This is a genomic window from Colwellia sp. MB02u-6 (genome assembly GCF_014077095.1).
In the GTDB taxonomy this organism is placed as follows: Bacteria; Pseudomonadota; Gammaproteobacteria; order Enterobacterales; family Alteromonadaceae; genus Cognaticolwellia.
This window is the reverse complement of sequence record NZ_JACGVG010000035.1, coordinates 115,343-230,685: the sequence shown is the minus strand read 5'-3', so window position 1 is coordinate 230,685 and position 115,343 is coordinate 115,343. Positions and strand designations below refer to the sequence as shown.

Here is a 115,343-nt window from a genome sequence, read left to right as displayed (position 1 = left end):
AAATTTACGGTAATCTTTTTTAATCTCTTGATAACGGTCTTGGCTATAATCAACCAAGTCCATTTTGTTCACCGCCACTAAAACATGCTTAATGCCTAACAAAGAACAAATATAAGAATGGCGACGAGTTTGCACTTGCACGCCGTGGCGAGCATCAATCAAAATAATGGCCAGGTCACAAGTTGAAGCGCCCGTAGCCATATTGCGGGTGTATTGTTCATGGCCTGGGGTATCGGCAATAATAAACTTACGTTTGTCAGTAGCGAAATAGCGATAAGCAACATCAATGGTAATGCCCTGCTCTCGCTCTGACTGCAAGCCGTCAACGAGCAAGGCTAGGTCAATAGCTTCACCGGTAGTGCCTGATTTTTTACTGTCGTTTTTAATCGCCGCTAATTGATCTTCAAAGATCATTTTTGAATCGTGTAATAACCGGCCAATTAATGTGCTTTTGCCATCATCAACGCTACCACAAGTAAAAAAGCGCACCATTTCTTTGTTTTCATGCTGCTTCAAATAAGCTTCAATATCTGTTTCAAGCAAGTCTTCTGTATGACTCATGTTTTTTCCTTGGAAATCTCTACTCGACAAATTGTCGATTTAATTAAAATGCTAACACCGTAAAATAAACTGGAATAAGATGACAAAGTTTTAAAAATATCCTTCCATCTTTTTCTTCTCCATCGAGCCTGCTGAGTCGTGGTCAATAACACGGCCTTGGCGCTCAGAGGTTTTGGTTAATAGCATTTCTTGAATAATTTCAGGTAAAGTCGTTGCGGTTGACTCAACAGCGCCGGTTAACGGATAACAACCTAAGGTTCTAAAGCGCACACTTTTCATTTGCACCACTTCGTCTTTACCAATAGGCATGCGCTCGTCGTCAACCATAATTAAAGTGCCATCGCGTTCTACTACTGGGCGTTTCTCAGCTAAATAAAGTGGCACAATTTTAATGCCTTCTAAATAGATGTATTGCCAAATATCAAGCTCAGTCCAATTCGATAATGGAAAAACACGAATGCTTTCACCTTTATTGACTTTACCGTTGTAAATGTTCCACAGCTCAGGGCGTTGGCTTTTAGGATCCCAACGATGATTTTTATCACGAAATGAATATACCCGCTCTTTCGCACGCGATTTTTCTTCATCACGACGTGCGCCACCAAATGCTGCATCAAAACCATATTTATCAAGAGCTTGTTTTAAGCCTTGAGTTTTCATGATATCGGTATGTTTAGCACTACCATGCTCAAATGGACTAATATTCATCGCCATACCTTCAGCATTTTTATGCACGAGTAAATCAAAGCCATGTTCTTTCGCCATTTCGTCGCGAAAGGCAATCATTTCTTTGAATTTCCAGTTGGTATCAACATGTAACAGTGGAAAAGGTATTTTTCCAGGGGCAAAGGCTTTTCGCGCAAGATGAAGTAGCACGGCGGAGTCTTTACCAACTGAGTAAAGCATCACAGGATTATCAAATTCTGCGGCAACTTCGCGCATGATATGAATAGATTCGGCTTCTAACTTTTGTAAATGGGTTAATTGCATTGCTGACCACTAATGTTGGCATGATATTATTGATTAATATCATGGCACAAGAATAAAGTATTATCCATATGAGTAAAAGCTTGGTTATACCAAAAAGGTATAAAGAGAAAGGAAGATTAAGCTTCTTATTCTAAAAATTAAACCTACGCCAATTCAGTTAAGTAACTGGGCTAAGTAACTGAACTAAGTGATTACCTAATGGTAAGTAAGGAACAATAATCCAGCGCACATGTTTATTGTTTCGGACTAAACATAAGTATCTAGATCTCTGTAGGCACATGTTTATTGTTCCAAACTAAACATAAGTACCTACATCCCTGTGGGCAGGGCAGATATTGCCGATTTAGACCAGCTTAAAATGATCGGTTATCTATTTCAAATAGCGTTAGTTAAGTTATTTTTATAACGACGAATTAATGCCAGTGACGAAGCAGAAAGCTTTTCGCTGTCAATATCGCTCATTGGCTGCGCCATCACGTTCAGTACTTCTTTGCCAAGCTGCTTACCTAATTCAACGCCCCATTGGTCGTATGAATTTACCTGCCAAATTACACCTTGAACAAATATTTTATGCTCATACAGCGCTAATAAAGCGCCAAGGGAGTGGGGATCTAACTGCTGCATTAAAATAGTATTACTTGGAGTATTACCTTTCATAGTTTTATGAGCAGCTAGCCTATTCGCTTCAGCCTCACTTGCGCCAGTATCAAGCATTTCTGCTTTCGCTTGGGCCAAGGTTTTACCTTGCATTAACGCTTCACTCTGAGCGAAACAATTAGCCACTAAAGCGTCATGGTTAGCCAAATGTTTACTCGTTGGGGCAAGAGAGAGAATAAAATCTGTTGGAATAATATCGGCACTTTGATGCATTAACTGCATAAAGGCATGTTGGCCATTCGTACCTTCCTGACCAAAAACCACGGGGGCTGTTAAATAATTAAGCGTTTTACCGGTAATAGAAACCGACTTACCATTACTTTCCATATCGGTTTGCTGCAAATAACCCGGTAAAGCTCTCAGCGCATGGTTATAAGGTAAAATAGCTAAGCTAGGGTAACCTAAAGCATTTCGATTCCAAATACCGAGCAAAGCCATCATTACCGGCATATTCTGCTCAAACGGTGCATTTTTAAAATGCTCGTCCATGGCATAAGCACCGGCTTTTAAAGCGTTGAAATGGCTATTACCAATAATCAATGCCAGTGGCAAACCCACCGCTGACCATAAAGAAAACCGACCACCTACCCAATCCCAGATCGGCAAAATATTATCCGCATTAAGTCCAAACTCTGTGGCAGCAGCGATATTCGTACTTACCGCATACCAATGTTTCGCCATAATCTCAGTAGGTGAATGATGAGGTTCAGCCAAAGCATTAAGCATCCAGGCTTTAACGATAGTGGCATTGAGCAGGGTTTCTTGCGTAGTAAAGGTTTTAGAAACTACCACTACGAGCGTGGTTGCGGCATCAAGTTTAGCAAATTTTTCTTGCGCGGCATCACCATCAACATTGGCTAACACATGCGCTTTCAAACCCGGCTGATGGTAAGGCACAAGTGCCGACAAGGCGACCTTAACACCGTAGTAAGAGCCACCAATGCCGATAGCGAGAATATCAGTAAACTTTTCACCAGTAACCGAACACACCTTACCCGAATGTACATCATCAACAATGGCAGCCATTTTAGCGTCAGTGTTAATAACCTCATCAGCTTGCGCCCCTAACACATCAAACTTAACCGAGTCAGGCGCACGTAATACCGTATGCAAAACAGCGCGTTGTTCGGTAGTGTTGATCTTTTCACCCGAAAATTGCGCTGATATTTTGCCCGCAAGATCAACTTGCTCAGCCAAAGTAAATAATGGCGTAAACTCACTATCAACAATATTTTGCTTAGCATAATCTAAGAACAAACCCGCCGCCGAAATGGTATAGTTTTCACTGCGATCACAGTCTGCAAATAGTGAAAAAATATTACGCGTTAATGCCAGTTCAGTAAACTGCGATAAATTAGTTACGTCCATATACCTATACTTTTAATAAATGAGTGTTAATAAAGAAAAATGACAATGAACCTGATGGACTAAATTCCAACCTACAGAGGACCTACATAGAGCCTACAGATAACACCATAAATTTTGCAGCTTATCTTTTGTAGGTCGGACTTTAGTCCGACAACCACAAAAATAAATAAACAGGAAAACCAGCCAACAAATAAACCAACAGCTATACGTTTTTTCTTGCTGCTTACTGCCAACTAACAGCTAATAACTTAAATCTATGTTTTTTGCATCAACTCAGTTAAATAACTTCTAAAGTCATCAGCCAATTCAGGATGACGCAAACCATATTCAACATTGGCCTTCATATAACCTAACTTAGAACCACAATCATGAGACTTACCCGTCATATGAAAGGCTTCAACCGTTTCTTTTTCCATCAACATCGCAATAGCATCGGTTAATTGAATTTCGTCACCCGCACCCGGAGGCGTAATTTTTAACAAATCCCAAATTTTTTCAGATAATACATAACGGCCAACCACAGCCAAGTTTGACGGCGCGTCTTCCATCGCTGGTTTTTCAACAATAGCCGTCATAGTTTTTGACTCACCAGGCGCAAGCTCAACACCACCGCAATCAACCACACCATAGCTACTTACTTGCTCCATTGGTACAGGTTCAACCATAATCTGGCTGTAACCACCAACTTCGTTATAACGGGTTAACATGGCAGCTAAATTTTCAGTTTTCAAATCTGCTGTAGCATCATCTAAAATAACATCAGGTAGCACAACAACAAATGGCTCGTTGCCGATAATAGGGCGAGCTTTTAATACCGCATGACCTAAGCCTTTGGCTTCGCCTTGGCGCACATGTAAAATGGTGACATCTTTTGGGCATATCGCTTGAATTTCATCAAGTAACTGGCGCTTAACCCGTTTTTCTAAAGTAGTTTCAAGCTCAAATGATTTATCAAAATGGTTTTCAATGGCGTTTTTAGAAGAGTGCGTCACTAAAACAATTTCTTTAATGCCAGCCGCAATACATTCATTCACTATGTATTGAATAAGTGGTTTATCAACAATGGGTAGCATTTCTTTTGGAATAGCTTTTGTTGCTGGCAACATCCGTGTACCTAAACCGGCTACAGGTATTACCGCTTTTTTTATTTTGTTTGGCATTCTTATCCTTAATTACAAATTTTATTTATTGTATGGATTACTTGTGTAAATGTCGTGATGTTTATAGATGAAAAATTTGCATCCATCATATTCTCTAGCAATAGGATTAATTACTGCGTTTAAAAACACTTAAAAAATTATAAAGAATGTAATCTAAAGCTAAAACATCGCAGTATTTTAAATCTACAAACTTATTACGACAATACCATAATATAATATAGAAAAGGCCGGAAGCCCGACCTGTTAATTATAACAATTATATATATTTCAAATATTTTTAGCTACCGGCATAACTTATGAGTATTGCTCGGCTATCCAGTTTTGGTATGAGCCATCCATGACACTTTGCCACCAAGCTTCATTATTCAAATACCAAGCAACAGTTTTAGCAATACCGGTTTCAAATGACTCTTTCGGTTTATAGCTCAACTCATTGTTGGTTTTAGTCGCGTCAATGGCATAACGACGGTCATGGCCAAGCCTGTCTTTCACGTAAGTAATAAGTGATTCAGTGTTTTGCGCCCTCGCCGCTTTAGCCGCAGGAAAACGAGTAGCTAAATCTTTGTTTTTAATGAATTCTTGTTCAACCAGTTTTGAAATGGTTTTAACAATATCAATATTTGCCCATTCATTATCGCCGCCAATATTGTAGTTTTCACCAACACGGCCATCTTGTAAGACTAAATCTATACCGTAAGCGTGGTCTTCAACATATAACCAATCACGAATTTGTTGGCCATCGCCGTAAATTGGCAAGGCTGTATCATGCAAAATATTAGTAATAACTAAAGGAATAAGCTTTTCAGGAAAATGAAACGGCCCATAGTTATTTGAACAATTACTGGTAGTCACATTTAAACCATAAGTATGGTGATAAGCTCGCACTAAATGATCACTGGCGGCTTTACTAGCCGAATAAGGTGAATTAGGCGCATAGGCTGTATCTTCTGTAAAAGCAGGGTCGGTAGGTGAAAGCGTGCCATAAACTTCATCAGTAGACACATGATGAAACCTATGTCCTGCAAGAATACTGTCGCCGTCTAACCAAACTTTTTTAGCCGCTTTAAGTAAACTATAAGTGCCGATAATATTAGTTTCGATAAAGGCATCAGGGCCTGTAATCGAACGATCAACGTGAGATTCTGCCGCAAAATGCACTAAGGTATCAATACTGTGTTCAACCAGTAATGTTTCAATTAAGGCTTGGTCGCAAATATTGCCATGAACAAAAGTAAAATTAGCATCGTCTTTTACGCTATCTAAGTTAGCAATATTGCCCGCGTAAGTTAGCGCGTCAAGTACCACAACTTTATCGGCTGAATATTTTGCCATCCAATAATGTACAAAGTTAGCGCCAATAAAGCCTGCACCACCTGTAACTAATAATTTTTTCATAAAAATCTCGAATTAATAATATAATTTAACTAGGCTTCGCGTTCAGTTTTTAACGCGATCATCATATGTGTTAACTGTTCTTGCCAATGCATTAACGAAAGCTCCGGCAAAGCGTTAACTAAACTGCTTTTATCCAACACACTGTAATGCGGGCGTTTGGCGGGTGTTGGGTATTGCGCAGTAGTAATAGGTTTTATGGCTATTTTTTTATCTAATAAACCAAGTTCAACACCGATATTTTGAATAGCGACAGCGAAATCAAACCAACTCGCCACACCGGTATCAGTATAATGGTGAACACCCACGATTTGGTTAATTAAACTGGCAATACAAGCTTGCGCTAAGCCTTTAGCGTAAGTTGGCGTGCCGATTTGATCACAAATAACACCCAGTTCAGGTTTAGATGCCATTAAATTCAGCATAGTTTTGACAAAATTATTACCGTGCGTTGAATACACCCAAGACGTGCGAATAATAGCGCTATGCTCAGGGTAAATATTGGTAATTAACTGTTCACCTTGCGCTTTACTCGCGCCATAAACACCTAAAGGATTTATGTCATCACCGGGTAAGTAAGGTGCGCCTTTATCACCATGAAAAACAAAATCTGTTGATATATGCACAAATGGCACGGATAACGTTTTACATGCTTGCGCTAAGTTACCCACAGCGTTGGCATTAAGCGCAAAAGCATTTTCAACATCACTTTCAGCGTTATCAACAGCGGTGTAAGCTGATGCATTAATAACACCATCGGCGTTATGTTGTTTAAAACAGTTAACGAGTGCAGGAGTGTCTTGCAAGTCAACATCGTCGCGACCTAAACAGACTATTGTTTGTTCAGGTGTTGAAAGTTGACTTAATTCCCAGGCAAGTTGACCAGATTTTCCAGTAACGATTATTTTCATTGTGTTGTTATCTGTCATTATTTATCAATTTAGCTAAGTATTTATTTAAATGTTGGCGCATCTTTGAACAACAGCCCAACTTCATCTTTTGCAGATAACGAAGGTTTATTGCCATCGCGTAACGGCCATTGAATATTTAACACAGGGTCATTCCATAACAACGACACTTCATGCTCAGGGGCATAGTAATCGGTACACTTATAAACAAACTCTGCCGAGTCACTCATGACATAAAAGCCATGCGCAAAACCCTCTGGCACCCATAACTGACGCTTATTTTCGCCAGAAAGTACCACACCAACATGTTGGCCATACGTAGGTGATGATTTACGCATATCAACCGCAACATCATAAACTTCGCCTGATGTTACCCTGACTAATTTACCCTGCGTATTTTTCAGCTGATAATGCAAGCCACGTAAAATTCCGTGACTTGATTTGCTGTGGTTGTCTTGCACAAAAGTTTGCTCTGCACAGTGCTTAGTAAACTCGTCAACACGAAAAGTTTCCATAAAAAAACCACGTTCGTCACCAAATACATTCGGTTCTATTATTTTAACATCAGCAATATCAGTATCTATATATTGCATTAAAATACACGCTCTTCAATTAGTTTGATTAAATATTCACCATAACCACTTTTACGTAAAGGCTGTGCTATTTCACGCAATTTATCTTCACTTAACCAACCATTACGATAAGCGACTTCTTCAGGGCAATTCACTTTCAAGCCTTGGCGCTTTTCTATTGTAGAAATAAAATTAGCAGCGGCGAGTAAATCATCATGTGTACCAGTATCAAGCCAAGCGGTACCACGGCCCATAATTTCAACTTTTAACTCGCCCGCTTTTAAGTATTGATCAATAACATCAGTTATCTCTAATTCGCCACGCGGCGAAGGCTTAACATTTTTAGCGAATTCAACTACGCGAGAGTCAAAAAAGTATAAACCTGGTATGGCATAATTGGATTTAGGTACTTGAGGTTTTTCTTCTATTGAAATAGCCGTACCTGCAGCATCAAATTCAACCACGCCATAGGATTTTGGATTAGACACATGATAGCCAAATACTGTTCCGCCAGACGTTTGATCATTAGCATTTTGCAAAGACTTAGTTAAATCATGGCCGTAGAACATATTATCGCCAAGCACTAATGCGGCTGCAGCGCCTGCAAGAAACTCTTCAGCCAAAATAAAGGCTTGCGCTAAACCATCTGGGCTAGGTTGCTCTTTATAAGAGATTGAAACACCGAAGTTTTCGCCATTGCCCAACAACTCCTCAAAACGATGAGTTTCTTCGGGCGTAGAAATAATAAGTATTTCTCTAATGCCTGCTTGCATTAAGGTGGCAAGTGGATAATAAACCATGGGTTTGTCGTACACTGGCATCAGTTGCTTACTAACTACTTTGGTTAATGGGTAGAGGCGAGTGCCGCTGCCACCGGCTAAAATAATCCCTTTTCTCATAATTCTCTCTTTTATTTGAACAAACTAAAATACTGATCTTTTACTATTTTCCAAGTATATCGACGCTCTGCAATTTCTTGCATAAAACACCCGTTATTTAAAGATGTTGAATTTTCAATAAATTTAACTAATTCCGCAGTATTACTGAAATAATCAGCCTTACCCTCAGTCGAAGCTATATTATAAATGCAATCAAAGGCAGTGATATTTTTAGTAAAGTGCATCATCTCAACTAAAGAAGGGTTAGTGCCTCCTGCTGAATGGCCATGGACATAAAAACTACATTTTTGCCGAATATCAAAAAGTACTGAAATATCATAAATAGGATCAATTATATCAATATTATCAAATCGTTGATAATTGGCTTTCATGGCAAGACCAAAGTCACTACTGTCCCAATTGCCAATAAACTTTAATGGCTTAATTGTTTGGCTAAATGCTTCTAAAATTAATTCAACATTATTTTCAGGCTCTATTCGGCACAATGCAAAAGCGTAGCCTTCATCAGAAAGATTTAAATCATTTACAACCGCATGATCACCGCCATAAGCGATAACTTCTGACTCAACCTTGTACTCATCCCATACATAATCAGCAATACCTGCATTATCTGCAACGACAACATCAGAATATTTAACCGCTAATTTTTCCGAGAACTTCAAGAACCTCTTAACTAAACCACTCCATTTTGCTCTTTTCCACTCTAAGCCGTCGATATTGGTGACAATTCGAACTTTAGAAAACAACCGAATAAATGGTAAGCAAATTGCGCCTGAAACACCTAATAATAAAATATTATCGGAACCACGTATAGCATGTAGTAATGACCAAATATCATACGGAATACTTTGTGCTCCATTCGCATGTAATGGAATATAATGAAGCTTGGCATTTTTATACTTTAAAGTTGGTACTGTATAGTTTTTTGTGGAACAATAAACAGTTATATGTTTATCTTGTTCATTTTCATCTAATAAATTTTCCACAAGTGTTTCAAAGCCACCATAACAGGCAGGAACACCTACCGTACCAATAATTGCAATTCTCATTCTAACATTTCCAATATTCTATTTTTATATTCAGGGTATTTAAATCTTTCGGCTGTATTTATAGCGTTCAAAACTAACTTTCCATGTAAAGGTTCATCACCCAATATTTCAACTATTTTATTGCAAATTGCATTTGTATCAGCAACTGAAATTTTAAAACCGTTATACCCTTCTACCACTATTTCTGTTATCCCCCCTACGGTAGGCACAATAGCAGGGCATCCATGTACAAAGCCTTCAATAACAGTCATACCAAAAGTTTCCACCCATTCATCTGGATGAGATAAGTTGATCACTAATGAAGATCTGCTATAGATTGCATTTATGTCTGAAGGTCTACGTAGTATTTGAATATTACCACTAGATTTAAAAGTATTAACAAATGCTTTAAACTCAGATTCTTCTGCGTTTAAAGCTAAAATGAACTTAGCTTTAGTTCCTTTTAATTTCCCTGCTATTTCAAGAAAGTCATATACTCCCTTATATTTCTTTAAAGATGAAGGCATAAATACTATAAAATCATCTGAGTTTAAGTCTAATGGGATTACTTCTAGTTTTTTTGGTAAAGAATTATATATAACAACTTCTTTTATTACCTGATTGTGTACACCCTCATTTTCTTTTAAGTAATTAGAAACATAGATAGCATCATCGGCTGTAAATCTCAGCACAAACTTCAACCACCGTTTCAAGATTAGTGGTCGAATAGAAATTTCATGAACGTAATAGGTTATGTGACAGCTTGTCAATTTCGCAGCTAATGCAGCTCCGAATGGCAATATTGTGTTTACCAAAATTTTAGGCTTGTTTTCCTTTTTTACAAATAATGTTTTCGATACAACAGTCGCAAAAAGTATCAGTTGACAGAGTATAAACGAAATCAAAGTTAAGACTTTATTACTAAATCTCCGATAATTTATCGAAGTTTTATCACAGTCACAGTGACTTAGGAAACCATCATCACCACTTGTTAAAAGTTCGACGTTATGACCAGCCTCAATAAGAGAATCGATACAGTTAGCTAAAACTAAAGGACTACCACTGAAATCATTTAACAGATGAATGGCAAGATATTTATTATTTTTCATATAATCACAAAATGGTAGTGTAAATATTACTTATGGCTTTAGATTTTGCGTGCCAGCTTAATTTTTTTTCTGTATGGCTATAAGCGGCATCACACATTAATTTATATTTGTTTTTATCATTAATAAGTAACGTTATCGCATTGGAAATACCAGAAATAATTTCATCTTTATCAGAACTACTTATAACAAATGCGCAATCGTCCGTTAATTCATGTGCAGCACCATTTTTATCAATAGTTATAACAGGAATACCATATGAAAGCGCTTCAGCAATAACCATTCCAGCGCCTTCATAAGAAGGAAAACAGAAAACATTAGCATCAAGGTAATATTGCTCAATATCTTGAAATCCCACCCATTCATGAACACTCAAATGTTGCTCAACATCTAGTTCTAATGCTCTGGTTAATAATTTATTTTTAGCATTTTTTCCAACACCAACAAAGGAAATTGAAAGTTCCTCATTCGATATCATAGTATTTTCTAGGCAAATTTTAAACGCATCAAGAACAGCTAAATAATTTTTAATTAACAAACCTCGGCCAATAAACAACACATTAAATCCGTTATGATTATTTTTATCTACCTTTTTATGAACGTCGGTTGCTATTTGATTAAACAAAACACATTTACTAGGCAGTAAACCAAGCCTTTTTACAACACCAGAATGACCAACTAAAATCTTATCCGCCTTTATTTTACATATAAATAAAAATGGGTCTAAATTCCAAAAAAACCATTTAAAAATTTGCTTAACTTTTTCTTTTCTCAATTCCCCCTTAGTTAGCCCTTTCAAGACATAATCCGGTAGAGTTTCATTATGGTTAATTGGTCCCCAAATAAACGGTTTTCCTAATAGCCATAAAAATGAAGGTGCCCAATCACAGTGAAAATTTAGACTGTGGCATACATCAAACTCATTTCTTTTAGAGAAAAAAGAGATACTCAAGAAGAACTGCCATAAATAAAAATACAAAAATGAGCCACGAGCACCTTTTTTCCAAAAACGTGCCCATACAGGTAAATCAAAACCTACAAACTTAAGGTTTTCCACATTTAACTGATTTTCAGCGATAAACCGTCGAATCTCAGGTAAATTATTTTCCCTAGTAACCACCGTAATTTTATTATACTTTGATAAGTGATAAGGGTAATTCCAGCCTGTCGCAGACTCGGAACCTTGATAAGGGTTAACATCGTATGCTGTTATCAAAATGTGTTTCATTAAATAGTACGCTCCTTAATAATTTTAGCTGGCACACCACCAATAATGACATTATCAGGAAACTGCCCTGTGACAACAGCGCCAGCGGCAATAACACAACCATTACCTACAACAGCACCATCTAAAATAGTTACTTTTGAGCCTATCCAACAATTTTTGCCTATTTTAATTCCTATACGTTTAACTCCTTGCTCTCTTATTTCACAAGCTATATCGTCAAACACATGATTTTCTGAATGCACACTAAAATATTGCCCAATGATACATGCAGAGCCAATTTCAACCCCCCCCGCACCGCCTATATATGCAAACTCACCAATAGCGACGTCATCATGTAAAGTAATTCCTTTACCAATATTATCAAAAGAAGTTGATACAATGATTCGTGAAAAGTCACCAATATTAACCCTATTACCGATTATAACTCCTTCGCTGCCTAAGCCGCTAATATAAGTAAACTCACCAAGCGTCACGAAACGCCCAAGCTGTATGTTACTGAAATAAAAAAATCTCACACCACGGCCAAGAAAAAGATTTCTCGGAAAATGAAAATGAATTAATAATTTTAAAGATCTAACGCTAGCTAAGACTCGAATAAAGATAAGTGAAAAAATAATTTTTGATGAAATATGTTCATCAAATTGAAATTTTGGATTCTTATACTTTCTAACAAACCAAGTGATTAACTGTTTCATTATTTTTTATACTCAATACAGCTTTTGTATTCAAGTAATAACTTTTCAACTACAACATCCCAGTTAAAAACTTCGTTTACTAAATTCACGGCCTTTTGCGACATACTTGACCACTCATCTCGCTTATTGACCATTTCAATAATTCCTCGAGCAATATCTTTAGGATCAGGCTCGACCATGATAAAGGCACCACTATTATAAAAGTAGCTCATATCTGAGGTGCGAGTTATAACCGAAGGTAAACCAAGCGACATAGCCTCCATAACAGCGATACTTACAACATCTGAAAAAGCGGGGTGTATGTAAAAATCTAAACTAGACAAAACATCATGTTTATTTTGAGCATATAACGCACCTTCAAAAACAATGTTATTTTCTAAACCTAAATCATTAATAGTTGCCATTAATCTTGGTTTATCTACTTTATTAGGGCCAATTAGGTGCAACGTTATATTTTTCTTAATCTGGCTTGGTAATAATGCTAAAGCAGATATAAGACCATCAATATTCTTCTCTACTGATAAACGACCAATAAAACCGATATTAATAGTTTTACTATTACCTATATAATGTTTGGGCTCTAAAGTAACACCATCTAAATCTTGACCGTTTTGAACAACGAATATATTAGTATTATTCGTGTGTTTTCTTAAGTTTGTAGACTCTTCTCTCGTCAATGCTTGAACACCAGCAGCGCTATCGAACATCTTTTTTTGAAATAAATAGTGATAACACCTTTTGAACCAATAACGGCTTTGTTTTAATCGGTCATCTGTTAAACCTGAATGTGCAGTAATAACATAAGGTTTATTTATTCTTCTAAGATATGCTGCAACAACTAAATTATAGTTATTCCAAACACTGTGCAAATGTACAATATCGCAATCTTTTGCTAACGTTTTTATACGACCAAATGCGCCTTTTGAAAATTGATTAAAACTTTCAACTTCAAAACCATCCCGTTCAACTAGTGCATAAGACTCTTTTTGGCTTGAACTTAAACCAATAACATAAGCTTTACAGCCATTTTTGTTTGAATACTTAGCCAAACCTGCAATAACTTTATTAACTCCATTAGAAGTGTTTTGGCTAGCACGCCCTAAGATAAAATGAACAATTTTCATAGACAATACCCGTATACATATAAATCAAAAAAGTTGGTAGAACTCAAACGAAGGTAAAAGATTTTGTGGACCCCAAATATAAATAGTAAAAATAAATTGCAGTACGGCAGTCATAATATAAGGTAATAACCAACGATGCGAAAAATATGCTTTACAACAAATCAAAAACAAATAGGGTTGAAGTATCTGAGAAAAAATAATTACACGATCATACAAAAGTACGTTATTACTCAGAAGAGCGGAAATACCCAGCGATAAAAAATAAACCCAAAATAAACTATTGTTTTTTTTATTCTTTTGTATATCAATCTTAAAAAACAGTAATGATGTTATTAACATTGGTAAATTACGATGATTAAGTTCAGAGCTAGAAATCAATCCTTGTTGCGCCATTTCAACATACGCAGTTAAAGTTCTTTCCATTATAGGTATAAATTTCCCTATGATTACCGCTATATGAGAATAGAAGGTAGCCCCAATAGGGAAAAAACTTAAAACTAATACAGGCAATATATATATTTTTTTAAATTGAAATCGAGAAAAAAAAATAAAAACCACAGAAATAATGGCTGCTTTGTGAAAGAAGATAGCTAATAGCAATATCATACAAGAATAAAAGAAATGCTTGTGGAATATAGCTATAGAAATCAGAACTAGGAGAACTGCAACCCCCTGTCTAAATATATTTAAATTAATTTGATAATAGATAAAAGTTGAACAAACATATAAAAACAATAACATTGAAAGTTTACGATCAAGGATCCTATACAAAATAACTAATAGAGAGTTAATCAAAACAGAATAACTTAAAGAAAACCAAAAATATTCAGTTGTTACCCATCTCAAGGCAATATTGAAATAATATAATCCATACTCATCCAAATAATATCTTTCTGGGTGAAGAAAAATATAATAATAATATTTAATATCTTCCCCGTAACTTTCACGTCTCAAAGAAAAAATCATTATCCAGAAAAATAAAATAGGAAAAAGTACGAAGACTTTACTTCTATATTTATTAACGGAGAAATACCATAAATAAGAACATTGATACAGCAATCCCCAAATCATAGTTTTAGCCAAGAATCAATCTGATTAAAAACTTCTTTATGAACAACAGGCTGCCTTATATACTTAAGTAAATATTCTGATATATGGTACAAAAAATATAAATCACTGTACATTTTAAAGTCATCTTCTCTAAAATCAGTACTAATATCCTTTAACATTTTAATAAGGTGATTTTTTGTATTTTTAGTATTTTTAGTTTCCAACAATCTATTTTGCATAAGTTCTGTTTGGTAACTAAAGTGAAATAAATCAAACCCATATGAAAGATTGGGTTTCGCCAACTCTAAATCAAACATAATCAAACTATCTTTCGAGATTAATGAATTCCAAGGAGTAAAATCTCTATGGGCAAAAGATACATATATATTTCGATTTCCATAAGTTAAGACAAGTTCATTTATACGCCTGATAGCATTCTTTGCAATTAGCTTCACTTTATCTACATTAATTCGTGGATCTACTGGTTTTTCAATTTCAATGGATTTAAAATTTTTTAAAATTAAGTGATGTTCAATATATGACTTCAATGTAAGCTTTGAGCGACTTTTTTTATATACTTCACTAAGCCCTTTAATATGAATATTATTTAATAGTTGTGATATTGAAGTGTCGTTTTTATTTACGTTAGAAATAACAACACTATGATCAAAAAAAGATGCCGTTGGTAGGATTACTGTTTTTAACTTTAACTTTCGAAATTTCTCAATATTCTGAAATTCACAATTAACCAGAGCTTGGCTTTGAACTGAAATGGGGACTTTAATATATTTAGATATAATATTACCCTTCTTTATAGCAAGAACAAGTTTACGATCAGCACCTGGGGTACCTGCAAACAAAGCCCAAGTTTCACAACTATACTCTTTGAGAGACTTAGCTAAGACTCCATCTTCAAGTAAACTTACACCCTCAATTTTTTTTGCAAAGAAGCCCATAAAACCAAAAGCACCGACTAAACGCATAAAAAAAGCCCTGATTTTTGCTCTAATAGTACCTGCAGGATAGAAAGCTAAAAATCCGGGGGTAAATCCATCAACTTTAAATAACCAACGTAAAGAACCATCCGGCCAATGGATCGCGTAAAATTCATTATCATGAACTATATTATGACTAGAATTTTCTAGCTCTATACCTGCATATTGTAATAAGTCTTTATTAATATCTTTAACTTTCTGCATTATTTTAATTTCTTAATATTTTTCATATTTAAAACTTCAAAAAGTAAAGAAAAACATACGGATAAGCCTTGCGATAATGAGCCATTATTTTCTAATAGTGTGTAGTTTTTATCAGAGCATATACCTTTGTATTCTGCCACAAGCTTCTTAGCTTTATCTCCACTAAGTTCACCTTTACGTTCAATCAAAATATGAGGTTCCGCAACAAAAATCAGTGCTACATCCGGTATAGCGGCAACTCTAGGAAAAACATTTGCTAATACTTTCCTATTTAAAGATAGCCTTGCACGGGTCGGGTCTGCGATAAGGTCGGGATAATAACGATCAAAAACCACCACCTCATTTTGTTTGAATTGTGGTTTTAAATATTTATATTTCGCAAATATAAAGGCTAAAACATAATATATAAAGCGAATTACAGATGAGATTTTACCTACTGGTTTTTCAGAATAAGGCTGTGTATAATTTTGCTTACTTAATTTTTTGTTAAATTTAAGTAAGCGATGTAGAGGGGGTATTCCAACAGGTAAAAAATGATGGGCTACTTCTTGCTTACAAATACCTGTTAGCTGAAAAAATTCTAATACTGATTCCATAATAGAGCTCTTACCTGCCCCATCAGGTCCAGAGAAAGAAAGCAAATAACCAAACTTTCGCCTAGTTATATATTCTGTTCGTGCTGATTTTAAGAAGGCACCAATCAAGCCAAATGAAAACTGTTCTTTTATCAAAACTTTAATTAACTTGCTTCTAAAGGCAAGTATACTAACAGGCTGTTTATCATTAGTATCATTAGCCAACAATTCATTTACTTCGTCATTTAGAAAATTTAAACCTGAGCTTGCTAACAGTTCTTTAAATTGCAATGAATGCTCAAAATAACCTTGCTGGATTAAATGTTTATACTTTTTGTTTATTGATTTTCCGTATAAAGCACCATTTAAAACATGTATTAAAGCTTCATGACCAGGTGCAGGAATATAGTAGTTTTTTACTTGTATGCATTCTGATAATAGATGCGAAGAATTTATAAATTCAACCCCACGCCATTTTAAACCATAGAAAAAGTCTAACTTTGCATAAATAACTTGGCCATTTTTATTTTGACGAGCTAAAACAAAACCTGAAAGATAATCAAGTTCATTAATCCAAATGATACTCGCATGAAGTGAAGCACTTACTTCTTTAATTATACTGTTAATTTGACAAGGCTTGATATCGCTAGGTATTAAAATATCGACATCTTTTGCATTATTGCTTTCTGGTAAACCTTGGTGATTTCTTAGAATTAAAAACTTCATATTTTGATTTAAAAGATCAAATAATTCATTCAATAATTCAGTATCTATTTTAAACAAGACTTCATTCCTCTAATCGCATTATTTTGTAGGTTTATTTTTTTCAGATAGTAACACAAATAGCATTACTGCTTGTGCAATAATCATCGCTTGTACGGCAGCAAGACCACCATATAATGTTATTAGTGGGTACACCGCAAGTAAGCTTAATACTGATGAATATACATAAGATTTATATATGACTTTGGTGTCTTCTCTAACCTTTATGATCAACCTTTGAAGAAAATTAGCGCCTGTAAAAGCACTGAGCACAAGCATTAAAGCTAAATAAACATATATAACATCAGGTTGTTCATCGTAAATAAATAAAATAATATTTGTTCGGAAAATATAAATTGTTGATAACACCAAAATCAAACAACTCATACAAGCGATCACTATTTTTACATATTCTTTATTGCATGCATCTTCGCCTTTTTCAAACCTTGTTTTAGCCAAGTATAACTGTGCATGATTATCTAAAAAAACATAGATAGGATTTATAATTCCAACTATATTTTGTGCCATTTTTAAATATGCTACTTGAGCAACCCCTAAAAAAAAACCGGTTATCAGCACATAAGCATTGCCATTAAAAAATTGTAAAATAGAAGATTTAACCAACCATTTTGAAAAGTCATACTGCTTAATAACTAGCGACCGATATGATTTAAAGTCTTTAATTACTCGAAACAATTCAAACCTAGATTTAAAACTCAGTACTACAATTGTTAAAGTAAAGCACGATGAAACAACAAGGAATACAGAATTAAGTTCAATAGTTTCAGATAAAAGTATCGTAGCCAATATGAGCCCATAGCAAAGTATATCACTTATTAATAGAAATAAGTTTTCACCCCTTAGCATAAGATCCCTTCTAAGAAACTCGTATAAATAATAAGATGGTGATAAAAATAGTAGACCAAATAATATGGTAGTTACATCAATATAGTTGAGGTATTTGGCAATAAAAAATAGAGATAAAATACAGCTGGATAATAAGGTTATCGTTATTATTAATTCTAAAAAGAGCAATGAACAAAATCTTTTTTGATCTACTTCTGAAAATTTAGGAGTCAAAGATAACATTGGCGCAATAAAGACAGCTTGGATTAAAGATGCAAGAGAGATAACAATTAACCAACTAATTGAAAAAAAGCCAAAGTCTTCAGTAGACAGTGCTCTAGCTAGAAATATAGTTAAAGCAAAGTTCCCACCACTAACGACTAGCTGATCAAAAAAAGAGGCTGATTTTCTTAACATTTTTTTAAATCCAAAAATAGGTTGTTTTTTAGAGTTTAATTTAAAAATCACACCAAAAATTATTTATGTGGATTAAACCTTTAATTACTAAATTAACAGATAAATATAATTTAAATTCGAATATAATATAATCGTTCAATTACGTGGTTTGGTTAATATTATAACCAACGGTATTATATTTTTCACCAAACTCTACAGCTAATGGTAGCCCTACATAACCAAGACCAATGATTGCTATTTTTGTATTTTCTTTATCAAACATCTTAAAAAACCCTGTATATATCAATACATTTCAAATTAATAAACTGCAGTTTAAAAACAATTATTGTTGAAAACATTTAACACTATCACTCAGGTATTTATTACCCATGAGACAAAAACGGTCGCCATTGAGACACCTATTGATGCACTCAATTAACGTTAATTTATTAAAAAAGCCCTTATTTGTAAGGGCTTAGCCATTAAATTCTTCATTCATATCAATAGGTTTTCCTATTCGTTGTATTTCCAACTAAAATGCCGAGCATACTTATTATAAAGAATAAACATCAGCACAAATAACGCCAGTGCAATACTTTCAGGTACTTGAAAATATTCACCTAACACACCTAATAATGACATAAGTGCTGAAGCGATTGAAATAACTACTAGTGTTTGGCGTGAAGACAAACCTGCGCGTTGTAATATGTGGTGTAAGTGATCTCGGTCTGGCTTGAAAGGAGATTTACCTTTACGGTATCTGCGCATAACTATAGCAAGCATGTCCATTAAGGGTATGGCACATATCCATAATGCCGTCACCGGTCTAAACGAGGCGCTTTCGTCTTGCGTGCCAATGGTCAATAGCCATATAACACTGAGGCCGATAAACATACTACCGGCATCGCCCATAAATATTTTTTTACTATAACTTTTGAAAAAACCTAAATTGAAAATCAAATAAGGTAAGGTTGCAGTCGCTAAAATTAGTGGATAGCTTAAGTAGCTCGTATTGCCACTTATTAAAAATAAAACCGCAATGGCGGTAAAGGTATTTAAACTTAAACTACCAATTAAACCGTCAATGCCATCAACCATGTTGTAAGCATTAATTACTACGATAATAGCAAAATAAGTAAATAAAATACCTACTGGGCCCAGCTCAATATCGCCGAAACTAAATAAGTTACCTAAGTTTGATATATAACCACCTACGCCAAAAATCATTAAACTGGCAATAATAATTTGCCCTACTATTCGAATACGTACTTTAAGGTCAAATTTGTCATCCAATGCGCCAATAAAAACCATCATCGCAGAGGCAATTAGGTACATACGTAATTCTAAGGTATTAGGTAGCCAGATTAGGCTTGCCGCTAATACTGCAGCAAATATTGCAATACCACCAATAAGCGGCACTTGGCCGTCGTGGTGTTTACGTGCATTAGGTTTGTCTACTAAGCCAAGTTCAATGGCAAGTGGCTTGAATACTTTTATTGCAATAAAAGAAAAGCAGAAGGCTGTTAAGGCAGCGATGGTCATTAAATATACTCCTATTTACTTGTAACTTCTGCTGAAACTTGAACAACAGTAGTCGAACTTGTTGTTGGCTCGACTACTTGGTTAGCGCTATTTGAATGGTTAGTCTCATCTTTATTACCTTTATTAGAAAAGTAACGCACTAACACAATTAACACCGATAAAATGCCACCTAAAATAGTACCTAGTACAACAATTAAAGCTCGTTTAGGCTTAGATTTTTCCTCTGGGGCATTAGCGGGATCAATGGTTTTTAACACATATTCTAGTGATACTTCCGCCAACATAATGGTTTTGGTTTGTTGCTCAATTAACTGATAGAACACCGTTTGCATGTCCGCTAGTTGAGTTTCTTGCAGCTTAGTAGATAAATAGTCGATACTACGTTGCGCTTCGGCTTTATCTTGTTCACGCATGGCGGCGTTAATGTCACTTACTAGCCATAATAACCACTGCGTGGCAATTTCTGGTGAGTAATGCTCTACGGTTAGGGTCATCATGCCCGTTTCTTTATCCGTTACCACCGCTAAAATATCTTTAAAAGCTTTATAAGCTTCCCATGAAGAAGGTTCTGGCTGTTTTGGCGCTTCAACTTCTCGTAACCATGTTTTAGTTGTTGAATTATAAATTTCATCGTTGTATATTAGTGTATTAGTCTTAACATCCCAGTTTTCAGATGCCATTAAAGGCACTAATAACTGGTGTCTATTAATGAATTTTTCGAGAAATACTCGAGATTTTAACACTTCAAGCGCTAGGCCTGTTTTATCGGTGCCGCCGCCGCCAAGGTTAATACCGGCAAGGCTTGCTAAACCACCAAACTGGCCAGCCATTTTCGCTAGCCCGCTTGCACCACCTTGCTCACTGGCAGGCGCTAACAACGTTGTAGCTTTATATATATTGGGATGATTAATGGCATAAATAATGGATGAGATGGCGAAAAACACACTGATAACAATAATCAGTAACTTACCTGACCAAATAGCATGCCAAAGCTCTGCAAGGTCAATTTCGTCGTCTTCGGGAAGGTGGTGTGGCTGATGAAATTCGTTTGAATTCATTGCTTCGGCTTCATTTGGAGCACTTCCTTGCAATTTATGACTTTTCACAATAACTCGCATTTATATTTATTTGATTATTCCTCTGGACGATTAGTTCGAAAATTTACTTTAAACGTCCAATACCTGTGTATTATAACAATAAATTTGTATTTTTTAATAGTTGTTTATTAGTGTTATTTAAATTACCTGTTAATTTTTTGTTATTTATTTAAAAAAACATTTGGCTGACTACCCCTTTTTCGTCATGGGTTCGTTTTGTGGCTGTCGAACTGAAGTCCGACCTACAAGTAGCTTTCAGTTAAGAAATAGCTAACAGTTTTAAGCTTGCTTGGTCAAGAACTTGATATACCAAGGCATTGCTTTATCTATGCCTTGCTGAATACGGTATGCTGGTTGATAACCAATAAGTTCTTTAGCCTTTGATATATCAGCCTGAGAATGCCGTACGTCACCAACTCTAAAGCCTTGATATATCGGAGCTTTGATATAATTCACATCGTTGGCAGCTAATGCAGAAGCTAAACTTGAAAATAATTCATTAAGTGTTGTTCTATCGCCTAGTGCAACATTATACACTTGGTTTTTGCCTTGTTCATTCGCTGTGGCTGCTAATATATTCGCTTGTACGGCATTTTCGATAAAACAAAAATCACGACTGGTTTTACCATCGCCATTAACAAACAAGTCTTGGTTTTCTATCATCGCTGCCGTCCATTTGGGAATAACCGCAGCGTAGGCTCCATCAGGGTCTTGGCGTTTACCAAATACATTGAAGTAACGCAGGCCTGTGGCATTTAGGCCGTAGGTTTTATTAAATACATCAGCATAAAGTTCATTAACATATTTAGTCACGGCATAAGGTGATAATGGCTTACCAATGTTTGCTTCAACTTTTGGTAACGCGGGGTGATCGCCATAAGTAGAACTTGATGCGGCATAAACAAAAGTGGCTACTTTGGCGTCTTTTGCTGCGGTTAACATATTAACAAAACCTGTAATGTTAGCCGCGTTAGTTAAAATAGGATCCGCTATAGAGCGAGGCACAGAGCCAAGAGCGGCTTGGTGTAGCACATAGTCAACGCTAAGGTTGTTATTAGTGAAGGCTTGCTGGCAGTCATCAAAGTTTCGAATATCACCATTTATAAAAGTAAAGTTATGCCATTGCTGTGCTGATACCTCAGATTTAACTTCGTCTAAATTACGTTGGTGACCGGTAGCAAAGTTGTCTAAGCCGATAACTTTTTGATTCAATAGTAATAATGTTTCTAGAAGGTTTGAGCCAATAAAACCTGCAACCCCAGTAACAAGCCAAACTTTTGGTGCTTGTTTAAGCTGCTTTTGTACTTCTTCATATTTTGACATTATTACTTCCATTTAATTTTAAATATTAAGTTTTATTGTATTCGCTGTAAGGTTGACGGACTAAAGTCCGTCCTACAAAACAATTGCCTAAATCTACATTATCACCTATCGGCTTGATGTAGATTGGACTTTAGTCCCTCAGGTTAAATGAAGTTTAACTGTTTTCGGAATAATGCCAACTGCAAATGTTTGTTCACTCATCTCGTTAATAGCCTGCTGTACGTTTGTCGGACTAAAGTCCGACCTACAAAACAATCGCCTCAACCTACATTATCAACCGTGGGTTTTATGTAGGTTGAGCCTTGGACTGCATTGCTGATTTAACCGCTACACTATAAACGCATGTCTACTGACTCTTTTGGTAGTATATATTTCAGGTCATAAAGTACATGATGTTGTTTACCTAGTTTGCGAATTTCGTCAATGCCTAAACTCTTAAATTGATTATGTGCTACCGCCAAAATAATAGCGTCGTAATGACCAGCTTCGGGCTTTTCTGTTAGGCTTAAATTATATTCGTGCTCGGCTTGTTCGCTTGAACACCAGGGGTCAGTAATATCAACATTCATGTTGTATTCTTTGAGCTCACTGACGATATCAACAATTTTGGTATTGCGTAAATCCGGGCAGTTTTCTTTAAAGGTCAGGCCCATAATTAACACATTGGCACCCTCTACCTGAATACGTTTGTGTAGCATATTTTTGACTAACTGAGAGACAACATAAGCGCCCATGCCATCATTTAAACGCCGACCAGCGAGTATCATTTCAGGATGATAACCTACTGATTGCGCTTTATGCGTTAAGTAGTAGGGATCAACACCAATACAGTGCCCACCGACTAAACCTGGGCGAAATGGCAGGAAATTCCACTTTGTGCCAGCCGCTTCAAGTACTTCTAATGTATCGATATTGAGTTTATTAAATATAATAGACAGCTCGTTAATTAAGGCAATGTTAACGTCGCGTTGTGTGTTTTCAATAACTTTTGCCGCTTCTGCAACTTTGATTGAACTCGCTTTATAAGTGCCTGCAATGATAATAGAGCGGTATAGGTTGTCTACAACTTTTGCTATTTCAGGTGTTGATCCAGAGGTAACTTTTAAAATATTAGTCACTCTGTGCTCCTTGTCACCCGGGTTAATACGTTCAGGTGAATAACCCGCATAAAAGTCTTTATTGAACACTAAACCCGATGCTTTTTCGACTACGGGAATACAAGCTTCTTCAGTTGCACCTGGATAAACCGTTGACTCATAAATAATAATGTCGTTTTTACTGATCACTTTACCTAACATTTCGCTGGCTTTAAGTAATGGTGTTAGGTCGGGCTGTTTATGCTGGTCGATAGGCGTTGGTACGGTAACGATATAAACGTTAGAGTTTTTCAAGTCCTCGGGTTGGCAAGCATAACTTAGCTTGGTTGTTTCAGCTAACTCTTCGTCGCTAACCTCAAGAGTACTATCTGTGCCATTATTTAATTCGGTAATACGTGCTTGGTTGATATCAAAACCTAAGGTTTGATATTTTTTTCCAAACTCTACTGCCAGTGGTAAACCAACATAGCCTAAGCCTATTACAGCTATTTTCACATCATTTAAATCACGTATCATTTTGGAAGTCCTTTGCCTTTAATAGCGGTTATTAAAAAATTTATAAGTTATTAGCTGTCAATAGAATAAAACCTTCTGTTTACTGTTTACGTGTCGGTTGATATTTTAATCATCAGGTTTTAAAAGACAGCTGTCAGTTTTAAAAAATAGCTTTCAGATTACTTGTTTTTTTGGCTTTTATCCCATTAGGTTTTGTATTCGCTGTGCGGTTGTCGGACTAAAGTCCGACCTACAAAACAATCGCCTAAAGCTACATTATCACTCGTAAGCTCTATGTAGGTTGGACTTTAGTCCATCAAGTTAAATGAAATTTAACTGTTTTCGCATAAATGTGAACGACAAAAGATGATACGCTGTAAATACCTGTTGGCTCATCTCGTTTATAGCTTTCTGGACAGTTGACGGACTGAAGTCCGACCTACAAAACAATTGCCCAAATCTACATTGTCACCCGTGGGTTCTTGTAGGTTGGACTTTAGTCCATCAAGTTAAATGAAATTTAACTGTTTTCGCATAAATGCGAACGACAGAAAAAGACCAACTGCAAATGTTTGTTACCCCAGTTCAATAATGGGCCACTGAACAGTTGTCGGACTGAAGTCCGACCTACAAAACAATTGCACAAATCTACATTATCACCCGTGGGCTCTTGTAGGTTGGACTTTAGTCCATAAAATCAAATGAAATTTAACTGTTTTTGCATAAATGCGAACGACAGAAAAAGACCAACTGCAAATGTTTGTTACCCCAGTTCAATAATAGCCCGCTGAACAGTTGACGGACTGAAGTCCGACCTACAAAACAATTGCCTAAACCTACATGATCACCCGTGGGCTCGATGTAGGTTGGACTTTAGTCCATCAGGTTAAAGGCCGCTGATTGCTGCAACAGCTACAGCCGCATTATAAATAATTTGTGTCGCTGTTGACCACAATGTTAGGTCATTCATATATTCAGCATCAAGCGGCACTACAATGGTGTCGCCTGGTTTTAATCCGCCATCTTCTGCGCCAGCAAACCAGTTACTTTCTTCAAGCATTTTAATACTACCGCTGGCCGAGATAACGTAAATGCGCTCGGCGTCAGCACGTTTTTTAATACCTCCACTTTGCACGATATAATCTTCAGTCGACATTGTATTATTATATAAATGTGATGATCCCACCTGAACTTGGCCAATAACATTAACTGAATTTGTCTTAGTCGGTACATAAAGTATGTCTCCGCCTTCTAGTAACACACCATCATTATTTGAAGCCATTAATCTGGGTAGATTAATAACTAAACGCCCTACTGGCTCTAATTTGGTAATATCGGCTAATATTTTTTGACCGTCGTCGTAAGATGCTGAGCCACCTTGCTCGGTCAAAGATTTAGAGGCCATTTCAATACGTAAGTCGCCAGCAAGCTTAATTAAATTTTTCTTTTCTAGTTCTTTTAACTTTATGCGAGTAAACACTGACGCGTCAGGGTGAGCATATCGGGTTAAACCGCCGGCTTTACTAACTAAGTCAGCGATGGTTTCACCGCGACGAATGGTATATTTGCCAGGAAAAACAAACTCACCTCGTAATTCAACCACATGATTTTCACTCCAGGCCGGAATTTTATGCACATTCAGTCGATCTTTACTTTGCAAAGCAATATCGAAAACTTCATCTCTTTTTAAAGCTAAACCTAGGTCGACATCTAAAGAAATTTTTGTCGCACCTGCCACGGTAAGTGTATTACGAGTCACTTCTGCTCGCGCTAAGTAAGCAGACTCTTTCACGCCACCAGCAGCGGCTACCAAGTCACTCACTTTTGTATTTTTCGCTAGTGGATAAACACCAGGAAATTTAACTTGACCATCTACTTCAATCAGTTGAATGGGTTGGCCAGAAGCACCTTGTTGACGTAACTTTCTAAGCACTGGCGCTAACAAACGAGGGCGAGAAAACAAACCCATTGCACGAATATCGATTTGGTCATCTAAACTATTATTGGTCATCTGCACTAAAGATTGATTGGCTAAACGCCCTACTTCTTTAGTTGCATCGGTGTCTGTTGCATATTGTGACGAACTGCCACCATATTTATCCCAAAATAATTTTTCTTTATGTGACGTTTTAGCCTGTTGCCGCTCTTTGGCAAAAAGTTGCTCTTGGGTAAAAGCCAATTCATCTAGTGATATTTTTTCATCCAACTGCTGAGTAACATTAGCAAATATCAATAGTTTGTCGCTAGGTAATAAAACAAGGTTATCAACCGGGTTAGGTATTGAGTTATTAAGCGCCTTGCCTAAATTAAATTGTAATACTTCAATATTTCTAGCTTGATCTTTTTGACGCACAATTAAACCATAACTTAAATCGGCAGAAGGCAAGATATGAGAGTCTAAATTAGGCAATAAATCAGCTATTTTAAGACCTTGTTGCCATTGATATTTACCTGGGCGTGTTACGGCACCAATAACGGTAATTGACTGTTCATACATACCCGAACTTTTTAACACCCGAATATTGTCACCGCTTTTCAGTAATTGTTTACGCGCTTTACTATCCGTTAAGTCAATATTAATGATGCTACGTAAACTGTCTTGATTGTAACGTTCTACCATGGTTGATTGCGGATAGGCAGACGGTAATAAACCACCAGCCATTTCAATAAGTTGATTAAAATCATCACCGGCTTTTAATTCGTATATAGCCGGACGCCTAACCTCACCCCGTATTGAAGCATTTTTACTTTGAGTTGGAATGAAAACCACATCGCCTGATTGCAACAAAATGTCGCTTGAAGAATCACCGTTTATAAGCAGGTCGTATAAATCAACGGTTTGTACTATTTTGCCCGCCCGTTTTACTTCAATATGACGTAATGAGCCAATATCACTAACCCCACCAGCAGCAAAAATAGCGTGCGTAACACTTGAAAGCGAACTTAAGGTGTATGGGCCTGGTTTGTAGGCGTCACCTAAAACAAAAATACGCATAGAACGTAATTCAGCCAAACTGACCACCACGTTGACACCTATGATGCGTTGTTGAATTCTTTCAGCCAGAAATTTTTTCATTTCAGCAAATGCTAAACCAACCACTTTTATCGGCCCAACATCAGGAATAAGTATATTGCCCTCGCGTGTTATCGGCAGTATATATTCAGCATTTTCTTTACCATATATTTGTATCGACAATTGGTCGCCAACACCTAATATATAGTGCTTAGGAATAGCGATGTCCATAGTAGGAGTAAAGGTGCTCGGCGCATTGGCAAAAACATCGATACCAAATCTTGTTAGTGGCTTAAATAATTCAGTATCACTTTCAAACTCAATAACCTCTGCTTGCCCTTCCACATTATTTTCAACTGTAGATCTTGGCACAACCGGTGTAGATGATAATTGTGTTTGTTGGTTGCTGCCGGATATTTGTCCCATAACCGCATCGAGATCAACACCCATGCTTTGCGCTAATGCCTGCTGCTGAGATTTAGGTAAGTTTTTAAATTGCTCTATTTGTTGTGGGCTAATTTGCGCTGCGATAGCACTAAAAGAGAATGTAAAAACGACGAGAAGGCTTGTCAGTTGACGAATAAAATGCATCATTGGCGCGTATTTCTTCCTATATACGGGGGACATAACTTAGATATAAAGTTAAACAGCGTCAAGTTTATCAGTAAGTGTACTTTGATTACAGTAACTTTTTTAGCCGCTTATATTTTGCATTAATGATTAAAATAACAATAATTAAAAGTGATAACGGTCAGTTAAAAAAAACAGCCTTGAGTAAACAACTCCTTAAGTTATTAGCTGTCAGTTAAAAAAAACAGCCTTGAGTAAACAACTCCTTAAGTTATTAGCTGTCAGTTTGAAGATAAACAGCTTTCATTATACTTGTCTGGTTCTTAATCATTACGTTATGTGTCACTAAACGGTGGACGGACTAAAGTCCGACCTACAAAACAATCGTCTAAATCTACATTATCACCGGTGGGCTCGATGTAGGGTGGACTTTAGTCCATCAAGTTAAATTAAATTTAACTGTTTTTGCATAAATGCGAACGACAAAAAATGCCAACTGCAAATGCTTGTTACCCCATTTCGTTAATAGCCCGCTGTACAGTTGACGGACTAAAGTCCAATTTACAAAAAGATGCTATTGTGCATTGAAATTAACGTCCAATTAAAATGTATCGACAGCAAAATAAATTGGTTTAATATAATTTTACATTAATTAACATAGAGATTAACCGCGCTTACTTGCCTTTCCATGCTAGCAAAGGTATAAAGCGGGTTGATTAATAAAACTTTTAATTTATCTGAGCACGTTCAACCCGATATATATTCATGTTGAAATAAAAATAATTTTAAACCGTGTTTGGTATTACCTATCGAGGATATTATATGAGTACCCCAAATTCAGAGGCTTTTTATGGCCATCCGGGCGGGTTAAAAACACTTTTTGTCACAGAAATGTGGGAACGCATGAGCTATTACGGCATGCGCGCATTACTTGTTCTTTTTATGACAGCAACCTTACAAGAAGGTGGCTTAGCATTAACTATTGCATCGGCAACCGCTATTTATGGTTTATATACCGGTACCGTCTATTTTATGGGCTTACCCGGCGGTTGGATAGCAGACAGATTACTGGGTGGGCAAAGAGCAGTTTGGTATGGCGGCATTATCATCATGTTTGGCCACATAGTTTTAGCTATCCCAAATGACAAAACATTCTTTATTGGTTTGATCTTAGTTATTTTGGGTACGGGTTTATTAAAGCCCAATATCGGTGCTATGGTTGGCCAATTATATAGTGAAAATGATAAGCGCCGTGATAGTGGTTATGCTATTTATTACATGGGCATTAACTTAGGTTCTTTTATTGGCTATTTAGTTTGTGGTTATTTAGCTTCAGATTTTGGTTGGCATTATGCCTTTGGTGCCGCCGCAATAGGCATGGCAGCAGGCCTTATTCAATATAGAATGACGACACCAAAATTAGAAGGTGTTGGCGCAGAACCGGTTGCACCTTTATCAGCAAAAGGTCAACGCACTAGCTGGATAATTATAGCGGCTTCGCTAGTTGCCATTGCAGTGGTCACTGTTTTAACCTTTGAAGGCATTGTGGTGATAGACCCCATTGCTACAGCACAATATGTTGCGATAGCCTTTACCTTAATTTTTGTTATTTATTATGCCATTATTTACTTTTTTAGTGACTTAACCGCCAATGAAAAGAAAAAACTTTGGGCATTATTATTAATTTGTATTGCCTCAGCTTTTTTCTGGTCTGGCTTTGAACAAGCCGGCTCATCATTAAACTTATTCGCTCGTGATTACACTGACCGTATGATAGGTTCGTTTGAAATTCCAACAGCATGGTTTCAGTTCTCTAATGCTATGTTTATTGTTTTGCTATCACCTTTTTTCGCCGCATTTTGGATTAAATTAGGTCAAAGAATGGTTACACCTGCCTACGGCATTAAATGTGCTGTTGGCTTAATTATTATGGCAAGTGGCTTTATCGTAATGTTTTTTGCCGCACAATATGCAGCCAGTGGCTTACAAGTTGCGCCTGGATGGTTAATTACCACTTACTTTTTACACACAGTGGGTGAGTTATGCTTAAGTCCTATCGCCTTAAGTGCCGTGAGTAAATTATCACCGAGAAGATTTGCTGGCCAAATGATGGGTGTATTTGTCTTGACGTATTCAATTGGTAATATTATTTCAGGTTTGCTTGCTGGTAATTACGATCCAAACAACGTTGAACAAATTCCAGCCTTATATATTCAAATCAGTCTATTTAGTATTGGTATTGGTATTATTATTTTACTCATTGGCTTGAAATCTAGATTCTGGGAAGCGCTAGAAACAGAAGAAGAAGACCCTTCATCGCCAGTTAAAGGTAAAAGCACAACATCTACTGCATAATTATTTTGAATAACTAACAGTAAAAATAGCCAACTAAATGTTGGCTATTTTTTTGTCTATGAAAATTTTTAAGCTGTCAGTAAAGAAAATAACTGTCAGCTATCTTTACTGACAACTGATAGTTATTTTTCTACTGACAGCTACTGCTTAAAACTTGTTGGACTAAAGTCCAACCTACATCGCCTCTAGATAGAGCATGTGGGTGATAATATAAATTTAGGCCATTGTTTTGTAGGTCGGACTTTTGTCTGACAACATTACAGAAAATACAAAACTTAATGGCATAAAACCAAACAGAAAAATAAACTGAAAACTATTTTCTTTAAATCTGACAGCTCAAAACTTCAAACTGAGCGCTGTCTTTTAAAGCCTGATGGACTAAAGTCCAACCTACATCGCGTCTACATAGAGCATGTGGGTGATAATATAAATTTAGGCCATTGTTTTGTAGGTCGGACTTTTGTCTGACAACATTACAGAAAATACAAAACTTAGTGGCATAAAACCAAACAGACAAATAAACTGAAAGCTATTTTCTTTAAATCTGACAGCTTAAAACTTCAAACTGAGCGCTGTCTTTTAAAACCTGATGGACTAAAGTCCAACCTACATCGGATCTACATAGAGCATGTGGGTGATAGTGTAAATTTAGGCAATTGTTTTGTAGGTCGGACTTTAGTCAGTCAACTGTTAGGCAAGCAATTAAAAAGATGGGTAAACAGGTATTTGTAGTACCTTATTTTTTGTCGTTCATATTTATGCGAAGACCCTACAGCGCACACATAACCTAATGAGAAAACGCTATTGATGATGTCTACACGAAATGAAATAAGAAAATCACTTAGAACTAAACGCCAAGGTCTTAGTCAGGTTGAGCAAAAAGAGTTCTCCGATGATTTGCTCATTCAACTCAGCGCCCGTAGAGATGTTCTAGCAGCAAAAAACATTGCGCTCTATTTAGCCAATGACAGTGAGCTTGATGCTATGCCCTTTATAAAATGGTGTTGGCAAAACAACAAAAAAATCTACTTACCTGTCATTCACCCTTTTAGTCATGGCCAGTTATTATTTCTCCATTATGATGAAAACAGTGCTATGAAAAAAAATAACTATGGCATTTTAGAACCTAAACTTGACGTTCGTTTGATTAAAACTATCAGCGAAATAGATATTATTTTTACCCCCTTGGTTGCGTTTGACCGATTAGGTAATCGTTTGGGCATGGGTGGCGGATTCTACGATAGAACCTTATCATCGTGGTATCAACAATACCGTTATCAAAATCAAGAGCTTGACGTTACATCCAGCAAATTAACAAAACCTTATCCAATAGGCTTAGCGCATGACATCCAATTAATAGACGCTATTCCCACGCAACTATGGGATATTCCGTTACCTGAAATTATTACGCCAACAAAACAATATAAGTTTAATATCCATAAATAAAATCTGATTAATTCGATACTCTTGTTATAATACTGGCCATAGTTAAAAGAGCTAGTTAAGAAATAGCTGTCAGTTCTAAGCTCTCAGCTTTTAGTAAGTTACAAAGACATAGTCAAGAGATAGCTGTTACTTTTAAGCTCATATATTTCAGTGCTTTACAAAGATGTAGTTGAGAGATAGCTCGAAAACTTCTTTTGATTTATAACTATTATTTACTGAGAGCTGAGCGCTTAAAACTGATCACTAATTTTATTTATTTATTTAAAATAGGTCCATTATGACTCAAGATGAAATGAAAAAAGCGGCAGCAATAAAAGCCCTAGATTATATCAAAGCAGATACCATTGTTGGTGTTGGTACTGGCTCAACGGTAAATCATTTTATCGACGCTCTTGCCACCATTAAAGATAAAATTATTGGCGTAGTGTCAAGCTCTGAAGGCTCAACTGAGCGTTTAAAGTCATATGGTATTGAAGTGTTTGATCTTAATAACGTTGACGGTATTGATGTTTATATTGATGGCGCTGATGAAATTAGCCCTCACATGCATATGATCAAAGGTGGCGGTGCTGCCCTTACCCGCGAAAAAATTGTTGCTGCGGTGGCAAAAACCTTTATTTGTATCGCCGATGACACTAAGCAAGTGCCTATGCTAGGTCGTTTTCCATTGCCCGTAGAAGTAATCCCAATGGCACGCAGTTATGTCGCCAGAGAGCTAGTGAAATTAGGTGGTGATCCAGTTTATCGCCAAGGGGTTATTACCGACAACGGCAATGTTATTCTTGATGTGCATAACTTAAAAATAATGGACCCTAAAGCACTAGAAAACAGCATTAACGCAATTGTGGGTGTTGTAACTAATGGCTTGTTTGCTAATCGTCCAGCAAATGTCTTAATTATCGGCAGTGCAGAGGGTACGAAAATAATAAAATAACACTTTAGAGTTTATACCCTATATGGTATTTTAGGTATCTAGCCATCTAAAAGCTTATTTGAAAGATATTTAAGTACATCAATGTTTGATCGAGAGAAGATAAACTATCATGAGCAACAATTCACTAGCAAAAGACAAGATTAAGATACTACTTCTAGAAGGTGTTCACCAGAGCGCCCTTGAAGAGCTGAAAAATAAAGGCTATTCAAATATTGAATATATTAAAGCCTCACTTTCAGAAGCAGAGCTAATTAATAAAATTGCTGATGTGCATTTTGTTGGTATACGTTCTCGTACTGACTTAAATAAAAATGTTTTAAGCCACGCTAAAAAGCTGGTTGCTATTGGTTGCTTCTGTATTGGTACCAATCAAGTAGACAAAGCCGCAGCGCAATCATTTGGTATACCAGTATTTAACGCGCCATTTTCAAATACCCGCTCGGTCGCTGAGTTAGTATTGGGCGAAACATTATTATTATTACGTGGTATTCCAGAAAAAAGTGCCCAAGCACATCGTGGTGTTTGGAATAAATCAGCTACGGGTTCAGTTGAAGCCAGAGGTAAAACCTTAGGCATTATCGGTTATGGTCATATTGGTATGCAACTTGGCATACTAGCCGAAACTTTAGGGATGAAAGTTCGCTTTTTCGATATTGAAACTAAACTGCCGTTAGGCAATGCCAGCCAAGCGCCAACTATGACTTCATTATTGAAAGAAGCGGATGTTATTAGTTTGCATGTACCTGAAACGCCACAAACCAAAAATATGATGGGGGCGGCAGAATTTGAGGTCATGAAACCTGGTGTTATCTTTATTAATGCCTCGCGCGGTACTGTCGTTGATATTGATGCCTTAGCCGAGGCATTAACCAGTAAAAAAGTGGCTGGTGCAGCAATTGACGTATTCCCGGTTGAACCTAAAAGTAATGCCGAAGAGTTTTTTAGCCCATTACGTGCATTTGAAAACGTGATTTTAACACCACATATTGGTGGCAGCACTAAAGAAGCGCAAGAAAACATTGGCCTTGAAGTAGCCAGTAAACTTGCTAAATATTCAGACAATGGTTCAACTTTATCTGCCGTTAATTTTCCTGAAGTATCCTTACCTGGCCATCTTGGCACCAGTCGTTTATTGCACATTCACCACAATAGGCCTGGGGTATTAACACAAATTAACCAAATGTTTGCCAAACTCAATATCAATATTGCCGCTCAGTATTTACAAACTGCTGACCAAATTGGCTATGTAGTTATTGATATTGAAGCTGAAAACAGCAAGCTAGCCTTAAAAGAGTTAAAACAGATTGATGCAACAATCAGAGTAAGATTATTAAACTAATATCACCGCTGATTTGAAAAACCAAAAAGCCAAAGAATATTTTCTTTGGCTTTTTTATTTCTGCTGCAGTTTGCAGCTATAACACACTATGTTAAGTGCCTAACTTGGCAAGATAAACACAGAATTACAATGACTCACTATAAAGACTTATTTGCCTCACAGCTACTTGATCGTAGCATTAGCATACTATCAGTACATAAAAGGCAGTAAAAACTGCCCTTTACCCTGATCTTGTGCTAACTAATTCAGTAAGTACGCTCTAAGTTCTGCAAAGTCGGTTGAACTTGTGGTTGATAGAATGGTTTCACTGGCACAATCGGCAAGCTCTTTTGGTAAGCCTATCGGTTGTCCTAAGGTACTTTCAACAATATCTTTAAATTTTGCTGGATGCGCGGTACCCAAAAATACACCAAATTCAGTATCAAGGGCATTGTATTGCAGTGCTCTATAAGCAACCGCCGCATGAGGTTCACTGATGTAGCCCAGTTTAGCCAGTTGGATCATCGCCATTTGTGTTTGCTCTTCATCAATTGATACTGAAGTGACACAGTCTTGCTCAACTAACCCAGCTTTTAACATATGTTCTATACGTGGCCAATTATTTGGGTTACTAACATCCATGGCATTAGAAATGGTTGCTACTGTTTCATTAGGTGTCCATTCGCCCGTTTTTAAATAGCGAGGGACGGTATCATTGGCATTTGTGGCAGCAATAAAACGCTTAATAGGTAAACCTAAGGCTTTAGCAAAAAGTCCGGCGGTAAGGTTACCAAAATTACCACTGGGAATAGCAAAAACAATATCGCTAAGTGCATCAGTACCTTTTTGGCGATAAAGTTGTGCAACCGCTTCAAAGTAATAACAAATTTGCGCCAACAAGCGACTAATATTAATCGAGTTAGCTGAATTTAACCCAATAGCCTCTTTAAGCTCTTGATCATCAAAAGACTGTTTAACAAGCGCCTGACAATCGTCAAACGTGCCTTCTACCGCAATAGTACGAATATTACCGCCTAGGGTAGTAAACATTTTTTCCTGTAATAAACTTATTTTTCCTTTCGGATATAAGATCACGACATCAATGTTGTCGATACCGTGAAAAGCATGCGCCACAGCAGCGCCAGTATCACCAGAGGTTGCAGTTAAAATAGTGACTTTTTTGCCATCACCAAACACTTGTAAACATTTGGCCATAAAGCGAGCACCAAAATCTTTAAACGCCAGCGTGGGTCCGTGAAATAATTCTAGTGTTGCTCTACGTTCACTAATAGGCTGTATTTGCGCTGGAAAATTAAAGGCGTCAGTAACAATTTCAGTTAACTGCTCTTCGGTTAAATCGTCACTAACAAAAGGGTAAAGTACTTTAACGCTACGCTCAACCATCGGCAGCGCAAGTAAGGCTTCAATATTATCAAAACAGGGGATTTCTTCTGGAAAAAACAAGCCTTGATTACGCCCTAAACCTTGCTTTACCGCGCCAGAAAAGCTGACTCGTTCATCGTTTTCTTTTAAATTATAAAATTTCACACTCAATTCCTATATAGGGTTTAATCTCGAGGTTTAAAGCAACAGATAGCATTGCTTTTAGGGTAAAGTCACTGCACCTTGAGTATCAGCTTGGCAAATATGCACAAATCCTTCACTGTTGCCAGTAGCTGATGTTTGTAAATAATTGTCGTTTAACCAAGTAGCAAATTCTGTCGCTTTTGCTAGATCGTCTGTGACACAAAAAAGCGTTGGGCCTGAGCCAGAAATGCCAACAGTCAAACAGCCCTGTTGTGTTAAATAACTTGCCGCTTCACTGTAGCCAGGTAAAATTGATTTTCGATAAGGTTCAGCAACCACATCAGTTAATACGGCAAAGGATTGCGCTTTATCACCGCGATGACAAGCATCAACAAATGTCGCTAAATTCTGCCCAAAACTGATCAAGTCAGCACGAGAATAAGTGTTTGGTAATATATCTCTTGCCACTTTGGTTGATATTTCAATGCCTGGATATGCCATCACAAAATAACAATCTTGAAGTGGCGGTAAATTACGGGCAATGATATCGTGGTCGGGCACCATTAGCTGCATACCGCCTAAAAAACATGGTGCAACATTGTCGTAGTGAAGACTACCACTAATTTGTGCTTCCATCTTTCCCATCATTTTTAACAGCGCTTGCTTTGAAAAGCTAAACTGATGGTACTTTTTATAAAAAGCATTTAAGCCGGCAATGGCTGCCACCACTGAACAGGCGCTAGAGCCTAATCCGCTGCCCACCGGCATGCGTTTATCTAAGCTTATTTTTACTTCAACACTAGCTTGTTTACTGGCGAATAATTCTTTATTAAACAAGAGTAAACACTGCCAAACAATATTTAGCTTAACATCACTGGGTAACTTATGTGCAAAATCACCAGTAACCGCTAATTGATCGCCATCATTACTATGGCTAACTGTCACCACATCACCCAATAATGTGCCATCAAGGGGTTTAACCGCTAAGCCTAAAACATCAAAACCAACATTAACATTACCAATTGAAGCCGGTGCAAATACTGAAACGCTCATTAGTGTTGTTGCTCCCATGCTAATGTTCTTAATAAATCACCAAAGACACCGGCAGCGGTTACCGCAGCGCCAGCACCATAACCCCGTAAAACGAAAGGTAATGGTTGATAATAGCGACTATGAATCGCTAAAGCGTTTTCGCCATCTTTAACACTATATAAAGGATGTTCTTTACCAACAGCTTCGATAGTCACCTGACATTTCCCTTCAACGATATTACCAATGTACCTAAGCACTTTGCCATCAGCTTTTGCGACATTAATTCGCTCAGCAAAGGCCTGATCTAAGGTGGGTAAATTACTCATAAAGGTGGCCACGTCGCCACTAGCGTCAAATGTGTTAGCCAACACTGGCTCTATTTCAATGTCATCTAGTTCTAACGCCATTCCCGCTTCTCTAGCCATAATGAGCAGTTTACGCGCTACGTCCATACCGCTCAGGTCATCACGCGGATCAGGTTCAGTAAAACCTTGTTCTTTGGCTAAATTTGTTGCTTGAGATAAGGTCATGCCCTCATCAAGTTTACCAAATATATAGGATAAAGATCCTGATAGTACCCCCTCAAACCGCACCAGTTCATCACCGGCTTTCAGTAAGTTTTGTAAGGTATCAATCACAGGTAAACCTGCACCAACGGTTGTTTCATATAAAAATCGACGGTTGGTTTTTTGTGCTGCTGTTCGTAGTGCTTGATAATACTGCCAAGAGTCGGTGTTGGCTTTCTTATTGGGCGTTACCACATTAAAGCCCGCTTCTAAATAATCCACATATTGCAACGCGAGTGTTTCATTAGATGTACAATCAACTAATACTGGGTTAATTAAATGATTTTGACGCACAAAGTTTTTAATGTTTTCGACATTCACCGTCACAGGTTGTTGACTTAAGCTTTCCTGCCAATTTGCCGCATCGATACCTTCACTATTAAATACCATGCCTTTACTATTAGCCAAACCATAGACGTTTAGTGAAATATTGTCTGTTTTCAATTTTGCCTGTTGGCGCGCTATTTGAGCGAGTAACTCACTACCTACCACACCACTGCCTACTAAAAATACATCAATAGATTTTTTGTGTGAGAAAAAGTTTTGATGACTCACTTTCATGGCATCAGTGCACTTTCTACTTTCGATAACAACAGAAATACTCCGCTCTGATGAGTCTTGCGCAATCGCAACCACATTGACTCTAGCTTGTGCCAATGAAGCGAAAAATTTTGCCGCCACACCTTGTTGATGATTCATACCATCGCCAACTAACGAGACAATTGACATTTCAGGGGTTAATGATAACGGCTCTAGTAAACCGTTTAACAATTCCAATTCAAATTCTTCTTGTAGACTGCGCTCTGCTTTACCGGCATCAGACGAGTAAATACAAAAACTAATACAATATTCGCTTGAAGATTGACTAATTAAAATTAAAGAAACATTTTCACGACTCATAGTAGCAAAAACTCGGCTTGCCATACCTACCATGCCTTTCATACCTGGGCCAGAAACATTCACCATGGTTAAATCATCTAGGTTTGAAATCGCTTTAACCCGCTTTTGCTGATCATTTTCATTAGCTATTAAGGTGCCTGGCGCGTCAGGATTACCGGTATTTTTAATTAAACAAGGGATATGGTACTGGGCAATCGGTCCAATAGTTTTAGGGTGTAAAACACTGGCGCCAAAATAAGATAGCTCCATCGCTTCTTGGTAGGATAAATAATCTAATAATTGCGCTTCTTTGATTAAGCGAGGATCCGCATTATAAACGCCATCAACATCAGTCCAAATTTCGCAATACTCGGCGTCACTACAAACCGCTAATACTGCTGCAGAATAGTCTGAGCCATTGCGGCCTAAGGTCGTTATATTGCCAAGGCTGTCAACACCAATAAAACCAGGCATGAGCGCAATGGTATTCAGTTCGTTATATACATGTTGAAACTTTTCTTTACATAACACCAAGTCAGCCACTGCATTCATAGCTACATCATTAGTGCGTAAAAATTTTTCGGGTTCAATAATACTGACTTCAATGGCATCAACTGACAGTACCGATTGCAACAAGGCTACACTTAAGCGCTCACCAATACTGATAATACGCGCACGTATATGTTCAGGACAAAATGACAGTAATGTTGCACCATGCAAATATCGACTTAACTGGTGCTCCCAAGTTGCTAGTACTTGTTCGCTATGTTGCTGGCAAAAATCGGGCAATGTTGCTGATAAGTCGTTAATAATATTTTCAATTGCGTGTTTAAAATGCAGTAAGTCACTTTGCAACTTTTCTTCATTGGCAATATTCTCTGCCATCGCTACCAGATGATTAGTAACGCCCTGAGGCGCAGAGACAACAATAGCAAGACTAGAAGACTTACTTTTATTTTTGATGATATTTGCCACTTCAATAAATCGCTGAGCTGAAGCCAAAGAGGAACCACCAAATTTTAATACACGCATTTTTACTCCTAAATCCTAAAACAAAAAAAGCCCGTAACTTTATAGGTCACAGGCTTGATAAAATTGACAAATTCTACACGTCAGCCGATGACCACCATTCCGGTGAGGGTGGTAGTGATAATAATAATAATTCGGCTAAGTAAAATATTCATAGGATATAAAATGCCTGATATGGATTTTTCTGTCAACTGATTTTTATGAATAAAAAAAACTAATATATGTATAAAAGTGAGGTGGATTGAATATTTTTATAAAATATTCATCTAATAGCCCAGTTTTTAACTTAGCACCTGTGATTAACACTGACATTTTTGTGCTTAATAAAGGTGATTTTAGACGACTCATCAAGTCTTCAACACTGCTTTTGTTGGTGACACAAAAACTGACAATTAAATGGGGTAATACGTAATAATTTACACTCAAAGTGATTTCTCCCTGCTCAGTAAAAACAGAAAAACACCCTCAGAAATAATTTTATTTTTTGCCAATACAACTAAACGAAGATCCGACAGTGCGGTATTTAAGTGACTAGAACCACTGTAGATAGGCTTGGTGTTTTTGCACCCAACACTTGGCACTTTGATATTCTGGATAATGCTTGGCTACTAATTGCCAAAATTTTGTCGAGTGATTCATGTGCTCCAAATGAGACAATTCATGAATAATGACATAGTCAATCACCCAAGTAGGCAACATTTTCAATAAATAATTAAAACTCAATTCGCCGCGGCTATTACAACTTCCCCAACGTGCTTTATATTTTCTCACTTTAAATGACGAGGCATGCAGCGACATTTGTTGTGAAAAAATCACAAGATTATGCTCAATATAGTCTTCAACACAGGCTTTAAACCAACATTCGATTTGTGATTTTATTTTTGTGCTAACCATAGCTGAGTTTAGAGCGTGGGGTTTATAGCGAGGGTTAAGCACAACGGTTAAACTTTGTGCTAACTTATTGTGAATAACGTTTTTCTGACCAAAATCAATAAGCACGCTATGAGGCAAACCATCAATATATACGCTTGGGTGCTTACCTAGTGCTTCATCAGAAAATTGCAGCGTCAAATGAGGGCTCAGCACTATACTTTCTTTTTGCTCGGCGACCTTTTGGTGCAACCACGGCAATTTAGCTTGTATAATTTGCTCAACATAAGTTGTTTTAACAAACCTTGGCGCTCTAACAATAACTTTTGCGTTACTGACTTGTAACGCAATAGTCTTTCGGCGCGAACTACGTATCAGTTGATATTCCAAAACGCCATCCTAAAATATCAAGTTAAGTGATACTTTGATTAGTCAACTTGTGATAAAAAATACTGTCATATTATGACGAACTAAACTTTAGCTCAGAGGAGCAAAGTTATTCATAAGTTGCTTTCACACCGACTGGTATTGAAGCAGGTACTAAGCAGCGTCAGATTTGGCTTTACTACTCGCTTTAACACTAGCTGCTTTAGACTTTTTTACTTGCTCAGTTGTGGGTTTAACACTATCAGCTTCAACAGTATCATTAGCTAACTCTACTGTGTCTTTAGTCTTTTTTTGACTGCTGCCAGCGGATTTTTTACTGACAACTTTAGCTTTTTTTGCCTGTAACGCAACGAGTACATCTTCACGGTTTTGCGCTAAATAAACACTCAGTTCTTCACGGATACTTTCTGAAAGATCGACAGGTGCTTGTTCAAAAATATCAGATAAACCATCTGCAATATCAAGCATTTTGTCGTATTCATCTGCGGCTCTTTTATCCATGAATGTTTCTACCTCTACAGCTTTTCTTATGACGACATATCGACTTTCAACTGCCATTATTATCCCTTAATTAACTATTATTTAACTATTTACCAAACTCGACTCATTGCTATGATGCAATAAAACTATGCATATACCACCACAGTAGTAGCAACAACTGTATATATTAACAGTATCATACCCTGATTACTTTAAATTACCAAAGGCTATTATTAACCCGCACTATTTTCATCGTGCTTATCGTACAATATATGACCTTACTATGCGTTAATATTTATAACAAGGTCAACCGGGATAAAGCCTGGTATCGTAAAATTTATCTGCGTTGCCCATTTTGTTTAATATAAACAGCAAAGTGTTATAGATAAGTACATTGAAATAGCCCTTGTTAAGCACTGTAAATCGGCATGAACTCATATTTTTCAAAGTAACTTAATCAAAACCCTTACAATGAAAGTAGTGGCTAATGGTTAGTAAGTGATGGCCCGTGAGTAATAATAGTCCTTGGGAGATATTATTACTCTGCTGAGAAACATGGCGCAAATGAAATTGCAGTATGTTTAGAGCGTTACATTGGTTTTAATATAAATGTTATTGCTGTAACAATCATTGAAAAATCAAGGTGGATTTTAAGTGATAACACTAAGAACTATGCTTTGATAATAATAGCATGGTCACCATCGCAGGTACTCAAATTTGCCACTGAGTACCTGGTTAGTCACCTGGATATGCTAGGGGAACAGTCTTATTTTAATTCTTTAACCCTAAAAGTGCGGCCTTTTAACTTACCATGGGTTAATTTATTTAACGCTTTTCTAATCACCATTTTATCTACAGCGACATATGCCCAATTTGCGCCTAGTTGGATTTTACCCACTTGCTCAAAGGTTATGCCATTCTCACCGGTCAATGCACCGACGATATCGCCTGGTCGCACTTTTTGCTTTTTACCACCATCAATTTGTATTGTAGTCATTTTTGGCGTAAATATACTGCGCTCTAAGGCCTCACTACTGGGCAATTCTTCGCCTTCAATACTGCGCTCTAAGTAATCTTCTAATAAACCAATTTTATAACTGTCTTTTTTATTAAATAAAGAAAAGGCATAGCCCGTGCTGCCTGCACGACCGGTACGACCAATACGGTGAATATGAACTTCACTGTCGTGGGCAATATGATAATTAAATACCGCATCAAGCGCTTCAATATCTAAACCACGAGCGGCAACGTCAGTCGCAACCAGTATCGAGGCACTTTTGTTCGAAAAACGTACTAAAGTTTGATCTCGGTCTCTTTGCTCTAAATCACCATGTAGGGCGACAACACCAAAACCATAGGCAGCCAATTTATTAGCCACACTCTGCGTTTCTACTTTGGTATTACAAAATATTACGCTCGACTCAGGCTGATGAGTTAACAGCAGTAAACGAATCGCCATTAGGCGGTCTTCATCACTTTCTACCTGATAAAAATGCTGTGAAATAGTGCTACTTTCATGGCTTGATTCTACCTTTATTACGGCTGGTGTTTGCAAATAGCTATTGGCTATTTTTTGGATCTGTTGCGCAAACGTAGCGCTGAACAATAAGGTTTGTCTTTGCTGAGGCATCTTAGCCACAATGTTATCTAAAGCCGCTTGAAAACCCATATCAAGCATACGGTCCGCTTCATCTAAAACTAAGGTATCAACATGCTCTAATGACAAGGTACCACGGCCTAAATGATCTTCGATTCGCCCTGGCGTGCCAACAATAATATGTGCGCCATGTTCCAATGAACCCACTTGCGGGCCAAACGGTGTACCGCCACATAAAGTTAGTACTTTAATGTTATGCACTGCTCTTGCTAGCTTTCTAATTTCTTTCGCTACTTGGTCGGCTAATTCGCGTGTCGGGCAAAGTACTAAGGTTTGAATTCTAAACTTTTTAACTTGTAGTTTATTCAAAAGGCCAAGACCAAATGCGGCTGTTTTGCCAGAGCCAGTTTTACCTTGGGCAATAACATCTTGTCCCGCTAAAATAGCTGGTAGGCTTTTCGCTTGTATTTCTGTCATCTCATGGTAACCCATTGATGAAAGGTTTTCTAAAAGTGCCGGTTGCAAGCTAAGTGATGAAAATTTGCTGTCGCTCAACGTAAAGTCCTAAGGTAAAAAATAATTGTCGCTATTTTACACGCTTTCGCTCAGGCAAACACAGCTTTAGACAATTAAATTATTAACCACTTGGCAGCTGACAAAAAGTAGCATTAGCTAGCCAACAAATGCATTAGTATTGTGGCCAAAGCTTGAGGTGATTCTAATGGTAACATGTGGCCAGTATGGGGTATTTCTTTTAACACAACATGACTCACACCGCGCAGTTCTTGCTTTAATGAAGCAAGATCAACTAAGTTATCCGCATCACCAACTAGCAAAGTAATAGGTAAGGATAATCGAGTTAAACTAGGTAATAAGTTGGGCCTATGCATAGAAATTCTGAGTTGATGCAATAAGACATCAACACCCAATTTGCGGTCCATCGCTACGATAACTTGCTTTATACCTTGATAACCTTGTCGATTAATTTGCTTAATTTCTGGGTGTAATAAGTCATCAACACGCTTATCTGGAATACCACAATAACCGCGCTGACTTATACCATCAGTAGTACGTTTGCGCTGTTTCATTTCTGTTATTGGTAAATTTTTTGGAAAATTAGATACTATTAATAAGTGTTTAATTTTATTGTCGAGCTTTAACGCTATGGCACTCGCAATATAACCGCCTAATGAAAAACCAACTAATATCGCCTTATGTTCAACGATTTTTTCTGACAAAGCACTCACCACTTCATCCATACAACCGGTATTGGGGATCACCAAAGAGATTAATTGGTGATCTTCATGACATTGCTCTTGTAGCAGCTGCCATACAGGCGACCACAAATGCTGATCGCACATAGTACCGGGAATAAAGTAAATAGTTTGTGACACTTTTATCCCTTGTAGGTTTTTTTGAATGCTACTTGGTATAAATTATGACGCAAAGTAGCGTTCAAACAAGCGAACATTGACTACGTTTCCAGCCGGTACTCGACCTTGCTCAGCCGGTAAGACAATATAACAATTGGCCGACGAGATACTGGTTAAAATACCAGAGCCTTGACTGCCTGTACTATTAACCATTAACTCACCTGTGTTGTCATAAGAGAGTAAACCGCGCTGAAAGTCCATGCGCCCGGGTGACTTTTTTAAATCAGTGATAGTTTTTGCTTTTAAGGTTATTGCCGGTGTTGAGTGGCAATTTTGTAATTTAATCAGCGCTGGCATGGCTAAAATATCCGCGGTTACCATGGCAGAAACGGGGTTCCCCGGTAAGCCAAAAAACACACTGTTCGGCAATTTACCAAAGGCAAAGGGTTTACCGGGTTTCATCGCTATTTTCCAAAAGGCAATTTCACCAATTTGTTCAAGCACGAGTTTAGTAAAATCTGCGTCACCTACCGACACACCACCAGAGGAAATAACGGCGTCAGCTTGGGCATCCGCTTGAATAAATGCCGATCTTATCGCATTTTCATCATCAGCAATCACGCCAAAATTAATGACATTAACGTTTAAGTTACTTAACATTGCCGCTAGCGCGTAACTGTTACTTTCAAAAATATCACCACTGCCTAAAGGCTCGCCTAATGCTTTTAGCTCATCACCTGTGGCAATTAACGCGACATTAAGCTGGCGAAATACAGTTAATTCATTAATACCAAGAGAAGCTAATACACCAATATCAATAGCAGACAAACGCCGACCTTGAGTAAAAACCAGTTGGTCTTGCTTAATATCTTCACCGGCGTAGCGTACATTGTCAGCCAATTTACTCTGCCCTAAAAATTTAACGCTCTCGCCTACTACTTGGCAATTTTCTTGCATTTCTACGCTATCACAACCAGCAGGCATTTTAGCGCCCGTCATAATACGAATACATTCACCTGCACCACAAACCCCTGCAAAAGGCTGCCCAGCCATAGAGCGACCAGCTAAACTCAAGCATGCTTGCTTGGCCAAACTCGCATGGGCGAAAGCATAACCATCCATAGCGGAATTATTATGCGGAGGCACATTAATTGGGCTAGTTATATCTGTTGATAAAACCCTACCTAAGCTTGCTGCTAAGCTAATATTTTCAATGTCAGTAATTGGGGTAATAGCCGCTAGCATTGTTTCTAGTGCTTGTTCAAAGGGCATTAATCCGGGTGCAGAATAACAATCAACCATAATAAACTCTTCCAACTTATATTGTGTTTTATATTTCTAGCTTTAACTAAACGCATTAAAATAGCGCAATTAAGCAACATTTGACTTTATACCAAGTTGATTAATTACCTGTTCATTTTAATGGTTAAATGAAAAAAAACGGCGTTATAAAACTTATAAGTAGCATAACTACTGACTCAGTTTTATAACTTGTATTTCTTCATTTTTTCTCATGAAAAAGGTGATCACTGATTTAATCAAATGGTATGAGTTATCTAATTTTTCAATAATAATTATATTATTGAATGTCATTTACTATAACAAAGGTCTTTGTCTGTTATAGTGATCGTAATCATACTATGCTTGTAAGTAGATGATATAAAATATTTAGATAGATGATATAAAATATTATTTTTTTTTCGCCGAGCTATCTTAGCTAAATTAGTTGCTGTGCAACTAACATGCTGTTTTAGCCGTAAACCAAATTTGAATTTGAGTTTGCCAGGGTTAGTAAGGAAACTTGTTAACCTCCCGACATTGGAAAGGTGACATGTTAACAGACAACTTTGGTCGCAAGTTTTATTACTTGCGCCTATCAATCACTGACGTATGCAATTTTAGCTGCGACTATTGTTTACCCAATGGCTATCAATGTGATAACGATAGAAAATTTCTTACACTGCCTGAAATAACCCGCTTAGCTTCAGCGTTTTCTGCTATGGGTACGGAAAAAATTCGTATTACCGGTGGTGAGCCCTCTTTACGTAAAGACTTACCTGAAATTATTGCCCGATGTAAGCAAACACCTGGCATTAAAAAGGTTGCTATCACCAGCAATGGTTACAAACTTCCTGAACATTTACCTGCTTGGATAGATGCCGGTATTGATGCCATAAATATTAGTATTGATACTTTAGACCCAAGACAATTTCATGCTATTACGGGCCACGACAAGCTTAAACATATCCTCAAAGGTATTGATATGGCAGTGGCGGCAGGTAATATAGATGTTAAGGTTAATACCGTATTAATGCGTGAATATAATGGCTACGACATCGCCAGTTATTTAGCCTGGTTAAAAGACACACCCATTACCTTACGCTTTATTGAATTAATGCAAACGGGTGATAATAAAGAATTTTTTGATGCCCAACACGTGCAAGGCTCACGCATAAAACAAAATCTGATTTTAGATGGCTGGTTACCAGTTATTAATGACAAGGCGGCAGGGCCCGCACAGGAGTTTTCCCACCCTGACTATGCCGGTAAAATTGGCTTGATCATGCCTTACTCTAAAGATTTTTGTAATACCTGTAATCGCTTACGAATAAGCGCCATAGGTAAGTTACATTTATGTTTATTTACTGAACAAGGCTTGTCGTTGAAAGACTACTTGAAAAGTGATGATGTTGAGCCTTTAAAAACGGCTATCACCAGCATGTTGACTGATAAAAAGGAAACGCACTTTTTACATGAGAAGTTGACTGGCGCAACGAAAAACTTAGCTATGTTGGGCGGTTAATGGCGGTGGAAAATACCTTATTTCAACCCTGCTTAGGTGTGGTTTTAGCTGGCGGTAAATCTTCCCGTATGGGACAAGATAAAGCCAGCTTGCAACGGGAAAAACAAGACATGCTCAGTTACAGCATGTCTTTACTCAAAGCTGCCGGCAGTTCACAAGTACTGATTAGTGGTGGTGAACAAGGTATTGACGATCTTGTTGCCAACCTCGGCCCCCTTGGTGGTATTCAAAGTATTATCAAACAATTTAAACCCCGAGCACTATTAATTTTACCGGTAGATTTACCTTTAATGACCTCGGTAGAACTTGCAAGATTAAAGCAAGTGGGCGAATTGAGTCACCAAGCTTGCTATTTTACTGATAATTACTTGCCCTTGTATTTACCGGTTAATGCCTTTGTTGAACAGTTTTTTCAACAACTTTTAACCAAGCCGCACTCACAAGCTTCATCAAATCCTTATTCACCATTAAAGTCAAAAACAAGCTTTAGTCATGAACAAGTCAGTGCGGATAAAGCAGCCAGTAAGCGAAATTTAACTGGGCCTTCTGTGCGCAGTTTATTAGCACAAATTCCGCATAAGGTGGTTACACCAAAAAACAGCAAATGTTTATTTAACACCAATACGCCTGAGCAATGGCAACAGGCACAACATTTATTATCTTTGCAAAGGAAATCTCATGTCTAGCAAATCTTCTATTCATTGTGGCGATGGCTTCGTACCATTAAATATCGCCGTATTAACTGTTTCAGATACCCGAGAAGAGCATAACGACACCTCGGGCCAAGCACTCGTTGAACGATTACAAGCAGCAGGCCATAACTTAGCCGCTAAAGAAATTTCAAAAGACGATGTTTACCAACTACGCGCTGTAGTTTCTCAATGGATCGCTGACGAGGCTATACAGGTAATATTGACCACTGGCGGCACGGGTTTTACCGCAAGGGATAATACACCGGAAGCGTTATTACCTTTATTTGACAAAGACATTGAAGGTTTTGGTGAAGTATTTAGAACGATTTCTTTAGCTGAAATTGGCACTTCAACCATTCAATCTCGTGCCTTTGGTGGTATGGCAAATAGTACAGTCATTCTATCTGTACCCGGTTCAACCAACGCTTGTAAAACGGCTTGGGACAAATTAATTGTTGAGCAACTGGATGCTAGTCATCGCCCCTGTAACTTTGTGCCGCACCTAAAGTTTACATAGCATCAGCTATATCGATAGCACTCATGCAGAAGCTAATGCCAAAACTAATACAAAAGTTAAGACAAAAGTTACTCCCGCTATGCGTTATTTGGCTGGCCTTACAAGCCAGCTACGCTTGTGCACTCGACAAACCAAAACAAACTAAGCCCTTACGTATCGCGGTAGCGGCAAACTTTGCGCCTGCCCTTAAAATATTGCTGGCTAACCTACCCAACAAAGACGCTATTAACGTTCAAATGATCAGCGCAGCGACCGGTACGTTATATCTGCAAATAAAACACGGCGCACCCTTTGATTTGTTTTTATCTGCCGATTCAACGCGAGCTGAATTACTTGAACAAGAAAAGCTAATAATAGCCGACAGTCGCAGAACTTATGCCTACGGGCAAATTGCTTTGTGGTCAGCTACTCAAGCATTATCTGGCTTAAGTGAGCTTAATCATTATTCCGGTAAGTTAGCTATTGCCAATCCAGATACCGCTCCCTATGGCAAGGCTGCTGAACAGGCGTTAACAAAATTATCGCTCTGGCCGCAGGTTAAAAACAATTTAATCACCGGCATGAATATCAACCAAACCTTTCAACAAGTTCGCAGTCAAGCTGTGCCGTTTGGTATTGTGGCGTACAGCCAATTGGCCATGAATAAATATCAAGGGATCATTATTCCACCTGAATATTATCAGCCCATTGCCCAGCAATTAGTAATTATTAAATCTAGCCAACAAGTCAAATTAGCACAGCGAATTAGTGATTTTATTTTACAGAAAAATAACCAAGAGAAATTAGTCGAACTCGGTTATTTGCCGATAAAATCAATACGATTGATAGAAAAAAATAGCCAGGTCAATACACGATATGACTGATATTTCAGCCGACTTACTCGCGCTTATCACCACCTTGAAAATGGCAGCGGTGACTACAGTTATCTTGCTCATAATAGGTACGCCAATGGCGTGGTATTTAGCAAAATGGCAAAGTCGATTCAAAGTATTTTTTGAAGCCGTGGTCGCTTTACCCTTAGTATTGCCGCCAACCGTATTGGGCTTTTACTTACTGTTAGCCTTTTCACCAACCTCCTTACCAGGGCAGTTATGGCAAAGTGCTACGGGCAGCCAGCTCGCCTTTAGTTTTAGCGCCATTGTTATAGGCTCAGTACTCTATTCACTGCCCTTTGTCGTACAACCCTTACAAAAAGCTTTTGAACAGCTAGGTGAACACCACCTTGAGGCAGCAGCTATGCTGGGTGCTGGTCCGATAGATCGTTTCTTTAGTGTGGTACTACCATTAACTAAGGCCAGCTTTATTACGGCAACCGCATTAGGTTTTGCGCATACCGTGGGTGAATTTGGCGTGGTACTGATGATTGGCGGTAATATTCCTGGTGAAACGCGGGTACTATCTATCGCTTTATTCGATCATGTTGAAGCCTTTAATTACGCTAATGCCCACCTGCTCTCGGCTGGGTTATTAATGGCCTCTTTGTTACTCTTATCTTTGGTTTATTTATTGGGTAATAACTTCAATAAAAAGCAGCAAGGGGCAGAGAAACTATGAACGCAAACAAATCAAGTGATATAAGTGATGAACAGCTAACCGTTGAACAGCCCAAAAGTGCGGCCCCCTCAACATTAGCCTTGGCGTTTAAATTAACGTTTAGCCATCTTGAAATAAGCATTAAACAAAACATTAGCATTTCAGCTATTACCGGTATTTATGGCGATTCTGGCTCAGGAAAATCAAGCTTACTGCGCGTTATCGCCGGCCTTGAACTGCGAGCAAAAGGCCAAATATCATTAAATGGCACCGCGCTACAAGATAGCGACAACAAAGGTTTTATTAAAGCTGAGAAAAGACAAATTGGGCTCGTTTTTCAAGACAGTCGTTTATTTCCACACTTAAGTGTTTACCAAAATTTAGCTTATGGCGCAAAACGCCAAATCAACCGGCAACTGACTATTGAAAAGGTACTGGCGTTAACGCAATTAGACCAACTACAGCATCAAAATGTCACGCTGCTTTCTGGTGGTGAAAAACAAAGAGTATCAATTGCTAGGGCGCTATTAGCCGAGCCTAAATTATTGTTATTGGACGAGCCTTTCAGTGCCTTAGATAAAAGCACTAAATCACAAATGTTAACGATATTAAAAGCCATTCAACAACAGCTTCAGCTACCTATGCTTTATGTCAGTCACAGCTTAAGTGAGTTACAATATATCGCCAATCAATTGGTGGTATTTTCAGCAGGAAAAATAATCCAAGTAGCCCCTATTCACCAAGCGATTCACCAGCTAAACAGTCGCGGTGAAACTAGCCCTAAAACCAGTTTGTCATTAACTATTGCTGAACATTTACCTGATTACGGCCTAACTCGACTGACACTACCGGCAACAAAGAGCAAAAGCCATAATATCTACTTACCCATACTAGAACAAAGCAACAGTCAGCGCTTAATTGGTCAGCAATTACCTTGCATTATTTATGCGCGCGATATTAGCATCAATAAAACCAAACCGGAGCACAGCTCGATTGTAAATCACCTACCCGCAAGCATTAGCGTAATACAATACAACAAAACTAATGCGTTAGTGACATTGAAAACTAGCGAGCAAGAGTTTTACGCCCAAATAAGTTTATGGTCGGCAAAACGTATGGCGCTAACCACACAGTCAAAGGTGTATATTCAATTTAAAGCCAATGCCGTACATAGTTATTATTTTACGGAGCCAACACCCAATGCTTAGTAACCAAGAAAAATTACGTTTTAGCCGTCAAACCATGTTAAAAAATATTGGCGAACAAGGTCAAAAAGCCCTTAAGAATGCCAGTGTATTAATTATCGGTGTCGGTGGTTTAGGTAATCCTGCTAGTCTTTATTTAAATGCCGCCGGTGTCGGTAATATTTACTTAGCCGATGGCGACAATATTGAACTTAGCAACCTGCACCGGCAAATATTGTTTACCGAAACAGATATTGGCCAAAATAAAGCTGACACGAGTGCAGATAAGTTGCAACAGCTTAATAGTGCTACCAACATTGAAGTGCTCGATGAAATGCTTGATGCAGAACTGGCTGATTACTATCTGCCACTGGTTGATTTAGTGCTTGACTGCACCGACAACATAAACAGCCGTTATTTAATTAATCAAAAGTGTATTAAACATAAAAAACCTTTAATTATTGGTGCAGCAACAGGCTTTGACGGACAGCATATGTTTGTTAATCCAAACATCGCTGACAGCGCATGTTATCAATGTTTATTTCCTGCCAATATGAAGCCACCAGAAAACAATTGCCAAACCATCGGCATATTAGGCCCAGTACTGGCTATTATTGGTGGTATGCAAGCATTGCAAGCCATTAAGTTTTTAACTGGCCATGCAGTTGCCACAAATCAATTAAATATTTTCGATGGTTTACATAATTCGTGGCAAAAATTCACATTAAAAAAGCAAGCTAATTGCCCTATTTGCTCAGTATAAATTTTAACGGGGTATATTGAATTTTAACGAGGTATATTGAATTTCTTTGTTAATACTGGTGACTTATCAGCTAAGATAAGCCACCTTTTAACATTTTGCTTTGACGTTTAAGCCTATGGTTAGGGCTTAAACTGAACTCAGCTCAGTTTAGATCAGAACTTACTTACGATATTCAACTTCTACGTCATAATCGTCTTCATCCCAATCTTCATCATCAAGATCATCTTCGAGTTCTGCAATAGTATCTTCGTGATAGGTATCCCATTTAAACTCAACAGTTTTACCATCAACAGGTGCTTCTTCTTCTTCCGGTGGAAGGGCTTCAATAAAACCCATGACACCTTGACACAAATCGTCAGTACCCGTGCGGTTAACAGCTGAAATACTGCGAACTTCACCTGTCCAGCCTAAGCCTTCAATAACCCGCTCAGTAATTTCTTTTGCTTCTTCTTCAAGTAACAAGTCTAACTTGTTAAAGACTAACCAGCGTGGTTTACCAGCAAGCTCTGAAGAATGTGTTTCTAATTCGCCAATAATAGTTTTTGCATTCTCTAATGGGTCTGAACAATCCACTGGCATGACATCAACCACATGCAATAAAATACGACAACGTTCTAAGTGTTTTAGAAACTGTGTACCTAAACCTGCGCCGTCAGCAGCACCTTCAATTAAGCCTGGAATATCGGCAATAACGAAGCTACGTTGAGGATCTAAGCGCACAACGCCTAAATTAGGTACTAGGGTAGTAAACGGGTAGTCTGCTACTTTTGGCTTCGCGGCCGAAACACTACGAATTAAAGTGGACTTACCTGCGTTTGGTAAACCGAGTAAACCAACATCGGCAAGCAACAACAACTCAAGTCTTAAATTGCGAATTTCGCCCGGGGTACCATCAGTTTTCTGACGTGGTGCACGATTGGTACTACTTTTAAAACGTGTATTACCCAAACCATGCCAACCGCCTTTTGCTACCAGTAAAGCTTGGTCATGGTGAGTTAAATCACCGAGTTGCTCACCGGTATCAATATCTGCAGCACGTGTACCTATAGGAACTTTTAAGTACAAGTCTTCTGAGCCTCTACCGGTACAGTCACGGCTTCTGCCATTTTCACCACGTTTCGCGCGATGAAATTTTTCAAAACGGTAATCGATTAGCGTATTCCAGCTTTCATCAGCAATTAAGTAAACATCACCTCCATCACCGCCGTCGCCGCCGTTTGGTCCACCAAACTCAATAAATTTTTCTTTACGAAAACTGGCTAAACCATTACCACCGTCTCCGGCCTCTACGCGAATTTCTACTTCATCTACGAATTTCATGGTGTTTTAAAACACTCCAAAATTTTATTTTCTGCCACATATTATAAATGATTTATTTCAAATAGTTTTGAAAAATGTCATTTTTTATACAATTTGTAACGAATTACTATAAATTACCTGCAAAAAAAAACCCTGCGTAAAAGCAGGGCTTTATAAGTTTGCGTATTACTACTCAGCAACAATACTTACAAACTTGCGGTTTTTAGGACCTTTAACTTCAAATTGTACTTTACCATCAGATAAAGCAAATAGAGTGTGGTCTTTACCGATACCCATGTTGCTACCAGCGTGGAAACGAGTACCACGTTGACGAACAATAATGTTACCCGCTGAAACGGCTTCGCCGCCAAAACGCTTAACACCTAGGCGTTTAGATTCTGAATCACGACCGTTACGTGTACTACCCGCAGCTTTCTTATGTGCCATTGTAAATCGCTCCTAGTTAGCCGTTAATGCCAGTAATTTTCACTTCAGTGAACCATTGACGATGGCCCGCTTCTTTACGTGAATGCTTACGACGTTTGAATTTAACAATTTTAACTTTGTCAGCGCGACCTTGGTTTACAACCTCAGCAACAACTTTACCACCAGCAATATAAGGCGCGCCTACATTGATGCTCTCGCCATCGGCGATCATTAAAACGTTTTCGAATTCTACTGCAGCACCAATTTCAAGTTCAATTTTCTCTAAACGAACTGTTTGGCCTTCAGTTACACGATGCTGTTTACCACCGCTTTGGAATACCGCGTACATAGCTACTCCGTACTGCGTCATCATCTAGGGACGACGCTTAAATTTAAAATTATAGGGCGCGAATTCTACGCGAAGAAATCAGTCAGAGCAAGCATAAAAGTAATGATTTATTATTATTTTTACTAAACTAAAAACTTATCACTCGGAAAACTTCTATCGTCATGAATTTCGTGTAAAATTACCCCGTGAAATTACTAGTATTCTAACACTAAAGTATATCTAAGGTAACTTGTTACGTTCTATGAATATCAAAAATATCCAAGCTTTGGCTCAACAAGACATGACAGCTGTCAACGATCTTATCTTTTCAAAACTTCATTCTGATGTGGTGCTGATTAATCAATTAGGCGTTTATATTATTAATGGTGGTGGTAAGCGTATGCGTCCCCTACTCACGGTATTAGCGGCAAGAGCTATTGGCTATCAAGGCAATGAGCATTTACAACTTGCAGCAATAGTTGAGTTTATCCATACCTCAACTCTACTACATGACGACGTTGTTGATGAGTCAAATATGCGCCGAGGCCGTGAGACCGCCAATGCTATGTTTGGTAACAGCGCGAGTGTCTTAGTAGGTGATTTTTTGTATTCTCGCTCATTTCAAATGATGAGTGAGTTACGTAACTTAAACATCATGGATATTTTATCCGATGCAACCAATATCATTGCTGAAGGTGAAGTACTGCAATTAATGAATTGTAATGACCCCGATACCACAGAAGATAGCTACATGAAGGTTATTTACTGCAAAACAGCTAAATTATTTGAAGCCGCCACGCGACTTGCTGCGGTCATTGCCAAACAAGATCAAGCAACAGAAACCGCCATGCTAAATTATGGTAAACATTTAGGTACTGCCTTTCAGCTTGTTGACGACATTATGGATTATACCGCTGATGCACAAGCCATGGGCAAAAATGTTGGCGATGATCTTGCCGAAGGTAAGCCTACTCTGCCACTTTTATATGCTATGGAACATGGCAATGAACAACAAAAAAGTATGATCCGCAGCGCGATTGAGCATGGCGATGGTATGGAGCATTTAGACGATATACTCGCCGCCATGAAAGAAACTGGCGCTTTAGTCTATACCCAAGATAAAGCCGAGCAAGAGGCGGATAAAGCCATTAATGCGATTGCCATACTGCCTGAGTCACAATACAAACAAGCCTTAATTTCATTAGCCCATATAGCTGCTAATCGCAGCCATTAAGTCTCTGGCCAAAAAAACAACAGTTGGTTTATAACTAACTGTTGTTTATATTTATTCCTTAAGATAATTTTGTAGCACTAGTAAAGCCATAAAAATATTTGCTATAGTCTTCTTATTATTTTTGATAGCAGTATAAACATGTCAACCCAGCCCAAAATTAACCGCCTAAGCATTACTCAGCGCGCCTTTGGCACTTTAAGTAATGGCGAAAGCGCAACACTTTTTACCTTATCAAATACTCACGGTGTTCGAGTAAAAATCAGTAATTACGGCGGTATTATTGTTGCTTTGGAAACCTTAGATAAAAATGCTATTTCAAGCGATATTGTCTTGGGTTACGATGACATTACAGCCTATGAAAATGACCCTTATTATTTAGGTGCTATTATTGGCCGTTATGCCGGTAGAATAGATCAAGGACTATTGTCTATTGATGATAAAACTTATCAGCTTGATATCAATAATAATGACAGTCAGCTTCATGGCGGTCACAAGGCGCTAAACAAAAAACTCTGGCTGGCAACAACTGAAAGTTCGGCTGAAAAAGTCAGTTTAATACTCAAACATACCAGTCCTGATGGTGACAACGGTTTTCCGGGTAATGTCCAGTTCAAAGTAAAATATAGCCTTAATTGTCGCAACGAACTAGCCGTGGAATACTTTGCCAATACCGATAAAACCACCGTAATTAACTTAACTCAGCATAGCTATTTCAACCTCGCAGGGCATAAATCTGGTGATATCTATCAGCACCAGATTCAAATAAACGCTGATTATTTTTTACCGATGAATGAAAATATTTACCCAACAGGTGAAGTTAGAGCCGTGCTAAATAGCGCGCACGACTTCAGTCAGTTATCTGCTTTAGGTAAAAACATTAACTCAAACGATGAACAAGTGATTATCGCTAAAGGATACGACAATTATTGGTTAAGCAATGATAATGTTATCAGTGGTGAAACATTTGCAGCAAGAGCATTTGAACCTAACTCAGGCCGGCAATTAACTATGTATAGCGCTCAGCCTTGCTTGATTTTATACACAGCTAATTACATTGATGGCAGCGAAACAGGTAAAGAACACTGCGTTTATCAACAACATTCAGCCTTTTGTTTTGAACCACAAAACTTGGCTACCCGTATTAACGGCGCTAATATCAACAACACCATAGTGCGGCCAGAACAGCCTTTTTATAGCCAAACTCGCTTTGTATTTGAAACGGTTTAACGTGAATTACCTATGCATCAGTGCTTGTTGTGGATTCGTGTTTACACCATCGAATAGACGGTTAGTTATGATGGATTATCAAGCTGAATATTCTTCTAAATCAAGATGAAGGACTAAAGTCCAACCTACAACGAGCCTACAAAAACTGCTCACTAGGCTTATCGCTACTTTCTGCTAACTGATAGCTCAGAACTGACAGCTTAAAACTATTTTCAGTTCGCATTTATACCTGTCAGGTTACACTAGCATCTAATTCAATATATTAAACTATTGCGTTGAAACACCTAACAACAAACTAATATCTCTGGTTATTTCATCAATGCGATTAATATCTGTAGGTGCAATAAATATGGTGTCGTCACCTGCTAGCGTACCTAAAATACCGGTTGATTCACCTAGACTATCTAGCATTCTTGAAATTAATGGTGCGCCACCAATCCCTGTTTTTAAAATAATCTGCATATTATTATGTTTGACACTGATCACCACAGATTGAATAGCTTGCTTTGATTTTGGTACGGCTAACTCATCTGGCAGAATATAGACCACTTGATCATTCGCATTTCGCATTTTCACTGCGCCAAGTTTAGATAACAAACGGGAAATCTTTGCCTGCGACATGTTCTTAAAGCCTTGCTCGGCCAAGGCCTCAGCAAGTTGACTTTGTGAGCCATAGCACTGTTCTTTTAGTAATGCTTTAAACGCGAATACTAACTCTGCTTCATTTTTTTTACGGCTTGTGATCATTAATTAACTCGAAACGGAAATTGCTTTTGTCTATTGTATAAAATAAATATTTTTTCGGCTATTTTATTTTACATCAAAATTGTAAACGCTATTTAGCTTGAAATAATACCTGTCGACATAAGGCTTATTTTACAACCTTTTTACGTTGTTCTGCTAAACCCATAGCGAGTATAAAGGCATCTTGTTTTTGCTGAGCGATAAAGTCAAGCTTACTTTCTAAGTTAAGCCAATGATGACTGATCAAGCTTTGCGCTACAGCACCGCCTAAGGTCGCACCTGGGCCTAAAATAATCAGCTTATCTGGCGCAAACTCTTTAATGGCCACTTCTATCGCTTTTGAAAAGTTATAAGGCTCAACCACTTGGGTAGCAAGCGTGTAGTGATATAACTGCTCAGCATCACAACTATAAGGTTGCCATACTTGTCCTAAACCATCAATTAACGGTATTTCAGGAGCATTAAACAGTTCAGCTGACATTAAAGACATCGCACGTTTTGAGACATTATCAAGCAGCGGTGTATGAAAAGCCGCATGGTTAAACAAATGCATGGGGTAGCGGTCTTGCATCTCAGGTAGTAAATGCTCTAAGGCTTTTAAACCCGCTTTATTACCACCAAAAACAAGGTAGCCACCGAGCTTAATTGACAGATAAACTTCACAATCACTTTGTTGATTTGCCTGTGCCAAGCATTGCATTACTTTTTGCTCTTGCGCTGGATCAACTTGCCAATCATCGTTAATGATCGGGTAAATCATTTGCCCGCCAATAAGCCCTTTTGTCATCATCGAGCCCATAGTATTAATTAACTCGATAGCTTTATCTGGTTTTAAAGCGCCGGCAACCGCTAACGCGATATACCAACCCATAGAGTTTCCTGTCACCGCGACAATATCAAACTGGTCTTTATTAATCGCTTGAAAGTCTGCTAGCGCACAAGCATAAATAAGCGCAGAGGCATTTTCACCCGCCGTATGTGTACGCATGCTGTAATTTTCCATACCGTCAAGTTCAGCGACTTTTATTTGCCCTTCGCGCTCACGAAAATCATCAATTAATGAAATTATTTCAGTTTTATCACTATGTAAACGCTGTAAATAACCTAGCTCTTCTTTATTGTAGGTACCACGACCAGGACAAATAACTACCACTCTTTGCTTGCTGTTATACATTTTTTTTACGCTTTTTTTAGCGCTATTGTTAACTGACGAACTCATTGGCAAATCTCCTTGGCAGCATCGACAATATTTTCCACCGATGGCAACACTTCATAAGCCGCTGCGCCAAGAGGAATAAAGCTGTCGCTGGCGGTAACACGTTTGATTTTAGTGTCGTTGCTGGCTTGTTCATGAATTAAGGTCACTAAGGCTTCGCTAATGGATCCCGTTTGACGACATTCATCGACAATAAGCACCTGCTCACAAGCATTTACTTGCGCCAAAATACCTTGTTCATCTAGCGGTGCTAACCAACGTAAATCAACCACACGCGCCTCAATGCCCTGCTTGGCTAGTTTTGCTTGTGCTTGGCGAGATAAATAGTTGCCATTACCATAAGTTAAAATACACACTTGCTTACCTGAGCCTGCAACCTTAACGCCCAAATCAATACTCTTGTCTGCCAATGCTGGCGTTTGGTATTCAAAAGTCCATAAGCCATCACCTTCTTGATGTAAATCTTTCGCCATATATAAGGCTATTGGCTCTAAAAATATCACCATGCGTTGCTGCTCTTGTGCTAAGCGCACACTGGCACGCATCATTTCAACCGCATCTGCGCCATTTGACGGACAAGCAATAATCAACCCAGGAATATCACGAAATACAGCAAAAGAGTTATCATTATGAAAATGACCACCAAAACCTTTTTGGTAAGCTAAACCTGCAATGCGGATCACCATAGGGTTAGTAAACTGGCCATTAGAGAAAAACGGTAAGGTGGCTGCTTCACCACGAATTTGATCTTCAGCGTTATGCACATAAGCTAAAAATTGAATTTCAGGGATAGGTAAAAAACCGTTATGCGCTAAACCAATTGCTGTACCTAAAATTGTTTGCTCATCTAATAAGGTATTGATCACTCGGTTCTTGCTAAAACGTTCGCATAGTTTAGCCGTAACGTTATAAACACCACCTTTTTTGCCAATATCTTCACCGCACATCACAATATTGGGGTATTCAGCCATCAAATCCATTAATGTCCAATTAATCAATTTGGCTAAATGCTGTTTTTTAGGCAGATTATGTTGCTCATGCTTAAAAATTTCTTTGCGGGTTTCCTCGCTGACCGCGATTGAACTTGGTGCTTTATGAACCTGAGGGACAATGCTCGCCATTATCGCCTTAGCGCTAGTTAGCTTGTCTTTGCTAGCGGCATTTTCAGCGATTACCGCAATGCGACCTTCAATATCTTGGTAAATTTCAATCAGCTCTTCTGGGTTTAATAGATTGTTTTCTAATATAATGCGCGCTGTGTGTAATAGTGGGTCTTGAAATTCTGTTGCGGTAATATCGGCCATATCACGGTAAACAAACTCAGCATCAGACCCCGCATGGCCGAGTATACGCACGGTGCGAATATGTAAAAACACCGGCTTACGTAATTCTCGAGCAATACGTTCCGCTTTTTTGGCGGTTTGGTAAGTATCTAAAATATTCAAGCCATCACAATAGAGATAAGTTAAACCGGCTCTGTTTTCATAATTAGCCGCAATCCAACCTTCTGGGGTTGCAGTTGAAATACCAATGCCATTATCTTCACAGACAAAAACAATCGGCATAGGAATCGACTGATAGGCCGCCCAAGCTGTGCTATTAATTGCCCCTTGTGTAGTGGAATGGTTCGATGAAGCATCGCCAAAATTACAAATAATCACGCCATCATTGGGAATTTCGCCTTGATGGGCTAAACGCTCTGCTAGCGGAATACTAAAAGCAGCACCCATGGCTTTGGGTAAATGTGATGCTATGGTGCTAGTTTGTGGCGGAATAGCGAGTGCTTTACTACCGAGCACCTTATGACGACCACCAGAAATAGGGTCATCTTTTGAGGCCGCAAATGACAATAGCATGTCGTATAAAATGGTTTGTCCAGGCACTTGCTTACTACGCTGTATAACAAACGCGGCACTGCGATAATGTAGAAAGGCCATATCTGTCGGGCGAAATGCCTTGGCATAAGCGGCATTGCCCTCATGGCCAGAGCTACCAATAGTATAAAAACTTTGACCTTTTTTCTGCATCACGCGTGACTGCAAATCAAGGTGGCGACTCATGACTTGCGTTTCAAATAGGTCAATCACTTCAGCTGAACTTAGTCCGACATCATTAGGGCTTAAAGCACAACTTGATTCAGGTAACGTTCGTGCTCGAACAAAATGGATAAAGTTTTCATTCACCAATTGATTGCGATCAGACATCATATCTCCACGGGGATAGTTGTTATTTTTGTGGTTTAAAATTAGTCTTGTAAGACTATTTAAGCTATCAAACAAACGCTAAAACAAAGTATGTAAAACAAAGCACAAAAATAATAAGCAAAAACCAGCCAAAGTTAAAATATTCTTTTCCTTTATCTGCTATAGTTTTTTCCTATACCGATTCTGATAACGTTACCAATAACGATAACGATAACGGCACTAAGGTAACTAAGATTATTATGGATTTAAAATCACTGAATTATTTTATTGCCGTCTATGAGTTAAAAAGCTTTAGTGCGGCGGCAAAAACCTGCTTTATTGCCCAACCGTCAATATCGGCAGCAATAGCGCAATTAGAGCAACAACTTAGTGTGCAACTTTTTATTCGTCATGCTCGTGGTGTAACGCCGTCAGAGCAAGGGGAAAAACTTTTTCCGTTAGCCAAGCAACTGCTAGGACAAGCGGGGGCAATCAAAAATGTCTTTTCAGAAAAAACTGATAAACAGCCGTTTAACTTAGGCGTAACCCGAGGTTTAGGTGTTGAGCGCATGAGCCTGCTATTAAAAGATTTTACCTCAGCCAATCCTTTGGTTGAGCTGACCTTAGTCCCTCATACCGATAAAGTTGATGCGCGTATTATTTTAAAAGACGAACTCCATGATAGTGAACAATATATCAATATGTGGCAAGAAGACTACTTGCTGGTATTGCCTTACGACCACGTATTAGCACTCAAGGATACCGTAACGTTAAAGCAGCTCGATGGCTTACCTTTTATTCAACGCACACCCTGCAGTGCTTGGAATAACTTACAAGACACTTTAGCGCTGGCGGGTATTAGTCTTGATGTGCGAGCAAAAATTACCACCATAGATTATGCACTGGGTTTGGTACATGCCGGTTTAGGTTGTGCCTTTTTACCGGCACATAGTGAAATTATTAAGCGCAGTGACGTAGTGTTTAGACCGATAGTTGGCTTACAACTGACTAGAGAAATTGTCCTCGCCTATGCAAAATCATATGAAGCTATCGATAATTTAAAGCGTTTAGCGCGTAAACATGCACACTAGCCTTGGTTATCTGCTTGTTTTCTCACTGTAAAAATAAGAAACATCTCACAGAGAGAAAAGCATGTGGACTGCCGGAGGTAAAGCACGGCAAATATAAAGTGCTTTCGCCTTTAACATAACACCCCCGCAGCCCTGCAATATATTAAATTTTTCTCCTTGTTTCCTCCCTGTAAAAAAAAGAAACATCTCACAGGAAGAAAAGAATGAAGACGGTCGGAGGTCAAGCACGGTAAATATAAAGGCAAAAAGTTAACTGTTACTAGCTTGGCCTCGCTTTTCTTAAATACTAATAGCAAATGAAGACTTTTAATCTTGGCAACTATCTCTTAATATGTCAGTAACTTAAAATGTCGAACGCTTAATATGTGCAACTCTTTATGTAGATAAGGTTTCGCGTATTTATAGCGTCTTATCGTCAATAATAAACATCCTATGACTTCAGCCTTACCTCATAAATTAATCGCACAAGTATTAGCACAATTTGGTTATGCTATAGAAAATTGTAAAATCACTTTGCTCGGCAATGGCCTGATCAATAACACTTACTTAGTCCAAACACTTGATAAAAAATTTGTTTTACAACATTTAAATCAACAAGTTTTTAATGCTCCACTGCAGGTAACTGATAATGCTGACCTGATTAGCGCATACTTAAAAATTCAGTCTGACAATAAAAACTATCCTTTAACACCGGTTTATCAGCTGCGCAGTATAGATAATAAAAACCATGTTAAAGTACAAGAACAATATTGGCGTTGCCTGCATTATATTCCCCAGTGTTATACCCTAGAGTCAATAACTAGCGTCGAGCAAGCCAGTGCAGTGGCTGGCGCATTTGCAAAATTTACTGCCGCACTCAGTGATTTTAACAGTGAAGAATTAGCTGAAGTCATTGCACATTTTCATGACTTATCCATACGAATAAAACAATTTCAACAAGCACTAGCAAGCGCTGAAGATACACTATTAGTAAATGCTCGGACAAGTATTGCCTTTATTAAATCTCAGCAAAGTTTTATCGACAGTATCGCTGAAATCACTAAAAAATTGCCCTTACGTGTTACCCATAACGACACTAAAATTAACAATCTACTTTTTAGCAAAACAACCAAGCAGCCCGTTGCAGTGATTGATCTAGATACCTGTATGCCAGGTTATGTGATGCATGATTTTGGCGATATGGTACGCAGCTGTTGTCCGTCAATTGCCGAAGATAGTGCTGAACTCGATAATATGAGCGTTAATTTTGAGATATTAACCGCGTTAACCAACGCTTACATTGGGGGTTTTAATGGCTCGCTCAGCGAAACTGAACGCAGAAGTTTAATCCTTGGTATTAAATTGATGCCGTTTATGCTCAGTATTCGATTTTTAACTGACTTTTTAAATGGTGATCAGTACTTTAAAACCACTTACGCCAGCCACAATTTAGTCCGAGCAAAAAATCAATTACAGCTTTATCGCTTGTTTTGCCAACAAGAAGCACTATTAACTAAAATAGTGTTATCAGCGCCCACATCGAACACACTCGGATAAAATAAAAAAGGCACCCTACTGTTATAGAGGGTGCCTTTTTTATTTATAGGGCTATTTAATCACTCTTTTAAAAGCGCTTTAAGCACTCTTTCAAAAGCGTTAAGCCATAATAACAGCCAACAGGTCAATACAACTTAGTTATGATAAGTAATACCAAGATAAAGTGCGCGTTCTTGGCTGTTGAAGCCACTTGCCGTTTGATAGGCTTTATCTAATAAATTAGTAATACGAGAAGAGACGCTAACATTGTGAGATACATCGTAGTTCAGCCCTAAATTAATTAATTGATAACTCGCTAAATCAACCTTACCAATGCCGAATACGGCATCTTCTCTTGCACCAACAAATTGATATTCTGCGTAAACGTCTACTGCGCTCACTGTGGTGACAAATTTATAGTTGAATTTTTCTTTCGCGCGACGAATTAACTGCTCATAACTTAAGCGCCCAGTATTATCTGTTGTCGATTGATCTTTGGCATCCGTATAAGAAAGATTAACGTCATGCATACCACCAAAGCCAGCATAGTTGGCTGAGAGTTCAACACCATTAATTTCAACTTTTTTGAAATTTGCTGCCACACCATCTTTTTGACCAATTAGGTCATCAATTTTTGAACGGTATAAGCTAACACTAGTGTTAACTTCAGCAATTTTTGTTTCGAAAAACAACTCTACCGTTTCAGAAAGCTCTGAATCAAGTGTTGGCGTGCCAAAACCTGGGTAGAATAAATCATTATAAGTAGGCACTTTAAAACCAGTACCATAATTAAGTACCACGCGAGTATCTTCATCAACTTTATGACCGACGCCGAAATTATAAGTATTTTCTGAGTTAACATCTTCAACACTGTCGTGTCTTAAGGTCGCTTCAAATGTCCATGCATTTTCAGTATATAAGGTATGGGCGAAAACACCTGTGGTGTCTCTTTCTTCTTTGTCAAAAACTATGCTACTTTTAGAGACATCGTCTTGATAATAATCAACACCAATATTAACTTGCAGATCATCAGAAAGTTGGCTGTTATTAACAATCGAGTATTGATTGCGACGGGTTTCAAAAACCCCTTGTGAAAGGCCATCGCTTAAACTGTCGATACTGTCACGACTTTGCCCAACAGAAAAAACGGTCTTGTTATTTACACCTTTAATACTCGTGGCATAATTGGCACGAACTAACCACGCATGATTTTTAAAGTCAGAGCCATTATAATAACCATCATATTCATTGTCGCCGCTATCACTTGATAACAACCACTCTGCTGAAAAATCTTCTGTAATTTTTTGCTGACCTCTAATTGCTACCGAGGTAAATTCGTAACCATCATCATCAGTTTCAGCGCCTTCTTGAACATCATATCCATCACTTTCTTCTTTGCTGATGGTGATAGTCGTTTGGCCGTCACCATGGCTAATACCTACGCCAGCTTTATATTTTTGATAGTTGTCAGTACCAAAACTAGCACCGGCAAACAACTCTCCCGCGGATAACTGACGAGTAAATATTTGAATAACACCACCAATGGCGTCTGAACCCCACAATGCTGCACGTGGGCCTTGCACGATTTCAATACGCTCGATCATCTCTGGCGAAATGGTATTTAAACTTGTGCCGCCCGATGTGGCAGAACTCACTCGCACGCCATCAATCAGTACTAAGGTATGATCTGAGTTAGTGCCACGCATAAAAATCGAGGCGTTTTGCCCTCTACCGCCATTAGTGGCAATATCAATACTGGGTACTGTAGATAATAAATCTAATAATGAAATTGGGTTAGCTAGCTCGATATCTGCACGTGTAATAACCACTTGGCTAGTCAGCGCGTCGTCAATATTCAAGTGGGTACGGGTTGCCGTTACGGTTAATACTTCAATATCTTTTGCGTTACTTTTGGTACTTGCTGAAGCAACAAAAGCTGTCGACATAGCACTGATAACGGCAAGTGATAATAGTGATTTTTTGAAAAAATTGTTTTGCTTAATGTTCATATGACCTCATTAACGATGCCCTCCGCACCATTGGTATTACCGCGCTTAAGCGCAGTTTAATTATGCAAGTTAAAGTGCTCGGACTAACATGGCCAAGCTTTCTATCAATATATCTTTATATAAATAAAACGCTTAACACTGTGATTACCGTTGCGGGGGCAGTGAAAAAATTTCATTTTCTTCCCTCGAACTTACCATGTAAAACAGTCACTAAAGTGTTCAGTTACTGTCGCTTGTTTAAATTCTTTCGCCTTACTGAGTTGACAGCTTATTACTCGGCGTATCGACACCATGATTAATAATGTTGTAAATTTTATCCATAGCTAAATGCTGCTGGCAGACATCAGCTAATCGCTCAAGTTGTATTTCTCGATGTTGATTAATATCAACTATGGCTTGATGTACTTGGTTATTCATTTGCTTGATGAGTTTACTGGGCGCAATAGCAACACTTTCGCTAGCAACACCTCAATCGTCAGTAAAATTCTTGCTGACAAAGTACTCATCAGTAGAGTGTTACTGGCAAAAAACGTTAAATGAGCAGAGTTGAAGTGTAATTTCTGATCAAGATGATTAGGCGCATAATAAACCTTAACCGTTTTAATTTTTCTGAGTGTTCATTACTAACAGTTTTCATATCAAACATTTCAACACCTAACTAGTAGCAAACTAAACATCAGTTGGCCAATATATGTGATTAACGTCAATAAGGTTTAGTGATATAGCGAGCAAATTCATCTTCACCACTGAGGCGGTATAAATGAAAATAGATAAAATATCCAATGCCCGAGTAACCCGCTCAACGTGGTAACTAATGCTCATAATTCACCTGGTATCCTGACTTACAGCATCTAAATATATCCCTTCCCAAATCACTTTTAGCCAAAAGATTTAGTGGTTAATATATCGCTCTGTTTACAGTTGCGGGTACAGTTGTGGACTTTCACCACATTCCCAGTTTTATTTCATTACGCTTTCAAAACATAAAAAAGTAAAATTGAATATGACATTATTTAATTAATGGCGCGATTATCGACAGCTAGAGCGAAATAGCAAGGTTTATTTTTTATTCACTTGGCTGTTAAGAATATCAATATCCTCACTTTTTTCAAAATAATGTTGCTGTAATATAACCGGGTTCCTAAGCATAAAAGCTAACTTATTAGCTTTATTTCGTCTCCATGGCCGTTAAACTAAACAAATAACAATTTATCGTTCAAGCGTCAACTTAAGCCAACTTTCACCCCATAATGCCGAAAAATATAGCAAACAAGCTTAGCGCATTAAGTACTTAATTATGATGCGATAACATCAAGTGAGCCAATAATAGCCTGTAGGTTAATTAAAAAATCATCATTGTGCCTCTGTTTTTGATAAAGTAAAAAGCACTCAGCCTAATAACAACTAGCTTATGGCGAGACATAGTTCATGATATTACTCGTGACATGCTCATATCAAAACGAATACTAGTAACGAGACTGATAGCGAGTCAACAAGGAAAATACATGATGCCAGTTGCTGAACCTAGATGGCCAGAACGAATTATCTGCTTAACAGAAGAAACCACCGAAGCACTTTATCTGATGGAAGAAGATCATCGCATTATTGGCATTTCAGCTTATACCATGCGCCCTGAACGCGCGCGAAAAGAAAAAACAAAAGTAAGTGCTTACATCACCGCAAGAACAGAAAAAATAGTCTCACTAAAACCAGATTTAGTGCTGGCCTTTTCTGATATGCAAGCCGATATTGTTGCCGATTTAATCAAACAAGGCATACAAGTGCATTGCTTTAATCATCGCAGTGTCAGTGAAATTTTGCAGATGATACGCACCTTATCTGGCTTAATCGGTCAACCAAAAAAAGGCGAAAAATTAGTCAGCGATTTACAAAATAATTTAAGTAAAATTAAACAACAAGCAGCGAAGTTACCTGTACGCCCGAAAGTTTATTTTGAAGAATGGTTTGACCCTATTATCACCGGCATTGGCTGGGTAAGTGAGCTAATAGAAATTGCCGGTGGTATAGACTGTTATCAAGAGTTTTCTGGCCAGTCCTTAGCCAAAAACCGCATTGTGGCTGACCCCAGTGATGTTATTGCCAAACAGCCTGATATCTACATTGCCTCTTGGTGTGGTCGTAAATTTGAGCAAGAAAAAGTTACCTCTAGAGCGGGTTGGCAAGCAATACCTGCGATAAAAAATGGTGACATCTATGAGATAAACTCTACCGATATTTTACAACCCGGACCCGCAGCGTTAACTGACGGGGTTGAACAACTAGCCAACATTATCAAACAATGGGCCGAACGCGCGTAATATGTTAAATTTTTTTACCATTAAAAACAGCTTAATCACCATAGTCTGTACTTTATCTTTCATGTTTAGTGGCCAAGGTTTAGGGCAAGAACTTGATAAAGTTTCTATTCAGCTCAACTGGCTGCATCAGTTTCAATATGCTGGTTATTACGCAGCAAAAGAACAAGGCTTTTATCGAGCACTGGGCTTAGAGGTAGAGTTAAGAGAATTCAAAGGTTCAAGCCCCATTGAAAATTATGTCATCGACGGCAGAGCCGATTATGGCATCAATGACTCAAGTTTAATTGTCGCGAAAAATAATGGTAAACCGGTTGTTATTGTCGCACAAATATTTCAACATTCACCGGCGACTATCGCCACATTAAGATCTTCCCGTATTGCCCGTCCATTTGATCTGCTTGGTAAGCGCATCATGATAGATACAAGATTAAAAAATTTCGCCCCTATTACTGCCATGCTTATGCAAGCAGAACAAGATATGTCAGCCTTTACTTGGCAAGAACAAGGTGACAGATTTTCAGCCTTAATTACCGGTAAAACCGATGCTATTTTAATTTATGATACTAATGAACCGTTTGAATTTGACCAAGCCAATATTGATATATTAACCATTAGTCCAAGAGACTATGGTATTGATTTTTATGGCGACAATCTTTTCACCAGTGAGTCAGAGGTAAAAAACAACCCTCAACGTGTACAAGCAATGCGTCAGGCAACCATTAAAGGTTGGCAATATGCGCTCAATCATAAAGCAGAAATCATTAAATTAATTGCAGAAAAATATAATAGCCAAAACAAGTCTTATCGCCACTTAGCTTTTGAAGCAGACGAAATTAGTAAAATAATTTTAGCTAAATTTATTCCTCTTGGCTCAATCGCCCGCACCCGCATGGAAAAAATAAGTGAGATTTATTATCAACTGGGCATGATAGATAAGCCTTTCATTCCCACTAATCTATTACTAGAAGATGCCTTAAGCAGCTTTGCTCCTAAACAACTTACCATTAATAGCAGCACGTCATTAATTATTGTGATGGTAATAATTTCACTGTTATTAATTTTTTCAACACTGCTGCTACCAAGATTAGTTAGCCAACAGCACCTAGCCTCCTTTATGGCATCAAAAAAATTCCCCTTTATCGTTCATACCGTATCGATATTAAATATTGCCATTATTTTTAGTGTTATTTACTTGTCCTTGCAAGACAATGAAAAAATCAGCCAAGCCAATATCAAAAAAAACCTTGAATTTGTCGTTGAAGCAACAAAAAATAGACTCAATGATTGGCTAAGTGAGCAAGAAAACTTATTAAAAAAAATCGCTAAAGATGAGACATTAGTTAATCTCACTAAAAGCGTACTGTTGCAATTCCCGTTGCACGACACACTCATCACAGTGAAATCACAGCCTAATATTCGCCAATACTTGCGCCAAACGAGTCTTAAAAACCAAGGTTTTTCAGTTATTAATCAAGACTTCATCAACATTAGCGCTGATGATAATGACAGCCTAGGTAAAATTAACCTAATAGCCCAACAACACCCCAATATTATCGCTGCTGTTTTTGCTGGAGAAAGTCGATTTGTACCCTCGATAAACTCTGATATTAAGCACTCACTTAGCCACTCGGTCAATACAATAGATCAATACAATATGTATATGATTACGCCGATCCTCGATGAAAAAAATCAGGTTATTGCGGCATTATCCATTAGCATTGAAGTGAGTGGCCAAATATCTAGTATTATAGCCCAAGGTCGCATTGGCGCCTCAGGCGAAAGCTACTTAGTCAGTCGATTAGGCCAAATGCTCTCAAAAAGTCGCTTTGACGCTGAATTATCATCACTACACTATTTTCAAGAACACAGCAAAAACAAGCAACTGATCACACTTAAAGACCCACAAGTTAATGTCATGCAAAACCCTGATGCGGTGATTAACAGCCAGCAATTACCCTTTACTTTTATGGCAAACCAACTAGTCAATAATGCCCGGTCAGACAACATTAGCTTGATCACAGATCATAAAATTGCCAGCAATGTTTTGGGTTATAACGACTATCGCGGTGTCACCGTTTATGGTGCTTGGTTATGGAATAATCAGTACGGTTTTGGTATTGCAACCGAAATTAATGCAGATGAAGCGATGGGAGGGGTAAGTTCATTGCGTAATGAATTAATGTTAATTGCTGTTATTACCTTACTATTAACCTTAACGTCTAACGTATTTACACTCACGGTTGGCCAACGTTCAACAAAATATATGCGCCACTCGAAAGCAGAATTAGAGCAACTCGTTGCACAACGTACTGCTGAATTACATCAACGCGAGCGTGCGATGTGGCAGTTATATGAACATGCGCCAGTCGCTTATGTGACCTTAAACGCTCAAGGTGAGTTTATTAAACACAATTTTGTCTTCGCACAAATGTTTAAACGCCCAAGAGGTACGTTTTCCTCCTTAAATTGGCAAAACTTTGTTGCACCAGCCCATTACGTGCACCAAATATTTCAGACTAAATCACGGCTTTTAGAGTGTGAAGTTCCAGTCAAAATAAATGACAAAAAAACTATCGACACTATGATGTCTGCCTTGCCAGTTTATGATGACAACAATAAATTAACCGAAGTGCGGTTAACTTTAATCGATGTTACACAAAAAAATGCCGCCAAAGCACAATTTGCCGCCTTAATGGAGTCAGCACCTGACGCCATTTTGATGTTAGATAAACATCGAGAGCACAGCATTGTTAACTCGCAAGTATTAACCATGTTTGGCTACGAAAAAGCTGAACTTATTGGCGAAAAAATTGAGCGATTATTACCAGAAGAAACCAGCTTACATATTTTTCATCACTTATTGCACGAGCCTACCCTAGAGAAAAAGCTCCTCGAGCTAAACGGTCGACGCAAAAACGGTAGTGAATTCTCTGCAGAAGTAACCGTCAGCGCTGTTGATATTCATAATGATCGCTTTATTGTTGCCATTATTCGCGACATCACCGAACGCAAAAAACGTAACGCGGCATTAGTTGAACACCTACTTTTCCAACAAGCACTGGCTGATACTATTCCATACCCCATTTTTGTTAAAGGCCCTGACTTGAAATTTACTAACGTTAACAAAGCCTATGAACAAACCTTTAATGTGAAAAGAGCCGATATTATTGGTAAAACCGTACTAGACCTCGCCTATTTGCCATTAGCAGACCGAAAAGCCTTCCAAACAGAAGACAAGGCAGTTATTGACTCAATGGGCATGGTGCGAAAAGAAATACCACTGGTTTACGCCGATGGCTTAGAACATACCACCATGTATTGGGTAAAAAGCTTTGCCAAAGCTAATGGCTGCACTGGCGGCTTACTAGGTACCTTTGTTGATATCAGTGAACAAAAAATGGCTGAGCAAACGTTGGCTCATGCCAAAGCATTAGCAGAAGAAGCGGTTAAAGCTAAGTCTAATTTCTTAGCTAATATGTCACATGAAATTCGCACACCAATGAACGCTATTATTGGTATGTCGGCGTTAGCATTGAAAACCAATTTAACACCTGAACAAAAAAATCATATCGCCAAGGTCAATCTCGCGGCCGAATCTTTGCTAGGTATCGTTAATGATATTTTAGACTTTTCAAAAATTGAAGCCAATAAACTCGACGTTGAATCTATCCCATTTTGCTTAGATGATATTCTCGATAACCTTAGTATGATGTTAGTCGATAAGCTTAACGAGACACAAACTGAGTTGATTTTTGATGTTGAAAATACCGTCCCCATTAACCTTATTGGTGACCCACTGCGGCTGAGCCAAATATTAACTAACCTTGGCAGTAATGCCGCTAAGTTCACCGAACAAGGGCAAATAAAAATTCACGTTTCATGCCTCAATAAGCGTGACGATAACGTCACCTTAAAATTCTCTATTTGTGACACTGGCATAGGGATAAGTGCACAGCGACAAAAAAAATTATTTCAATCCTTCAGTCAAGCAGATGCCTCAACAACACGAAAATATGGCGGAACTGGTTTAGGATTAGCGATTTGCAAGCGCCTTGTTGAACTATTGGATGGTGAAATATGGTTAGAAAGCGAAGAAAATAAGGGCAGTAAATTTCATTTCACCCTTAGCTACCAAAGCCAGTCGTTAGAAAATATTAAGGCTAAAAAACCAAACTTATCTGCAATTGAAGGTTTAAAAGTTGCCTTAGTAACAGACAATGAAATTTACAAAGCTATTTTACAGCGGATGTTAAAATCATGGGGCTTTATAGTCAAAAATTATAGCTGTGTTGCAGCAGTGCTACCTAAGCTAAAAGGCAAAACCAAGGTTTTTGATGCCTTAATATTCGATCTTATCCATTGCAGTGATAACCAACACTGTAGCGATTTAGGTTTAATTCGATCGGCGAGCATGGGTTTACCCATATTACATATTCTGCCTAACAAACAAAGAATGTCGGAGCTGGCACTCAAAGGGGATGAAAAATATTCCACTCTTTGTAAACCAATAACTTCTTCTAATTTACTCGACAGCCTATTAATAGCTTTAGGTCACGAAAACCTGCCTAGTGTTAAATATAATTTTTCTGTTCATGATGCCCCCTTGGCAATACATACCCTACAGGGTGCAAAAATATTACTGGTTGAAGATAATGAAATAAATCAAGAGTTAGCGACTGAGTTATTAACTCATCATGGTATTGAAGTGGTGGTCTCCAATAACGGACAACAAGCCATAGAGCGTCTTAATATTGAACACTTTGACGGTGTGTTAATGGACTGCCAAATGCCGATTAAAGACGGCTACACCACCACTGGCGAACTGCGCCAAGATCCTCGTTTTATCGATTTACCTATTATAGCGATGACCGCTAATGTGATGGCAGGCGATCGTCAAAAGGCCTTAGACTCTGGCATGAATGAACATATTGGCAAACCCATCAATACTGATGAGTTATTTGTCAAATTGGCACAGTGGGTAACACCTAGCAAGCCAAGTAAACTCAATACTCTAGATAAAATAAAGCATAAAAAAAATGATAGAGCTCTGTCATTAGCTGACAAAAATCAGCAAATTACTATTCCTGAACTCGACGGTATCGACATAAAAGCAGGCTTAGCAATAGCGCAAAATAATCAGGCACTGTATTTGCGCTTACTGCTTAAATTTAAAGCTAACCATGTCAATGCCATCACACCAATAAGCACGGCATTTAGCAACCATGATTTTGCTCACATAGAATTACTGGCACATACCTTAAAAGGTGTCGCTGGCAATATTGGCGCGACACCACTTTACGAACTTTGCCAACAGTTAGAAAACAACGCTGTCCAGCGTGATATAAAACCACGACTTTTAACACAGTGCCAAAATGAACTTAGTCGTATTAAAATTGCACTAGCCAGACTAGAGCATCAAGAGCCTACTGATATAAATTTCAATATGTCAGCCTGTAAAGCACTTATGGCTCAACTCATTATTGATGTAGAACACTGTGATGTAGCAGCTATTGATAGCATTCATACCTTGCTAGCAATGACCCAACAGCAAAGCTATCATCAAGCACTAAAAGACATTATGGCAAAAATTGAGATTTATGAATTTGACGATGCGGCAGAACTGCTAAAGGACATTAATATTTCTTCATAAACTGACAAACTAATAAACCAACAACACAGCAGACATAACTCATTGAATTTTAATTGACATTAGTAAATTGTTGGGCGAAAGTCGGAGTGAAAATCCATCTACTAATGAATAATTCAATCCGAACAGTTACCCGGAGAAATAAATGATGGTTCGAAAATTAAGACTTAAACAGCATGGTATCAAGAGCAATTAGCCTAGTTCAGTGGCTTAAATATAAGCTCTATCCAACGCATCGAACAAGGCCAAAAAGCAGGTTTGGAATCACTAATTATTTTTAGCTATTAAGTTTACGTTTTCGAAACGCAAATAAAAGCGCTAAGCCAGCTAACAATAGGCTTTTAGGCTCAGGAACGGCTTGTGGACTTTCAGCAAAGCCAAAACTATCTGCGATAAAAAAATATTCTTCGGAATCATTATCAGCTAAAAAAAAATTAAAATTGACTTGAAAAGAGTCGCTTTCACTAAAGTTTCCAGGCCCTTTAATAAGACTGTCCAATTCGATAAAGTCTTCAAAAACCATGTCGCCAAAACTATCTTCAATAAAAAAACCAGCAGTAGCATAGGCTTCTTCGTCACTGCTAGTAGTAAAAATTTCTGCAAACCAAGTGATATCAAAAAGCACATTGACAGAAACATCTGAGCCCGTATTATTATCAAACAATAAATATCCCCCTGTTACCCAGTAACTCTGAACAAACCCTCCCATACCGTTTACTTGGCCATCAGCCGCAGCGCTGATTATACCAAGCTCATCAGAACCAAGGATAACGGGGCCAAAATCATCGCTACCACTTGCGTCTCCAGATGCACTGCCGTCGACAAACACTTGACTAGCAAAAAATTCTGTTTCAAATTCATTGACAGAAAATGTAGATGAGACTTCAACATCAACGCCAGTATCAAAACTGGTTATAATCGCGCCCTGACTTTGAGCACAAAGTAAACTGAGACTCGATAAGACTAAGCCAAGTCCAAATTTTTTCACTAATATTTTTTTTAACATTTTAAGTTCCCTCTTAGTTATATACTTAGTTATTTACTTAATTATATAATTCCATCGTGGACATACTTAAGCATTAAAATACGCTACTTAAATTAATGTAGGTCAGGCTTTGCCAATGCACAAGCCAAAGCTGGTGCGGTAAAACTTATTGCAAGTGAATTAGTTATTTTTGCTGCTTGCACTAAATTTTAATCGCCATTTTATATACTGCTTTAGCAGCCGCACTGAATGAAGTTTTAGCTCATAAATTTGGCTTATAAAAATTTGGGAAGAGTTCTGACGAAATTTAGCGCAGAGCTTGGGCTTTATCTTAAGTATACAAAATATACCTGATACCTGTTATTTAATAGCTCTCATGAGCGAGCTATTAAGATGAATTCTAACTTGAGCCAATTCAGCTTAACCGGTTAACAGCCATACGATTTAACCTAATAGAGCCAAATCCTATGACTTAGCTGTTATTGATTTATAGGCTAATTGGCTTTTATTCGTCAGTGATCAAACCCAAAGTTTATGCAGAATTTTTCACTAAAAATCAGCCGCGACTTCAAACACTAGCTTAGTCTCATTAATGGGATGACAGAACGACAAATACTCGGCATGTAAATGTAAGCGATTTGCTTTTAAACCATAATGATCATCGCCAATAATGGGCATATTTAGGCCCATTTCATGGGCACAATGCACTCTAAGTTGATGCGTTCGCCCAGTTTTAGGGAACAAGTGCAGTCGTGTGGTGTTATTTTTTCGCTCAATTACTCGCCAAGTGGTTAGCGCGTGTTTGCCGTGTTGATAACAGACCATTTGCCGTGGTTTATCATCAAAATCTAAAGTCAGTGGCAAGTCAATACTGCCACTTTCTGCCACAATATTTCCATCAACCAAAGCGACATAGCGTTTTTCTATGGTGCGTTCAATAAACTGTTTTTGCAGCGCTTTATGGGCTACTTTATTGAGAGCAATAATTAACAGACCCGAGGTCGACATATCTAAACGATGGACAATAATTGGCCCGGAGGCCTGTGGGAATTGGTTTTTAATGCGTGAATAAACTGAGTCTTCAATATTTCTACCTGGCACTGACAAAAATTCGGCCGGTTTATTAACCACCAACATATCTGCGTCTTGATAAACAATCGCTAGCTCTTTACCCAGTGCAGGGTTGATCAACAGCGGATTATCATCGACCTGCAAACCTTGCAGCATATGGGTCAAAATGGGCTGACATTTACTGTAACAAGACGGATAATAATTTTTGTGTTGTCTAATAGCCGATTTTGGCGCAGCGCCCCACCAAAACTCAGCCATAGCGAGTGGTTTTAAGTTATGTTGATAAGCATATTGTAATAGTTTAGGCGCAGCGCAATCACCCGCGCCAGCCGGTGGAGTATGATCAGGTAGTTCAGCAAAAATGGCGTTTAAGTCTTTAACCTCGCCCTTAGCATTAAGAAATTGGTACTGAGCAAAAAGTTTTTTCTGTAAATTTTTCGAGCGTGATTTTCTCAGTTTTTTTAACTTGGCAATTTCACTGGTAATACTCGCTAGTGCTTGCTGCAATAAGTCGAGTTGGTCTTGCCAAGATTGCTTTAGCGCTTGCAGTTGCTTTTTTTCTTGAATACTTTGCCCCGCTAAATTTGCTTTTAACTGTTCAAAGTCATGATCCGCGAGACGATCAATAGCTTCGCTGCGTTGTTGTTTTCTTTGCAGACGACTCGCTACCATTAAACTTTGCTGCGCGATTAACTCTTGCTGATAACTTGCTGTCGCCGCACTAAGTTGGTTATTAATAACACTCAGCGGCTCGCAATGCGCTAACTGCTCAATTTCAGCATTAATATTATTGATAATACGATTTTCTGCCAAAAAGGCAGCGTCTTGCAATTGCATATTAGACACTGCAGGCACAAAGTTAATATCCGCCGTGTTGTCCTCAAGTTGCCCAGAATAAGCACTTAAAAAGCCTAACTCTTGCTGGTTTTTTTGCACAACCAACACACCAAACATTTTTCCAGCATTGGTTTTTTTTGATGCAACTGGCGCATTTAATACTGTTTCCTCCAGCCATTGAGGCAGTATTGCAAGTTGTTGCTGTAACTGCTCAACGGCTTTAACCGCTAACGGTTGTGGTTGGTAATAAAATGGGAAAGTAAACTTTTCTGGCAGCGTTATAGAGTCAACAGCTTGGGAGAATAACGTAAAGCAAGGGGCAAGATTTGTCATGGCAATATAATGATGAAATGTTCAATAAGGCAATTAGTCAAGATAATAACATAATCAGCGTAATCTTGATAAATTGATGTTAACTACCATGCAGCGCATGCTTAAGCTAGATATGCTATAGCCTAGCCAGCATTTATAGCAATAAATGTTGGCTAAATCACTACCGACGCCGCCATAAAAAATTAACCTGTGGCAAAGAATTTTTTAAGTAAAAGCCTAAACACTAAAAACTGCTATTTTAACGGCTATCGCAGCAATTAACTTGCAACAGATAGGTTTAACCTAAAGTGCTAAAACTCTTGCCATTACACACAGCAAACTGTTTTGATGATAGTGGTTATGTGGGTTTCATTGTTTTGTCTATAAGCTGCCTGCAGCGCTGATATATGCTAATTTGTGCTGCTGTAACTTAGCTATAAATGAGCTTTAACCAATTACTGAGCGCTAAGTATGAGTAGTACTTTTAGCAATATCATCCTAGCGAACAGTTGGCATAATTGACTGCTGTTATTTAATTTTTGCCACACCCGCAACTTCTATAACCGTTTTTGCCTCTGCCCGTTCAATAACTTTTACTATAGTCGTTTGAATAGTTTCGTCTTTTCTAATGTCACTTTTGCTAGAAAAACGTTCTTCCTGAGTATCAGCACCGGCTTCTAACATAAAACTAACCACCACTTGTGTCGCACAATCTTCAGCTTCGCCAAAATATGCCAAGGTAATTTGAGGATAGCCCTGAAAACCTGCCTTAACTTTTTTTGCTATACGTTTTGTTGATTTATCTAAATTCATAATATCTATCCAGAAAAAATATGGCGCCATTAATGGGCTAATTGTGTTAACTAAAATATGCAGCGAAATGAAAATAAGCTAGCAGTTAACCCGTTCGCTTAAGTTATTTGCTAGTTTGCATTACTTTTCAGCCATTGACTAATAGAGTTTGTAATATAGTTAATTGATGTTTATCGCCAACTCGTTTTGACCAAAAATTAAAATTCACGCCAATAGTTTTTTACCTGCCTTATTTCTGTGTATTTTTAAGTTACTATTCCAAACAGATTTACCCGCGAAAAAAGACAGCAAGGAGAGTTAAATACGAATACGCGGGTCTACTGAATAATTAAATAAGTCATTGCTAAAATGGCTAAGCTGTTAATAATAAGTTAACTACTAGCCTGACTCAGTATTAGCATTCATTAAGGTTTAAAAATACTTAACACTGTGTAGATAATACTTGGCCATTTTAGAAAAATAGTTTTATTATGCTATTAAATTGCACCCTCACAATAAAAGTGTTACAAATTGTAACAGGTTTAAAACAGTATAGTTATAGTGTTTTTTATTTTCAAATATTTGAAGTGATTACATAGCCGATTTTTCACAATAAACAAAAAACTATGCATTATAGATATGGATTAAAGTTTATATTATATGAATACATCAGTTCCAAGTAATAATAAGCAGGCTGATAATAGAGAGAAGTTCTCCCATTTTTTGATGTCGCAATGCTTAAACGTTAGGCGCGGGGCTTTAATCGCTGGATTGCTCTTATACCTAGCATTTTCGATTATGGATGTAGTTAAATTCCCCAGTGAAATATACCTATTAACACTAACATTTAGGCTAGTTTTAGTGATACTGCCCTTATTGTATTTAAATTTCATTTATTGGTTCACACCCCCAATAACGATACGTTCAAACATATTATTAATATTGTTTATCTACTTGGCTGTGGGCTTAAATCACACCTTCATCTATTATCTTTCTGACATAAATGGTTTCTCATTTCCTCAGCTTGGTTTAGTACTCATTATAATGTTTGGCTGCTTACTTATGGTTCTGCCAATCAAACCTGCAGCCATAGTCACTGTAATTATTCTCTGCGTATTTACAACGGTAAATATTCACTTAAACCACCCATTAAACGACTTAATATTCATGCTGATAATTCTTATTGTTGTTGCAAGTATTTGTCTTATCGTTAATATAACTGGCCAAAAAACACTCTATCAAAATTATTTATTAATCAATCGCCTTTACAAAGAGTCGACAACAGACGGATTAACAAAACTCAACAACAGAAGATCATTTCAAGAACAAATAGTAAGATTAAATGCCATTGCCGTGCGTGATGATGTGGCCCTAGGTTTAATTTTTATTGATGCAGATTATTTTAAAATAATTAACGACTCTTGCGGACATAGCATGGGTGATGAGGTTTTAAAAAAGCTAGCTAGCGTCATAAAAGACAAATGTCGTCGCACTGAAGACATTGGCTTTCGAATAGGTGGCGATGAATTTGCAATTATTCTCTATGGTGTAAATAGAGCAAAACTTGAAGAAACGTGTTTAGAAATAGTTAAGAGTGTGGCAAATTTCAACTTAAATAATAATGGCAAAATTCTTAAAACGTCAGTCTCTGTCGGAGCGGCGTTAAAAACTAAAAGTACTAAAGCTTCCAGTGATAAACTGGTTAAAATAGCTGACGAATATTTATATAAAGCAAAAGCAAATGGCAAAAACAAACACTGTTTAAAAACTATTTAACAACTGTTTCATAGTCGTTACTGATCCTTATTGTTGAGTGTTTAACGCTTAAAATACAGGTAATTTAATGCTGATCAGCAAAACAAGCACAGCGGTTAGCGTTTTAATGTTCTAATGTTTTAGGGCTTAATGAATAACTTTTGGGTCACTAGATAACCTATCATAGTAACCTAGGAATTTACTTACCTAGGCAAAGTAAAGTCGTCATTAAGCTATACTAGTATCGTTAAGTCTTAGTTTTTTTGCATCAACGCTGCTTGTATTGTGTTGGGCAGTAACCTCTGGATACATCGTCACTTCTAAGTTGCAGGTGTTTTGTCGCACGACCACCCACCCTTTTACGCCATAACCTAAAGCTTTTTGGCTTTAAATGACTACGCATAAATTTAATCACTTCGGGCTCTCGTAAGTTGAACTGATGCTCTATCGCTTCAAAGGGAGTTCGGTCTTCCCAAGCCATTTCTATAATTCTTGATTCTTCATCCATCAAAAATGCCATAAAAGCTATCCTAACATTGGTCAATAAGTTTCCTAGCTATACGGATAACAAATAAGAAAAGACCAATTCGCCGTTATTTATTTTGCCAGCTTTAAGTTGGAATAAAACCTAAGCGATACTGGTTGCAACTGTTTTTGCACTCACTCATATAAATTCACTAATATAAATTCACTAATATAAATTCACTAATATACACTTAAGAAAATTTATAACTCTAGTGTTAACCCATTACTTTCAAAATTAAAATAAATCAATATGATAGGTAAAAAACAATAAAAGTATGGAGTGAAAATAAACATTAATCACCCACTTAAGGGTTAACAGGCTGAAATGTGAACTACAAAAAATCGCCAAACGGTGTTTAGAAAAAGCGTTAAAGTTACCCTACAACTACCTTCAAAAACACCGCTACTGAGTACATCTATAACTTGTCTAAATTATTTAATAACTCGGCCGCTTTTTCTCTAATGGCAATTTTTTGCGTCGGTTCGACTTTATCCCAATTACGGATAGGGAAGCTCATGCGATGGTTTGTGGCAAACTTGTCATAGTTTTGGTCGATAAAGTTCCAATATAAACTATTTAACGGACAAGCATTTGAGCTGACTTTTTCTTTCACTTTATAATGACAGTTTTTACAGTAGTCACTCATTTTATTCACATAGTTACCGCTTGCCGCATAAGGTTTTGTGGCTATCCAACCACCATCAGCAAAAAGCGCCATGCTGCGAGTATTCGGTAGTTCTACCCATTCAATCGCGTCTATGTAGATGCCTAAATACCAATCATCAACTTGGCTAGGTGCTATACCGGCTAACAAAGCAAAATTCCCTGTGATCATTAAGCGTTGAATATGGTGGGCATAAGCATGCTCCAATGATTGTGATATCGCGCTTTTTAGACACTGCATTTTAGTGTCAGCATTCCAGAAAAAATCAGGTAAGTTGCGCTTAGCGGCTAAAAAATTTTGCTCTGCGTAGTTCGGCATATTCACCCAATACATACCTCGAACATATTCTCGCCAGCCTAGAATTTGCCTAACAAAACCTTCAATTTGTGCCAATGTAATCTTACCCTCAGAGTCTTGATAAGCGATAAGCGCGGTTTCGATTACCTCCATTGGGTTGAGCATTTTACAGTTAAGTGAAAAGCTCAACCGCGAGTGATATAAACTCCAAGCATAGGGTGAGGCTACGGTCATTGCATCCTGAAAATTGCCAAAATTAGCCAGTTGATGTTGACAAAAATAATCCAGTAACACTAACGATTGTTGCCGATTAATGGGGTAAGCAACATTGGTAGACTCATGCCCTATAGTATTAATGTTATGCTGTTTTATACGCTGTAAGTACTCATCTGCTGAGTTATCAAATACCAATGGTTTGGGAATAAGTTTGAGATCAGCCTGCTTAAATGATTGACGATTATTAGCGTCAAAATTCCATGCACCACCTACCGGTTTTAAGCCCGACATCAAAATAGAAAAACGCTTACGCATCAAGCGATAAAAGTTCTCCATTCTTACGTGCGTTGCCGCTTTAAAATGACTAGGTAACTCGTCAAAGGGCAGTAAAAAATGTTCACTGTCGACTTCAACCACAGGTAAAGTTAACTGCGCTGACATGCCAGCTAATTGTGTTCGTAAACGATATTCGTCAGGCCGTTGAAAGGTAAAACTCTGACAAGCATAACGTGCAACTAACGCTTTTATTAGCTGAGGAAGATCTTGATATTCTGCACTGTCATCTAAGGTGAGGTAACAAACCCGATGGCCTTTACTTTCAAGGTTTTGAGCAAAATTAGCCATAGCAGCAAAAAATGCGCTTATTTTTTGCACATGGTGCTTAGTATAGTTTGCCTCTTGGTGAAGCTCAGCGATGACATAAACAACGTCAGCGTCGATATGTTCAAACCAAGTGTGCATAGGGTTGAGCTGATCACCCAATATAAGCCTGAGATGTTTTGCCTTCATGAGTTTACCTTACCTTTATTTGAACCCTGAGTAGAGCTAAGCTTTAGCGCTTTGTTTATTTTAAGCTTGAGTTTAGCTATTTTTTTTGACTCTCGATTGAGCTATCAAATTAACTATCAATCGTGTTTTTATTGCGCCGACATCGCTCTGAGCAATACAACACGTGAGCCCAATTGGCTTGCCATTTTTTACGCCATAAAAAATCTTTTTTACAAGTGAGACAATTTTTATGGGCTAACAATAATTTTTTATGTGTCATTGATCATATTAACTTTACTAATGGTTTAGCCTTACTTGCTTTCGTCGGTTTTTTAGTTGTTCTAACATGCTTTGCTATAATGCGCTGACCTTCTTTTTTACTGTCAAATCGTTTTCTAAAACCCCAGAGTAAATCGCGAGCAATCTTCCCTGTTTCCTTGATATCAACCATAGGTAGAGGATAAGTCTCGCCTAATTGACATTGATAAAGCTGTTGCTCCATTGCCGATAATTCCCAAGGGGTATGAATAATTTCATTTGGCAACTCTGATAATTGTGGCAACCATGTTCTAATAAATAAGCCATCTTTATCTTTTTCCAATGACTGTTTCACTGGATTATAAACCCGAATGATATTAGTGCCGGTTACCCCTGACTGCATTTGAAATTGTGGATAGTGAATACCTGGTTCAAAATCGAGAAATAATTTCGCTAAATACCTTACACCTAAACGCCAGTCTAGCAGTAAATGATGGCATAGAAAGCTGACTAACATGGCGCGCATGCGAAAGTTGATATAACCGGTTTTTATTAAACAAAGCATGCAAGCATCAACTAGCGGATAGCCTGTTTGCGCCGTCTTCCATTTATTTAATCGAGTTTCAACACTCAAACCACAGTGAAGGTCAGGATAGCTAAAATCACTGTAAGCTCGATTTACCGGACGCCACTGCATTTGATGTTCGCTTTCAAATTTTTGTATAAAATGACAATGCCAATGCAGACGAGATGCCAGTGCATCTATCGGTCGTTTCCAACCGCTTTGTGGCCTTTTCGTTAAAATGGTTTGATAGAACTGCCTTAAGCTTATATTGCCCCAAGCTAAATAAGGCGATAACCGTGAACAACTTTTACGACTTGCCTGCGGTTTAGATATGTCAAAATGATAGTTTTTACCTCGGCCATTCAAAAATGATTGCAACATTTTTTGCGCCCAAAATTCACCACCTTTTAACATGAACTCGTCAGCTGTTGACCACGACACAGGTAAAATAAACTCAGGTAACTGCTCTAAAGATTGTTTACTTACCAGTGTGTTACAAGATAACGCTGGCTGAAATAATTCAGCTTTCATGATCTTACGCCAATCTTTGTCCCAGCTATTTCTATTCTTTTTACCTCGACTTACCGCTCCTGATACACTTTCATGCCAGACGATTTTTTTTGCTTTACACCATTTTTTAACCGCTTTGTCGCGCTCAAAAGTAGACAACAAGCCGACTTCTTCATGACTAAATAAACCGGTAATGTTAAAGCGTTGCTGAATTTCATTAAGACCGGCAACCGCATCACCCAAATAAACATAAACCTGAGCATTAAAAGCGCTGAGCTGAGCGTTAATATCTTCAATTGATTGCCAAATAAAACGCCAATGTCGTTCGTCGTAATGAGGGTCTGCTATTAATAAAGGTTCAAAAACGTAATACAGCAGTGTTAAACCTGACTGAATTGATTCAGTCAGCGGCTGATGGTCGCTAAGTCGCAGGTCACGCTTTAACCAAACAATATTGACAGCATTATCTGCCACGATATTAGTTGTCATTCTAGTTTACTGAAGCACCGGCCAATCTGAAGCATCTACAGAGTCTAGTGGTTGAGTGCTTTGCTGACTTTGATCTATCCATTTAGCTTGGTAATCACCATTAGGGTCATAAAGTTTAGTTTGCTTCTCAATATTGAAATGTCTGCCACCTCTAGGGTCAACACCTACGCCGGCGATGTATTGCCAATTACCCCAATTAACTGCAGCGTCATAATCAATTAACTGCTCTTCAAACCAGGCGGCACCGTAGCGCCAATCAACACTGAGTTCATTCACTAAGCAACTTGCCACAATTTGACGTCCTCGGTTACTTAAATAGCCGGTTTGTCTTAGCTCATGCATAAAGGCATTAACCAAGGGATAAGGGGTATTGCCTAAGCACCATTTATTAAAGCGCTCAGGATAGAATGTTGTTAGGGGTGGGTTTTTAGCCAGGCCTTTAAACTGGTAGGTTTTAGCGCCAACTTTATAATGTACCCATTGATAGTACTCTCGCCACAGTAATTCTAAATACAGGCACTCGGTTGAACTATTTTTACCCTGCTGCTGTTCAAAATCAGTAAGGTAATTCATCACTTGACGCACAGAAATACAGCCAGAATTTAACCACGGCGATAGCTTGCTGCTATTTTCCCAACCGTCTAAATTATTTCTGACTTGCTTATACTCTGCCGGCGAATTTGATGAAAAATATTGCCTAAGATGCTTTAATCCCTGTTCTTCCCCTCCTTCAAACTCAAAGCCCTGCTTGGCCTTTATAGCACTCACACTAGGAAGCCATTCAGGCTTAAAGCGAGTTGGCGCCGGTAGGGTGTCAAACATACTAGGCAGAGATTGTACGCTTGGCACTGGCTTGGAAATACTGACTTCAGCCATTTTTTTGCGAAATTTAGAATAACTCACCGGCAATTCATCTAGCTCAAAAGGCAAAGCGTTTTTGGTAAATAAAGTAAATTGATCTACCTGATTAATGGTCAACTCAGGCAGGCGCTCATTAAGCTGAGTAATAAGCCTGTTTTCATAAGTGCCGGGTAATTTCGTGGTGATTACATCAGTAATTTGATAGTTTTCACAGAGCCTTGTTAAGGTCGATAAGGTATCGCCATAAACAATATACAGCTCTTGCCCAAGCTTTAATAAGCTCTCGTTAAAATCATCTAAACAGCCTTGTAAAAATTCCCACCTGATATCACCTAACGGTTTTGACTGGAAATTATTTCCCTCAAAACATTGTTTATCAACAACATATACACAAAGCAGATGCTCACTTTTACTGGCTAAGTTAAGCGCGGCGTTGTCATTGATGCGAAGATCTTTATTCAGCCAGTATAAGGTACGTTTCATGGATATAATTCAATTAGTTAAAAAAAATTATACGCGTAAAGCTCGCACTTAGATCAAAATAATTCAGTTATCGCCGGCTTTAACTTACCGCCATTGAATTAAGCGCTGCAATGGCGGTAAGTTAATTATCAAACAAGCGGTTCAAAAAAAAATTCAAGTCTTCAACAAGAGTATTTTTATGAAGCCTATATTGCTGTTTTAAAATGTATACTCACCCTACTGTAAGATACAGGTTATGACTTAGCGGGGGTTTCAGCATTGGCTGATTTTACCCTATGATAATGTTTGATCAGATTCCAAGTAGAACTGTCGTGAGCGGGATTTTTTTTGTCACAGTGTAGATCATGTTCAATTTTATTAGCTAAACCTTTGCCTAACTCGACTCCCCACTGATCAAACGAACATATTTGTAAGAGAATCCCTTGTACAAATATTTTATGTTCATAAAGTGCGATTAAGCTGCCTAACGAACGAGGTGAAATACGGTTCATTAATATGGTGTTAGAGGGGCGATTTCCTTTATGTACCTTATGTGGCGCAACTTTATTAATATACTCATCTGTCCTGCCTTTGGCTTTTAGGTCATCTCTAACTTGTTGTTCATCTACTCCTTGCATTAACGCTTGAGTTTGAGCAAAAAAGTTCGCCATCAGTGTTTCATGATGTCCCTCAATAGGGGTATTACTTTCAATTGAACCAATAAAATCAGCTGGCACGACATTATTACTTTGATGCAAATATTGATAAAAGGCATGTTGGCCATTAATGCCTAATTCGCCCCAAATTGACGGCACAGTTGAATAACTAATGGTTTCGCCATGCCAGTTAACTGATTTTCCGTTACTTTCCATTTCTGCTTGTTGCAAATACGCAGATAACATATGTAAGGATTGATCATAAGGTAAAATAGCCTGTGATTGTGAACCGAGAAAAGTACAATTCCAGACACTGAGTAAGGCTAAAATCACTGGCGCGTTATGCTCCAGTTCAGTCTGACAAAAGTGCTGATCCATTTCGTGAGCACCTGCTAATAATTCAATAAACTTATCGAAACCTAAGTCTAAGGCTATTGGTAAACCTATGGCTGACCATAATGAAAATCGACCGCCAACCCAATCCCACATCTCGAATATATTATCGGCTTCAACACCAAATTTCATCGCATTTTCTTTATTGGTGGTCACAGCGACAAAATGCTGAACAACAGCACTTTTATCAAATGAAGCAGAGGTTAACCAGTTTAGCGCTGTTTTAGCATTGATCATGGTTTCTGTGGTGGTAAAGGTTTTGCTAGAAACAATAAATAGTACTTTCTCTGGATTTAATGGCTTCAATACATCAGCAATTTGGGTACCATCTACGTTAGAGACATAGTGAACATTGATACTGTCATCACTATATTTTTTTAACGCCTCAGTAACCGTTTGAGGGCCTAAGTTAGAGCCACCCACACCAATATTAACCACGTCGGTAATGCGCTTACCAGAATAGCCTTTCCATCTTCCTTGACGCACTTGTTCGGTAAAGGCTTGCATTTTATCTAACGATTTTGCAACGCATTCATTGATGTTTTCGCCATCAAGAAATATGGGCGTTTGTTGCTGATCACGCAAGGCGGTATGCAAAACGGCTCTATCTTCTGTGCCATTAATACGCTCACCTTTGAACATTTTGTCTCGCCAAGCCTCTACATCACATGCTTTTGCGAGTAAAATTAACAGTGAGCGAGTTTCTTCTGTGATCAAATTTTTAGAATAATCTACTAGCATAGAAGGTAATAACAGCGAAAATTTATTAAATCGTTGTTTGTCTTCATTGAAAAAGTCGTTCATATGAGACTTTTTAATCTGTTGTGCATGAAGCGTTAGCTTTTTCCAACTAGCAAGGGAAGTTCTAGATTCCATATTTATTCTCGGATATTTGATAAAAAACAATTAAAGCGCTAGCGCTTTAATTGACGGCAAGGCAGCAAATGCGCCCATTTTTTGGCAAGTTGAGGCACCACATTTACTGGCGAATAGTACCGCTGATGACACAAGCGTTTGGTTTTCTAATACACTAAATAAACACGCTTGATTAATATCGGCATCTTGACAGAGATAAAATAAGAAGCTGGCAATAAAACTGTCTCCGGCAGCGGTGGTATCTAGTGCGGTTATTTTAGGCACAGCCATCATCAATGAGTAGCTAGCACAAGTTACTTGCACCTCGTTAGGGCCATCAGTAATAACAATCAACTTAACGCCTAGTGCTAATAAGAAGCTAACATAGCCTGGTATATCAACATTTTTAATGGCGGCTAAATAGCGGGCTTCATCTTTACTTAATTTTACAATGTCACTTTCATTGAGACAGGCTTCTACGCGAGCAGGTAATAAACTTAAATCAGCCCAAAGTTGCTGTCGTAAATTAACATCAAAGCTAATTAATACCTTGTTCGACTTAGCGCGCTTTAAGGCATAGAGCGTATTATCATGATTTTGTTCATTGGTGAGGGTATTTGAGCAATAATGAAAAACAGCCATATCCTGCCAGTTTATTTTATCAACTTGGCTCTTTTCATAATACATATCTGCCGTATCATTACGATAGAAATTAAAAGCACGTTCGCCACTCGCATCTAAGGTCACCAACACTATGGCCGTATTGGCATTTTCTACGGTATTTACGTAGCTTGTATTCACCCCTTGATCTTGTAATTGCTGCATTAACATAGTACCAAAATCATCGCTACTGATACCGCCGGCAAAATAACTATTACCGCCTAATTTAGCAAAGGCGACAGCGACATTTGCAGGAGCACCTCCCGCTAACGGAGTGTAACTTGGGTTATGAGCTGAGCTTGGTAAAAAATCAACCAAAACTTCGCCATAACTGAGTAAAGAAAGCATAAAATCACCTTTGAATAAAAAAGCCCATATAAAATGGGCTTGTTATTATTTGTACTATTAGTTTAAAAAGTTATAGATTAAAAATCGTATTTAAGCGTCAGAGTCGCTGAACGACCTTGAATAGATCTTGCTCGTATAATAGTTTTAGCCGTTGCCGCTGTTGCATCTTCTGCTTCAGTAATACCAACAGTTTCAAATAAGTTATTAATGTTTAAAGAAACACTTAATGAATCTGAAAGGTTGTATTGAGCAAAGGCGTTCGTTTGAACATAACCGTCTAATATAAGAGCGTTAGGGTCGTTTTGGTCAAAGTTATCTTGAGCAAATGAATCAGTAGTACCAATTAAGTTAATACCCGCAGAACCTTGGGCAAAGTTGTAACGACCTGTTATTGAGTAAACAACATCGGCTTGTCTTCTTGGTGTGTTACCAACTACAGCTGGATTAATGACATCTTTAGTTATTTCAGAATCAGTCCACGTTAAGTTAGCACGCAGATCAAAATCACCAATGTAGTATGTAGATTCTATTTCAATACCTTTTGACTCATATTCACGGTCAAAAAATTGTTGGCTAGTGGCTTCAAAGTTTTGCTCTTGAGTTTGTGCAAAGAAAGCCGTTGCAAAGACAGATAATTCATCTTGACGAAATTTAACACCAAGTTCTAACTGATCAACTTCATCAAAGATGTCTTCATCTTTGGCAACACCAGCAGCATCTATTTTACCAAAAGCTAAGCGGTCAGCATTAGCTGTAGCGCCTCTACTGATCCGAGCAAATGCGGCTAAATCATCATTGATTTTGATGTTACCACCTAGTGAATAAGACACGTAGTTCCAATCGTAATTTACGTTGTTAGCTGAAGCGTTATCAACATTTGAAACACTAGTTTCGATTTGATGTATAGTGCCGTCACCGTTCATGTCAACTGCAGATTGAGCTGCACCTGAGAAAGAACCTGTTGCAGAACCACTATCAAAACGAACACTACCGTCAATGTTTATGTTATCAAAGCTTGTGCTAAACGCAGCATAAGGCGCTGTAACTTCATATTGTAAATCGTAATTACGTGTACAGCAGTTACCCCATGCAGGTACGCCATAAGCAATTACACCATTTTGAGAAAACTCTGTACCGTCAGCGGCAGTTACATCAACAAGTGCGGCATCTTGGCCTTTTACTTCATATAAGTAAGCGTTCCATAACCATGATTGTTGAATAGTTTGAGACGAGTTATATAAACCAACAGTAAAGGTAGAGTCGTTAATCGTTTTTGTTAATTTGAAATCGTTAACCATAAAATCAAGATTAGTCATTTCAACATCAAACGAGTGAATACGCATCAGGTTATCAGCAGTATAAGCATTACCTGCTTGTGGACCATTTGCGTAAGTTAATGTTGCACCAGCACCCGCTATACTGTCAGCTAAGCCTTGGCTTCCTTGAATACTTTCAGGGAATGGGCCTGTAAAGCTACCTTTAGTGCGAGAAATTCTCATTCTGTTTTCAACAGACCAGTCATTGCCTAAATCAAATACAGCTTCAAAACCAAGCGCATCAACTTTCGGGCTCATGCCATTACGCATATCAGCAAGACGGCCATTACCAGCACCATCAGTTGTGATCATTGAAGTATGGTAAGGGGTATGGGGGGTGCCAGTAGAGGCGTCAAATCCTTCAACTGAAGAACCATCAGCGTGAACAGGCATAGGTAAATAAGCTGTCGTTGTATCATCTAAGTGTTTAAAATAAAGTCTAACGTAACCATCACTAAATTCTTTAGTGATGTTCGCTTTAATTTGACCACCTTTGTTACCCGTATAACCAGTATCACGTACGCCTTCACCTTGACGGTAGAAGCCACCAAGATGGAAATAGGTTGAGTCGTTAATCTCGCCGCCAAATTGAAAATCTGTACGAGTAGAGTCATGATCTAAACCGAATGTTGTCGCTACGCTACCACCTTCAGCTTCACCCGTTTTACTAACGATATTAATGATGCCGCCAGGAGCATTTGTAGCTAATGTTGATGCAGAGCCACCACGAATAGCATCAATAGATGCCATTGTAGAATCTATGCGCAAGAAAATATCTGTGTTACCAAAAGCGATATCACCAAATTGTAGAATGGGTAAACCGTCTTCTTGAATTTGCATGAATTTAGCACCACCCGCTGCTACAGGAAGACCACGTACTGCAAGGTTAGCGTTACCGTCACCGCCTGATGCTTCTGCACGAACACCTGGGATGTTTCTGAATGCTTCAGCACTACTTCGTGGTGACGCTATTTCAATTTGATCAGCAGAGATGCTACTTACAGAGACACTTGATTCCATAACCGTTGTGCCTTTACCAACAGAGCCAGTAACGACGATTCGCTCAAAATCAATACCTTTGTGTTTTACTTCTTCTGTCACGTTTGTTTCTGCTGCGCTTAAGCTAGAGCATATAGCCATAGCTAATGCGCTTACGATAAATTTCTTATGAATAGCTTGTTTCATTGTCTCACCCCATATTCTGTTAATTTGTTGTATTAATATTTTTATAGTTAATCTAAGTTGCTCACTACCAAAGCAGTTAACTTAATCGATTAAGCTGATTATTCGTAAAAATACAAATATTAGCAAGTCTTTTTTTTGTACAATAGGTTTTATTGAATTAATCACATGATAAATATAATTAATTAATTTTTATATGTTGAGTAGGATCCACTTTTAGATTGTAGATTGCCGCAACAAACAGTAAGCCAGCGAAGAATGTTGCCAAATAAAATCCATAAGAAACATGGCCAAACAGATCACTCACAATCCCCATGAGTAAAGGCGATATAGCCGCTGATACCGCAGTGAAGAATAAGATCACACCCGCGACGGCACCATGCTTTGACTTTTGAAAGCAACTAATACCTTTAGAGTTTAAGGTTGGGTAAATCACTGACATAAATAAACCTGACAAGGGTAATAAAACAACTGCGACGTCAACCCCCATTAAAGCAGTACCTAAATAGCAAAGAAATACCGCTAATGAAAACCAAAACATCACTTTTTGCCAGCTAAAGTGCTTAAGCATCCAAACCCCTAAAAACCGCCCACTTGCCCGTAAGACAAAGAAAATAGTTAAGGCATAAGTCGCTAACCAAACAAGAGAGCCGGTATAGTCAGCAAGCAGTGTTGGCATCCAAACGTATATAGCCACTTCAGTAGCCACATAAAGCGCAATGGCTAATGAAAACCCTAAAGCATAAGGGTCTTTCATTAATTTAAACGAGCTTTTTAAATTAATTTTTTCTGCCACATGTTGTTGAGTCACTGGGTATTTTGATTTCATTGCAACCAAACACAGCAAAATACAAATAGCCCCCGCAGCTATGTATAAATATTTCCAAGACACACCCGAAACTAATAAGTAACTGACAATCGCAGGGCCTACTATAGCGCCTACGCCAAAAAAGCCTTCCACTTTATTCATTGTCGCCGTATGTTCTTTACCTGACGAAGATATGTCACCAATCAGTGCCAATGCGCCCGTTTTAAACAAACCAATAGCAATACCAATTAGCGCTAATAAAAATAAGAAGTAGTAAAAAGACTCGCCAACAGAAAACATAAAACAGGCGACAGAAAAAATCATTAAGCCGATAACAATCGTTAATTTTCTACCCCATTTATCAGCAAGGTAACCCAAAAACAAACCACTAAATGCGATAAAAATCATTGGGATATAATGGAATGCACTCGCTTGTGTTAAGTTTAAATTGTAGGTTTCAATTAACTGAGGAATGATGACACCAACGGCATCTGAGGTCATCGCAAAAACAAAAAACATCATATAGGTTAAAAGCTTAATACGGGTTATCGATGCGTCCTCGATTGAAGATTTATCTACTGTTAAGTTACTCGTTGGATTCATTATTTTCCCCTCTTATTATATTTATATATATTGGCTTTAGTTGCTTAATAACTAAAGTGATTTATTGACTATTTAACCTTAAAACATCTGCTGACACTTAATTTTTTAAAGAAAAAGCAAAATTATTCTTGATTAAAACTGTGTTGTATATAAACATATACCTTAATCGATTAAGATTCAACTTGTACTTTAATGGTAAATTTATGAAAAATAATGTTCAGCTAATAACCTATGTTGATAGGCTAACCGGTTCTGGTGTCCAAGCACTCGATAATATTCTGCATAACCAGTTGTCAGGTTTATTTTCAGGTGTGCATTTATTACCCTTTTATTATCCCATAGATGGCAGTGATGCGGGTTTTGACCCTATTGACCATACTGAAGTTGATAGCCGACTTGGCGATTGGAAAAATGTGAAAACATTAGGGGAAAGCCATGAATTAATGGCAGATCTTATCGTAAACCATATGTCTGCTCAATCTAAAGAATTTTTAGATGTACTAGATAAAGGCAGTGATTCACCGTTTTGGGCGCTTTTCTTAACGAAAGATAAAGTTTTCCCCGCCGGCTTAAATGAAGAACAGCAGGCGAAAATATATCGTCCTAGACCCGGTAGCAGTTTTACCAATTATTTATTACCCAATAATCAATCTGCTGATTTTTGGACCACGTTTACCGATAGCCAAATTGATATCGATGTCACTTCAGATGTTGGACAAGCCTATTTAACGCGGATTCTAAAAACCTTTGCTGAAAATAATATTAATATTATTCGCCTTGATGCCGCGGGTTATGCGATTAAAAAGGCCGGTACCAGTTGCTTTATGCTTGAAGAAACCTTTGAGTTTATTGATCAGCTAACCCAGAAAGCTAACGCACAAAGTATTGATACCTTAGTAGAAATTCATTCGTATTATCAAACCCAAATTGAAATAGCTAAACGTGTTGATCAAGTTTACGATTTTGCCTTGCCGCCATTAATTTTACACAGTATTTTTAGCCAAGACTTTAGTGCATTAATTAAGTGGCTGAACATTTCACCTAGAAATTGCATCACGGTTTTAGACACCCATGACGGTATTGGCATTATTGATGTGGGTCCCATGAACGGCAAAAAAGGACTACTTGATAACGCTGAAATAGATAACTTAGTTAAAAAAATTCATCTTAATAGTGCAGGCGAAAGCCAAAAAGCGACCGGTGCAGCGGCAAGCAATGTTGATTTATATCAGGTTAATTGTACTTACTACGATGCGTTAGCGGCCAATGATTATGATTATTTATTAGCCCGAGCCATTCAGTTTTTCGCACCTGGCACACCGCAAGTTTATTATGCTGGTTTATTTGCTGAAAAAAATGATATGACCTTGTTATCTGCCACCAATGTAGGCAGAGATATAAATCGCCCTTATCTTAATAATGCACACATTGAAAAATCACTCGAAAAACCTATCACTCAAGCTATAATCGAATTGATAAAATTACGTAATAACAGTGAGGCTTTTAATGGTGAATTTACTATTGAAGGTCAGCACTCTAGGTTAGCAATGACTTGGACTCATACTAAGAGCCAAGCCACTTTATTAGTCGACTTAACTGCCAGAAAAGCGTCTATTGAGCTTAATAAAAAGGGCGAAAAACGTTTAATTCTCTTAGAAAGCCTTTTGAATTAGCCTTGAAAATAACGAATAAAATAGCGAATAAAATAGCGAATAAAATTAAATTATATATTGATAAATAACAGTATACTATGTCAACAATAATGACAAAAAACTGAATAAGTCTGCGTGATATTTATGCACAACAATAAAGTAAGCTCAACATGACAGAAAAAAAAACATGGACACTAAAAAGCATAGCCAAAGAACTCGGTGTGTCAAATGCCACTGTCTCTAATGCCTTTAGTCGTCCAGACCAACTGTCTAAAAAGCGCAGAGAGGATATCCTTGCATCATGTCAAAAGTTGGGTTATTCAGGGCCTAATAAAGCGGCGCAATCGTTAAGAAAAGGTCACTCTAATATTGTCGCTTTGGTATTACCCGATAGTGTCGAGTATATGATTTCTGATCCCGTCGCCAGCAATTTTGTCAAGGGTGTTTCATCTGTATTAGAAAAAAATCAGGTTAATTTATTATTATTCTCCGGGGCTTCTGACAACATTAATGCGGTTGCTGACTTTGTTGACGGCTTTATTTGTTATGGCAGCCCCCGCAACGCTAAGTTGGTTGAGCAGTTAAGAGCCACCACTAAAAAAGTGGTTACCGCAGACTTTGACATTGATCGTAATGCCTCGGTAGGCGTTGATAATGAACAAGCGGCATATGAAATAGCAAAACTGGCGATAAAGTCAGCCGATGATAATATCGCAATTCTCGGTTTAAGATTACTCGACTCAAACTTAACCTGTCGAGTGTATGAATTACCTGACTTTGATCTTCTGCCTTCAATTGCTCATCGTCGTTTAAATGGTTACAAGAAGGCGATTAATGAACTCGGTGCTAAGTTAAGAGATGATAGGATATGGAATATTCCAAAAAGCAGTCATGATATCGCCTTAATAGCCGTTAGAGAAGCGCTAACCTCTATTCCTCGGCCAAATGTTCTGCTTTGTATGAGTGACTTAATCGCTTTAGCGGCGTTAAAAGAAATTAATGCCATGGGCCTTAAAATACCAGAGGATATCAGCGTGGTGGGTTTTGATGGTATTGACGAAACAAACCGGTCGAATCCCCCCTTAACCACTGTGCACCAAAACAGTGAAGAAAAAGGCAGCAAAGCCGCTGAACTTTTCATTAACCGAGCTACAGATTCTGTTTTAATTCCTTATCATATAGAACACAGACAAAGCTGTTAAACAGTTGAGCTTAACAAACACTACATAGATAGCCATAGGTTTATTATGGCTTATTAGTTGAGATCAAAGTTACGAGTAAAAGCGCTTAACGACTTACTGGATAGTAAAGCGCTTGCTAACATTACTGAAATAAAATTGCTGATATAACACATAAGTCAGGATTGCAGTTATCTAGACAACTGCAATCCAAAGCTCAATTATTTAAGATTTCTCAAGTAACAGTTTAGTGATCTCTTCTCGCTCAGATAATACCATCAGTAACGCTAAATCATTGGCTTGCAGCTGCTCTATAATATATTTCGCCCCAGCAAAGGGACTCTTAAAAGTAAAAATATTATGCTGTTTTATACCATGAGCCAACGCGGTATCAATAATTAACTGCGGTACTTCTCCTAACGCCCTACCGCGCAAATACGGCTCTACCTCAACAGCAATAATAAAGTCAGGCTGCATTTTTAATGCGGTTTTCGTCATGTTGATGATTTCACTGTCAGTTCTGTCGCCAGCATGACTGAGCATTAAAAATTTACGCTCAGCTTTGATATTCGCCGTAGTGACTGCCATGGCCTGCATACTATGAACATTGTGGGCAAAGTCCATGATCACTTGCGCGTTATTGACGTTAAACTGATTGCCTCTACCGGGATTGTCTTCACTGTTGCTAGCAAATTTCGACAAAGCGTTTTTAATCGCTTTATTGTCAATATCTAAGCTCTTAGCTAAGCCAATCGCGCCCAGCGCATTTTGAATATTGTGTAGCGCAGCGCCATTTAGCGTCATAGGAATATCGTTAACACCGATAATGCTTGTTTCTTCATTAGCATCTGCATAAACCAATTGCTGGTCTTTAACAAAACAAACCGCATCACCTTGTTGTTTATGTTGTTGCAGTGTCGTGTTGTTTTCATCTAAAGAAAACCAACACTTATTCACCAACAATTCAGGTGCTAAGGCCACTAAATACTCGTCATCGGCATTCAGAACTAAGGTGCCTTTACTTTCGCCGTTATGCTGTAAGCCTTTAGCAACCACAGCTTTAGCTTGGGCAAGTGCAGCAACAGTATTAATACCATATTGCCCTAAATGATCTTCGGCAATATTGGTGATTAAGGCAGCATCAACCTTATCTATGGGTAAACCCCGACGTAAAATACCGCCACGCGCTACCTCTAAAATAGCGGTTTGGGTATTAGGATGGCGCAATAACATTCTTGCCCCACCCGGACCTGAATAATCGCCATGATCAATAATATTATCACCGACCCGAATAAAGTCTGTCGAGGTAACACCACAACATTTACCCGCTTGCTCAATAATTTGCGACATAATGCGCACACTGGTTGATTTACCATTGGTGCCGGTGACATAAGCAAGCGGTATCGAGTGGTATTGTGACCAATTTATGCTGGCTAGTTCAGGCAGTGCCGATATCGGCCAACATTGCGCTGTGGTGCCATAACCCAATGAAAATTCATCATCATCAACCAAATAAACAATACCTTTAGCTTTTGATTGTTTAATTAATGCTAGCAGTTTTGGATTAACTTCTTCTGCTATCGCGGCTTTTAAACGTACGATGGCGGTACTCATTGGCTCTGCATTTTCAGTATGGGTTAACTCTTCGCAGGTCAACTGCCAGGCTATTTCATTTAAATCACAGGCAGCATAAAGCGCATCGATGGGAGCACTAATGGCAATCGTGATGCCATCTTCGAAGATACGCGAGTATATTTTTTCATTTGACCAATTAACCGCCTTCAGTAGCCGGTTAACGTAAATAGACCAAACATTAACCACAACAAGCTTATCAATACCCGAGACAAAAGCATCAATGATCGCGCCTGGCTGATCAGATAATAAATTTTTACCTGTCAGCCGACGATTATCATCTAAGCTCAGTGTTATATTTTTTATATTCATATATTACTACGCTTTTTGATGTTGATTTTTCTTAGCAAGCTTAATCACTTTCTTCATCGTGTTCAGATACCACACGCACACCGCGTTCATCAGAAACAATTCTCATGCCGGTTTCCAAGACAAAAGTATCAGGCTCGCTAGTTTCTAACATAGACACCACAGTTTGACGTGGTGTTTGCTCTGTTTGATGCTCAACTTCATTAACGCCATTGAAATTGATGATTTGTTTCCAACAACGTGTTATTGCATCACCAAAAACCATTAATAAGTCGTCATTACTGGCCAATTCTAGACCTTTACTTATAGCTTCTACTTCATCTGAAATACAATGAATTTTTGACTCATCGATACCTTGAGCTTTTAATGCCGCAGCTAAAAGTTGAGGCACTTCATCCTCACCACGACCACGGCGATTGTCATCGGCCTTACAAATGTAGATATCAAAATGTCCAGCCGCCGCTTTAGCAATATTCACGATATCTTCATCACGACGATCACCGGGTCCTGCCAACACTGTAATACGCTTACCCTTAACTTCTAATTTGCTCGCCAACTCGCTCATACAACTCACACCATCAGCATTGTGAGCATAATCAAGTATCACTCTAAAATTGTGCTCATCAAACACGTTCATTCGACCTGGGGCTTGATAAAATGTCGTTGTGAAGGTTCTTAAGCCTTGTTGAATAGCTTCTAACGGTTTATCTAAACAATAAGCTAGAGCAGCAGCAAACATAGCATTTTGTACATTGTGCAGTGCTTTACCTTCTAAGGTGGCCGGAATTAAATGCGTCCACAGCAGCGGGATATGGGTACCATTATCAAAAATGGTGATCATGTCACCGTTAATACCTTTCTCTAATACCACGGCTCGACCTCCAGCACGAATGTGCTCGCGAACTAAACTATGGCCCGTATTCATGGTGACATAGCATAAATGTTTAGCTTTGGTATGATCAGCCATTTTTAAACACAGCGGATCATCCGCATTGAGTACCACACTGTCGGTAGCAACTTCAACCACAATGCGTTTAATTTCAGCTAGTTGCTCGAGCGTATCTATGCCTCTTAGCCCTAAATGATCGGCTTGCACATTCAGACAAGCAGCGACATCACATTCTAAGTAACCCAGACCTGAGCGCACAATACCACCTCGCGCCGTTTCTAATACCGCGATATCAACCGAGGGATCACGTAAAACAATTTGCGATGAGACAGGACCTGTCATATCACCTTTAACCGATAATTGGCCATCAACATAAACCCCATCGGTGGACGTCATGCCAACAACATGCCCAGCACTTTTTAATATATGCGAGAGCATTCTAGAGGTGGTAGTTTTGCCATTGGTGCCAGTAATACCGGCAATAGGAATACGTGTAGGTAGTGATGGTGGAAACAACATATCAATGACTTTGCCAGCAACATCTCTAGGCTTACCTTCACTTGGCGCTACGTGCATTCTAAAACCAGGTGCGGCGTTAACTTCGACAATACCGCCGCCAATATCTTTATAAGATTGAGTGATATCTGCGGTTAAAAAGTCAACGCCACCCACATCTAAACCCACCGCTTGTACCGCACGTTCAGCCATGGTTTTATTGTCGGGGTGTACTACATCGGTCATATCAATTGCCGTGCCACCGGTCGATAAATTTGCGGTTGAACGTAGGTAAAATATTTCACCTTGGGGTAGTACAGTTTGTTCAGTAAAGTCCGACTCACCTAGTAAACGTAAGGCTTGAGTATCTATCTCTAATTGCGTTAATACTTTTTCATGGCCAACACCTCGACGTGGGTCTTCATTAATAATATCCACTAATTGGCTAATACTATTAACGCCATCACCTATGACATGGCCGGGCACACGTTTGGCCACCGCGACTAATTCACCATTAACTACCAACATCCGGTGATCTAAACCGGTTAAAAACGACTCAACTAAAACCGCTCGGCTGGTTCCATGTTCACGAGCAAAGGCAAAAGCTGTGATCACTTGTTCTTCAGTCGTTAAATCAATAGATACGCCACGGCCATGATTAGCATTTAACGGTTTTAGTACCACCGGATAGCCAATATTTTTTGCCATTTTTACCGCTTGGGTATCTGAATACGCCATACGCTGTTGAGGAACAGGTAAGCCGAGATCATTTAATAAATTATGTGTGTCTTCTTTATCACAAGAAATTTCGACCGCAATGTGCCTAGTTTCACTGGTAATAGTCGCTTGAATACGTTGTTGATATTTACCATGACCAAATTGCACCAAACTATATTCGTTTAATCTTAACCAAGGAATATTACGTTTTTCTGCGGCATCAATAAGTGATTGCGTACTAGGACCAAATTCTTTGCGTTGTGCAAAGCGAATAAAATCAGCCACTTCTTGCTGAAAATCAAAATCGTCTTCAATTTGGGTTGTCAATTCGGCTTTAATGTTTCCGGGCATTAATGAAATTAATAATTTTCGAGCTAACAAAGCCGCTTCAAGGCCTACATTTCGTTGTTTATACTGGAAAACCATATTGTATTCGCCAGTCTTTCCAGTACTTCGAGTTTTACCAAAGGTTACTTCAGTACCTGCTATACATTGTAGTTCGAGCGTAACATGCTCCCAAATATGAGCAATCCAAGTACCTTCATCTTCTTTTAAACGTCTAAGAAATCCGCCGGGCTCACCATAGGAGCAACCGTGTTGATCTAAACTGGGCAAGTTAGTGATTAAGCCATCGATAAATTCATTACCTAACTTAACTGAAGGGTATTGTTCCAAAATGCCTATATCAACTATGTGGCGAATCACTGGAAAATGAGCATAAACATTAGGGCCAACATAAACGTTGGAAGATAGCATTTTCATCGTAATTTCCTTTTATTACTCTAACGAGAATTTTTTATTTATATTGACTACGCAAAACGCGATCTAGAAAAGATAACACGCTTTGAATAGCGAGCATACTACTTGCGATAAAATATTATTCTGCAGCGGGAGGGGATCTTAGAGTGAACTTTAAACCATTGTAATAAAACAAAAAAGCCACCTAAAACTAGGTGGCTTTTTTAAAAAAAAGTAGCTTGTAAAATAGCTTATATTGCTGGTGTTGCTATTCTTTCGTTGATGCAGTAAGTCGCACCTGGACCAAGCACATGCAACTTAAGGCCGATTAATGTAATAGCTTCGCCTCTATTAGCCTCTGCCATTGAGCTATGCGACAGGTCTGACGGGTCAACTACCGTGATGCTGCCATGACCTACAACTTCTAAAACCCCAGAAGGATCAATAAAGGCAGCCGTATTTTCACAAATACCCAGGCCTGAAGCAAAAGGGTTGTATGAGATAGCCGATAACAAACGTCCCAAGCGGTTTCTTTGACTAAAATGCTGATCAATAATCACTTTATTAATTAAGCCCATGCCTGGTGCAAAAGTCACCCCTTCTTCATTAGGTAAAGCACCTGTGCGTCCACCCGCTATCATGTGCTCTGGCATAATCGCTGCGCCTGCAGAAGTGCCTGCAACATGAACACCCGCCGCATTACGTTTACGAATACTTTGCGCTACTGGCGTGCCACCTAAAATAGTAGACAAGCGTAATTGATTACCGCCGGTGATAAAAATTCCGGTGGCATTGTCCAATTCAGCTAGGTATTCATCGCTGTTTGCCTGTTCACGATCATTAATTGGTAACGAAACAGCTTTTTTCACACCTAATTCATGAAAAACCTCTTCGTAATTAGACCCAGTATCTGCAAGTTGTGAAGCGGTTGGAATGATAACAATATAAGCATTCTCGCCACCACAAAGCTCAACAAAACGTTGTAAAATTATCGGATCTTTTACACGCTCTTCTGCCCCCCCGATAGGAATTACAAATCCCCGTTGTTGACCATCAGTTGTTTTAGCTGGACACATATCTACCTCTATTCAAATGTACCTTTAATAATTGTCTGATTATTTTGCTTGTGCCATACACCTTGCGCCATTACATCAGTAATTTCATATTTTTCATTCATCACCAATAAGTCAGCGTCAAAACCAACGGCAATTTGCCCTTTGCTTTTAAAGCGTAAAATAGTAGCAACATTGCTCGTTAGCATCGGAAGCACGGTTTCAAGTGCTAAACCTTTATGTAAAGTTGCCACTAAAGTTTCTCCTAACGTACTCGCTCGACCAAAATCCATATGCTGTAATTCACCTTGTAGGTCAAAACAAGGCAAGCAACCCCCACCATCCGAGCTAAGGGTGATTTGTGCTAAGGGCAATTGTCTTTCAACAGCCATTTCAATGGCGTCACAAGCTTCCCAACCGGGTTGAGCTGTGCCGGCAGGAAATGCCGTCAGATCAATATGACACCCTTGAGTGAGTAATTTACAACTATCTTCAAACAAAGCTTTGTTACGATTAACATGGGTGGGATTAAACACCCGCGCTGGCAACTCTGTGTCTCTAATCGCTTGTTCAATTAAGGCTAAACGTTTTTCGCCATCGCCCAAATGAAAATGAATAATACCGGCTTTACCTGTCATCAAACCCGCCACATGGGTTTCACTGGCAAGGCGGATCACTTCTTCAAATGTTGGTTGACTAGAGCGGTGGTCACTAATGGCAAACTCACCAATACCTATAACGGGCTCAAGAAAAACAATATCTGACTTAGCGCTGCCCGTAATGGTGGTTAAAGGATAATGATATCCTCCGGTCCAACAGTAAGCAGACAAGCCTTCCTCACGCAGACCATAAACTCGACTTAATAAGTTTTCAGTACTACGAGTGGTATCATCAGTGCCAAGTAAGCCCACTACGGTAGTCACACCCGCATGGGTAAATTCAGTGAGGCCAACAGGCGGTACTTGCGTTGCAAAACCTGCTTCGCCACCGCCACCAGTAATATGGGCATGGCTATCAATAAAACCTGGCGTTAAGATCGCACCATCAAAATTAATGACCTTAACCTGCCACTGCTTAGGAATATCGATTTGCCCTTTTCCAGGCTCATAAATAGCAGCAATTTTATTACCTGCAATTAGAACGTTTTTAATGCCTAGGGGAGTTGGCGCATAAATATTAACATTGCACAATAATGTCAGCATGGTTTGGTTATTTTTCATGGTATATAAAGTGGTGTGGTGTTGTGTTTAGTTTGACTTATTCATTGTTTTTACTGAATAAAACATAATATCGAGTAAACTAAACTAAGAGTAATAAATAGTTAAAAATATTGTACCACAGTTGATATTTCACCTCCAAGGTTCACTTAGAAAATATCCAAATAAATATCCAGAAAAATTATAACAACATTCATATTTATTTGATTTACTTATACTCACTGCAGTAATAAATTAGCTCACTTAGCGCTACATTAATAAATTTAACGTAAAGCCGATGTATTAAGCAATATTGATGGAATTAATAAGGTAATTTCCATTAAAAACAGTGACTTTATTACTAGCCGTGTAACACTTTTTCGTTGTAAGTCTTTAACCTGAAATATATTATATGGTCAGAGGGGATTTTAGCGCTATTTTAAATGGCTTAAAACTAAAATTTAACTAGCACATACGGTCAAGTTTTAATTAGAATGCACAAATTAAAACTAATGTAACTATCGCTAACTAGTACCACGCTACTACTTAGTAATTTTGAGGAAAAACCTATGCTTTTTAATGATTCATTTATCACCGATTGCCCAATTCGTCAGAAAATTCGTGAATTTTATCGTATTGATGAAAATACAGCGGTAGATCATATTTTGCCACTAGCGGAAGTTAATGTTAGTGCTCGAAGTCGTGCTTGGGAAAGAGCGCGTAAAATGGTGTTAAAAATTCGCCAAGACCAAGCGGGTACTGGCGCGATAGATGCTTTATTAAAGGAATATTCTCTATCAAGCGAAGAAGGTGTGGTATTAATGTGTTTGGCTGAAGCCTTACTACGTGTACCAGATAAGCATACTCAAGATGCCTTAATTCGTGACAAAATTTCTCAAGGACAATGGAGTAGTCATCTTGGTAGCAGTGACTCACTGTTTGTAAATGCTTCATCATGGGGCTTGTTAATTACCGGTACTATGGTTAATTATGCTGATAAACGCAAGAAAGATAGCTTTGGTTTATTGAAAAAAGTTATTGGCCGTTTAGGCGAGCCAGTTATTCGTAAATCAATGAATTACGCCATGAAAATTATGGGCAAGCAGTTTGTGATGGGCGAAACGATCAAAGCGGCCACTGAGCGTGCTGCTACAAAAGAACAGCAAGGTTATGTTTACTCTTACGATATGCTAGGTGAAGGCGCTCGTACAATGGACGACGCTAACCGCTACTTTAAAGCTTATCAAGATGCGATAGAAACGATTGGTAAAGTTGCTCGTGCTACGGGTAAAAACGACCCACGCAGAGTACCAGGTATTTCAGTAAAACTTTCAGCTATTCATCCCCGTTATGAGTTTAGCCACCAAGCACGTGTAATGGCTGAAATTGTACCAAAACTAAAAACGCTTTGCCTGCAAGCAAAAAGTTATAACATTGGCTTGACCGTTGATGCAGAAGAGTCTGAGCGTTTAGATATATCGCTTGATGTTATTGAAGCAGTATTTAGTGACAGTGAATTAGCCGGTTGGGATGGTTTTGGTATGGCATTACAAGCCTATCAAAAACGCGCTATTTTTGTTGTTGAATGGTTACGAGAATTAACCGTTCGTGTTGACCGAAAAATGATGGTGCGCTTAGTCAAAGGTGCATATTGGGATACAGAAATAAAGAACACTCAAAAAGAGGGTCTTAACCACTTTCCAGTCTTCACACGTAAGTCTTCTACCGATGTTTCTTACCATGCCTGTGCCAATAAATTATTAGAATATAGAGATTCTATTTACCCACAGTTTGCCACACATAATGCTTACACTGCAGCAACCATTGTTGAACTTGCCGGTGATGATAAAGAGGGATTTGAATTTCAATGCTTACATGGCATGGGAGATTCTTTGTACGACCAAATTGTGTCACTTGAGAACATTCAATGTCGTATCTATGCACCTGTTGGTCATCATGAAGAATTATTAGCTTATTTGGTCCGTCGCTTATTGGAAAATGGCGCTAACTCTTCTTTTGTAAACGCCATTGTTGATGAGTCGCAACCGGTCGAGTCTTTACTTGAAGACCCCGTTGAAAGAACTCAGCGATTAAAAGATAAGTATAACAATCAAATACTTAGGCCAATTGCCTTATACCATGACGCCAAAGGTCTTGGTCGTGATAATTCTAAAGGCTTAGATTTAAACGACATTAGTATCATCACGCCGTTAAAGGCTTCGTTAGATCACTGGTTTGATGAACACCTGCTTAATAAAAATGATATCCCCGATGGTGCTATTGCGGTTAAAAACCCAGCTAACCATCGTGAAATCATTGGCTTTCATCATCTGCACGACAAAGCCGCCATGCTTGAGATGATCGATACGGCAGAAACAGCATTTACTTCATGGTCAAAAACGCCAGTATCTGAACGCGCTGATTTATTATGCCGCGTGGCTGATATTCTTGAACGTCATACCGACGAGCTCATTGCCTTGTGCATTAAAGAAGCCGGTAAAATAGCTCAAGATGGTATTGATGAAGTGCGTGAAGCCGTTGATTTTTGTCGTTATTATGCACAACAAGCGGTTGAAGTTGCCGCTGATGAACGCTTAGAAGCGCGTGGGGTTGTCTTATGTATCAGCCCTTGGAACTTCCCATTAGCGATATTTTTAGGTCAAGTGGCTGCCGCTATTGCCACAGGTAATACGGTATTAGCAAAACCTGCCGAACAAACCAGCTTAATTGCCTTACGCACCATTGAATTAATGAAGTCGGTTGGCTTACCTGAAGGCGTTGTCCAAGCGGTTATTGCTCGAGGCAGTCAAGTGGGCAGTGTTATTGTTCCTGATGCTCGTATTCAAACCGTTATGTTTACCGGCTCTACTGAAACTGGCACTATTATTTCACAAACCTTGGCTGACCGAGGTGGCGATCAAGTACCATTTATCGCAGAAACTGGTGGCCAAAACTGCATGATAGTTGATTCTACCGCTCTACCTGAGCAGGTAGTTGATGATGTTATTTCTTCAGGATTTCAGTCTGCAGGTCAACGCTGTTCGGCGCTGCGAGTGTTATTTTTACAAGAAGATATTGCTGATGACGTCATTACTATGCTCAAAGGCGCATTAGCAGAATTACATGTAGGTAACCCAGAAAAATTAAGTACAGACATAGGGCCAGTGATAGATCAAAAAGCATTAGATGCCCTCAATGCTCACAGCGACTATATGAAAACTCATGGCAAATTACTGTACCAATGCCCTATTGCCAGTGAGATAACAGATGAAGTAGCACAAAACGAACATTTCTTTTTTGCACCACGACTTTATGAAATTAAAGACATTAGTGTGCTAGAGAAGGAGGTGTTTGGTCCTTGTGTCCATGTTGTGCGCTTTAAAGGCAATGACGTAGAAGCGGTTGTAGATAGAATTAATGGTACAGGTTTTGGTTTAACTATGGGTATTCATACCCGTATTGAACACCGTGCCTTTGATTTAGCCAAGTTATCACGTGCTGGCAATGTCTATATCAATCGTAATATGATTGGCGCTATTGTCGGTGTACAACCTTTTGGTGGTCGAGGCCTGTCAGGTACTGGACCAAAAGCAGGTGGGCCAAATTACCTCACTCGTTTAGTAATAGAAAAAGCAACACCCGATGCTGAGCAATTTAAATTACTACCATGGCAGGTAGAAGCTTTAGACGGTGGTGAACAAGCAGAAAAAGAAGCTGTATTGTTCATGGACAAGGCTAATGCAGCAGAAAAAGGCTGGCGCTTAACTGAGTTAAATACTCGCCTTTCTTCTGTACGTCAATTGTTAGCAAAAATTTCCCATGTTGAAATTGTTGAAGATTTAGCTGACGATTTAAACCGCACCTTAAAATCAGCTCGTTCACAATTAATTAGTATTGAAAAGCGTTTGAAAAAGCCAACGTTTTTACCTGGGCCAACGGGTGAGTCTAATGTGCTTTATTTGGAAAACCGCGGCAATATCATTTGCTTTGCCGATAAAAATGTTAGCTTTCATTTTTGGTTACTTTCTATTGTAACGGCTTTAGCAACGGGTAATACCGTTATTACTGTGGTCTCTGATTTATATTATGACGAAGCGATTGCCTTTAGAGATAAGTTCATTGCTACCGGCCAAGATGCAGATGTTTTCCAAGTGGCTAAGTTATGTCACTTAACAACTATGCTGGCGCATCCTGCGTTATCAGGTATTGTTGTAGACAGTCATTGTGATCGTAAGCACTTTATTAGTGAGAAATTAGCTGAACGTTCAGGGGCAATATTACCTGTGATCAGTTCTGAATATTTTGATCACTTGATTCAGCGTTTATTAACAGAAAAAACCATTAGCATTGACACGACTGCCTCTGGTGGCAACACGTCACTAATGACTTTAGTTGAAGAAGATTAATAGTTAATGAGAGATAGTTAATACCAAACGAATAGGTATTAACTATTAGGTATTAAGTGTTAACTGAAAACGGGCATCTGATGATGCCCGTTTTTTTTAAAGACTACATGATATATTGGTGATGAGATATTGATTATAGCTGTCAGTTATTAGCTATCAGTTTAACTGACACCTTTAATCGCTCAGTATTTAGAAAACCGCTGACTCTGCATAGCTAATCAAGCGGTATCTACAATAGCTAGACAAGGATAAAAGACCATAGCGGGTGTTATTTAACATCGTTCATTGCAAAAACTTTATTATGCTCAAGAATATATTCATCAAATCTCAATTGTAACCTAGGATGCATACGAGCTATAGCGAGTTCTAATCCTTTTTCAATACTGATACTTTTTAATAAAGCTAGATCAAGGCTATGGGCAATTTTAATAATATAGCGCATTCTTTGCTTCTCAAAAGTAATTAAATGCTTAGCGAATAACTTATCAACATGTGAGCATAATAAAATACCATTTACGCCATCTAACCTTTGTTTATTGTCTTCACATTTTGCCCACGGAATAATATGAGAAGCGACTAACATCTCAGCAATATTTATACCTGTCAGTGCACATGTCTCGCCATTCCCCCAAATATCGATAACGTTTTTTCTAAATTGCCCTTGTCCAATTCGGCACAGGATTAAGTTTTCTTTTTCTGTCTTTTCGATAGCTAAATTAAGTATATCTAACAGATCTACAGCCTCTTTTGCGATAGGTTTTGCGCTATATTCAGGCTTGTGTGCACCTTCTGCGTACCATTTATCATCAGTAAAGTTGAGGGTCATATCCGTTAAGGCTTTTATAAACTCTTTTATGCTGGTTTTACCACTATCAGTGGCATCTACATAGTCCAAGTCTTCAATTATTGGAAAGGTTTTTAGTTGATAACCCTCCTCTTCAACTAATCTAATATGCTCTATCGCTTGAATATAACCCGGTTGCTTTCTACCTTTTTTATTTTGCACCCAATCCTTATCAAGGATTAAGCTCCGACCTTCTTGAGTATGAGTATCCCAAGCCCCAAAAATAACAAACTTAGCTGCATGGTTTACAAATGAAAAATCAGTTCTCCAATTATTCGCTGTACCACCATGAGACTCAATAAATTTCTTCCTAGACAACTGACGTACTCCTTTCAAAATGATTGATAAAATTACATAGCTTATAAAGCTGTTACAATTGATTCTGCACTAAAGTGAGTTAAACCTGTACAAATAAATTTAAAATTGCTGATATAGGTAAAAATAACAGTCGCTGAATCAATCACTGTGTAGCGCTTATCACTATAAAATATTGCTATAAAGTTAATGCTATACCTTAACTTTATTATTTATACGCGCTGCAAGCGCTAACTCAAAGGTGAGTGAGCGTACAACTAGAATAACGCAAACTAAAAAAAGATTAACACCTTGTTTTAGTTAGCAATTTAAATCAATACAATTAAAAAAACAGCCAAAAAATTGTTTTGAATTGGATCAAAAAAATAGTAATTAACGGTAAATTTCAACCGTTACCGCTGGCTAAATAGCCGACTATTATCGTGGTTACGGTTCAAGCTGATCCACTTCTTTAGCACTTAAAGCTTCGATAAAAGACTGTAGCCCTGCTTGCACTAACTGATAAGTTTTATCAATATTATTGCTAATATCGCCCGTCAATACTTTTAAATCAGCTAAAATATCCTTGGCTTCAGCAAAACCTTGCTCTATACCGCCACTGATAATATCAACAAAAGCCATTAACGATTCTTCTGCAGCCATTTCAGGATGCTGCTCTTGATAAGCACCTAGAAACTGAGTACTAAAACCAACAATACGCTCCGCTGTTGCTTTAGGACTGAAATCAACCCCCGACTGATAACTGTCTTCAACGCTACTTTCAACACGAGTAATAGCCCCGGTTTCCTTAAGCGCTTCGTTTATGCCCTGTAAGGCAGTTTTTAACAATAATGACAGCGGCTGATCGCCCATGGTTGCATTGAACTTCAGTGAAGATTCTATAATAGCGGCATTAAGCTGCTTTTTATTGTTGGCATAAATAGAGTCTTGTGCTTTAACAATATTTTTATCATTAGCCAGCTCAGATATTTGCTGCCCCTTTGGCTTGTTCAAGGTTTTATCTGACGCGTTTGCTAATGTTCGAACATCTTGGCTATAGGTATCATTAGGTTTAATTACTGAGCTCATAAAATTTACCTCGGTTTATCACAGCATATATCACAAGTATCGGCACAATGAAGTGTAACTTAAGTTTACCCTCTAACTACCCCACTCAACGCAAGCTTACATTCATCATCATAATGCTAATTTATCAAAAATTGTCAGAGATCATTACTGACAATAAGAGTTTTAATCATCAATTTTCCCTTGAGTATTACGAGTTAATTTTGGCCTATGCAGACCTTATTATTTAACCAGCTACTGGTATGGCTAACGATAATGAATACCGCGCAGCTTTAATCATTATTGAAAAAATAATGATAGTTTATTGAGCACTTACCACGGCAATTTCCCCTTGGTATTTTCGACATTACATGGCCAAAATGATACAATTTCAATTTTAAAATAAACAAAAAATAAGTGTTGCTGAATGTCTGACATTGTATTATTGAAAACCGGTATAGAACTCCCAATGAACGCAGAAATGGTCTATTTCAATTATTTCTGGTTACGCGATAATTGTGCCACCTCATGGGATAGCAGCACTCAGGAACGGACCTTTGATATTCTTGATGAAGCTGATGATTTACACGCAACAAGCGCCTGGATAAATGGAGCCTCACTGGAAGTTATTTGGAGCGATGGCTATCAAAGTCGTTATAACCTACACTGGCTTGAACGTTGGCACAAGGGAGAAAACCATGGTGATTTGGCCGTTCGTGCCCGTAAAACTTGGTATGGCGATCACTACCCAAACATGGCGCGTTTTAGCTATGACGATGTTATGGCTAACCCCGCCAGTGTAGCTGATTGGGCTGAGGCGATGTTAGATGAAGGTGTTGCCCTGATTCAAGATATGCCAAATTCAAACGAAGGGCTGAAAACCCTATGCGAACTGTTTGGCACTGTGCGGCCATCTTTTTCTGGTTACACCTTTGATGTTCAGTCTAAAGCCAATCCTGAAAACCTTGCTTATACCAGCAAAGCACTTGAGTTACATACTGATTTACCTGCAGAAGAACTTGCTCCAGGTATCCAGTTCCTGCACTGCCGAGTTAATGATGCAGAAGGCGGCAACAGCTTGTTTGTCGATGCAACTACCGTTGCTAACGCCTTAAAACAAAGCTATCCAAAATACTTTAAAATACTGACAGAATACGAAGTGCCGTATCGCTATACCACCCACTATCAAGATGTACGCACTAAGCAGCGAATAATCGAACTCGACCCTAATAATGGTGAGGTTAGCGGTATTAATTTTAGTCAGCACTTGGCTGATGTCTTTGATTTTTCACAGCGTGAAATGGATACTTTTTATCCCGCTTTTCGTAAGTTTGGACAGATGCTACAAGACGCTCAATATTTGATGACCTTCCGCCTAAATGCTGGCGAGTGTATGGTGTTTGACAACCACCGCATCGCCCACGGCCGAGCTTCCTTTATCAAGGGTAGCGGCGCTAGGCATTTACGGGGCTGTTATGTTGACCGAGGCGATCTGCGAAGTGTTTACCGTGTTTTACGTGCTAGCTATCCAAAAGCAGAAGCAGAAGTGACGGCTCCACTTTAACCATCATTAGAGACGTAATCAGTCGAAACCTATTGGGGATAAGCAAAATGCAAACAGAACAAGAATTACGAGTCGATTTGGCCGCTACTTTTAGGCTTATTTATGAAATGGATATGCATGAGTCAGTGGCCAATCATTTAAGTGCTGCGGTATCTGCAAATGGTAAACAGTTCCTGATGAACCGTCGCTGGATGCACTTTTCAAATGTTACGGCGAGTAACCTACAGTTACTGGATAGTGAAGACGATAGCATTATGCTGACTGACCAAGCGCCTGATGCTTCGGCTTGGAGTATTCATGGCAACATGCATGCGTTATTGCCCACAGCTAGGGTTATTCTGCACCTGCATTCTACCTATGCAACCGTACTCTCAACGTTAAAAGATCCACGTATATTACCCATTGATAACAACACCGCACGGTTCTTTGAGCGCATCGCTTATGACGAAAGTTTTGGCGGTATTGCCACCAGTGATGCAGAAGGCAAACGCATCGTGGATAACCTAGCCGGTAAAAATGCTTTAATGATGGGTAATCACGGCATTACGGTTACTGGCGCGACGATCGCCGAAGCTTTTGAGGATCTGTATTATCTGGAAAAAGCTTGTAAGACTATGGTGTTGGCTTATTCCACTGGCCAGCCTCTGAATATTCTCTCTCATGAGCTAGCGCGACAAACAGCAGAAAGTTGGGATGAGTTTCGAGGCCAGTCTTTCGCTCATTTTGAGCAGAAAAAAGCTATGCTCGATAAAAAGGGTAGCTCGTATCGGGAGTAATAATACTTTATTAGTGCATACTCACGGCTTAACATGTCTTGGTTCTGCGACAAAAAACTATGTTTGATCAAGCGTTATGCCAAAATCAGGCAATAGTTAGATCTAAATTAGGTCTGAACTAGGCCAGAATTAATCTGTCCTCAGTGTAATCTGAATGGGTTACAAGCCATACTGGGTTTTATTTAGCTTTGCCAACTAATGTCAGGTTTCCAGCGACTAACCCACGCTGGAATATCACTAGCAGGCATAGGTCTGGCAATGCCGTAACCTTGTGCTAATTCACAGCCCAGTTGCAATAGCGCCGCACCATGTTCAATCGTTTCAACGCCTTCTGCAATCACTTCACGCTTAAATGATTTAGCTAAAGCAATGACGCCTTCAACAATGGAAAAATCGTCGACATTAATGAGCATATCCCGAACGAAGCTCTGATCTATTTTAATCAGGCTGGCAGGTAAACGCCTAAGATAAGTTAGTGACGAATAGCCAGTACCAAAATCGTCTAAAGAAAAGATTACGCCTAACGCCATGCAGTCATTCATGGTGTTTGAGACCCGAATCACATCATCTAAGGCACTTGTTTCCAACACTTCTAGTTCTAAATAGCGCGCTTCAACATCCGAATGGCTGGCTAGTAGCCTAGTGAGTCTATCGGTAAAGTCAGGCTGTTGTAATTGCATGGCAGCAATATTTACACTTATACCTGTGGGTAAGATAAGACCTATAGTTTGCCATTGGCTAATTTGTCTCAATGCCGTATCAATAACCCATTCACCCATCTCGATACTCATCGGGTTATTTTCAATCAACGGCAAGAACTCAAAGGGGTTTAATAAGCCTCGCTCGGGATGTTGCCAACGAATAAGCGCCTCTACACCCATCACAATGCCTGTCCTCATATTAACTTTAGGCTGATAATGGAGGACAAATTGCTGCTGGTCTAATGCGCGACGAATAGTCTTTAGGTTGTCTAGTTGTAATTTAATGGCGTCATCTACAGCGGTATCAAATAAATGATAGCAATTTTTACCCAACTCTTTAGCGACACACATGGCCTGGGCAGCATGGCGTATAAGCAAGTCTGCACACCCATTGTCTTGCGGATAAAGGGTGGCACCAATACTGGCTGAAGTATTTAATACCACATTACCTACAGCAACAGGCTCTGACACTGCCCGTAATAAGCGCTCTAATGCCGACTGACAGTCTTCAGTTTTACCTAAGTCGGTTAATACCGCGACAAATTCATCGCCGCCAAAGCGGGCTAAAGTATCACCTTTACGTAATGCTCCTTTCATGCGAATGGAGAGGGCAATTAGCAGTTCATCACCTAAATGATGTCCATAGATATCATTAATCTGTTTAAAACCATCTAAATCTAAAAATACCACCACTAGTGACTGCTGGCGGCGCTTGCACTGCAACATAGCTTGAGTTAATCGGTCGGCAAGTAAAGCACGATTAGGCAGGTTGGTCAGTAAGTCATACTGGCCGATATACCCAAGTTTTTTTATTTTACTTTTCATCACACTAATGTCACCAAACATAGCTAAATAGTTTTGTAACTCGCCAGCATCATTATGCACTGCACAAATGGTTAGAATTTCTGGATATACTTCACCATTTTTACGTTTATTCCAGACTTCTCCGTACCATTCTCCTGTAGTAGAAATTGTTTGCCACATGGAAATATAAAATTCTGCTGATTGGCGTCCTGATTGTAAAAATCTTGGATTTTCACCACAAGAGTCTTCGCGACTATAGCCGGTGATCTCAGTGAAGGCGTCGTTAACTTCAATGATAATACCTTTAGCATCAGTAATTAAAATGCCTTCGCGGGCGTGAGTAAAAACCTTGGCAGCAAGGGCTAATTCATCGGCTCGTTTCTCTTTATCTTCATTAGCAAGATTTTGATCATGTTCAATTTTTTTTCTCTCACTAATGTCCGTCACTGCAACAAGACAGTCGGTACCTGTGATACCAAGATTAGCCTCGATATTCAGCCAAAATGTTTTTTTACCAACTTCTGCTAAAATCTCACAAGATTGTATACCACTGCCGGAAAATGCTTTGACTAGACAACATTGAAAGCTATCTCGATATTGGGCGTTAACGTAGTTTAAAAACTGTTTATTGACTAAGTCAGCTGGCTCAATACCCAGTAACTTAGCCCCTCGAACATTAACCTGATTAATGATGGCATTTACATCAAAAGAAAAATAGCCAATGGGGGCAAATTCAAATAGCTCAGTGTATCGATAATGTAATTTTTGTGTTCTTTGCGCTTGATGTAACTCTTCGTTCTGCATTTTTAATTCAATCTGATGCACCTGTAATTCGTGTAGCATTTTTTGCGCGGCAGAGTCGCTAGGAAAAGTTTGTTTTGTTGGCTTTATTTCCGCACAATCGCGTAACTCTTTGGGCAACAGCTTGACTGATTTTACAGGCGTATTCATTTGGCAAGTTCCATTTTATATAACACTGACTCAAACACCTTGGTTTGACTAAATATAGGTAAAGTTAATAACCATGCTATCAATTATCTTTTCTTGTCTTTTAAAAGGTATATAAACTAGGAAAAGAAAAGCCGATACCTACAATAACTGATGTCATCACAACAATTATTCTACTGAATTTCTTCCGCTATTTGATCACAGGTTTAGTCTACTTTTCTGTCTCATGATGAGTTTTCTGTCTCATGATGAGAGAGTCATCTTCTATCATTCGCCGAAAATATTTCATATTTTTTAGGTAGACCCCTATTTTTCAATTAAGATTTTTAATTTTTAAAGACAAAAGTGACTGTTAGACCACCTGGGTCTCTAACTCAGAAAATCGCCCTGAAACAGAATAAAAATTAAATCAAAAGTTAAGCATCATTAACAATTACTGACTTTTAACTATAAATAAAAGCGAGTCTACCAGCCAAAACATCCCTAAAGGAGAAAAGCCAGAGCCCTAGACATAAATTTTAAATCATTGATTAAATAGATTTAAGAAGAGAAAAAGAGTTTTAAAGTCATTGCAATGTAAATAAACAATGTGAATAACATTAACTTCAGTCTCACAGAAATCAGTAAATTAGCAGATTAACATATTAGCAAATCAACAAAGGTTATTTCTTTGTTAAGTTATTGTTACTATGGATGCGCCTTATCACCTGAACCGATATAACCTATGATTAAGGCAAGGCTACAACAGTAAATTCCTTATGTGTGCAAAAATGAAGTTAACTTTTGGTGATAATAGCTTTTGATGCGATCAATAAATGTGGTGAATAGATGCGGGCAATAATTTTAGCTCAAAGACCAAAATTACCTATGAAAATAATTGAGAATAGCGTCTGATTAGCCAAATTTTCATTAACTACTTATTGGTCAATAAAACAGTAATTCAGTGGTAGAAATCGATACTCTTAGCTTAACGAATTTATGTTCAAGGTTGATCGTATTGATTAGTCGAACCGATGTATTTATCTAACCTAACTGTCAGCTTAATAATATTAACTTAGCCGTATTAACTGATAAATAATGTACCAAAAGCTTTAAGTAATATATCTTAGAGGCATCAGCATACTTTGATTGAAAAACCTATGGTGTTAAAAACAGATTTAAGACATTTTCTGGACGAAGAAGGTAAGTTACTCACTCTTACTGAACAAGCAAAAACAGTATTCGAATTTCTTAGTAAAATTGTATCATCGATTTCTGAGTGTATAGCGCAGCCAATAGTTGATATTGACTTAGTTGCTGTAAATTTGAAATGCAACACTCGCGCTGAGCAAATTAATTGTCAAGGAGATATTGAAGCAAGCTGTATTAACATTGGCCTTATTGAGTGGCATTGCGATAGCTGCAAGGCGGCTGGAACCATCTCTAATTGGCAAGGAAGTCTGTGGGACAAACAACAACACATAATGCATTAGTCGACAATCTAGTCTTAAAACCTAATCCTAAAAATTGCCAGCCTAACCAGTGCAGTGCACAAGAAATAAAACAATGATATAACGATAAACAGCACTCAAATTACCATTTGTCAGATAAAGGTGACCGTTACAGCACTTGAGTTTAATTCACTATTGATGACACAAAGTTAAGCACTAAAAGTGCCCCTATTAGGCAATAAAAAATAATCATTAAATATGAATATTTATTCATATTTTAATGCCAATACTCCAATGGTATAGTTTTCAAGTAATAAAAAACCAATATATGTAATTCAATTCATATACTTGTGTTAATAAAAGCAAGGTAGTTAAATTGATTGTCAAAAAAAGATATAAAAACTGTGGTTAGTTTTAACTATCAGGCTTTTATAAAAACATACATTCACCTTAATTATTCTCTTTTTTTATACTTGATACAGCTTAGCTGTGAATAATTTAGAACAAAAAATAACGGTAAAAATTTATCTATTTTATGCTCAAATAATATTTTTTGAAAATAAATAGCTCCTGTAATTACCATTTATAAGTTTTCTAGTTGTACAAGTATAAATATTTATATCAAGCTGTAGCTATAAGGTATTAAATAATGTCAAATAAAAGTGGGGGCTTTTTTTCTTTCTTAATGAAAGATAAAATAATTGCTAAATCGGGGTTTAATCGCTGGCTAGTCCCTCCAGCATCTATTGCAATTCATTTATGTATTGGTTCTGTTTACGCATGGAGTATTTTTAACCCTGCGCTTATTAAAGAATTAGGCGTAGTGACTAGTTCATCTGGAGATTGGTCTTTAAGTAACGTGGTTTGGATATTTTCTGTTGCTATTGTTTTTCTTGGCTTATCTGCTGCAGTTGCTGGAAAATGGCTAGAAAAAGTCGGTCCTCGCTGTGTTGGTGTTACTGCTGCATTTCTTTGGGGTGGCGGTTTTATCATCGGTAGTATTGGTATATCAAGCCATCAATTATGGCTTGTTTACCTTGGTTATGGTGCACTTGGGGGTTGTGGTCTAGGTTTAGGCTATGTTTCACCCGTGTCCACTTTGCTGCGTTGGTTCCCTGATAAACGGGGTATGGCTACGGGTATGGCCATTATGGGATTTGGCGGCGGTGCGATGATCGGTGCTCCACTTATTGCTGCTTTGTTAAAATTCCATGCCGTTGCTCCTACTTATTTAGGTACAGAAGGTGCTGTAAAACTAATAACTGAAGCGGGAAAACGTTTTGCAGAAACAGCTTCTGGTACAGTAGAAGTTATTGTTGCAACAGCTGGTGAAGCGGCCAATATGGCTTTTCCTGGTGATGCAGGTGTTTATATTGTAGGTACTGGTGATACTGGTGCTGCAGGAACATTTCTGACATTAGGTATTGTTTATTTTATTGTGATGATTATTGCCTCGTTCTCGTATCGTGTGCCGGCTGAAGGGTGGACGCCTGAAGGTTGGACTCCTCCAGAGAAAGATGAATCTGCCAAAAGCATGATTTCACATAACGATGTACACATAGATCAAGCACTAAAAACACCACAATTTTGGAAATTATGGGTTGTACTTTGCTTTAACGTCACAGCAGGTATTGGTGTTATTGGTGTGGCTAAAACCATGATGGTTGATATTTTTGGCTCGACTTTACCTGATGTAGCAACCGCGACCTTTGCAGGTACTTACGTATTAATGATTTCAGTCTTTAATATGTGTGGTCGATTTTTCTGGGCATCAATTTCTGATTTCATTGGCAGAAAAAATACTTACCACTTTTTCTTTGTCTTAGGAACGCTACTTTACTTATCAATACCTTACGCTGCATCTCAAGTCAGTGCAGATCCATCTACGGTCTGGTTAGTTATGTTCTACGGTGCCACCATGGTTATCTTCACTATGTATGGTGGTGGTTTTGCAACTATTCCAGCTTATTTAGCCGATATATTTGGTACATTACATGTCGGTGGTATACATGGTCGTTTGTTAACAGCATGGGCAACCGCTGGTGTTTTAGGTCCATTTGCTATCACGTATCTTAGAAATATGTCGGTCAATGACGCTATAACCGACTTAGTAGCAAAAATAGATCCTGCGGTATTTCAGGCTAAATTTGGCTCTGCCGTTAGTCAGTTAAATGAACTTGTTGCAGCAAAAACAGTAACGGTAAGTAAGTTAATGGAATTAGTGCCAGCGGGTACTATTGACCCAACACCAAGCTTATATAACACCACTATGTATGCTATGGCTGCGTT

84 protein-coding genes and 3 riboswitches (2 of these 87 running past the window's edge) are annotated in these 115,343 nt (G+C 38.4%); of the genes, 25 read left to right on the top strand and 59 right to left on the bottom strand.

The window, feature by feature from the left end:
• From cysN to H4J46_RS10485, 23 genes are all read right to left on the bottom strand, one after another.
• Window positions 1–561: the 5' portion of a sulfate adenylyltransferase subunit CysN gene (gene cysN / locus H4J46_RS10595; protein ID WP_182233468.1), read on the bottom strand. It extends 843 nt beyond the left edge of the window; 561 of the gene's 1,404 nt are visible here — the first part of the coding sequence; it begins with the start codon at window positions 559–561; the stop codon falls past the left edge of the window.
• Between the two features lie 90 nt (window positions 562–651).
• On the bottom strand, window positions 652–1,551 hold the full coding sequence (gene cysD / locus H4J46_RS10590; protein WP_182233467.1) for a sulfate adenylyltransferase subunit CysD: 900 nt from the start codon (window positions 1,549–1,551) through the stop codon (window positions 652–654).
• A 375-nt stretch (window positions 1,552–1,926) separates the two neighbouring features.
• Window positions 1,927–3,576: a glucose-6-phosphate isomerase gene (gene pgi, locus H4J46_RS10585; RefSeq protein ID WP_182233466.1), complete on the bottom strand. Its 1,650-nt coding sequence runs from the start codon at window positions 3,574–3,576 to the stop codon at window positions 1,927–1,929.
• A gap of 254 nt (window positions 3,577–3,830) precedes the next feature.
• Complete coding sequence (gene galU, locus H4J46_RS10580; RefSeq protein ID WP_182138267.1) at window positions 3,831–4,736, bottom strand: UTP--glucose-1-phosphate uridylyltransferase GalU; 906 nt, start codon at window positions 4,734–4,736, stop codon at window positions 3,831–3,833.
• A 294-nt stretch (window positions 4,737–5,030) separates the two neighbouring features.
• Entirely contained in the window at window positions 5,031–6,131 is a 1,101-nt protein-coding gene (gene rfbB, locus H4J46_RS10575) for a dTDP-glucose 4,6-dehydratase (protein ID WP_182233465.1), read from the bottom strand.
• Window positions 6,132–6,160: 29 nt separating this feature from the next.
• On the bottom strand, window positions 6,161–7,057 hold the full coding sequence (gene rfbD / locus H4J46_RS10570; protein ID WP_259365794.1) for a dTDP-4-dehydrorhamnose reductase: 897 nt from the start codon (window positions 7,055–7,057) through the stop codon (window positions 6,161–6,163).
• A gap of 23 nt (window positions 7,058–7,080) precedes the next feature.
• Complete coding sequence (gene rfbC / locus H4J46_RS10565; protein WP_182233464.1) at window positions 7,081–7,629, bottom strand: dTDP-4-dehydrorhamnose 3,5-epimerase; 549 nt, start codon at window positions 7,627–7,629, stop codon at window positions 7,081–7,083.
• Window positions 7,629–8,507 (bottom strand): glucose-1-phosphate thymidylyltransferase RfbA, encoded by an 879-nt coding sequence (gene rfbA / locus H4J46_RS10560; protein ID WP_182233463.1) that lies wholly within the window; start codon window positions 8,505–8,507, stop codon window positions 7,629–7,631. Before rfbA ends, rfbC begins: the two co-directional genes overlap by 1 nt.
• A gap of 11 nt (window positions 8,508–8,518) precedes the next feature.
• Window positions 8,519–9,556 (bottom strand): DUF1972 domain-containing protein, encoded by a 1,038-nt coding sequence (locus H4J46_RS10555; RefSeq protein ID WP_182233462.1) that lies wholly within the window; start codon window positions 9,554–9,556, stop codon window positions 8,519–8,521.
• Entirely contained in the window at window positions 9,553–10,644 is a 1,092-nt protein-coding gene (locus tag H4J46_RS10550) for a glycosyltransferase family 4 protein (protein ID WP_182233461.1), read from the bottom strand. Before H4J46_RS10550 ends, H4J46_RS10555 begins: the two co-directional genes overlap by 4 nt.
• A 4-nt stretch (window positions 10,645–10,648) precedes the next feature.
• On the bottom strand, window positions 10,649–11,869 hold the full coding sequence (locus H4J46_RS10545; RefSeq protein ID WP_182233460.1) for a glycosyltransferase family 4 protein: 1,221 nt from the start codon (window positions 11,867–11,869) through the stop codon (window positions 10,649–10,651).
• Window positions 11,869–12,564 (bottom strand): DapH/DapD/GlmU-related protein, encoded by a 696-nt coding sequence (locus H4J46_RS10540; RefSeq protein WP_182233459.1) that lies wholly within the window; start codon window positions 12,562–12,564, stop codon window positions 11,869–11,871. Before H4J46_RS10540 ends, H4J46_RS10545 begins: the two co-directional genes overlap by 1 nt.
• The gene (locus tag H4J46_RS10535) at window positions 12,564–13,688 is read right to left on the bottom strand and encodes a glycosyltransferase (protein ID WP_182233458.1); all 1,125 of its coding nucleotides are present in this window, start codon (window positions 13,686–13,688) and stop codon (window positions 12,564–12,566) included. Before H4J46_RS10535 ends, H4J46_RS10540 begins: the two co-directional genes overlap by 1 nt.
• 24 nt (window positions 13,689–13,712) lie before the next feature.
• Complete coding sequence (locus H4J46_RS10530) at window positions 13,713–14,759, bottom strand: EpsG family protein (protein WP_259365817.1); 1,047 nt, start codon at window positions 14,757–14,759, stop codon at window positions 13,713–13,715.
• The gene (locus H4J46_RS10525; RefSeq protein WP_182233456.1) at window positions 14,756–15,937 is read right to left on the bottom strand and encodes a hypothetical protein; all 1,182 of its coding nucleotides are present in this window, start codon (window positions 15,935–15,937) and stop codon (window positions 14,756–14,758) included. Before H4J46_RS10525 ends, H4J46_RS10530 begins: the two co-directional genes overlap by 4 nt.
• Window positions 15,937–17,295 (bottom strand): hypothetical protein, encoded by a 1,359-nt coding sequence (locus H4J46_RS10520; protein ID WP_182233455.1) that lies wholly within the window; start codon window positions 17,293–17,295, stop codon window positions 15,937–15,939. Before H4J46_RS10520 ends, H4J46_RS10525 begins: the two co-directional genes overlap by 1 nt.
• A 21-nt stretch (window positions 17,296–17,316) precedes the next feature.
• Window positions 17,317–18,537 (bottom strand): lipopolysaccharide biosynthesis protein, encoded by a 1,221-nt coding sequence (locus H4J46_RS10515; RefSeq protein WP_182233454.1) that lies wholly within the window; start codon window positions 18,535–18,537, stop codon window positions 17,317–17,319.
• 139 nt (window positions 18,538–18,676) lie between these two features.
• On the bottom strand, window positions 18,677–18,799 hold the full coding sequence (locus H4J46_RS10510; protein WP_182233453.1) for a hypothetical protein: 123 nt from the start codon (window positions 18,797–18,799) through the stop codon (window positions 18,677–18,679).
• A 230-nt stretch (window positions 18,800–19,029) separates the two neighbouring features.
• Window positions 19,030–20,058, bottom strand: coding sequence for a UDP-N-acetylglucosamine--undecaprenyl-phosphate N-acetylglucosaminephosphotransferase (wecA, locus tag H4J46_RS10505; RefSeq protein WP_182233452.1), 1,029 nt, complete (start codon window positions 20,056–20,058; stop codon window positions 19,030–19,032).
• Window positions 20,059–20,069: 11 nt separating this feature from the next.
• Window positions 20,070–21,116, bottom strand: a complete 1,047-nt coding sequence (locus tag H4J46_RS10500; RefSeq protein ID WP_182233698.1) for a Wzz/FepE/Etk N-terminal domain-containing protein — start codon at window positions 21,114–21,116, stop codon at window positions 20,070–20,072.
• A gap of 318 nt (window positions 21,117–21,434) precedes the next feature.
• On the bottom strand, window positions 21,435–22,478 hold the full coding sequence (locus tag H4J46_RS10495) for an NAD-dependent epimerase/dehydratase family protein (protein WP_182233451.1): 1,044 nt from the start codon (window positions 22,476–22,478) through the stop codon (window positions 21,435–21,437).
• Between the two features lie 332 nt (window positions 22,479–22,810).
• The gene (gene tviB / locus H4J46_RS10490) at window positions 22,811–24,091 is read right to left on the bottom strand and encodes a Vi polysaccharide biosynthesis UDP-N-acetylglucosamine C-6 dehydrogenase TviB (protein WP_220462996.1); all 1,281 of its coding nucleotides are present in this window, start codon (window positions 24,089–24,091) and stop codon (window positions 22,811–22,813) included.
• 865 nt (window positions 24,092–24,956) lie between these two features.
• Window positions 24,957–27,677 carry an SLBB domain-containing protein gene (locus H4J46_RS10485; protein WP_182233450.1) on the bottom strand — a complete coding sequence of 907 codons (2,721 nt, stop codon included), beginning with the start codon at window positions 27,675–27,677 and terminating at the stop codon, window positions 24,957–24,959.
• Between the two features lie 798 nt (window positions 27,678–28,475).
• Between H4J46_RS10485 and H4J46_RS10480 the strand changes: the two genes are divergently transcribed.
• The 4 genes from H4J46_RS10480 (at window position 28,476) to serA (ending at window position 33,727) form a co-directional block, all read left to right on the top strand.
• Window positions 28,476–30,008 carry a peptide MFS transporter gene (locus H4J46_RS10480; protein ID WP_182233449.1) on the top strand — a complete coding sequence of 511 codons (1,533 nt, stop codon included), beginning with the start codon at window positions 28,476–28,478 and terminating at the stop codon, window positions 30,006–30,008.
• A gap of 807 nt (window positions 30,009–30,815) precedes the next feature.
• Entirely contained in the window at window positions 30,816–31,454 is a 639-nt protein-coding gene (locus H4J46_RS10475) for a 5-formyltetrahydrofolate cyclo-ligase (RefSeq protein WP_259365793.1), read from the top strand.
• Between the two features lie 277 nt (window positions 31,455–31,731).
• A complete protein-coding gene (gene rpiA, locus H4J46_RS10470) occupies window positions 31,732–32,388 on the top strand; it encodes a ribose-5-phosphate isomerase RpiA (protein ID WP_182233448.1) in 657 nt (218 codons plus the stop codon).
• Between the two features lie 109 nt (window positions 32,389–32,497).
• Window positions 32,498–33,727, top strand: a complete 1,230-nt coding sequence (gene serA, locus H4J46_RS10465; protein WP_182233447.1) for a phosphoglycerate dehydrogenase — start codon at window positions 32,498–32,500, stop codon at window positions 33,725–33,727.
• Between the two features lie 240 nt (window positions 33,728–33,967).
• Here the strand turns inward: serA and thrC are convergent, their stop codons facing one another.
• The 8 genes from thrC to moeA form a co-directional block, all read right to left on the bottom strand.
• Window positions 33,968–35,254, bottom strand: a complete 1,287-nt coding sequence (gene thrC / locus H4J46_RS10460) for a threonine synthase (protein WP_182233446.1) — start codon at window positions 35,252–35,254, stop codon at window positions 33,968–33,970.
• A gap of 57 nt (window positions 35,255–35,311) precedes the next feature.
• Window positions 35,312–36,286, bottom strand: coding sequence for a homoserine kinase (gene thrB, locus H4J46_RS10455; RefSeq protein ID WP_182233445.1), 975 nt, complete (start codon window positions 36,284–36,286; stop codon window positions 35,312–35,314).
• Window positions 36,286–38,742, bottom strand: a complete 2,457-nt coding sequence (gene thrA, locus H4J46_RS10450) for a bifunctional aspartate kinase/homoserine dehydrogenase I (protein WP_182233444.1) — start codon at window positions 38,740–38,742, stop codon at window positions 36,286–36,288. The genes thrB and thrA overlap by 1 nt, the downstream gene beginning before the upstream one ends.
• Before the next feature lie 528 nt (window positions 38,743–39,270).
• Window positions 39,271–39,999: a M48 family metallopeptidase gene (locus H4J46_RS10445; protein ID WP_182233443.1), complete on the bottom strand. Its 729-nt coding sequence runs from the start codon at window positions 39,997–39,999 to the stop codon at window positions 39,271–39,273.
• A gap of 150 nt (window positions 40,000–40,149) precedes the next feature.
• Complete coding sequence (locus H4J46_RS10440; protein ID WP_182233442.1) at window positions 40,150–40,554, bottom strand: YebG family protein; 405 nt, start codon at window positions 40,552–40,554, stop codon at window positions 40,150–40,152.
• A 688-nt stretch (window positions 40,555–41,242) separates the two neighbouring features.
• A complete protein-coding gene (gene dbpA, locus H4J46_RS10435; protein WP_182233441.1) occupies window positions 41,243–42,628 on the bottom strand; it encodes an ATP-dependent RNA helicase DbpA in 1,386 nt (461 codons plus the stop codon).
• Window positions 42,629–42,741: 113 nt separating this feature from the next.
• Window positions 42,742–43,467, bottom strand: coding sequence for an alpha/beta fold hydrolase (locus tag H4J46_RS10430; protein ID WP_182233440.1), 726 nt, complete (start codon window positions 43,465–43,467; stop codon window positions 42,742–42,744).
• A 42-nt stretch (window positions 43,468–43,509) separates the two neighbouring features.
• Window positions 43,510–44,748 carry a molybdopterin molybdotransferase MoeA gene (moeA, locus tag H4J46_RS10425; protein ID WP_182233439.1) on the bottom strand — a complete coding sequence of 413 codons (1,239 nt, stop codon included), beginning with the start codon at window positions 44,746–44,748 and terminating at the stop codon, window positions 43,510–43,512.
• Between the two features lie 387 nt (window positions 44,749–45,135).
• A riboswitch (molybdenum cofactor riboswitch) is annotated at window positions 45,136–45,291 on the top strand.
• On the opposite strand from moeA, the gene moaA reads away from it, so the two are divergent.
• The 7 genes from moaA (at window position 45,278) to H4J46_RS10390 (ending at window position 50,938) form a co-directional block, all read left to right on the top strand.
• Window positions 45,278–46,249 (top strand): GTP 3',8-cyclase MoaA, encoded by a 972-nt coding sequence (gene moaA, locus H4J46_RS10420; RefSeq protein ID WP_182233438.1) that lies wholly within the window; start codon window positions 45,278–45,280, stop codon window positions 46,247–46,249. (Overlaps the previous riboswitch by 14 nt.)
• Window positions 46,249–46,935: a molybdenum cofactor guanylyltransferase gene (locus H4J46_RS10415; RefSeq protein ID WP_182233437.1), complete on the top strand. Its 687-nt coding sequence runs from the start codon at window positions 46,249–46,251 to the stop codon at window positions 46,933–46,935. The genes moaA and H4J46_RS10415 overlap by 1 nt, the downstream gene beginning before the upstream one ends.
• Window positions 46,928–47,458: a molybdenum cofactor biosynthesis protein B gene (moaB, locus tag H4J46_RS10410; RefSeq protein WP_182233436.1), complete on the top strand. Its 531-nt coding sequence runs from the start codon at window positions 46,928–46,930 to the stop codon at window positions 47,456–47,458. Before H4J46_RS10415 ends, moaB begins: the two co-directional genes overlap by 8 nt.
• 35 nt (window positions 47,459–47,493) lie before the next feature.
• Window positions 47,494–48,321, top strand: coding sequence for a molybdate ABC transporter substrate-binding protein (gene modA, locus H4J46_RS10405; RefSeq protein ID WP_182233435.1), 828 nt, complete (start codon window positions 47,494–47,496; stop codon window positions 48,319–48,321).
• Window positions 48,314–49,012 (top strand): molybdate ABC transporter permease subunit, encoded by a 699-nt coding sequence (gene modB / locus H4J46_RS10400; RefSeq protein WP_182233434.1) that lies wholly within the window; start codon window positions 48,314–48,316, stop codon window positions 49,010–49,012. Before modA ends, modB begins: the two co-directional genes overlap by 8 nt.
• Window positions 49,009–50,199 carry a molybdenum ABC transporter ATP-binding protein gene (modC, locus tag H4J46_RS10395; protein ID WP_182233433.1) on the top strand — a complete coding sequence of 397 codons (1,191 nt, stop codon included), beginning with the start codon at window positions 49,009–49,011 and terminating at the stop codon, window positions 50,197–50,199. The genes modB and modC overlap by 4 nt, the downstream gene beginning before the upstream one ends.
• The gene (locus tag H4J46_RS10390) at window positions 50,192–50,938 is read left to right on the top strand and encodes a HesA/MoeB/ThiF family protein (protein WP_182233432.1); all 747 of its coding nucleotides are present in this window, start codon (window positions 50,192–50,194) and stop codon (window positions 50,936–50,938) included. The genes modC and H4J46_RS10390 overlap by 8 nt, the downstream gene beginning before the upstream one ends.
• 159 nt (window positions 50,939–51,097) lie before the next feature.
• Here H4J46_RS10390 and cgtA read toward each other — a convergent pair whose 3' ends face one another.
• The 3 genes from cgtA to rplU all read right to left on the bottom strand — a co-directional run bounded on the left by cgtA (window position 51,098) and on the right by rplU (window position 53,012).
• Window positions 51,098–52,258: an Obg family GTPase CgtA gene (gene cgtA / locus H4J46_RS10385; RefSeq protein ID WP_182233431.1), complete on the bottom strand. Its 1,161-nt coding sequence runs from the start codon at window positions 52,256–52,258 to the stop codon at window positions 51,098–51,100.
• Between the two features lie 168 nt (window positions 52,259–52,426).
• The gene (gene rpmA / locus H4J46_RS10380; protein WP_182233430.1) at window positions 52,427–52,684 is read right to left on the bottom strand and encodes a 50S ribosomal protein L27; all 258 of its coding nucleotides are present in this window, start codon (window positions 52,682–52,684) and stop codon (window positions 52,427–52,429) included.
• A 16-nt stretch (window positions 52,685–52,700) separates the two neighbouring features.
• The gene (gene rplU / locus H4J46_RS10375; protein ID WP_077285540.1) at window positions 52,701–53,012 is read right to left on the bottom strand and encodes a 50S ribosomal protein L21; all 312 of its coding nucleotides are present in this window, start codon (window positions 53,010–53,012) and stop codon (window positions 52,701–52,703) included.
• Between the two features lie 241 nt (window positions 53,013–53,253).
• On the opposite strand from rplU, the gene ispB reads away from it, so the two are divergent.
• Both ispB and H4J46_RS10365 read left to right on the top strand, forming a co-directional pair.
• On the top strand, window positions 53,254–54,225 hold the full coding sequence (gene ispB / locus H4J46_RS10370) for an octaprenyl diphosphate synthase (RefSeq protein ID WP_182233429.1): 972 nt from the start codon (window positions 53,254–53,256) through the stop codon (window positions 54,223–54,225).
• 138 nt (window positions 54,226–54,363) lie between these two features.
• Window positions 54,364–55,452, top strand: a complete 1,089-nt coding sequence (locus H4J46_RS10365) for an aldose epimerase family protein (RefSeq protein ID WP_182233428.1) — start codon at window positions 54,364–54,366, stop codon at window positions 55,450–55,452.
• 267 nt (window positions 55,453–55,719) lie between these two features.
• Here H4J46_RS10365 and argR read toward each other — a convergent pair whose 3' ends face one another.
• The 3 genes from argR to H4J46_RS10350 all read right to left on the bottom strand — a co-directional run bounded on the left by argR (window position 55,720) and on the right by H4J46_RS10350 (window position 59,616).
• The gene (gene argR / locus H4J46_RS10360; protein WP_220462994.1) at window positions 55,720–56,199 is read right to left on the bottom strand and encodes a transcriptional regulator ArgR; all 480 of its coding nucleotides are present in this window, start codon (window positions 56,197–56,199) and stop codon (window positions 55,720–55,722) included.
• A 124-nt stretch (window positions 56,200–56,323) separates the two neighbouring features.
• Window positions 56,324–57,415, bottom strand: a complete 1,092-nt coding sequence (locus H4J46_RS10355; protein ID WP_259365792.1) for an ACP S-malonyltransferase — start codon at window positions 57,413–57,415, stop codon at window positions 56,324–56,326.
• Complete coding sequence (locus H4J46_RS10350) at window positions 57,412–59,616, bottom strand: alpha-ketoacid dehydrogenase subunit alpha/beta (RefSeq protein ID WP_182233427.1); 2,205 nt, start codon at window positions 59,614–59,616, stop codon at window positions 57,412–57,414. Before H4J46_RS10350 ends, H4J46_RS10355 begins: the two co-directional genes overlap by 4 nt.
• Window positions 59,617–59,855: 239 nt before the next feature.
• Between H4J46_RS10350 and H4J46_RS10345 the strand changes: the two genes are divergently transcribed.
• Both H4J46_RS10345 and H4J46_RS10340 read left to right on the top strand, forming a co-directional pair.
• Window positions 59,856–60,686 carry a LysR family transcriptional regulator gene (locus H4J46_RS10345; protein WP_182233426.1) on the top strand — a complete coding sequence of 277 codons (831 nt, stop codon included), beginning with the start codon at window positions 59,856–59,858 and terminating at the stop codon, window positions 60,684–60,686.
• Between the two features lie 432 nt (window positions 60,687–61,118).
• Entirely contained in the window at window positions 61,119–62,222 is a 1,104-nt protein-coding gene (locus tag H4J46_RS10340; RefSeq protein WP_182233425.1) for a phosphotransferase enzyme family protein, read from the top strand.
• 134 nt (window positions 62,223–62,356) lie between these two features.
• Here the strand turns inward: H4J46_RS10340 and H4J46_RS10335 are convergent, their stop codons facing one another.
• From H4J46_RS10335 to H4J46_RS10325, 3 genes are all read right to left on the bottom strand, one after another.
• The gene (locus H4J46_RS10335; protein ID WP_182233424.1) at window positions 62,357–64,210 is read right to left on the bottom strand and encodes a TonB-dependent receptor domain-containing protein; all 1,854 of its coding nucleotides are present in this window, start codon (window positions 64,208–64,210) and stop codon (window positions 62,357–62,359) included.
• A 55-nt stretch (window positions 64,211–64,265) separates the two neighbouring features.
• Window positions 64,266–64,440, bottom strand: a riboswitch (cobalamin riboswitch).
• A gap of 22 nt (window positions 64,441–64,462) precedes the next feature.
• Window positions 64,463–64,627 carry a hypothetical protein gene (locus tag H4J46_RS10330; RefSeq protein WP_182233423.1) on the bottom strand — a complete coding sequence of 55 codons (165 nt, stop codon included), beginning with the start codon at window positions 64,625–64,627 and terminating at the stop codon, window positions 64,463–64,465.
• Between the two features lie 252 nt (window positions 64,628–64,879).
• A complete protein-coding gene (locus tag H4J46_RS10325; RefSeq protein WP_182233422.1) occupies window positions 64,880–65,032 on the bottom strand; it encodes a hypothetical protein in 153 nt (50 codons plus the stop codon).
• Window positions 65,020–65,213: riboswitch (cobalamin riboswitch) on the bottom strand. Its footprint overlaps the gene before it by 13 nt.
• A gap of 502 nt (window positions 65,214–65,715) precedes the next feature.
• Between H4J46_RS10325 and H4J46_RS10320 the strand changes: the two genes are divergently transcribed.
• A complete protein-coding gene (locus tag H4J46_RS10320; RefSeq protein WP_259365791.1) occupies window positions 65,716–66,528 on the top strand; it encodes a cobalamin-binding protein in 813 nt (270 codons plus the stop codon).
• 1 nt (window position 66,529) lies between these two features.
• Window positions 66,530–72,178: an ABC transporter substrate-binding protein gene (locus tag H4J46_RS10315; RefSeq protein WP_182233421.1), complete on the top strand. Its 5,649-nt coding sequence runs from the start codon at window positions 66,530–66,532 to the stop codon at window positions 72,176–72,178.
• Window positions 72,179–72,452: 274 nt separating this feature from the next.
• On the opposite strand, the gene H4J46_RS10310 is transcribed toward H4J46_RS10315, so the two are convergent.
• The 3 genes from H4J46_RS10310 to H4J46_RS10300 form a co-directional block, all read right to left on the bottom strand.
• Window positions 72,453–73,181 carry a PEP-CTERM sorting domain-containing protein gene (locus tag H4J46_RS10310; RefSeq protein WP_182233420.1) on the bottom strand — a complete coding sequence of 243 codons (729 nt, stop codon included), beginning with the start codon at window positions 73,179–73,181 and terminating at the stop codon, window positions 72,453–72,455.
• 528 nt (window positions 73,182–73,709) lie between these two features.
• On the bottom strand, window positions 73,710–75,401 hold the full coding sequence (locus H4J46_RS10305; protein ID WP_182233419.1) for an RluA family pseudouridine synthase: 1,692 nt from the start codon (window positions 75,399–75,401) through the stop codon (window positions 73,710–73,712).
• A 507-nt stretch (window positions 75,402–75,908) separates the two neighbouring features.
• On the bottom strand, window positions 75,909–76,193 hold the full coding sequence (locus H4J46_RS10300; protein WP_182233418.1) for a hypothetical protein: 285 nt from the start codon (window positions 76,191–76,193) through the stop codon (window positions 75,909–75,911).
• 1,041 nt (window positions 76,194–77,234) lie between these two features.
• On the opposite strand from H4J46_RS10300, the gene H4J46_RS10295 reads away from it, so the two are divergent.
• Window positions 77,235–77,948: a GGDEF domain-containing protein gene (locus H4J46_RS10295; RefSeq protein ID WP_182233417.1), complete on the top strand. Its 714-nt coding sequence runs from the start codon at window positions 77,235–77,237 to the stop codon at window positions 77,946–77,948.
• A 247-nt stretch (window positions 77,949–78,195) separates the two neighbouring features.
• Here the strand turns inward: H4J46_RS10295 and H4J46_RS10290 are convergent, their stop codons facing one another.
• The 9 genes from H4J46_RS10290 to H4J46_RS10250 form a co-directional block, all read right to left on the bottom strand.
• A complete protein-coding gene (locus H4J46_RS10290) occupies window positions 78,196–78,447 on the bottom strand; it encodes a TIGR03643 family protein (RefSeq protein ID WP_182233416.1) in 252 nt (83 codons plus the stop codon).
• Between the two features lie 421 nt (window positions 78,448–78,868).
• The gene (locus H4J46_RS10285) at window positions 78,869–80,419 is read right to left on the bottom strand and encodes a cryptochrome/photolyase family protein (protein ID WP_182233415.1); all 1,551 of its coding nucleotides are present in this window, start codon (window positions 80,417–80,419) and stop codon (window positions 78,869–78,871) included.
• A 109-nt stretch (window positions 80,420–80,528) separates the two neighbouring features.
• Window positions 80,529–80,678, bottom strand: coding sequence for a DUF2256 domain-containing protein (locus tag H4J46_RS10280; RefSeq protein WP_182233414.1), 150 nt, complete (start codon window positions 80,676–80,678; stop codon window positions 80,529–80,531).
• A gap of 3 nt (window positions 80,679–80,681) precedes the next feature.
• Window positions 80,682–82,220: a cryptochrome/deoxyribodipyrimidine photo-lyase family protein gene (locus H4J46_RS10275; protein WP_182233413.1), complete on the bottom strand. Its 1,539-nt coding sequence runs from the start codon at window positions 82,218–82,220 to the stop codon at window positions 80,682–80,684.
• 6 nt (window positions 82,221–82,226) lie between these two features.
• The gene (locus H4J46_RS10270) at window positions 82,227–83,564 is read right to left on the bottom strand and encodes a DASH family cryptochrome (protein WP_182233412.1); all 1,338 of its coding nucleotides are present in this window, start codon (window positions 83,562–83,564) and stop codon (window positions 82,227–82,229) included.
• Window positions 83,565–83,797: 233 nt separating this feature from the next.
• Window positions 83,798–85,468 (bottom strand): glucose-6-phosphate isomerase, encoded by a 1,671-nt coding sequence (gene pgi / locus H4J46_RS10265; protein WP_182233411.1) that lies wholly within the window; start codon window positions 85,466–85,468, stop codon window positions 83,798–83,800.
• Between the two features lie 30 nt (window positions 85,469–85,498).
• On the bottom strand, window positions 85,499–86,455 hold the full coding sequence (locus tag H4J46_RS10260; RefSeq protein WP_182233410.1) for a carbohydrate kinase: 957 nt from the start codon (window positions 86,453–86,455) through the stop codon (window positions 85,499–85,501).
• Window positions 86,456–86,532: 77 nt separating this feature from the next.
• Window positions 86,533–88,956, bottom strand: coding sequence for a TonB-dependent receptor domain-containing protein (locus tag H4J46_RS10255; protein ID WP_182233409.1), 2,424 nt, complete (start codon window positions 88,954–88,956; stop codon window positions 86,533–86,535).
• Window positions 88,957–89,134: 178 nt separating this feature from the next.
• Window positions 89,135–90,364 (bottom strand): sugar MFS transporter, encoded by a 1,230-nt coding sequence (locus H4J46_RS10250; protein ID WP_182233408.1) that lies wholly within the window; start codon window positions 90,362–90,364, stop codon window positions 89,135–89,137.
• 203 nt (window positions 90,365–90,567) lie between these two features.
• Here H4J46_RS10250 and gtfA point away from each other — a divergent pair, with 203 nt between their 5' ends.
• A complete protein-coding gene (gene gtfA / locus H4J46_RS10245) occupies window positions 90,568–92,037 on the top strand; it encodes a sucrose phosphorylase (RefSeq protein WP_182233407.1) in 1,470 nt (489 codons plus the stop codon).
• A 149-nt stretch (window positions 92,038–92,186) separates the two neighbouring features.
• On the top strand, window positions 92,187–93,218 hold the full coding sequence (locus tag H4J46_RS10240; protein ID WP_182233406.1) for a LacI family DNA-binding transcriptional regulator: 1,032 nt from the start codon (window positions 92,187–92,189) through the stop codon (window positions 93,216–93,218).
• A gap of 201 nt (window positions 93,219–93,419) precedes the next feature.
• On the opposite strand, the gene H4J46_RS10235 is transcribed toward H4J46_RS10240, so the two are convergent.
• From H4J46_RS10235 to iadA, 4 genes are all read right to left on the bottom strand, one after another.
• The gene (locus H4J46_RS10235; protein WP_220462993.1) at window positions 93,420–95,138 is read right to left on the bottom strand and encodes a Mur ligase family protein; all 1,719 of its coding nucleotides are present in this window, start codon (window positions 95,136–95,138) and stop codon (window positions 93,420–93,422) included.
• 40 nt (window positions 95,139–95,178) lie between these two features.
• Window positions 95,179–97,998: a cyanophycin synthetase gene (gene cphA, locus H4J46_RS10230; RefSeq protein WP_182233405.1), complete on the bottom strand. Its 2,820-nt coding sequence runs from the start codon at window positions 97,996–97,998 to the stop codon at window positions 95,179–95,181.
• Between the two features lie 227 nt (window positions 97,999–98,225).
• Window positions 98,226–99,050, bottom strand: coding sequence for a cyanophycinase (locus tag H4J46_RS10225; RefSeq protein ID WP_182233404.1), 825 nt, complete (start codon window positions 99,048–99,050; stop codon window positions 98,226–98,228).
• Between the two features lie 8 nt (window positions 99,051–99,058).
• Window positions 99,059–100,246, bottom strand: coding sequence for a beta-aspartyl-peptidase (iadA, locus tag H4J46_RS10220; protein ID WP_182233403.1), 1,188 nt, complete (start codon window positions 100,244–100,246; stop codon window positions 99,059–99,061).
• A 545-nt stretch (window positions 100,247–100,791) separates the two neighbouring features.
• Between iadA and putA the strand changes: the two genes are divergently transcribed.
• On the top strand, window positions 100,792–104,628 hold the full coding sequence (gene putA, locus H4J46_RS10215; RefSeq protein ID WP_182233402.1) for a bifunctional proline dehydrogenase/L-glutamate gamma-semialdehyde dehydrogenase PutA: 3,837 nt from the start codon (window positions 100,792–100,794) through the stop codon (window positions 104,626–104,628).
• Window positions 104,629–104,896: 268 nt separating this feature from the next.
• Here putA and H4J46_RS10210 read toward each other — a convergent pair whose 3' ends face one another.
• Window positions 104,897–105,808, bottom strand: coding sequence for an HNH endonuclease (locus H4J46_RS10210; RefSeq protein ID WP_259365788.1), 912 nt, complete (start codon window positions 105,806–105,808; stop codon window positions 104,897–104,899).
• A 405-nt stretch (window positions 105,809–106,213) separates the two neighbouring features.
• Window positions 106,214–106,855 (bottom strand): DUF5610 domain-containing protein, encoded by a 642-nt coding sequence (locus tag H4J46_RS10205; protein WP_182233401.1) that lies wholly within the window; start codon window positions 106,853–106,855, stop codon window positions 106,214–106,216.
• A gap of 403 nt (window positions 106,856–107,258) precedes the next feature.
• Between H4J46_RS10205 and H4J46_RS10200 the strand changes: the two genes are divergently transcribed.
• A complete protein-coding gene (locus tag H4J46_RS10200; RefSeq protein ID WP_182233400.1) occupies window positions 107,259–108,395 on the top strand; it encodes a TauD/TfdA family dioxygenase in 1,137 nt (378 codons plus the stop codon).
• A gap of 47 nt (window positions 108,396–108,442) precedes the next feature.
• Window positions 108,443–109,171: a class II aldolase/adducin family protein gene (locus tag H4J46_RS10195; RefSeq protein ID WP_182233399.1), complete on the top strand. Its 729-nt coding sequence runs from the start codon at window positions 108,443–108,445 to the stop codon at window positions 109,169–109,171.
• 182 nt (window positions 109,172–109,353) lie between these two features.
• Here H4J46_RS10195 and H4J46_RS10190 read toward each other — a convergent pair whose 3' ends face one another.
• Window positions 109,354–111,627, bottom strand: a complete 2,274-nt coding sequence (locus H4J46_RS10190) for a bifunctional diguanylate cyclase/phosphodiesterase (protein ID WP_259365787.1) — start codon at window positions 111,625–111,627, stop codon at window positions 109,354–109,356.
• Window positions 111,628–112,763: 1,136 nt separating this feature from the next.
• Here H4J46_RS10190 and H4J46_RS10185 point away from each other — a divergent pair.
• Together H4J46_RS10185 and H4J46_RS10180 are read left to right on the top strand one after the other, a co-directional pair.
• The gene (locus H4J46_RS10185; protein WP_182233398.1) at window positions 112,764–113,096 is read left to right on the top strand and encodes a hypothetical protein; all 333 of its coding nucleotides are present in this window, start codon (window positions 112,764–112,766) and stop codon (window positions 113,094–113,096) included.
• A 607-nt stretch (window positions 113,097–113,703) separates the two neighbouring features.
• On the top strand, window positions 113,704–115,343 hold the 5' portion of the coding sequence (locus H4J46_RS10180; protein WP_182233397.1) for an OFA family MFS transporter. Its footprint extends 85 nt past the window's final position; 1,640 of the gene's 1,725 nt are visible here — the first part of the coding sequence; the start codon lies at window positions 113,704–113,706; the stop codon falls past the right edge of the window.

Coding starts and splice junctions, on each gene's coding strand:
- cysD (WP_182233467.1), bottom strand. CDS start 1,551: ATGCAATTAACCCATTTACAAAAGTTAGAAGCCGAATCTATTCATATC.
- pgi (WP_182233466.1), bottom strand. CDS start 3,576: ATGGACGTAACTAATTTATCGCAGTTTACTGAACTGGCATTAACGCGT.
- galU (WP_182138267.1), bottom strand. CDS start 4,736: ATGCCAAACAAAATAAAAAAAGCGGTAATACCTGTAGCCGGTTTAGGT.
- rfbB (WP_182233465.1), bottom strand. CDS start 6,131: ATGAAAAAATTATTAGTTACAGGTGGTGCAGGCTTTATTGGCGCTAAC.
- rfbD (WP_259365794.1), bottom strand. CDS start 7,057: ATGACAGATAACAACACAATGAAAATAATCGTTACTGGAAAATCTGGT.
- rfbC (WP_182233464.1), bottom strand. CDS start 7,629: ATGCAATATATAGATACTGATATTGCTGATGTTAAAATAATAGAACCG.
- rfbA (WP_182233463.1), bottom strand. CDS start 8,507: ATGAGAAAAGGGATTATTTTAGCCGGTGGCAGCGGCACTCGCCTCTAC.
- H4J46_RS10555 (WP_182233462.1), bottom strand. CDS start 9,556: ATGAGAATTGCAATTATTGGTACGGTAGGTGTTCCTGCCTGTTATGGT.
- H4J46_RS10550 (WP_182233461.1), bottom strand. CDS start 10,644: ATGAAAAATAATAAATATCTTGCCATTCATCTGTTAAATGATTTCAGT.
- H4J46_RS10545 (WP_182233460.1), bottom strand. CDS start 11,869: ATGAAACACATTTTGATAACAGCATACGATGTTAACCCTTATCAAGGT.
- H4J46_RS10540 (WP_182233459.1), bottom strand. CDS start 12,564: ATGAAACAGTTAATCACTTGGTTTGTTAGAAAGTATAAGAATCCAAAA.
- H4J46_RS10535 (WP_182233458.1), bottom strand. CDS start 13,688: ATGAAAATTGTTCATTTTATCTTAGGGCGTGCTAGCCAAAACACTTCT.
- H4J46_RS10530 (WP_259365817.1), bottom strand. CDS start 14,759: ATGATTTGGGGATTGCTGTATCAATGTTCTTATTTATGGTATTTCTCC.
- H4J46_RS10525 (WP_182233456.1), bottom strand. CDS start 15,937: ATGCAGAAAGTTAAAGATATTAATAAAGACTTATTACAATATGCAGGT.
- H4J46_RS10515 (WP_182233454.1), bottom strand. CDS start 18,537: ATGTTAAGAAAATCAGCCTCTTTTTTTGATCAGCTAGTCGTTAGTGGT.
- H4J46_RS10510 (WP_182233453.1), bottom strand. CDS start 18,799: ATGTTTGATAAAGAAAATACAAAAATAGCAATCATTGGTCTTGGTTAT.
- wecA (WP_182233452.1), bottom strand. CDS start 20,058: ATGACCATCGCTGCCTTAACAGCCTTCTGCTTTTCTTTTATTGCAATA.
- H4J46_RS10500 (WP_182233698.1), bottom strand. CDS start 21,116: ATGAATTCAAACGAATTTCATCAGCCACACCACCTTCCCGAAGACGAC.
- H4J46_RS10495 (WP_182233451.1), bottom strand. CDS start 22,478: ATGTCAAAATATGAAGAAGTACAAAAGCAGCTTAAACAAGCACCAAAA.
- tviB (WP_220462996.1), bottom strand. CDS start 24,091: ATGATACGTGATTTAAATGATGTGAAAATAGCTGTAATAGGCTTAGGC.
- H4J46_RS10485 (WP_182233450.1), bottom strand. CDS start 27,677: ATGATGCATTTTATTCGTCAACTGACAAGCCTTCTCGTCGTTTTTACA.
- H4J46_RS10480 (WP_182233449.1), top strand. CDS start 28,476: ATGAGTACCCCAAATTCAGAGGCTTTTTATGGCCATCCGGGCGGGTTA.
- H4J46_RS10475 (WP_259365793.1), top strand. CDS start 30,816: ATGATGTCTACACGAAATGAAATAAGAAAATCACTTAGAACTAAACGC.
- rpiA (WP_182233448.1), top strand. CDS start 31,732: ATGACTCAAGATGAAATGAAAAAAGCGGCAGCAATAAAAGCCCTAGAT.
- serA (WP_182233447.1), top strand. CDS start 32,498: ATGAGCAACAATTCACTAGCAAAAGACAAGATTAAGATACTACTTCTA.
- thrB (WP_182233445.1), bottom strand. CDS start 36,286: ATGAGCGTTTCAGTATTTGCACCGGCTTCAATTGGTAATGTTAATGTT.
- thrA (WP_182233444.1), bottom strand. CDS start 38,742: ATGCGTGTATTAAAATTTGGTGGTTCCTCTTTGGCTTCAGCTCAGCGA.
- H4J46_RS10440 (WP_182233442.1), bottom strand. CDS start 40,554: ATGGCAGTTGAAAGTCGATATGTCGTCATAAGAAAAGCTGTAGAGGTA.
- moeA (WP_182233439.1), bottom strand. CDS start 44,748: ATGGTTGATTGTTATTCTGCACCCGGATTAATGCCCTTTGAACAAGCA.
- moaA (WP_182233438.1), top strand. CDS start 45,278: ATGTTAACAGACAACTTTGGTCGCAAGTTTTATTACTTGCGCCTATCA.
- H4J46_RS10415 (WP_182233437.1), top strand. CDS start 46,249: ATGGCGGTGGAAAATACCTTATTTCAACCCTGCTTAGGTGTGGTTTTA.
- moaB (WP_182233436.1), top strand. CDS start 46,928: ATGTCTAGCAAATCTTCTATTCATTGTGGCGATGGCTTCGTACCATTA.
- modA (WP_182233435.1), top strand. CDS start 47,494: ATGCCAAAACTAATACAAAAGTTAAGACAAAAGTTACTCCCGCTATGC.
- modB (WP_182233434.1), top strand. CDS start 48,314: ATGACTGATATTTCAGCCGACTTACTCGCGCTTATCACCACCTTGAAA.
- modC (WP_182233433.1), top strand. CDS start 49,009: ATGAACGCAAACAAATCAAGTGATATAAGTGATGAACAGCTAACCGTT.
- H4J46_RS10390 (WP_182233432.1), top strand. CDS start 50,192: ATGCTTAGTAACCAAGAAAAATTACGTTTTAGCCGTCAAACCATGTTA.
- cgtA (WP_182233431.1), bottom strand. CDS start 52,258: ATGAAATTCGTAGATGAAGTAGAAATTCGCGTAGAGGCCGGAGACGGT.
- rpmA (WP_182233430.1), bottom strand. CDS start 52,684: ATGGCACATAAGAAAGCTGCGGGTAGTACACGTAACGGTCGTGATTCA.
- rplU (WP_077285540.1), bottom strand. CDS start 53,012: ATGTACGCGGTATTCCAAAGCGGTGGTAAACAGCATCGTGTAACTGAA.
- ispB (WP_182233429.1), top strand. CDS start 53,254: ATGAATATCAAAAATATCCAAGCTTTGGCTCAACAAGACATGACAGCT.
- H4J46_RS10365 (WP_182233428.1), top strand. CDS start 54,364: ATGTCAACCCAGCCCAAAATTAACCGCCTAAGCATTACTCAGCGCGCC.
- argR (WP_220462994.1), bottom strand. CDS start 56,199: ATGATCACAAGCCGTAAAAAAAATGAAGCAGAGTTAGTATTCGCGTTT.
- H4J46_RS10355 (WP_259365792.1), bottom strand. CDS start 57,415: ATGAGTTCGTCAGTTAACAATAGCGCTAAAAAAAGCGTAAAAAAAATG.
- H4J46_RS10350 (WP_182233427.1), bottom strand. CDS start 59,616: ATGTCTGATCGCAATCAATTGGTGAATGAAAACTTTATCCATTTTGTT.
- H4J46_RS10345 (WP_182233426.1), top strand. CDS start 59,856: ATGGATTTAAAATCACTGAATTATTTTATTGCCGTCTATGAGTTAAAA.
- H4J46_RS10340 (WP_182233425.1), top strand. CDS start 61,119: ATGACTTCAGCCTTACCTCATAAATTAATCGCACAAGTATTAGCACAA.
- H4J46_RS10335 (WP_182233424.1), bottom strand. CDS start 64,210: ATGAACATTAAGCAAAACAATTTTTTCAAAAAATCACTATTATCACTT.
- H4J46_RS10330 (WP_182233423.1), bottom strand. CDS start 64,627: ATGAATAACCAAGTACATCAAGCCATAGTTGATATTAATCAACATCGA.
- H4J46_RS10325 (WP_182233422.1), bottom strand. CDS start 65,032: ATGAGCATTAGTTACCACGTTGAGCGGGTTACTCGGGCATTGGATATT.
- H4J46_RS10320 (WP_259365791.1), top strand. CDS start 65,716: ATGATGCCAGTTGCTGAACCTAGATGGCCAGAACGAATTATCTGCTTA.
- H4J46_RS10315 (WP_182233421.1), top strand. CDS start 66,530: ATGTTAAATTTTTTTACCATTAAAAACAGCTTAATCACCATAGTCTGT.
- H4J46_RS10310 (WP_182233420.1), bottom strand. CDS start 73,181: ATGTTAAAAAAAATATTAGTGAAAAAATTTGGACTTGGCTTAGTCTTA.
- H4J46_RS10305 (WP_182233419.1), bottom strand. CDS start 75,401: ATGACAAATCTTGCCCCTTGCTTTACGTTATTCTCCCAAGCTGTTGAC.
- H4J46_RS10300 (WP_182233418.1), bottom strand. CDS start 76,193: ATGAATTTAGATAAATCAACAAAACGTATAGCAAAAAAAGTTAAGGCA.
- H4J46_RS10295 (WP_182233417.1), top strand. CDS start 77,235: ATGGTTCTGCCAATCAAACCTGCAGCCATAGTCACTGTAATTATTCTC.
- H4J46_RS10290 (WP_182233416.1), bottom strand. CDS start 78,447: ATGGCATTTTTGATGGATGAAGAATCAAGAATTATAGAAATGGCTTGG.
- H4J46_RS10285 (WP_182233415.1), bottom strand. CDS start 80,419: ATGAAGGCAAAACATCTCAGGCTTATATTGGGTGATCAGCTCAACCCT.
- H4J46_RS10280 (WP_182233414.1), bottom strand. CDS start 80,678: ATGACACATAAAAAATTATTGTTAGCCCATAAAAATTGTCTCACTTGT.
- H4J46_RS10275 (WP_182233413.1), bottom strand. CDS start 82,220: ATGACAACTAATATCGTGGCAGATAATGCTGTCAATATTGTTTGGTTA.
- H4J46_RS10270 (WP_182233412.1), bottom strand. CDS start 83,564: ATGAAACGTACCTTATACTGGCTGAATAAAGATCTTCGCATCAATGAC.
- pgi (WP_182233411.1), bottom strand. CDS start 85,468: ATGGAATCTAGAACTTCCCTTGCTAGTTGGAAAAAGCTAACGCTTCAT.
- H4J46_RS10260 (WP_182233410.1), bottom strand. CDS start 86,455: ATGCTTTCTTTACTCAGTTATGGCGAAGTTTTGGTTGATTTTTTACCA.
- H4J46_RS10255 (WP_182233409.1), bottom strand. CDS start 88,956: ATGAAACAAGCTATTCATAAGAAATTTATCGTAAGCGCATTAGCTATG.
- H4J46_RS10250 (WP_182233408.1), bottom strand. CDS start 90,364: ATGAATCCAACGAGTAACTTAACAGTAGATAAATCTTCAATCGAGGAC.
- gtfA (WP_182233407.1), top strand. CDS start 90,568: ATGAAAAATAATGTTCAGCTAATAACCTATGTTGATAGGCTAACCGGT.
- H4J46_RS10240 (WP_182233406.1), top strand. CDS start 92,187: ATGACAGAAAAAAAAACATGGACACTAAAAAGCATAGCCAAAGAACTC.
- H4J46_RS10235 (WP_220462993.1), bottom strand. CDS start 95,138: ATGAATATAAAAAATATAACACTGAGCTTAGATGATAATCGTCGGCTG.
- cphA (WP_182233405.1), bottom strand. CDS start 97,998: ATGAAAATGCTATCTTCCAACGTTTATGTTGGCCCTAATGTTTATGCT.
- H4J46_RS10225 (WP_182233404.1), bottom strand. CDS start 99,050: ATGTGTCCAGCTAAAACAACTGATGGTCAACAACGGGGATTTGTAATT.
- iadA (WP_182233403.1), bottom strand. CDS start 100,246: ATGAAAAATAACCAAACCATGCTGACATTATTGTGCAATGTTAATATT.
- putA (WP_182233402.1), top strand. CDS start 100,792: ATGCTTTTTAATGATTCATTTATCACCGATTGCCCAATTCGTCAGAAA.
- H4J46_RS10205 (WP_182233401.1), bottom strand. CDS start 106,855: ATGAGCTCAGTAATTAAACCTAATGATACCTATAGCCAAGATGTTCGA.
- H4J46_RS10200 (WP_182233400.1), top strand. CDS start 107,259: ATGTCTGACATTGTATTATTGAAAACCGGTATAGAACTCCCAATGAAC.
- H4J46_RS10195 (WP_182233399.1), top strand. CDS start 108,443: ATGCAAACAGAACAAGAATTACGAGTCGATTTGGCCGCTACTTTTAGG.
- H4J46_RS10190 (WP_259365787.1), bottom strand. CDS start 111,627: ATGAATACGCCTGTAAAATCAGTCAAGCTGTTGCCCAAAGAGTTACGC.
- H4J46_RS10185 (WP_182233398.1), top strand. CDS start 112,764: ATGGTGTTAAAAACAGATTTAAGACATTTTCTGGACGAAGAAGGTAAG.